At 36.5% G+C, this 115,343-nt stretch carries 95 protein-coding genes, 1 tRNA gene, 1 other RNA gene, 1 riboswitch and 1 other annotated feature (2 of these 99 cut by a window edge); of the genes, 96 read left to right on the forward strand and 1 reads right to left on the reverse strand.

Annotated elements, in window-relative coordinates:
• From EO120_RS00360 to EO120_RS00570, 43 genes are all read left to right on the forward strand, one after another.
• Nucleotides 1–532 carry the 3' portion of an ABC transporter permease gene (locus EO120_RS00360; RefSeq protein ID WP_127133522.1) on the forward strand. The gene continues 341 nt to the left of window position 1, outside the view, so the window shows 532 of its 873 coding nt (coding positions 342–873); the start codon falls outside the window, past its left edge; its stop codon occupies nucleotides 530–532.
• 10 nt (nucleotides 533–542) lie between these two features.
• Nucleotides 543–1,340 carry an ABC transporter ATP-binding protein gene (locus EO120_RS00365; protein ID WP_127133523.1) on the forward strand — a complete coding sequence of 266 codons (798 nt, stop codon included), beginning with the start codon at nucleotides 543–545 and terminating at the stop codon, nucleotides 1,338–1,340.
• Between the two features lie 454 nt (nucleotides 1,341–1,794).
• Nucleotides 1,795–2,061: a 30S ribosomal protein S15 gene (rpsO, locus tag EO120_RS00370; RefSeq protein ID WP_127133524.1), complete on the forward strand. Its 267-nt coding sequence runs from the start codon at nucleotides 1,795–1,797 to the stop codon at nucleotides 2,059–2,061.
• Nucleotides 2,062–2,305: 244 nt separating this feature from the next.
• A complete protein-coding gene (locus EO120_RS00375) occupies nucleotides 2,306–4,375 on the forward strand; it encodes a polyribonucleotide nucleotidyltransferase (protein ID WP_127133525.1) in 2,070 nt (689 codons plus the stop codon).
• A gap of 12 nt (nucleotides 4,376–4,387) precedes the next feature.
• Complete coding sequence (gene dut, locus EO120_RS00380; protein ID WP_127133526.1) at nucleotides 4,388–4,837, forward strand: dUTP diphosphatase; 450 nt, start codon at nucleotides 4,388–4,390, stop codon at nucleotides 4,835–4,837.
• A 297-nt stretch (nucleotides 4,838–5,134) separates the two neighbouring features.
• Nucleotides 5,135–5,848: a hypothetical protein gene (locus tag EO120_RS00385; protein WP_127133527.1), complete on the forward strand. Its 714-nt coding sequence runs from the start codon at nucleotides 5,135–5,137 to the stop codon at nucleotides 5,846–5,848.
• Nucleotides 5,849–6,117: 269 nt separating this feature from the next.
• Nucleotides 6,118–7,158, forward strand: a complete 1,041-nt coding sequence (locus tag EO120_RS00390; RefSeq protein ID WP_164725706.1) for a GTPase — start codon at nucleotides 6,118–6,120, stop codon at nucleotides 7,156–7,158.
• 65 nt (nucleotides 7,159–7,223) lie between these two features.
• A complete protein-coding gene (locus EO120_RS00395; RefSeq protein ID WP_127133529.1) occupies nucleotides 7,224–7,649 on the forward strand; it encodes a hypothetical protein in 426 nt (141 codons plus the stop codon).
• A 17-nt stretch (nucleotides 7,650–7,666) separates the two neighbouring features.
• On the forward strand, nucleotides 7,667–9,457 hold the full coding sequence (locus EO120_RS00400; protein ID WP_127133530.1) for a P-loop NTPase family protein: 1,791 nt from the start codon (nucleotides 7,667–7,669) through the stop codon (nucleotides 9,455–9,457).
• A gap of 3 nt (nucleotides 9,458–9,460) precedes the next feature.
• Nucleotides 9,461–10,627, forward strand: a complete 1,167-nt coding sequence (locus tag EO120_RS00405; RefSeq protein ID WP_127133531.1) for a radical SAM/SPASM domain-containing protein — start codon at nucleotides 9,461–9,463, stop codon at nucleotides 10,625–10,627.
• On the forward strand, nucleotides 10,614–12,371 hold the full coding sequence (locus EO120_RS00410) for a B12-binding domain-containing radical SAM protein (RefSeq protein WP_127133532.1): 1,758 nt from the start codon (nucleotides 10,614–10,616) through the stop codon (nucleotides 12,369–12,371). The genes EO120_RS00405 and EO120_RS00410 overlap by 14 nt, the downstream gene beginning before the upstream one ends.
• A 10-nt stretch (nucleotides 12,372–12,381) precedes the next feature.
• Nucleotides 12,382–14,187, forward strand: coding sequence for a GTPase (locus EO120_RS00415; RefSeq protein WP_127133533.1), 1,806 nt, complete (start codon nucleotides 12,382–12,384; stop codon nucleotides 14,185–14,187).
• Nucleotides 14,188–14,199: 12 nt separating this feature from the next.
• Complete coding sequence (locus EO120_RS00420) at nucleotides 14,200–14,379, forward strand: hypothetical protein (protein ID WP_127133534.1); 180 nt, start codon at nucleotides 14,200–14,202, stop codon at nucleotides 14,377–14,379.
• A gap of 7 nt (nucleotides 14,380–14,386) precedes the next feature.
• A complete protein-coding gene (locus EO120_RS00425) occupies nucleotides 14,387–16,102 on the forward strand; it encodes a nuclease-related domain-containing DEAD/DEAH box helicase (protein WP_127133535.1) in 1,716 nt (571 codons plus the stop codon).
• A gap of 148 nt (nucleotides 16,103–16,250) precedes the next feature.
• Nucleotides 16,251–16,640, forward strand: coding sequence for a hypothetical protein (locus EO120_RS00430; protein WP_127133536.1), 390 nt, complete (start codon nucleotides 16,251–16,253; stop codon nucleotides 16,638–16,640).
• 471 nt (nucleotides 16,641–17,111) lie between these two features.
• Entirely contained in the window at nucleotides 17,112–18,716 is a 1,605-nt protein-coding gene (locus EO120_RS00435) for a DUF2828 family protein (protein ID WP_127133537.1), read from the forward strand.
• 649 nt (nucleotides 18,717–19,365) lie between these two features.
• On the forward strand, nucleotides 19,366–27,357 hold the full coding sequence (locus tag EO120_RS00440; protein ID WP_127133538.1) for a YadA-like family protein: 7,992 nt from the start codon (nucleotides 19,366–19,368) through the stop codon (nucleotides 27,355–27,357).
• A gap of 18 nt (nucleotides 27,358–27,375) precedes the next feature.
• Nucleotides 27,376–28,122 (forward strand): hypothetical protein, encoded by a 747-nt coding sequence (locus EO120_RS00445; RefSeq protein ID WP_127133539.1) that lies wholly within the window; start codon nucleotides 27,376–27,378, stop codon nucleotides 28,120–28,122.
• Nucleotides 28,123–28,320: 198 nt separating this feature from the next.
• Nucleotides 28,321–28,866, forward strand: a complete 546-nt coding sequence (locus EO120_RS00450; RefSeq protein ID WP_127133540.1) for an NUDIX hydrolase — start codon at nucleotides 28,321–28,323, stop codon at nucleotides 28,864–28,866.
• Nucleotides 28,867–28,992: 126 nt separating this feature from the next.
• Nucleotides 28,993–29,076, forward strand: a tRNA-Leu gene (locus tag EO120_RS00455).
• Nucleotides 29,077–29,282: 206 nt separating this feature from the next.
• Nucleotides 29,283–29,654 (forward strand): holo-ACP synthase, encoded by a 372-nt coding sequence (gene acpS / locus EO120_RS00460; protein ID WP_127133541.1) that lies wholly within the window; start codon nucleotides 29,283–29,285, stop codon nucleotides 29,652–29,654.
• A 1-nt stretch (nucleotide 29,655) separates the two neighbouring features.
• Nucleotides 29,656–31,215 (forward strand): NAD(P)H-hydrate dehydratase, encoded by a 1,560-nt coding sequence (locus EO120_RS00465; protein WP_127133542.1) that lies wholly within the window; start codon nucleotides 29,656–29,658, stop codon nucleotides 31,213–31,215.
• Nucleotides 31,216–31,218: 3 nt separating this feature from the next.
• Nucleotides 31,219–32,145 carry a ComEC/Rec2 family competence protein gene (locus EO120_RS00470; RefSeq protein WP_127133543.1) on the forward strand — a complete coding sequence of 309 codons (927 nt, stop codon included), beginning with the start codon at nucleotides 31,219–31,221 and terminating at the stop codon, nucleotides 32,143–32,145.
• Between the two features lie 165 nt (nucleotides 32,146–32,310).
• Nucleotides 32,311–33,408, forward strand: coding sequence for an N-acetylmuramoyl-L-alanine amidase family protein (locus tag EO120_RS00475; protein WP_127133544.1), 1,098 nt, complete (start codon nucleotides 32,311–32,313; stop codon nucleotides 33,406–33,408).
• A 2-nt stretch (nucleotides 33,409–33,410) separates the two neighbouring features.
• On the forward strand, nucleotides 33,411–33,968 hold the full coding sequence (locus EO120_RS00480; protein WP_127133545.1) for a GerMN domain-containing protein: 558 nt from the start codon (nucleotides 33,411–33,413) through the stop codon (nucleotides 33,966–33,968).
• A 98-nt stretch (nucleotides 33,969–34,066) separates the two neighbouring features.
• The gene (gene thiL / locus EO120_RS00485) at nucleotides 34,067–35,044 is read left to right on the forward strand and encodes a thiamine-phosphate kinase (protein ID WP_127133546.1); all 978 of its coding nucleotides are present in this window, start codon (nucleotides 34,067–34,069) and stop codon (nucleotides 35,042–35,044) included.
• The gene (gene tsaE, locus EO120_RS00490) at nucleotides 35,037–35,528 is read left to right on the forward strand and encodes a tRNA (adenosine(37)-N6)-threonylcarbamoyltransferase complex ATPase subunit type 1 TsaE (protein ID WP_127133547.1); all 492 of its coding nucleotides are present in this window, start codon (nucleotides 35,037–35,039) and stop codon (nucleotides 35,526–35,528) included. The genes thiL and tsaE overlap by 8 nt, the downstream gene beginning before the upstream one ends.
• Nucleotides 35,512–36,276 carry a tRNA (adenosine(37)-N6)-threonylcarbamoyltransferase complex dimerization subunit type 1 TsaB gene (tsaB, locus tag EO120_RS00495; protein WP_127133548.1) on the forward strand — a complete coding sequence of 255 codons (765 nt, stop codon included), beginning with the start codon at nucleotides 35,512–35,514 and terminating at the stop codon, nucleotides 36,274–36,276. The genes tsaE and tsaB overlap by 17 nt, the downstream gene beginning before the upstream one ends.
• Entirely contained in the window at nucleotides 36,266–36,715 is a 450-nt protein-coding gene (rimI, locus tag EO120_RS00500; RefSeq protein ID WP_127133549.1) for a ribosomal protein S18-alanine N-acetyltransferase, read from the forward strand. Before tsaB ends, rimI begins: the two co-directional genes overlap by 11 nt.
• A complete protein-coding gene (gene tsaD, locus EO120_RS00505; RefSeq protein WP_127133550.1) occupies nucleotides 36,712–37,749 on the forward strand; it encodes a tRNA (adenosine(37)-N6)-threonylcarbamoyltransferase complex transferase subunit TsaD in 1,038 nt (345 codons plus the stop codon). The genes rimI and tsaD overlap by 4 nt, the downstream gene beginning before the upstream one ends.
• A complete protein-coding gene (locus tag EO120_RS00510; protein ID WP_127133551.1) occupies nucleotides 37,746–39,125 on the forward strand; it encodes a sensor histidine kinase in 1,380 nt (459 codons plus the stop codon). Before tsaD ends, EO120_RS00510 begins: the two co-directional genes overlap by 4 nt.
• Nucleotides 39,126–39,130: 5 nt before the next feature.
• Nucleotides 39,131–39,706 carry an ANTAR domain-containing response regulator gene (locus EO120_RS00515; protein ID WP_127133552.1) on the forward strand — a complete coding sequence of 192 codons (576 nt, stop codon included), beginning with the start codon at nucleotides 39,131–39,133 and terminating at the stop codon, nucleotides 39,704–39,706.
• 278 nt (nucleotides 39,707–39,984) lie between these two features.
• The gene (gene groES, locus EO120_RS00520) at nucleotides 39,985–40,266 is read left to right on the forward strand and encodes a co-chaperone GroES (RefSeq protein ID WP_127133553.1); all 282 of its coding nucleotides are present in this window, start codon (nucleotides 39,985–39,987) and stop codon (nucleotides 40,264–40,266) included.
• 30 nt (nucleotides 40,267–40,296) lie between these two features.
• On the forward strand, nucleotides 40,297–41,922 hold the full coding sequence (gene groL / locus EO120_RS00525; RefSeq protein ID WP_127133554.1) for a chaperonin GroEL: 1,626 nt from the start codon (nucleotides 40,297–40,299) through the stop codon (nucleotides 41,920–41,922).
• A gap of 429 nt (nucleotides 41,923–42,351) precedes the next feature.
• Nucleotides 42,352–43,692, forward strand: coding sequence for a CitMHS family transporter (locus tag EO120_RS00530; protein WP_127133555.1), 1,341 nt, complete (start codon nucleotides 42,352–42,354; stop codon nucleotides 43,690–43,692).
• Between the two features lie 237 nt (nucleotides 43,693–43,929).
• Entirely contained in the window at nucleotides 43,930–44,349 is a 420-nt protein-coding gene (locus EO120_RS00535; protein WP_127133556.1) for a DoxX family protein, read from the forward strand.
• A gap of 59 nt (nucleotides 44,350–44,408) precedes the next feature.
• Nucleotides 44,409–45,665: a diaminopimelate decarboxylase family protein gene (locus EO120_RS00540; RefSeq protein WP_127133557.1), complete on the forward strand. Its 1,257-nt coding sequence runs from the start codon at nucleotides 44,409–44,411 to the stop codon at nucleotides 45,663–45,665.
• A 380-nt stretch (nucleotides 45,666–46,045) separates the two neighbouring features.
• Nucleotides 46,046–46,789: a Fe-S cluster assembly ATPase SufC gene (gene sufC / locus EO120_RS00545; protein ID WP_127133558.1), complete on the forward strand. Its 744-nt coding sequence runs from the start codon at nucleotides 46,046–46,048 to the stop codon at nucleotides 46,787–46,789.
• A gap of 8 nt (nucleotides 46,790–46,797) precedes the next feature.
• Nucleotides 46,798–48,207: a Fe-S cluster assembly protein SufB gene (gene sufB, locus EO120_RS00550; protein WP_127133559.1), complete on the forward strand. Its 1,410-nt coding sequence runs from the start codon at nucleotides 46,798–46,800 to the stop codon at nucleotides 48,205–48,207.
• A gap of 9 nt (nucleotides 48,208–48,216) precedes the next feature.
• Nucleotides 48,217–49,263, forward strand: coding sequence for a SufB/SufD family protein (locus EO120_RS00555; RefSeq protein WP_127133560.1), 1,047 nt, complete (start codon nucleotides 48,217–48,219; stop codon nucleotides 49,261–49,263).
• 12 nt (nucleotides 49,264–49,275) lie between these two features.
• Nucleotides 49,276–50,505 carry a SufS family cysteine desulfurase gene (locus EO120_RS00560; RefSeq protein ID WP_127133561.1) on the forward strand — a complete coding sequence of 410 codons (1,230 nt, stop codon included), beginning with the start codon at nucleotides 49,276–49,278 and terminating at the stop codon, nucleotides 50,503–50,505.
• Nucleotides 50,506–50,520: 15 nt separating this feature from the next.
• Nucleotides 50,521–50,943, forward strand: coding sequence for a Fe-S cluster assembly sulfur transfer protein SufU (gene sufU / locus EO120_RS00565; protein WP_127133562.1), 423 nt, complete (start codon nucleotides 50,521–50,523; stop codon nucleotides 50,941–50,943).
• A 1-nt stretch (nucleotide 50,944) separates the two neighbouring features.
• Nucleotides 50,945–51,628: an HAD hydrolase-like protein gene (locus tag EO120_RS00570; RefSeq protein WP_127133563.1), complete on the forward strand. Its 684-nt coding sequence runs from the start codon at nucleotides 50,945–50,947 to the stop codon at nucleotides 51,626–51,628.
• 70 nt (nucleotides 51,629–51,698) lie between these two features.
• Here EO120_RS00570 and EO120_RS00575 read toward each other — a convergent pair whose 3' ends face one another.
• The gene (locus EO120_RS00575; RefSeq protein WP_127133564.1) at nucleotides 51,699–52,205 is read right to left on the reverse strand and encodes an S-adenosylmethionine decarboxylase family protein; all 507 of its coding nucleotides are present in this window, start codon (nucleotides 52,203–52,205) and stop codon (nucleotides 51,699–51,701) included.
• A 213-nt stretch (nucleotides 52,206–52,418) separates the two neighbouring features.
• Between EO120_RS00575 and EO120_RS00580 the strand changes: the two genes are divergently transcribed.
• The 53 genes from EO120_RS00580 to trmFO all read left to right on the forward strand — a co-directional run.
• Nucleotides 52,419–52,898, forward strand: a complete 480-nt coding sequence (locus EO120_RS00580) for a CtsR family transcriptional regulator (protein WP_127133565.1) — start codon at nucleotides 52,419–52,421, stop codon at nucleotides 52,896–52,898.
• A gap of 6 nt (nucleotides 52,899–52,904) precedes the next feature.
• Nucleotides 52,905–53,444 (forward strand): UvrB/UvrC motif-containing protein, encoded by a 540-nt coding sequence (locus EO120_RS00585; RefSeq protein ID WP_127133566.1) that lies wholly within the window; start codon nucleotides 52,905–52,907, stop codon nucleotides 53,442–53,444.
• A gap of 11 nt (nucleotides 53,445–53,455) precedes the next feature.
• Nucleotides 53,456–54,529 carry a protein arginine kinase gene (locus EO120_RS00590; RefSeq protein WP_127133567.1) on the forward strand — a complete coding sequence of 358 codons (1,074 nt, stop codon included), beginning with the start codon at nucleotides 53,456–53,458 and terminating at the stop codon, nucleotides 54,527–54,529.
• A gap of 47 nt (nucleotides 54,530–54,576) precedes the next feature.
• Entirely contained in the window at nucleotides 54,577–57,030 is a 2,454-nt protein-coding gene (locus tag EO120_RS00595) for an ATP-dependent Clp protease ATP-binding subunit (RefSeq protein WP_127133568.1), read from the forward strand.
• 158 nt (nucleotides 57,031–57,188) lie between these two features.
• Entirely contained in the window at nucleotides 57,189–58,565 is a 1,377-nt protein-coding gene (gene radA / locus EO120_RS00600) for a DNA repair protein RadA (RefSeq protein WP_127133569.1), read from the forward strand.
• A gap of 27 nt (nucleotides 58,566–58,592) precedes the next feature.
• Nucleotides 58,593–59,741: a PIN/TRAM domain-containing protein gene (locus tag EO120_RS00605; protein ID WP_127133570.1), complete on the forward strand. Its 1,149-nt coding sequence runs from the start codon at nucleotides 58,593–58,595 to the stop codon at nucleotides 59,739–59,741.
• The gene (ispD, locus tag EO120_RS00610; protein ID WP_127133571.1) at nucleotides 59,738–60,913 is read left to right on the forward strand and encodes a 2-C-methyl-D-erythritol 4-phosphate cytidylyltransferase; all 1,176 of its coding nucleotides are present in this window, start codon (nucleotides 59,738–59,740) and stop codon (nucleotides 60,911–60,913) included. The genes EO120_RS00605 and ispD overlap by 4 nt, the downstream gene beginning before the upstream one ends.
• The gene (gltX, locus tag EO120_RS00615) at nucleotides 60,914–62,383 is read left to right on the forward strand and encodes a glutamate--tRNA ligase (RefSeq protein WP_206512451.1); all 1,470 of its coding nucleotides are present in this window, start codon (nucleotides 60,914–60,916) and stop codon (nucleotides 62,381–62,383) included.
• 184 nt (nucleotides 62,384–62,567) lie between these two features.
• Complete coding sequence (locus EO120_RS00620) at nucleotides 62,568–63,521, forward strand: bile acid:sodium symporter family protein (RefSeq protein WP_127133572.1); 954 nt, start codon at nucleotides 62,568–62,570, stop codon at nucleotides 63,519–63,521.
• A gap of 240 nt (nucleotides 63,522–63,761) precedes the next feature.
• Nucleotides 63,762–63,966 (forward strand) — a binding site (T-box leader).
• 48 nt (nucleotides 63,967–64,014) lie between these two features.
• Nucleotides 64,015–65,463 carry a cysteine--tRNA ligase gene (gene cysS / locus EO120_RS00625; protein WP_127133573.1) on the forward strand — a complete coding sequence of 483 codons (1,449 nt, stop codon included), beginning with the start codon at nucleotides 64,015–64,017 and terminating at the stop codon, nucleotides 65,461–65,463.
• Entirely contained in the window at nucleotides 65,453–65,938 is a 486-nt protein-coding gene (locus EO120_RS00630) for a Mini-ribonuclease 3 (protein WP_127133574.1), read from the forward strand. The genes cysS and EO120_RS00630 overlap by 11 nt, the downstream gene beginning before the upstream one ends.
• Nucleotides 65,931–66,665, forward strand: a complete 735-nt coding sequence (rlmB, locus tag EO120_RS00635) for a 23S rRNA (guanosine(2251)-2'-O)-methyltransferase RlmB (RefSeq protein WP_127133575.1) — start codon at nucleotides 65,931–65,933, stop codon at nucleotides 66,663–66,665. Before EO120_RS00630 ends, rlmB begins: the two co-directional genes overlap by 8 nt.
• A 13-nt stretch (nucleotides 66,666–66,678) precedes the next feature.
• The gene (locus EO120_RS00640; protein ID WP_127133576.1) at nucleotides 66,679–67,212 is read left to right on the forward strand and encodes an NYN domain-containing protein; all 534 of its coding nucleotides are present in this window, start codon (nucleotides 66,679–66,681) and stop codon (nucleotides 67,210–67,212) included.
• A 175-nt stretch (nucleotides 67,213–67,387) separates the two neighbouring features.
• Nucleotides 67,388–68,056 (forward strand): RNA polymerase sporulation sigma factor SigH, encoded by a 669-nt coding sequence (gene sigH / locus EO120_RS00645; protein ID WP_127133577.1) that lies wholly within the window; start codon nucleotides 67,388–67,390, stop codon nucleotides 68,054–68,056.
• Nucleotides 68,053–68,298, forward strand: coding sequence for a preprotein translocase subunit SecG (gene secG, locus EO120_RS00650; RefSeq protein ID WP_206512452.1), 246 nt, complete (start codon nucleotides 68,053–68,055; stop codon nucleotides 68,296–68,298). Before sigH ends, secG begins: the two co-directional genes overlap by 4 nt.
• A gap of 161 nt (nucleotides 68,299–68,459) precedes the next feature.
• Nucleotides 68,460–70,784 (forward strand): ribonuclease R, encoded by a 2,325-nt coding sequence (gene rnr, locus EO120_RS00655; protein WP_127133579.1) that lies wholly within the window; start codon nucleotides 68,460–68,462, stop codon nucleotides 70,782–70,784.
• Nucleotides 70,785–70,793: 9 nt separating this feature from the next.
• Nucleotides 70,794–71,264 carry an SsrA-binding protein SmpB gene (smpB, locus tag EO120_RS00660; protein WP_127133580.1) on the forward strand — a complete coding sequence of 157 codons (471 nt, stop codon included), beginning with the start codon at nucleotides 70,794–70,796 and terminating at the stop codon, nucleotides 71,262–71,264.
• Nucleotides 71,265–71,446: 182 nt separating this feature from the next.
• Nucleotides 71,447–71,941: a hypothetical protein gene (locus tag EO120_RS00665; RefSeq protein WP_127133581.1), complete on the forward strand. Its 495-nt coding sequence runs from the start codon at nucleotides 71,447–71,449 to the stop codon at nucleotides 71,939–71,941.
• 114 nt (nucleotides 71,942–72,055) lie between these two features.
• A complete protein-coding gene (locus EO120_RS00670; protein ID WP_127133582.1) occupies nucleotides 72,056–72,823 on the forward strand; it encodes a 6-carboxyhexanoate--CoA ligase in 768 nt (255 codons plus the stop codon).
• Between the two features lie 81 nt (nucleotides 72,824–72,904).
• A complete protein-coding gene (bioF, locus tag EO120_RS00675; RefSeq protein WP_127133583.1) occupies nucleotides 72,905–74,044 on the forward strand; it encodes an 8-amino-7-oxononanoate synthase in 1,140 nt (379 codons plus the stop codon).
• Nucleotides 74,045–74,235: 191 nt separating this feature from the next.
• Nucleotides 74,236–74,577: a transfer-messenger RNA gene (ssrA, locus tag EO120_RS00680) on the forward strand.
• A gap of 410 nt (nucleotides 74,578–74,987) precedes the next feature.
• A complete protein-coding gene (locus EO120_RS00685; protein ID WP_127133584.1) occupies nucleotides 74,988–76,121 on the forward strand; it encodes an efflux RND transporter periplasmic adaptor subunit in 1,134 nt (377 codons plus the stop codon).
• A gap of 10 nt (nucleotides 76,122–76,131) precedes the next feature.
• The gene (locus EO120_RS00690) at nucleotides 76,132–79,335 is read left to right on the forward strand and encodes an efflux RND transporter permease subunit (protein WP_127133585.1); all 3,204 of its coding nucleotides are present in this window, start codon (nucleotides 76,132–76,134) and stop codon (nucleotides 79,333–79,335) included.
• A gap of 136 nt (nucleotides 79,336–79,471) precedes the next feature.
• Nucleotides 79,472–80,413, forward strand: coding sequence for a manganese-dependent inorganic pyrophosphatase (locus tag EO120_RS00695; protein WP_127133586.1), 942 nt, complete (start codon nucleotides 79,472–79,474; stop codon nucleotides 80,411–80,413).
• Nucleotides 80,414–80,654: 241 nt separating this feature from the next.
• Entirely contained in the window at nucleotides 80,655–82,844 is a 2,190-nt protein-coding gene (gene pcrA, locus EO120_RS00700) for a DNA helicase PcrA (protein WP_127133587.1), read from the forward strand.
• A gap of 92 nt (nucleotides 82,845–82,936) precedes the next feature.
• A complete protein-coding gene (gene ligA, locus EO120_RS00705) occupies nucleotides 82,937–84,931 on the forward strand; it encodes an NAD-dependent DNA ligase LigA (protein WP_127133588.1) in 1,995 nt (664 codons plus the stop codon).
• Between the two features lie 149 nt (nucleotides 84,932–85,080).
• Complete coding sequence (gatC, locus tag EO120_RS00710; RefSeq protein ID WP_127133589.1) at nucleotides 85,081–85,371, forward strand: Asp-tRNA(Asn)/Glu-tRNA(Gln) amidotransferase subunit GatC; 291 nt, start codon at nucleotides 85,081–85,083, stop codon at nucleotides 85,369–85,371.
• Between the two features lie 11 nt (nucleotides 85,372–85,382).
• Nucleotides 85,383–86,843, forward strand: a complete 1,461-nt coding sequence (gene gatA, locus EO120_RS00715; RefSeq protein ID WP_127133590.1) for an Asp-tRNA(Asn)/Glu-tRNA(Gln) amidotransferase subunit GatA — start codon at nucleotides 85,383–85,385, stop codon at nucleotides 86,841–86,843.
• On the forward strand, nucleotides 86,840–88,288 hold the full coding sequence (gatB, locus tag EO120_RS00720; RefSeq protein ID WP_127133591.1) for an Asp-tRNA(Asn)/Glu-tRNA(Gln) amidotransferase subunit GatB: 1,449 nt from the start codon (nucleotides 86,840–86,842) through the stop codon (nucleotides 88,286–88,288). The genes gatA and gatB overlap by 4 nt, the downstream gene beginning before the upstream one ends.
• A 158-nt stretch (nucleotides 88,289–88,446) precedes the next feature.
• On the forward strand, nucleotides 88,447–88,809 hold the full coding sequence (locus EO120_RS00725; protein WP_127133592.1) for a DUF4229 domain-containing protein: 363 nt from the start codon (nucleotides 88,447–88,449) through the stop codon (nucleotides 88,807–88,809).
• A 67-nt stretch (nucleotides 88,810–88,876) separates the two neighbouring features.
• Nucleotides 88,877–90,619 (forward strand): B12-binding domain-containing radical SAM protein, encoded by a 1,743-nt coding sequence (locus tag EO120_RS00730; RefSeq protein ID WP_127133593.1) that lies wholly within the window; start codon nucleotides 88,877–88,879, stop codon nucleotides 90,617–90,619.
• 109 nt (nucleotides 90,620–90,728) lie between these two features.
• Nucleotides 90,729–91,694 (forward strand): tRNA modification radical SAM protein MnmL/YtqA, encoded by a 966-nt coding sequence (mnmL, locus tag EO120_RS00735; RefSeq protein WP_127133594.1) that lies wholly within the window; start codon nucleotides 90,729–90,731, stop codon nucleotides 91,692–91,694.
• 9 nt (nucleotides 91,695–91,703) lie between these two features.
• On the forward strand, nucleotides 91,704–92,672 hold the full coding sequence (locus EO120_RS00740; protein WP_127133595.1) for a PhoH family protein: 969 nt from the start codon (nucleotides 91,704–91,706) through the stop codon (nucleotides 92,670–92,672).
• A gap of 1 nt (nucleotide 92,673) precedes the next feature.
• Complete coding sequence (gene ybeY / locus EO120_RS00745; protein ID WP_127133596.1) at nucleotides 92,674–93,150, forward strand: rRNA maturation RNase YbeY; 477 nt, start codon at nucleotides 92,674–92,676, stop codon at nucleotides 93,148–93,150.
• Nucleotides 93,143–94,036 carry a GTPase Era gene (era, locus tag EO120_RS00750; RefSeq protein ID WP_127133597.1) on the forward strand — a complete coding sequence of 298 codons (894 nt, stop codon included), beginning with the start codon at nucleotides 93,143–93,145 and terminating at the stop codon, nucleotides 94,034–94,036. Before ybeY ends, era begins: the two co-directional genes overlap by 8 nt.
• A gap of 121 nt (nucleotides 94,037–94,157) precedes the next feature.
• Nucleotides 94,158–95,492: a hemolysin family protein gene (locus EO120_RS00755; protein ID WP_127133598.1), complete on the forward strand. Its 1,335-nt coding sequence runs from the start codon at nucleotides 94,158–94,160 to the stop codon at nucleotides 95,490–95,492.
• Entirely contained in the window at nucleotides 95,473–96,180 is a 708-nt protein-coding gene (locus EO120_RS00760; protein ID WP_164725707.1) for a DNA recombination protein RecO, read from the forward strand. Before EO120_RS00755 ends, EO120_RS00760 begins: the two co-directional genes overlap by 20 nt.
• Nucleotides 96,181–96,251: 71 nt before the next feature.
• A riboswitch (purine riboswitch) is annotated at nucleotides 96,252–96,350 on the forward strand.
• Nucleotides 96,351–96,573: 223 nt separating this feature from the next.
• Entirely contained in the window at nucleotides 96,574–97,917 is a 1,344-nt protein-coding gene (locus EO120_RS00765) for an NCS2 family permease (RefSeq protein WP_127133599.1), read from the forward strand.
• A gap of 12 nt (nucleotides 97,918–97,929) precedes the next feature.
• Nucleotides 97,930–99,204, forward strand: a complete 1,275-nt coding sequence (locus EO120_RS00770; RefSeq protein WP_127133600.1) for an amidohydrolase family protein — start codon at nucleotides 97,930–97,932, stop codon at nucleotides 99,202–99,204.
• A 229-nt stretch (nucleotides 99,205–99,433) separates the two neighbouring features.
• Nucleotides 99,434–100,237 carry a DUF3100 domain-containing protein gene (locus EO120_RS00775; protein WP_127133601.1) on the forward strand — a complete coding sequence of 268 codons (804 nt, stop codon included), beginning with the start codon at nucleotides 99,434–99,436 and terminating at the stop codon, nucleotides 100,235–100,237.
• Nucleotides 100,230–100,691, forward strand: coding sequence for a hypothetical protein (locus tag EO120_RS00780; protein ID WP_127133602.1), 462 nt, complete (start codon nucleotides 100,230–100,232; stop codon nucleotides 100,689–100,691). The genes EO120_RS00775 and EO120_RS00780 overlap by 8 nt, the downstream gene beginning before the upstream one ends.
• Nucleotides 100,692–100,816: 125 nt before the next feature.
• A complete protein-coding gene (locus EO120_RS00785) occupies nucleotides 100,817–102,133 on the forward strand; it encodes an amidohydrolase (RefSeq protein ID WP_127133603.1) in 1,317 nt (438 codons plus the stop codon).
• Between the two features lie 443 nt (nucleotides 102,134–102,576).
• The gene (gene glyQ, locus EO120_RS00790) at nucleotides 102,577–103,452 is read left to right on the forward strand and encodes a glycine--tRNA ligase subunit alpha (protein ID WP_127133604.1); all 876 of its coding nucleotides are present in this window, start codon (nucleotides 102,577–102,579) and stop codon (nucleotides 103,450–103,452) included.
• A gap of 1 nt (nucleotide 103,453) precedes the next feature.
• Nucleotides 103,454–105,505 (forward strand): glycine--tRNA ligase subunit beta, encoded by a 2,052-nt coding sequence (gene glyS / locus EO120_RS00795; RefSeq protein ID WP_127133605.1) that lies wholly within the window; start codon nucleotides 103,454–103,456, stop codon nucleotides 105,503–105,505.
• Nucleotides 105,506–105,886: 381 nt separating this feature from the next.
• Nucleotides 105,887–106,264, forward strand: coding sequence for a MarR family winged helix-turn-helix transcriptional regulator (locus tag EO120_RS00800; RefSeq protein WP_127133606.1), 378 nt, complete (start codon nucleotides 105,887–105,889; stop codon nucleotides 106,262–106,264).
• Nucleotides 106,265–106,460: 196 nt separating this feature from the next.
• Complete coding sequence (gene rplS / locus EO120_RS00805) at nucleotides 106,461–106,802, forward strand: 50S ribosomal protein L19 (protein WP_127133607.1); 342 nt, start codon at nucleotides 106,461–106,463, stop codon at nucleotides 106,800–106,802.
• Between the two features lie 114 nt (nucleotides 106,803–106,916).
• On the forward strand, nucleotides 106,917–107,825 hold the full coding sequence (ylqF, locus tag EO120_RS00810) for a ribosome biogenesis GTPase YlqF (RefSeq protein ID WP_127133608.1): 909 nt from the start codon (nucleotides 106,917–106,919) through the stop codon (nucleotides 107,823–107,825).
• Nucleotides 107,826–107,827: 2 nt separating this feature from the next.
• The gene (locus tag EO120_RS00815) at nucleotides 107,828–108,625 is read left to right on the forward strand and encodes a ribonuclease HII (protein ID WP_127133609.1); all 798 of its coding nucleotides are present in this window, start codon (nucleotides 107,828–107,830) and stop codon (nucleotides 108,623–108,625) included.
• A gap of 247 nt (nucleotides 108,626–108,872) precedes the next feature.
• Complete coding sequence (locus tag EO120_RS00820) at nucleotides 108,873–109,271, forward strand: YraN family protein (RefSeq protein WP_127133610.1); 399 nt, start codon at nucleotides 108,873–108,875, stop codon at nucleotides 109,269–109,271.
• A gap of 62 nt (nucleotides 109,272–109,333) precedes the next feature.
• A complete protein-coding gene (locus EO120_RS00825) occupies nucleotides 109,334–110,860 on the forward strand; it encodes a YifB family Mg chelatase-like AAA ATPase (protein WP_127133611.1) in 1,527 nt (508 codons plus the stop codon).
• A gap of 14 nt (nucleotides 110,861–110,874) precedes the next feature.
• On the forward strand, nucleotides 110,875–112,011 hold the full coding sequence (gene dprA, locus EO120_RS00830) for a DNA-processing protein DprA (RefSeq protein ID WP_127133612.1): 1,137 nt from the start codon (nucleotides 110,875–110,877) through the stop codon (nucleotides 112,009–112,011).
• Nucleotides 112,001–114,319, forward strand: a complete 2,319-nt coding sequence (topA, locus tag EO120_RS00835) for a type I DNA topoisomerase (protein ID WP_127133613.1) — start codon at nucleotides 112,001–112,003, stop codon at nucleotides 114,317–114,319. Before dprA ends, topA begins: the two co-directional genes overlap by 11 nt.
• A protein-coding gene (gene trmFO, locus EO120_RS00840) for a methylenetetrahydrofolate--tRNA-(uracil(54)-C(5))-methyltransferase (FADH(2)-oxidizing) TrmFO (RefSeq protein WP_127133614.1) crosses the window boundary here: on the forward strand, nucleotides 114,306–115,343 show its 5' portion. It continues 279 nt past the right edge of the window; 1,038 of the gene's 1,317 nt are visible here — the first part of the coding sequence; it begins with the start codon at nucleotides 114,306–114,308; the stop codon falls past the right edge of the window. The genes topA and trmFO overlap by 14 nt, the downstream gene beginning before the upstream one ends.

Raw genomic sequence — 115,343 nt, forward strand, 5'->3', positions numbered from 1 at the left:
AATGGATACAGTTTATACTATGTTAGGCTCTTTACTAGGTACCGTTAATATGTGGTCTGCAGCTATCGTTGGGGTACTTGTTGCAGCTGTTGTTTGTCTTTTATTATTTTGGTTTTTCGGAACCGAAATTGGCACAGCCCTTCGCGCTACTGGTGTGAATCCACAAATGATTCGAGCTCAAGGTGTGAATACAGATACTATGATTGTTCTAGGTTTATTGATCTCCAATGCATTCGTAGCTGTCTCTGGTGCTCTCATTGGTCAAGCCCAAGGCTTTGCTGATGTAGGAATGGGTATTGGTACTATCGTTATCGGTTTAGCATCCGTTATTATTGGTGAAGTTGTGTTCGGTACAAAATCCTTTGTACGTAGTCTTATCGCTGTAGTGCTCGGTTCCATTGTGTACCGTATCGTTATCGCAGCGGTACTTTACATGGGCATGCCACCAAATGATTTGAAATTATTCACTGCCATTCTCGTTGCTATTGCATTGTCTTTGCCAACGTTGAAAGCAAAATGGCTTGCTAGATAGGAGGGGCACTATGTTAGAAGTTAAACATATGGTGAAAACCTTCTTCAAAGGCACCATTAATGAAAAAACAGCCTTACAAGGCATCGATTTGAAATTAGAAGAAGGCGATTTCTGTACCGTCATCGGTGGTAATGGTGCTGGTAAAAGTACTCTTTTGAACTCTATTGCAGGTGTGTTTCCTGTAGATGAAGGACAAATCTTTATCGGCGATACAGAAGTGACAAAAATGCCAGAATATAAACGGGCTAAATATATTGGCCGTGTATTCCAAGATCCGATGGTAGGTACTGCAGGTAATATGCAAATTGAGGAGAACCTTATCCTTGCTATGCGCCGTGGTAAAAGTCTTGGCTTGTCTTGGGCATTTAAAGATAATGAAAAAGCATTTTTCAAAGAACGTTTAGCTCTTTTGGGCCTTGGACTAGAAGACCGCTTATCTGCACGAATGGGTTTATTATCTGGTGGACAACGCCAATCTATTACACTCTTAATGGCAACTATGCTTCGTCCTGAATTATTGCTACTCGATGAACATACGGCAGCACTTGATCCTAAAACAGCGGAAAACGTGTTGCAATTAACAGATAAACTCGTTGCTGAACATAATCTCACAACCCTTATGATTACCCATAATATGCGTGACGCATTGCGATTTGGTAATCGCCTCATCATGATGAACGCTGGTCGTATCATTTATGATGTAAAAGGAGAAGAGAAGAAACAATTGACAGTACAAGATTTACTTCAAAAATTTGAAGTAGCTGGTGAAAATGCATTGAGTGACCGTATGGTGCTCGGTGCGAAATAAGAGATATTAAAATAAGAGGGCATGACCCTCTTATTTTTTTGACCTTTTATGATAAAAGTTTCAATTCTTCATGGGATAAAAAAACAACACCTTTTGTCCTATAAGCCTATAATATAGATAGATTACATACAATGAATGATTTTGAAAGTATACTATTGATGCTTTGTTATATATAGACTGGATGAATTAAACGAAGCTAGAGAAGGTAATATTACATTTAAGGCGGAAGAATTATAGTTAAGATATATTTTACAAGCATTAGATGATATTTATGAAATAAATATATTATTAGAATTTAAAGGTGTAATTAATACTGAACTATGGTAAATCCTTTACAAGTAGGATTAGATACTGTATACTAAATAAGGTCATTAGACACATCGTAGGCTAAGTATTCGAATCTCCAACGGTTACTTAAGCTTAACGGGATTATATTTTTTAGGAGGTAACATTAATGTTAACTACAGAAGCTAAATTAGCAATCATCAAAGAATTCGCTACTCATGAAGGCGACACTGGTTCTCCAGAAGTACAAATCGCGATTTTGACAAATCGCATCCAATACTTAACTGAACATTTGAAAGAACATAAAAAAGATCATCATTCCCGTCGTGGTTTGTTGAAACTTGTTGGTCAACGCCGTAACATGCTTGACTACCTTCGTCGTAAAGACATCGAACGTTACCGTTCCATTCTTGAAAGACTTGGTCTTCGCAAATAATACATTAGCCGCCCATTTGGGCGGCTTTTTGTTTGCAAAAATATTGGTTTACGTTACTATTAATAATAGTACCATAGTATTAGGTCAGAATTGCGTAGAGGATCTGTCTTTATGAGTACGTGTCATAAATGTTTGACAACACTAGATAGGATAGCGTAGAAGACCTATTTTTTTATGGCATAATTTATGTGGTTGATATATAATAGATAAGATAATACAAGGAAGATTTATAGGAGGAATAGGAATGGATAAATTCCAAATGGACTTAGCTGGTCGTACATTTACGATTGAGACTGGGGAATTAGCAAAACAAGCCGGTGGTGCTGTTATGGTTGGCTATGGCGATACTCGCGTATTGGTAACAGCCACAGGTTCTAAAGAGGCGAAGGATATCGATTTCTTCCCACTCACTGTGGATTACGAAGAAAAAATGTATGCTGTTGGTCGTTTGCCTGGCGGTTTCATTAAACGTGAGGCACGCCCACCAGAATCTGCTATTTTAAATAGCCGTTTGATTGACCGTCCTATTCGTCCGCTATTTGATAAAGGTGTGCGTAATGAAGTCCATGTAGTGGCTACAGTTATGTCCGTAGATCCTGATTGTGATCCGGCTGTATGTGGTATGATTGGTGCATCTGCAGCATTATCTATTTCTGATGTACCTTGGAATGGTCCTATTGCAGGCGTTCGCATGGGCCGTGTGAACGGTGCTTTCATCGTGAACCCAACAGTGGCACAATTGGAAGAATCTGACCTTAACATCGTGGTAGCAGGCACAAAGGATGCTATTCTCATGGTTGAAGGTGGTGCTAACGAAGTACCAGAAGAAACTATCTTAGAAGTCATCATGACTGCTCATGAAGAAATCAAAAAAATCGTAGCTTTCCAAGAGGATATTAAGGCTCAAGTAGGTAAGGAAAAACGCATTTTTGAAAGCAAGGATGTGCCTGTTGAAATCAAAGACGCTGTGTACGCATACGGTCATGATAAACTTGATCAAGCTGTACGTTGTGCAGATAAACAACAACGTGATGCTCAAGAAAATGAAGTACGTGCCGATGTACTAGCACATTTTGAGGAGATGTATCCAGATAATTTGGCTGATGTAAACAAAGCATTTGATAGCATGACAAAAGATATCGTGCGTCACATGATTTCTGTAGAAAAAATTCGTCCAGATGGTCGCCAACTCGATGAAGTACGCCCTATTTCTTGCCGTATTAGCGTATTGCCACGCACTCATGGTTCTGGCTTATTCACTCGCGGTCAAACACAAGTGTTAAACGTAGCGACTGTGGCACCGCTTTCAGAAAAACAAACTATCGATGGCCTCGGCATTGAAACGGAAAAACGATACATTCATCACTACAATTTTCCATCCTTCTCCGTTGGGGAAACACGTTCCTCTCGCGGTCCTGGTCGTCGTGAAATCGGTCACGGTGCCCTTGCTGAACGCGCATTAGTACCAGTGATTCCAAGCGAAGAAGAATTCCCATACGCATTGCGTCTCGTATCTGAAGTATTAGAATCTAATGGTTCTAGTTCCATGGCATCTGTATGTGGTTCTACATTGTCCCTCATGGATGCTGGTGTTCCTATTAAAGCACCCGTAGCAGGTATTGCAATGGGTCTTATTACAAAAGATGACCATTACACAATCCTTACTGATATTCAAGGTATGGAAGACGCTTTAGGCGATATGGACTTTAAAGTAGCTGGTACAGCTAAAGGCGTAACAGCTATCCAAATGGATATTAAAATTTCTGGTCTGTCTCGTGAAATCCTTGATGAAGCATTGCAACAAGCTCACAAAGGTCGCATGCATATCATGGGTATCATGTTAGACACTATAGCTGAACCACGTAAACAAATGTCTGAGTATGCACCACGTATTATTACTATGAAAATTGACCCTGACAAAATCCGTGACGTTATTGGTAGTGGCGGTAAAGTCATTCGTGGTATCATCGATGAAACAGGTGCTAAAATAGACATCGAAGATGATGGTACTGTATTTATCGCATCTGTAGACCAAGAAGGGGCTCGCAAAGCACAAGAAATCATCGAAAACCTTACAAAAGAAGTAGAAGTAGGGGAAGTGTACATGGGCAAAGTAACACGCCTCATGGCATTCGGTGCTTTCGTAGAAGTATTGCCAGGCAAGGAAGGTTTAGTGCATATTTCTAAATTGGCGAAAGAACGTGTAGAAAACGTAGAAGACGTAGTTAATGTTGGCGACGAAATCATGGTAAAAGTTATCGAAATCGATAAACAAGGCCGTGTGAACTTGTCCCGTAAAGATTGTTTGAAATAATAGAGGTAACTCATGGATATACGCGGATTTGAAGTAATAACCGCTTACGAAGATAAAGACATTCATTTACCGACTCGTAAAACAACTGAAAGCGCTGGTTATGATCTGGAGTGTGCTGAGGCTGTAACCTTAGCACCGGGAGAATTAAAACTCATCCCTACAGGTATTAAAGCATTTATGGCATACGATGAATATCTTGCTATTCATATTCGTTCTAGTATGGCTATCAAACGTCGCTTAGCCCTCGTGAATAGCACGGGCATCATCGATAGTGACTATTACAATAACGAAGACAACGAAGGCCACATTATGATTGCCGTCCTCAATTACGGCACTGAACCAGTACACCTTGAAAAAGGTGAACGCGTGGCACAAGGTATATTCTCTAAATACCTTATCACCAATGACGATGATGCTACTGGTGTCCGTACTGGGGGTATTGGTAGCACGGGAACTATGTAAATCTGTCTTGGTTCTATGTAGAATCATCGCAGCTGCTAGAGTAAGGATTTTTTTAATATAATACTTATTTTGGCAGATATATAATTTAATAATGAATAGTGAAAGCCGCTCTTCTATGGATATTCTGTTTTCCTGCTAGATTTGCTCTAGTGGTAAAGCAGAGGAAGATAGAGGGGCGGTTTTTATATTTTCTTCTATAGTTCTATATTTTATGGAATAAAATTTACTCATGTGGTTAGATATAATGTAAATATACAAACTACTTCTAGAACATTACATAAGTGAGGGTGAACGATTATGACAACAGTAGAAACAATGCAACATGATGTAGTAAACAATAATGAAACATTAGAAGCCCTTTTGAAAGCTTTTCGAGTACAAGACGGTTTTGATAAGGCATTAGAATCTTATTTTTCGTCAAAAGAGGATGCATTATCATTTTTTCGTAATCAGTTTATCAATGAGTATGAACAATTAATTGAAGATTTAAATGCTATAGGTTCTATATGGGCTATGATACCATTTTTAGAAATTGGAAATCAAAAGGCGTGTAAAGAAAAAATTGAATTAAAGTTATATAGTCGTTTAACAAAACATGACTCCGAGTTGCTTATGGAGTTTGAAACTCGTAGAGATGAACTTTTTTCAGCTTGTGAAAACTTACTAAAAATAATGGCGTATATTAAATCAGAAACTTATGAAGAAGGTACACTAGTTACAATGATTAGGCCTATTTTTAAAGGTATTTACACTATGTTAGATGAAAATCAAGACAGTGTATCTAACTATAACCTTTCAAACCCATTCATATTTTATTGTAATGATGAATTTTGGGATATTGATTACTTAGATGACTATGTGCCACTTCATAAACTGATATCCTTTATTCCTGGCAATACATTACAATGTACAGTTATGTATAAACCGGAGTATATTAATAAAACGTTATCTAAATTAAAGCATTATAAATTAAAACAGGTTTTGTCTGAATTGTACTTAGATTTAATTTAAAGGGATGTGTTCCTTTATAACCTTGATATTTTTGAAAAGTATTAATAGGATTTTGGGGGTATATAAAACTGGATGGTCAACATGTTTGAGGAGAAAAATTTTAAATTTGCTACTGTAATCCACCCTGCATACACATAGAGTGGATAAATGTTGACCTGGGGGGGCAGTCGATATAATGGTTTTATAAATTGTAGATAAAGTCATATCGAGTGGAGGTTGTATAGAGTCAAAATGCAAAGTTATAGAACGGGCTAGATTGGGGTATGGTGATGCAAAAGTATAAATTTAATTATCAAAATTTTTTGTGGAAATCTGCAAATAATTTTAGAGAAACTAATACTAGTTGTATTCAGTGGCAGAAACCTAGGAAATTATATCGAGGACAAGTAGGGATAGAAATGAAAAGTGATAAACTTAACAAAATACTACGTGAATATCAAAAGGATATTAATAATGTCGTAAATGAAAAAGAAGTTTTTTATTTAGTAAATGCTGGGCGTATGAATCATGGTAAAAGTAGCCTATTAAATTCTTTAATAGGACAATCTGAGGATTATTTTGAAGTACAGGATCGACGTACTACAGTTAAAAATAAAGAGTATCAGTATGATGATAATATTATTTTTGTTGATACACCAGGTTTAAATGCTGATGAACATGATGATAGAGAAGCTATAAAAGCGTATAAAAAGGCAAGTTTAATTCTTTTTGTACATAATCTATCTGTTGGAGATGTTAGAAAAGAAGAAATTAGAGATTTAAAAACAATTATATCTTGTTTTTCTGATATGAAATCGTTAGAGGAGCAGTTGGTTCTTGTATTAACAGGAAAAGATTCCATTACATCTTTAGAAGATTTGAGTAGCATTAAAGAGAAAATATTGCTAGACATAAAAAATGAAGTAGGGCTTTCTAACTTTAAAGTATTTGAAGTTTCTAATACAACTTTTAAAAAAGGACTTGAAAATAAAAAGAAAAAGTTACAAGAGCACAGTGGGGTTCTTGCATTAAAGCTATATATTGAAAAATATATAGCTGATAATAGAGCTACAACTAGAACCAGAGCTATGGAACGAATAGACTTATTAACTGCCAATGTGAGGGAGTTAATAGAAGTAGACTTAAAAAAATTGAAATCCATTTTGGATAAAAAGGAGAAGGAAATAAATACTAATATATCGAAATTATTTAGACTAATAGATAATAAGGTTTCTTTTATTAAAGGTATAAATGAAAGAGTTGATTTATGTAATCAACAAATTAAAGAATTAAGTGCCCCGGAATATAATAGTGAGCCCTGGCCTTTTTGAGAAACATTAAAAAATAACGAATAAGGATTTAATAAAATAGTTTGTAATAGTTAGGAGGAAATGAAATGTTTATTGCAGCAGGAGCATTAGCAGCAGTGGGAGTTATTGGAGGCGTTATATCTCATAGTGATCATAGTGATTATAGTGATTACTATAGTGATTATGCAGAACGGGAACGTAAAAGAAAAAAAGCTGAATTAAATGCAAAAGAAAAAGAGTTAGAAGCACTAAAACAGCAATTAGAAAATGAATGTAATGAATTATATAGGACTATTGAAGATGAGGTTAATGATAGTGTTCCATATGGTCTAAGAAACTTTGTTTTGGCTGATGGAAACCCTAAAAAGCATTTGCCATTAAAGCAATATATATCTGATAAATTGAATAAAAGTTTGATAGAAGATAAAAATGAGCTACAAGAGATCAATAATGCTTTAAAACGTATTAATGAAATCCAACTACAAGCTAAGAAGAGTGTTGATGGTAAATAATAGTTGGGAGAAAGAAGATGTCATATATCATTGAATGTGTAGATGGATTTTTTAAGAAAATTGATATTGCTGAAGAAAATTTGGCAGGATTTTCTCAAGAAATTGATAGACGTAGGGATGAAATTCGTAAGGTGTTAGAAAATATTCCTAATACGCTTCGAAAATATAATCAACCAATGACAGAGGAAAATAAATCTGCTGTTGATAAAGCTGTAGAGCTTGTAATAGCAGGTAGTAATGATTCTATAAAAAAATGGAATGATGCGTTGCAAATTAGCTTAAAAGGTACAGAATTCATGAAAAAGCATGAAAAGTACTTAGTTGTTATGGTATTTGGTGCAGTAAAAGCAGGTAAAAGCTCTTTAGGTAATTTTTTTGCTGGTAAATATTTTGGTACTGCAAATATCGATACAGAATATAAAAAACGACCTAAACCAGAATTTGATAGTGAAGAAAGTGGTCGTAAAAAGGGAGGGTTATCAAGGGAATTAAATGGTGATACGTGGTTTACAGAAGGTGTAACGGATACAACAGGGGCAATTCAATATTTTACATTATCTGGACTACGATGGATGGATTCGCCTGGCACTGGTGCCGTTAGTTTAGATGACGATACTTTAAACATGGAAGATTTAGTTAATGAATATATTCCTTATGCTGATTTATGTATTTTCTTAATGAACTCTTCAGAGCCTGGTTTGCAAGAAGATATGAAATATATGGAGAAATTATCTAGAGAAGGTCAAGAATCTTTAGTTGTTATTACACGATCAGATGTGGTAGAAGAGGAGCTTGATGAAAATGATGAAATTATACAGGTTTTACAGCCCAAATCTCCAGATCGTCGCAAGTTACAAGAAGATGATATTGTAAAACGATTATCGGACCAGTATCCAGATTTAGATACTGAAAAATTTAGAGCTATTAGTATATCTACATTGTTAGCAAGAGATGCAATTAAAGAAAATAATGATGAGAAGTTCAAATCTAGTAATCTAGATCAATTGATGGACATATTAGCTCAAAAAGCTTCACAAGAAACGCTTGTACTAAAAACGGGGAGACCAAAGAAGAATTTAAATGCTTTTATTGATGAACTTATTTTAGGTGATACAATAGATAAAAAATTTGATGGGCTTAACACTTTACTTAATAAATTTAATGCGTTGCAAGAACCTATTAATGAATATAAAGATAAAATTGAAAGTAGAAAACGACGAGTTACCAATGCGATTCTAAGTGAAGTACAGAATAACTTAAAATTAAAGCTTTTTGAATTTAACAAATACGTTGAAGAAAATAATAAAACTATTGATTCTGGAAAAATTAATAAGGAAATCAATAGTATTATTGAAAAAGGCATTCATGATGGATTACATCGAGAGGTTGCTTCTATTATTGAAGGCTATAGTAATACTAGTTTGAAAACACTCTCTAGTCTTGTTAGTTTAGGTGATTTAGGTAAGAGCTATGATCATGTTGAACATACGTATAAAGAGTATGAGTTGGTAGAAAGAGAGACTGATGGCGTTTGGGAATGGGTTTGTAATAAGCTCGGAAAAACTTATTATAGAAAGAAAGCTGTTACTAAAACTGAAGTTATAAAAATAGATATTGGGACGAATGTAAATGATTTGTTAGAAAATTTACAGGAACAAAGTAAAACTATCATCTCTAATGAGGTGCATCAAGCATTAATGGATATTCAGAATAATTACTTTGCTCCACAAGAATCATATATAAAAGATATGCTTCTTGTTATTAATCAAACAATAGATGAGTTGCAAGCTTTGAAGTATAAGGAGTAATGTATGCAGTTTATTATTAAGGTTACATCTGCCTGTAATTTAAGCTGTACTTATTGTAGTGAAGGAATACGAACATTAGAATATTTATCATTACATACATATAAACATTTCATTCAACAAATCCCCAGCCTTTTGCAAAAGCTTGGACAACAACGTGCAGATATTATTTGGCATGGTGGAGAGCCTCTGATTATTAGTAAAGATTGGATAAAGGAAGCTATTGAGTTCACGAATTCCACATTAGATGGCTTTGATGTTTCTTATGCTATGCAAACTAATGGAACATTAATAGATGATGAGTGGATTAAAATTTTTAAAATGTATTCTATTAGTTTAGGAATATCCTTAGATGGATATTTAGAATTACATGATCAGTATCGAGTTAATAAGGATGGTAGTGGCTCATTTGAAACGATTGTTCAGAATATTTATCGGCTTAAAAATGAAAATATACCTGTTTCATTATTGATGGTAGTCAATTCAGACAAATCCATTGATTATGAAAAAGTATGGCATACTATTTGTGAGTTAGGGATATCGCTCAAAATTCAGCCTGTTGTACCTATTGGCAAAGCAGATTATCAGTTAGCTAAATCAGTTGTCATATACAATAATTATGCAAATCTTATTAAGTATTTGTACACTCAATCTCTTGAACATGATTCTAATATTGTTATTCAACCAATAGCGCAAATTATGTCATCTATTTTATCGGGAGAAGAAATAAAAGAGTGTGCTTACAGTGGTTCTTGTACATATAATATTATAACCTTATATCCAAATGGTGACGTAGGCTTTTGTGGCCGTATGAGTAATGAGGATAAAACATTTATATACGGAAATATTCACAAATTTGATTTAGTGTCATTGTATAATTCTAATGTGGTAGATAAGATAAGAGCACGTCAGGTTATATTACGTGATGGAGTATGTAAAAATTGCGATATTTGGGAATATTGTCATGGTGGATGCACTATTGATGCTATAGCATCTAATGGAGATATCAATACAAAATATCATTATTGTGAAAGCTATAAAAATCTTATTGATTACTTTATGACAGATGGGTTACGTGCACTTAAGGATGCATTGATTAGTCGAAAACGCAGATATAGAATGTTAATGGAAGAAAAAAAGAAACTGTTAAAAGGATTAAATGATGAGAGATAATGATATATTGTTTTTTAATATTCATAGACGCTATTTAAATTCATCTCCACAATTCGGGGGCTTTTTGGGAATTTTTATATTAGCTGCATTTTTAAATCAAAATGGATATAGAGCACAAAGCTATGCTGGTCAATTAATGGAAAGTATGTCTCTCATAGACGAAGCCTGTAGTAATCATGGCGTAAAAATGATTGGTTTATACTGTGATTATGAGAATGTTACAGAGGTTATTTTTTTATCTAAATATATAAAAGATACATATGGCATACCTGTAATTGTGGGAGGTCCGCAAGCAACTAATTTAAAAGAGGAATTCTATATACAATCAAAATGTGATTTTGTTGTGCGTTATGAAGGTGAAATTACTGTTTTAGATTTAGCTAATTTTTGTATTGAAGGCACTGGAAGTATTGAGGATATTAAAGGTATTTCATATTTTAATAATAATGATATTGTAATTCATCAGGAACAGGAATTAATTGAGAACCTTGATGAATTACCTTTCATTGATGATGAGTGTTATTTGGTACCCCGTGATAATCATAGTGAACTAAGTGTTATGACTGGTCGAGGCTGTCCATTTCACTGTAGCTTTTGCCATGAAGGTCACCATACACGGAAGGTTCGACTTCGTTCAGTACAGAGTGTTTTACAGGAAATAGAGTCATATATTAAAATACATTCTAATGTGCGGGAATTTCATATTTTATTTACGGATGATACCTTTACATTAATATCAGAACGTGTACGTCTATTATGTGAAGGTCTGAAAGAGTTACAAAAAATTAAACCATTCAAGTGGTTCTGTGAAGGGCATATCCATACTCTATTTTTAAACCCAGAAATGATTAAATACATTGCAGATGCAGGGGGACAGCGTATTCAGTTAGGTATCGAAGCAGGGACACAAGAAGTTTTAGATGCGTATCGTAAAGGTTCTACATTAGATGAAATACGCTATGTTGTACGTGAATGTTATGAGAAGGGGATAGACGAAGTTTATAGTAATATTATTTTGGCTGGTGCTTATTTTAATTCGCAAGTTCATAAAAAAAATATTGAATTTGCAAAAGAGCTATTAACTATTGCTCCAGGGGTCATGGATATTGGTGTTGTATCTTATTGGCCTTTACCTGAAACAACAATTACGAATAATCCTGAATCATATGGTTTACATATTATAGATTATGATTTCTATACGGCTAGCGGTGACTTTCCACAAATTGAAACGGATGAGATAGATAAATGGGAATTGGTTCGTATGATACAGTATATGGAGAATGATATTGCTGAATATATGAAACAACTACTCCTTGAAGATAAAATAGATATAAAACTAATCGAAAAGTGGCTAAAAACGAAAAAACCAAAATATTTTAGTCGGTGGATGTATATTTTAAATCAGTTGCCCCATATATATAATTATTATTCTATGATTATAAGTAAAGAATGTTTAGCTTTAGAAGATATCTGTATTGATGATTTGACTATTAATCCGATGCGAACAGTTCAACTTTCAAAATATCTTAAAATTGAAGGTGAGAAGTACCTATTGTTTGATCAGGAAATTACTAAGTTTGAAATGGATATACTCATTTATTCTTTAGGAAAGCTTTCTATTAATGATATTATTGTTAAATTATCTCAAAATTATGCAATATCAGAAATAAAGTTAATTGAAAACGTAAAATTAGCGATTGTTTCTTTAGCAAAGCGACATTTATTAGTATTTTCAAGATATTAGGGGGATAAATATGAGCAGCCAAATGCTATTAGATTATAAAAGCATTTTAGAAAATAATAAAACTGAATTATTGGAGGGATTAAACACTTATTGTACATCAGATAGTACTATAAATAACTATATTGAAAAAATCAAATTTATATATAGTGAAAAACTAGATAATGTAAAACCATATATCATGGTTTATGGTATTTTTAATGCTGGTAAAAGTAGTATTATAAATGAATTACTAGGTAGAGATGCAGCTACTGTTAATGATAAACCAGAAACTGACTCTATTAATGAGTATGAGTGGAATGGCTATACCATAGCAGATACACCAGGAGTGGGTGCGCCAATCGAACATCAAAATGTTACGAATGAGCATTTAAGAAAAGCTGATATAGTTTTATTTGTAATGTCATCTACTGGATCTACTGAAAAGGATGAGAATTATAAATGTTTAAAACGAATCATTGATTTGGGCAAAAAAGCTATTATTATTTTGAATGATAAAAATGGCGATATGGGAACAAACGATGAAGCATTAGAACAAATTGTTTCTAAAGTTAAATATAATATGAAATCCAATGGTATTAATAGTGAAGATTTTATTATCATTACCGTTAATGCTCAGCGTGCTAAATCTGGTCGCATTAAGGGAAAAGAAGCATTTATTAAAAAAAGTAATATTATTGAGTTGAAGCATGTTATTTTATCTGAGCTAAGAAAAACGAATAATTATTTTGTTATTAATAATGCTGTTCTGGACATATTAAATCAACTGAGTTCTTTACAAAGCTATATTGAAAGATATAACAATGAATCTGAGCTTATCTCTTTAAATGATCTTTTAAATCAAATTAGAAGTACTAAAAATTCACTAAAAAATAATATGCGTGAATTTATTAAAGTACAAATCAATAAATTACTTCCTGTAGTTGAATCTGATATTTGGGAACATAGAGAAAATGAAAACCAAGTTAGTGAGATTATCAATAAGCATTTAGAAAATTTGTCTATAATGATTTCAAAAGAACTTCAAGAAGAAATTTATGATGCTAATGAGAATATTTTTGAAGACATTAGTAATGTCATTAGAGAATTGGAAGACAAAATTAAAACATTTGAAATAGATAGCAAACATTCAGATTTTGTTATGCCAAATAAAAATGAAGTAAATGTACTTGATAGCAGTACAGAATTGGCTAATTTGCGTGAAATGTTAAATACTAGTCAGCAGCTTTTAGAATCGTTCAATAAGGATAAATCTATAATTCCTATAGTTGCGACCGGTTTAGGTCTACAGGCTGTTGAGGTAACTGGTGTTGTAGAAGCTGGTACAGCTATAGCTGCTGCATTGGCGAAAACTTCTTTGGGTACTGCAATACTTTCTACTAGTGTAGGTGGCGCATTAGCTTCAGCTGGAACGGTAGTAGCTACTACTCTCTCTACAGTAGCCCCATATTTAGCTCCAATACTTGTTATAGGGGGCTTATTCGCAAAATTACTTGGCAGTGGAAAAAGTGAAAAAGAACTTCAAGCAGAAATTGATGCAAAAAATGAAGCAGAAAGACGATTTCAACAAGCTTTAAAAGAGGCAAGAGTGGAACTTCATTCTAAGTTAGAATATGCATTTGATAATATATCTACAGAAATTCAAAAAGAAATTACCCAAGTAATTGATGATGTGATTGGCAATTATGAAAAAATTTATGGCAATAAACTTGCTTTATCTAAAAATACAAAAGAACAATATGATGGGGTTACTTCTGTCATTCAAAATGTATATAATAGATATGAACAGTTGAGTGTTTCTTTGAGAGCCAATAATTAAGAGGTAATTAATGTGTCCAAACGATATCAAGTAAAATTCAGAGTTAAATCAGATCCAAACTCAACATCTCGTAATAGTGTAAATAGTACAATGGTAACTGCATCGACTATGTGTGATGCCAGAAATCAAGTTAAAGCTCGATATGCGAATAGTTTACATGGTGTTGAAATTATATCTGTAGTGGAAAAGTAAGTATATTATGGCAAAATTCTACCCAACAATTGTACATAGTTTTCATGGTAGCGAAGGAGAGCGTCTCGTTTATGAGGCGCTCTCTACATTGAGTAATGAATATGTTATCTTTCACTCTTATCGCTGGTTAGGTGAGCTAAACCAACGAAGAAGTGAAGGAGAAGCAGATTTTGTTATTTTACATCCCAAAAAAGGCATCCTATCTATAGAAGTGAAGGCCGGTGGGATTTCCTATCGCAATGGAAATTGGATACAAACAAATCGAAATACAAAAGAAGAAAAAATAATAGATCCCTTAGGACAGGCTGCAGAAAGTCAGTTTCGTATACAGAATTATTTAAGAAAACACTGTAAAGTACAATTGCCTGTTATAGGTCGTGCTGCATGGTTCCCTTCTGTAGCCATTCATGATAAAATACGTCTGCCGCTGGAAGCTAATCAAGATGTTATTTTAGATGTAGAGTGTTTAACTAATCCTGTAAAATCGTTAGATAGGGCTTTCACATATTGGAAAGATAATTTAGGCTATCGTTATGGTGAATTATCTAATCATGAATTTCAGCAAGTTGTGAATACATTGATGCCAACCTTTGATATTGTTGAATCGGTTGCTAGCACAGCGTTAGTAACTACTCGAAACTATATTCAGATGACCAAGCAACAAGCTTCGATTTTAGAGTTCCTTCGTGAGCAACCGACAGCTGTTATTCATGGCCCTGCTGGTACGGGAAAAACCATGCTTGCTATTGAAAAAGCAAAGATGTTGGCTGCTGAAGGCAAGTCCGTCTTATACTTATGCTTTAATGAATTTTTATTAGCTTATGTTAAGGAATACTATGCGACTGAACATATAACATTCCACAACATTCGATCATTGGCAGAAGAGTTGATGCCAGAATCTAACTATGATATTAGTGAAATTATTCCTCGATTTAGAGAGTATTTTCAACAGGACTATGATGATACTGCATGGTCTTATCAGCATGTGGTTATTGATGAAGGTCAAGATATACCAGCGGATATTTTAGAGCACATTTCTATATTGGTAGATATGTTAGATGGACATTATTATGTATTCTACGATAAAAATCAATATATTATGATGCATCAATCAACGCATTGGTTAGATACTTATGGTGACTGTCGCCTCGTTTTATATAAAAATTGCCGAAATACAGCGGATATTGCACGTACTGTTGGGACTACGGTGGATTCCATTAAGAAAGATGTTTATATTAATGAGCTAGCCGGAATTAAGCCTGTTGGGTGTTTTTATGAAAATATCAATGAACTACAGAGTATTGTGAGAAATTTTGTTTCTCGCATGATGCAAGATAAATTAAAGTACGAGGATATTGTTATTCTCACAACTACGAGTGTGAAAAACAGTATGCTTCATGTAGATATGGATATTAATAGTGTACCTATTAGTATAGAGCCTAAGAAGAACCATGTGTTATTTACATCAGTGCGTAAATTTAAAGACCTTGAGGCTAAGGCTGTACTCCTCATTGATGTGGTTGTGAATAAATTAGATGATGAATTACACAAACGCCTTGTCTATGTAGGGGCGTCTCGTGCTAATACGTATTTACAATTAGCTTTTTACGATTCTGTTCATGATGAAGCATATTCTCGTGTAATTCAAGCGCTTACAGGTGAGAATAATCCTAATAGCGGCAAGAACGAGTTGTTAGAGGTATTTGGATTAGATCCTCTTTAGGATTCTACTTATACTTCTAAAGCTATTTGTTCATAATATTTTATATGTAATAAATTATATAATAAATGCGTCAAATTTACCTCATTGCCTCCTGTATACTATAAGTATAGCTTGATTGTCATACTTTATTGTCATACAGGAGGTATTTATGTTTTTGATGAAAGATAGCAAAAATAATGTGTATTCAAAATATCAACTTGCTAAATTGAAATATTTAATTTCGCCTAAAGGTTTTTCTGTTGTTGATTTTTTCTATATAGCTCTTGGTACTTTGGTTTTAACCTTGGTTTATAATCTTTGGCATTTACATACAGCATTAAATATGGCTACAATTATTTTAGACCTTGTATATATTGTGTATACCTCATATATATTGTATATATTTAGATTTCTACAATTAGATTCACAAAAGAAACATAAGGTGATAGAACGCCAATTTGTAACATATGCGATTCCTATACTCGTGATTGGTATAGGATTAGTTTTATATAGTGTTCATCAAGGTTGGAATGTATTGATAGATATTTTTAATTCATAAACCTTTGTAAATAGTTAGTAGTTAGTTTCCTGTTATTCATAGTTTTACAGAAAAATTTTTAAAAAACATAATTTTGTTGTTGACACACACGGATGCGTGTAATATAATAACATCATCAGGTGGTAACAACCACACAGAACAGATAGACTTAGGTTCTAACAGCAATTTTTATATAGTAAATTTGATGAATATATAGAATCTAGCTAATTTCATAGGTTGAACGTTCATGAACGATTCATAAGGTAGACACAAGCAGCAATCTTTAATTCTTATGGTTATCTAATTTGGGATGAGCCATTCGCCTTAGCGTTTGGTGTACATGAAATGGTGTCTAGTTGGCCTTAGCCCTACAGGGTTAGTAATTGTCTTGAACTCATATTTATAACCGCTCATGGTTATCTTAGTCATTTTATTATTAAAATTTCTTGTTGATAAACCGTGGCGGTTTTGTTATTTATGGAGGAATATACTATGAATACATTTATGAACGTATTAACAAACAATGAAAAAACGTATACTGAAAATGATTCTACTGCGTACCGTACATCTGGATCTGCGTTGTTGGATCTCAATTTCTCTGTACCGTCATTGCGTGATGCTGCCGTTCATCATTATAGAAAAACGACTGGTTACACTCGTTACCACGGTGAATGCCTAGATGCTGTTGATGCTTTGCGCCTATTTGTGAAAGCTTTCACAGAGGATCCTATGTATACCTTGAAATGGATGATGTATGTTCGTCATATTCATCTCGGTTTAGGGGAAAGAGACTTATTCCGCATGATTCTTACCAAATTAGGGGATATGCATCCTGATGTGGCGTTGCAGTTTATCATCGGTACTGAGTTGTGGAACTATGGTCGTTGGGATGATGTGTTGCGCATTTATTTTGATACTACTAGCGATGTATTGCGCGATGGCCTTGGCGAGGTTATTCGAAATCAACTTCGTCGTGATGTCCTTGGCGCTAGGTTGAATGATTCCATTAGCCTATTGGCGAAATGGATGCCATCTAATAACACCTCTTCTACACAAGCATGTTCTGAGGCGGCTCATTTACAAACTTTGCTCGGCCTTAGTCCTCGCGAATATCGCAAAACATTATCTATGTTACGTAAACATTTAGACTTAGTAGAGCGTAAAGTTTCTCTTAATCAGTGGAAAGCTATTGACTATAGCCATGTTCCATCTAAGGCGAACATTAAGTATCGCAACGCTTTCATCAAACATGATAAAGAGAGGCGTAGTGCTTATTTAAAATCCTTGAGAAGAAAGGATAATAAGATTAATGCTAGGTCTATGTTTTTGTATGACATTGTGCATGCGTATCTGGCAAATCGCGAGTATGGTTGGTTAAGTACTTACACTGTAGATGAAACATTAGAAGCTTTGTGGAGTGCTCAACCGGCCCCTGATATATATAATGAAATGCTTGTTATTCGTGATGGTTCTGGATCTATGTCTTGTCATATATCTGCTAATAGTAGTTTAACAGCTCAAGATATAGCAGACTCTATTACTTTGTACTGTGCCCAGCATAATCAAAGTGAAGCTTTCAAAAATAAATTCATTACCTTTAGTTCACAACCGCAAGTAGTAGATATTTCTAAATGTGAGACTTTAAAATCCAAACTACATCATTTGCATCGTCATGGTGATTGTAGCAATACTGATATTGAACAAACTTTTGATTTAATATTGGATACAGCTGTGAAAGCAAATGCGTTGCAAGAGGATTTACCTAAATGTATTCTGGTAATTTCAGATATGCAGTTCGATCAAGCTATAGCACATAGAAATAATGAAACGGTTATTGAAACTTGTCAGAATAAATTTATTAATGCAGGTTACACTATGCCACGTCTTATTTTTTGGAATGTTTCTAGCGTTGCACACAATACCATTCCTTTACAAAAACATCCAACAGGCGTCATTCTTGTATCGGGATTTTCACGACTTATTGTGGATATGGTTCTTAGTCAAGAGCTAGATCCGGAAAAAGCTCTCAAAGCTGAATTAGATAAAAAATTCAGCATTATAGATACTCTATTTGACACTCAAGCCATAGGGGCTTGAGTGTTTTTTATGTTTGCTGAATAGGCATGACTAATCCCCCAGTTCAACTGGGTGGAGATAAACATTTCCTATAAAAAGGAATGAACCTCCTAATGGTAAAAGGAAGTTGCTTTGACAACCATATTTAAAATATGACAAAGTACCTTTTAAAGATTGGAATTAAAAGAAAAATATATTTTGTCCTATAAGCTTTAAGGTGTATATTACGTATGAACAAATGTTGACGGGGGGGGGACAAAATGTATAATAAAATTATAAAATGGACCCGTCCTATAGTTATTAATGTGATACTTATAACTATAATAGCAAAGTGGGATAGTAATGAATAGTTATATAGTAGTGATAACTTGTTTTGAAATAGGCTGTTGCGACTTGAGGAGTATCGACTATGGTTATGTTATCATTAAAAATAGAGAACCAATTTTCTTTCTGATTTAGCTTGGTAACTTAATCATAAAGAAGATTGGTTCTCTTTTTATTAATTGAAAATAGTTTGCATAAACTATATTACATTACTATAAATTAATTATCATTATTATATTAATAGAATGAAAAGATTATTTAACAGTTAGTAATCTTTTACTCCGGGTCAAAAGTATTATTTTTAGAAAGGAGATTGAGTGATATATATATCACTTAAAGATTAGTTATGAATAAGATATATAAAGTTATTTGGAATAAAAATAAAAATTCTTATGATGTTGCTCCTGAAACAGCAAAAAATCAGGGAAAACAAAAATCGATAATGGTGAATACAGGAAAATTTTTGGCTAAATCTTTTATAGTTGCATTAGCTGTTAGTATAATAGGAATTCCCATAGATGAATCAAAAGCAACAATAGCGATAAACTCTAATGGACGTATATCAGTATATAAAACGAATTCAGCTGGAGAGTATGTGGACAAATATGGATATGCAACAACAAATCCTGATGAGTATGTTTTAATTGGGCGACAAGAGAACAATGCTGTTACAGTTAGTGGCAATATTAGAGGAACTTCATTAGCAACTGCAACAGGATATCGGTCGATTGCTATAGGAGAAAGTTCAAAGTCTAGTACTAACGATTCTTTGGCTATTGGTACATGGGCAGAAGCTGGTACAGATGGCGATGGTGCTATTGTTCCTAGCGCAACTGGTGCTGTTGCGATTGGATATAATTCAACTGCAAGTGCAATAGACGCGATTTCTTTAGGATCTTCAAGTAAGGCTGGTGGACAAAATTCCATATCATTAGGTTCTCAATCAGCTGCTAATGGAGTTGGTTCAATATCTCTAGGCTCAAATGCAAACATTCAAGGTAGCACTTTTAACGGGGCTAAGGCAAATGATTCTTTTTCCATAGCTTTAGGAAGTAACAGTTCGGCAACTGGAGCCAGTTCAATCAGTATTGGATATGCAGCGACTTCTAATTCACAAAGTACTACACAATTGAGTGGTTATACACAAGGAGCTACGTCAATTGGTTCGGCTTCATCTGCAATAGGCCGTCAATCCGTTGCTTTAGGTGCGGCTGCACAAGCAAAAGCAGAACAATCGACAGCTATTGGGAATGATACAGTTGCTTCTGGTTTTGGCTCTATTTCTATTGGAGGCGATGATACTGGGTATAGTGCAGACAAAGATAAATCTAAGGTAAATGATCCATATATCTATACTCAAACTACAGCTGTTGGTTATTTTAAGAAAAATTCTAGCAATCAGTTCAACTATGCGTATCGTCCATCTGTAGCTACTGGCGTTGGAGCGGTTACCATCGGTGTTCATAGCCAATCATTAAGTGATGGATCTACTGCAATTGGGGTATCCGCTACAGCTGGGGATGATGCAAATGGTGTACTTGATACTCCTATTGTTACAGCTGCAAAAGAAGCTACCGCAGTAGGTGCATTTGCTCGTGCAAAAAGTTTAAACTCTACGGCGGTTGGACATAATGCCACAGCTCAAAATATAAAATCGACTAGTATAGGCAATGATGCAACAGCGACTGGGATACAAGCTGTTGCTATTGGTAATGCAACATTGGCTTCTGGCACATCTTCTGCAGCTATTGGAGATAATGCCATTGCTTCTAATGAGAATGCGATTTCTATAGGTACTAATGCACAAGCAACTGCAAAAAACTCAATCTCAATCGGTACAGGAAATAAAGTAACTGGAGCTGGTTCTGGAGCTATTGGTGATCCTACTACTATTACCGGAACAAATTCTTATAGTTTAGGTAATGATAATACCATTCCAGATGATAACTCTACGATTGTTGGTAATAATAATGTATTATCTCAAGGAAATAGTGGAAATAGTACATCTGATAATTCTCATATTATGGGGAATAATGTCAAAGTTCGTGGAGAAGGTGCTATTGCGATTGGTAATGGTGTAGTTACTGGTGATGCAAACTATGAAACGGGTAATGGAGCAACGGAAAATGTAATTGCAATCGGTAATTCTTCGGTAGGAAATGGAGTTAGTACTTTGGCTATAGGCACATCTGCGAAGGCCTATGGGGAAAAAAGTATTGCTATCGGTGATAGTGCATTAAGTGCAAAAGACTCTGGAATGAAAGAAAATATAGCAATTGGTAGTGGTGCAAAGGTTAATAAAGGCTCTAATAGCATTGTATTAGGCACAGGGAGTTACTCGGATGCGACTAATGGTTCATCTATTGCTATTGGTTTCGGCGCTAATGTAACATCAGCCACTGTGTCAGATGGTATTGCTATTGGTTCGAATGCATCCGTTGCTAACACTAATGGTGGTGTGGCAATTGGTAAAAAAGCAATAACTACTAATTCTAATGGTGGCGAAGGATCTCCTATAGCAATTGGTGATAGTTCAGAAGCTACAGGAACTCAATCAATTGCGATTGGTTATAATACGAAAGCATTGCATAATCAGATTGGTGAAACTGTGATTGGATCTAATGCAAATGCTACTGCTAATTATGGAACTATTATAGGGTATGGTGCAAAAGGTTTAGGCAATCAAACTGATCAAACCGTAATAGGGCATAATGCGACTGCTTCAAATACTAGCCAATATGCAACTGTGATTGGTTCTGGTGCTACAGCAACTAGAGAGTATTCAACTGTAATTGGTACAAATGCAAGCTCTACGACTGATGGAGGAGTAGCTATTGGATCAAATAGCGTGTCTGATCGTCAAAACGGCGGTAATGGAGTGACAGATGTAACTAGAAATCCGTATATTCCTTCTACTGCAACTGAAGCACAGAAATCAGCAATCCAGTCCACTATTGGCACTACTGGTGCAGTTAGTGTTGGGTCTGATACTGTAAAACGCCAAATTATTAATGTAGCTGCAGGTTCTGCTGATTCGGATGCTGTTAATGTGGCACAATTAAAAGCTGCAGTATCTACTGTAAGTTCAGATACTACGGCAGCAAAGACAACGGTAACATCAAAGAATAACACCGTATCTATTATACCGAGCATAGAGCAAGATGGGCATACAAATTATGATTTATCTGTTAAGACAGACGGAGCAACTATCACAACAACTGATGGTACAACTTCAACGGCAGGAGTAACTGCATTGGTAACTCCAGGTAGTACAGTAACCATTGCTGGTGGTAAAAATATTTCGGTTGCTCAAACAAATAATGTTATTACTGTTAATACAGCAGATAATGTTGTTACAACTGATACAGATAAATACGTAACAGCAGGTACAGCAACATACAACCGAGATGGTAGCGGCACAGCCACATTAACTGGTACTAATGGGCTAACAGCGACAGTCACAGGTTTAAAAAATACTATAGTTACTAGTGGTACCGTATCTTATGATACAACTGGAGCAGGTACAGGTACGATTACTAACAATGACGGTACAACTGCTAGTATCACTGGTTTAGCTAATAATTACGTAGTATCTGCAACACCGTCTACCGATGGCAAAACAGTTACCTTAACTCGTAATGATGGTAGCGAGGTAGCTATTGACTTAACCAATACGATTACTAAGGTTACAGACACAGCAGCAACTAATGCGGCCAATAAAGATTTTAAATTAGTGAAAAATCCAAATAATGCGGCAGATGGTTCTTATTCTGTAGCAGCAGATGGAAGTGTAACGTTAACGGTAGCAAATAATGCTGGTGAGACACAGACTGTTACCATCAAAGATATTGCGTCTAAAACAGATGGGTTAACCTTTACTGGTAATTCTGGTAGTACAGGCTTAAAAGCATTAGGTTCCTCCATTGCAGTAACAGGTACCAATGGTATTACTACAACAGCTACTGAAGAGGGCATTACGATTAATGGATCCGGTTTAGCCGATACGAATTTGTCTAACATTACCAATGCAGGGAACACAGTCATCAGTAATATTGCTAATAAATCAGTAGCGATTACAAAGGGTACGAATGTATCGAGCGTGGAAAGTCAAACTGTGAAGAATGCAGATGGCACATCTACAACGACGTATACCATTAATGCAGATGGCACAACTGTATCTGGTTCTGAGGCTGTAACAGTGACACCTGGTGTTAAAAATACGAATAATGTAACTGATTATAAAGTGGATTTGAGTCAATCCTCGAAAGATAGCTTGACAAAAGCTGACACAGCGATTCAAGAAATAAAAACTCAAATCGATGGTACTGATGTAAAAACAGTAACAAAAACAGATAATGCAGTTAACTTTATTACTGGAGATAATATTGAATTAACACCAGAGCATGGTGGCATTAAAGTAGCGTTAGCAAAAGATTTAACTGGTTTAAATAGTGTGATGTCCAAAACTATTACAGGTGGTACTGTTGTTATTGGATCTGGTAGTAATACAACGACATTGACAAGTAATGCAGATGGATTAGATGTAGGTGGTGACAAAATCACCAACGTGGCACCAGGTGTAGCCGGTACTGATGCTGTGAATGTAAAACAATTGAATACTACGGTGGCAACAGCTAAAACAGAGGTAAAAGCTGGTGATAATGTAAATGTTGTGAAAACAGCTGGTTCAGCTGGCAATGATATATATACAGTTAGTGCAGATTTAAGTGGTTTAGGTACCATGAGTAGTTTTACAGCTACAAGTAATGGCTCAACTGATGCTATTAAATCGGGCAGTATCCAAGATACTGATGTAGTAAACTTTGTGAATGGTACTAATACAACGGCTGATACGACTGTGAAAGCAGATGGCTCTGGCATTGATGTAACGTACAATTTAAATAAAGATTTAACAGGTATTACATCGATTTCCAATGGCGGCACGAAAATTACAGTAGGCGATACAACAAGTCCGACAAGTAATACGGTCAACTTTGGTGGCGCTACGATTACTAATGTGACACCAGGTATCAATCCTGGTGATGTAGCTACAGTAGGTCAGTTGTCTAAAGTAGCAGCAGGTACGAATGTAGTTAATGTGACGACAACAGAAGATTCAGAAACAAAAGCCACAATATATACGGTTAATGCAAAAGGTACAACCGCATCTGCTGGTAGTACAGCGGTTACAGTAAAAGCAGGTATTGCAGATACTAATAATGTAACTGATTATAAAGTGGATTTGAGTCAAGCCTCGAAAGACAGTTTGATGAAAGCTGATACAGCGATTCAAGAAATAAAAACTCAAATCGATGGTACTGATGTGAAAACATTAACAAAAGATAATAATAGTGCTAATTTTGTATCTGGTCATAACATCGAATTAACATCTGACAATGGTGCTATTAAAATTGCTACCACAGCTAATGCATCGTATACAACAGTCACAGCAGGTAATACAACAAATAATACCACTATTTCTGGTGACTCCATTATGTTTAAAAATGGTGATACTACCAATACCATCACGATTAAAGAAGGCGATAGAAATGTAAATGGAGACATTATTAATCGAGTGACATATACGACTACTAATCCTGATGGTTCTACGCACACTCAACAAGGTGCTACGTTGGAAGATGGTTTATTGTTCGGTGGCGATGATAATGCGACTAACACAGTAACGAGAAAATTAAATCAACAATTAAACATCTTAGGCGGTGCTACCGATGTGACAAAGAATAATATCGGTGTGAAGTACAACGATGAAAATTCTTTGATTGTTCAGTTAGCGAAAAATATTAACTTAGGCAATGATGGATCTGTTACAACCGGAAATACTGTTGTTAATAATGGCGGTGTCACAGTAAAAGATGGTAACAGCACAATTACATTATCCCAAACTGGTTTAACTACAACAGATGGCAATAAAACGGTAAGTGTTACATCAGGTGGCTTAAATAACGGTGGTAATACCATTACTAATGTAGCGTCTGGTAATGTTACTAACACAGATGCAGATAATACCAATGCAGCAAATATTGGTGATGTGAAAGCTGCGGTTCAAAAAGCTGGTGATACTATTGTCAAGACTGGTACAAAATACCAAGGTGATAATACAGCAGTAACAGTTACACGCGAGTTAGGTGAAACTTTAAGTGTTGTTGGTGGTGCTACAGGTACATTATCTGATAATAATATTGGTGTTACTGGCGATGCAAATGGTTCTTTAAAACTTCAATTAGCTAAAGATATTACTGGCTTAACTAGTGTAACGACAACTGATGCAGCGGGTAATACGAATGTAATGAATGGCGCAGGTAATACAATTGCGAATGCGGTAGGTGATAAAACAGAAGTAACAGCCGGTAACATTACGACAACTAATGCAGCAGGTGATACGAATGTAATGAATGGCGCAGGTAACACAATTACGAATGCGGCAGGTGATAAAACAGAAGTAACAGCTGGTAACATTACGACAACTGATACAGCGGGTAATAAAACGACAATTAATGGTGACACTATTACAACAAAAAATGCAGCTGGCAATACGACAATTGTCAATGGTGCAGGTGTGACGATTAAAAATGGTGTTAATGATGTTACATTAACTAAAGATGGCCTTAATAATGGTAATAACCAAATTACTAATGTAGCTAGTGGTGGAGATACTAATACAAATGCGGCTAATATAGGTGATGTAAAACGTATTGCTGGTGATACAGTAACTAATGAATTGGCTAAGAAAACATTTGGTTTAACGGCTGATGATGGTAATAGTGCTACTAATACCTTTGATAAAACAGTCGGTCTTAAAGGTGATGGACAAAACATTTCCACATCTGTTAATGGTACTGATGTAATTGTTACAATGGGAAAAGATTTAGCAGTTAACACAATTACAGCTGGTAAAGCAGGTGCTAATGGTACTGATGGTACTGTTGCTGTTAATGGTAAAGATGGATCTAGTGTTGTATTAAATGGCAAAAATGGTTCTATTGGTTTAGCTGGTTCTGACGGTAAAACAACAACGATTTCTACTGGATCTGATGATGTTGGAGTCAATGGTGATAATGGTACAAGCCGTATTATTTATACCGATAAAGATGGTAGTTCACAAAAAGTGGCGACTATGAATGATGGCATTAAATATGCTGGTGATATTGGTACAGTATCTACTAAATTGAACAAAACAACTAAAATTGTTGGTGAAAGTGCTGGTAAAGCGTTAACTGATAGTAATATCGGCGTTGTAGCAACACAAGATGGTGATAATGCTAAGCTTGTTGTGAAATTAGCCAAAGAATTAACAGGCCTTGATTCTGTGTCGGCGAATACTTTCACAGCAGGTGATACAACTGTATCTACAGATGGTATAACTATCAATAATGGTCCTTCTGTCACTAAAACAGGTATTGATGCCGGTGGACAAACAATTACTAATGTGGCGGCTGGTGTGAATGGTAATGATGCTGTTAACGTAAATCAATTAAATGAGGCCGTGAAGAATAGTAAGGGTTCTTGGAAAATTGATAATAATGGTTCCAATGTAAAAGAAATCAATAGTGACGCAAATTCTGTTGATTTTGTAAATGGTAATAATACGACAGTATCTGTCACTGGCACATCAACTGGAGCAAAAGTAAAAGTTGATTTAGCTAATAAAGTAACTATTGGTGATACTACTAATGGTGCACCCGTTACTATTAATGGTAATACTGGTACAGTTAGTGGCTTAACTAACAAAACGATTAACTATGAAGGATTCGCAGATGGTTCTGGTAGATCTGCTACGGAAGAACAAGTAGTGGAAGCAGCAAATGTAATCCAACAAAATGTGAATCGTCAAATTGATGGAGTGCGTGGTGCAGTTGCAGACGCTGGTGCTAATGCAGCGGCAATGGCAGCGTTAAAACCAATGCAATATGATCCAATGGAACCAACACAAGTGATGATTGGTGCTGGCGGATATAAAGGCTCTCATGCGGTAGCAATGGGTGTGGCACATTATAAAAATGAATCTACAATGTTCCATGCTGGTGTATCTGTAGGCGCTCATGACAATATGTATAATGTTGGTGTCACTTGGAAATTCGGTTCTCGTGATGAAGAAACTGCGATTCCTGATCGTTACAAAGCGGGCCCAATTAGTTCTGTCTATGTAATGCAAGACGAAATGTCTGCAGTGAAAGCTCAAAATGCCTTATTGTTATCTGAAAATAAAGTACAAAAGGATAAATTGGCAGAACAAGACTCTAAATTAGCTACACAAGAAGATCGTATTGAAAAATTGCAAATGCAAATTGATGCATTAATGGCTAAATTGGGTATGTAAGAGAGGAGTGACATAGATATGAAACAATATACAGTATTAGTAACAGCTATATTACTTTCATTATGTATGCCAACTGCCATGGCTGAACGTGATGTATTGTTAGAAGCCAACCCTGCTACGGCAGTGGTTGGTACTAACGATTACTTGATGCAAGCTGTGCGACCTGAAACGGCAGACATGATTCACCAATTTGCACAGCAATGGTCGAATGCAAGAGCGGCGGTAGCTTTAGCTGAAAGTCATCGTCAATCTGGCGAACTGACAAAAGAGGATTTAGCTTGGCTAGAAATTACAAAGGAAGATAAGATGAAGAATCATCGTCATTCCTATGCAGCCTTGTTAGAAAATCATTTGTTAGGTCGTGTTCATTTCTACGAACGATCCCATAATTGGAATGGTGAGAATGAAAATGACAATGAATACCGCTACTTCACATATCCAGGCGCACATAATCAAGGTACCGATAAGTATACCAATAGCTATGGCTTTAATGTATTACGTACTATGGCTGATACCATGAGTAATTCCATATATGAAGTGGAGCAAAGTGGTCTAGTAGGAGCAGACTTTGTTAATGAAGTAGAAACACGGATGATTTCGATTATGGAAAAAACACAATCCACTGTGCAAAACGATGAATTGCGTTACTATGTCAATCAGACCGTTTGGTTTGCGACGAAACAAACAATAAAAGAACGGATGAATCGAGAACCATCTACACCAGTTAATAAAGAAGTCAATTTAAAGAGAGACATACAAAAATAATATTTAATTTTTTCTTTTGAGTGGCTGTAACAAAATAGAAAATAGGACGGATTGATCCCGTCCTATTTTTTATTTCTCCTTGATGTAGTGTATAATAAGAGCGGTTATTATGTTAACCAATAAAGGGATTAGAAAAGCGCCTATTGAGGTAGGCACTTTCTTATATAGAAAATATGAATGATAAGAAGGAGTATCAACATGTCAATTAGCACAGAAATCACAAAATCTTCAGAGATGAAGTTTGATGGTAAATTAATTAAGGTAACCTATGATATTGCCGATGTAAACGGCAATGATGCATGGCGCGAAGTAGTGCATCATCCGGGTGCTACTGCTATTGTGGCTGTTACAGAAGATAATAAAATCGTTATGGAACGACAATTTCGTTATGCCTTGCATCAACCATTATTGGAAATTCCTGCAGGTAAACTCGATATTGGTGAAAATCCATTAGAGTGTGCTAAACGGGAACTTGCGGAAGAAACTGGTTATCGTGCTACTGAATGGACACCATTAGGGGTGATTGCTACTAGTCCTGGATTTTGTAATGAAACATTACATCTCTATTTAGCAACAGGTCTTACCATGGGAGAAACCAATTGGGATCCAGATGAATATGTAGAATTAGAGTATTATACATTGGATGAACTGATGGATGCTTTCAAAAATGAAAGTATTAAAGATAGTAAATCTTTAGCTGCCATCATGCTTGCATTGCCATATCTCAAATCCGTAAAAGCGTAGCTGCAAAGCATATCTTTGTGGGAATGTGTTATAATATTTGGCATTTTAAAAAATATTTTGATAGAAATATAAATTTTCTGTTGACACTTGTCTAGGATTCCGATATAATAACAAATGTTCCGAGATGCCGGAGTGGCGGAATGGCAGACGCACTTGACTCAAAATCAAGCGGGTAACACCGTGTGGGTTCAAGTCCCACCTCCGGCACCAAATATAAGCGTTATGCTTACAAGGGTGATAAGATTAATTCTTATCACCTTTTTTGTTTTTTAGGATTTTAGGATTTTTACAGTCACTATGGATTTATATGTAGCAGTAAATGAAAACGTAGCTATTATAGTGTGAATCATGTTATGACTGCGCAGTTCATTAAAATTTAGTATAATAGTAAGATAAATTATGTAGTGAGGCATAGTATGAAATTAGGTACCGATATTATTGAAATACATCGTATTCAGCGAGCCATAGAAAAATCCGATACATTTCTTAAACGTGTATTTACACCTGCTGAAATTGAGTATTGTGAAAGCAAGAAGAAAGGGCGGTTTCAGTCTTATGCAGGTATGTATGCTGCTAAAGAAGCAGTATTAAAAGCTTTAGGTACAGGACTTAGATATGGGTCTTGGCAAGACATAGAAATTACTCACACTGCATTAGGCGCACCTGTAGTCACACTGCGTTCCACATTTTTAGATATTATGAAACAACAACAGTTACAGGATATTATTATTTCTATTAGCCATTGTGAACGCTATGCGATGAGTACCGTGATTATAAAGGGAGAATGACATGCATGTATTAACAAGAGAAGCATCTCAGTATATAGATGAATATGTGCCATCACATTTTTATATACCGTTAGCTTTATTAATGGAAAATGCGGGCCGCGGTATAGCAGATGCAATTTTTCAAGCGGAACAACAATGCATTGGTGAAGGCAGGCTAGATAAACGCGTATTATGTATTTGTGGGGTTGGCAATAATGGCGGTGATGGATTAGTAGCAGCACGTCATTTAAAAGAATTAGGTATTCCTGTTAGCATTGCTATTGTAGGCGATACAAAACGAGGCAGTGCGTTGTTTAAACAACAATTAGATATTGTCAGATCTATTAATATAGATATTGTTGATTTTTACGATTTTGATGATTGGTCACAAGTAGCGGTTGTCGTAGAAGGTTTAATGGGGACTGGTTTTACGGGTTCTATACGAGAACCGATGGCAGATGTATTACATCGTATCGATGTGGAAAAGACACAATACGATTTTGATTTATGGGCTATTGATGTTCCAGCAGGTACCGATGCCACTACAGGACAAGTATCACCTCATACATTAGCCTATGATTATTGTGTCACCTTTGGTGCTATCAAAGAAGGATTATTACTATATCCTGGAAAGGAAATGGCAGGCACCGTTATAGTAGCTCCTTTAGGTATTGACTGGCGCATAGCTCTAAACAATGCTCCTTTTGATACACAGCATTTTACATTGGATAGAGAACTAGTAGAAACCATTTTGCATGACCGTTCTCCATTGGCTCATAAAGGTGTTAATGGTAGTACTTTGATTATTGGTGGTTCTAAACATATGATTGGAGCCCCTATTATTAGTGCTGAAGCATCTGTACATACTGGAGCAGGCAAGGTATCTTTGTCCGTACCTGTAGAGGTACAGACAAGTGTACAGGCAAAGGTGATTCCGGAAGTAATGGTTCAATCTCATAATGAGGAAATTAATTATGATATGTATGATGCATTGGCTATTGGACCTGGTTTAGGCCGCACCGAGGATGTGAATCGTTTAGTTAATCATATTATAGGGGAAAGAAAAGGCCCGATTATTATCGATGCAGATGGTTTATATGCACTAGGGACTATTGGTTCTGTAAGTAAGGATGTTGATTCTATTATCCATTATGAAGGTACTAGGAGATTTAACCATTGTATTATGACACCACATATAGGTGAATTTGGTCGTTTAATCGGAAAATCTAGTTCTTTTATTGAGAAACATTATATTGCTCTTGCATCTGCTTTTAGCAAAGCTCATGATGTAGTGCTTGTTTTAAAGGGCATTCCTACCGTAGTGGCTTTACCAAATGGACAGATTTATATAAATACTCTTGGCAATGCAGGTATGGGCACTGGCGGTATGGGTGATGCGTTAACAGGTATTATTACGGCCTTTGTCAGTCAAGGGTATTCATTATTAGATGCCTCATTATTAGGTGTTTATGTGCATAGCCGCAGTGCTGATATACTCAGTGAAGATAAAACATGGGGCTATACACCTAGTGATGTTAGCTTACATATTGGTGCTGTTATTAAAGAAATTTTGGAAGGGTAATATATGAAAAGAATGCAACGATTATGGCTAGTATTAATAGCTCTATTAATCCCTTTATTACTTGTTACAGGCTGTTCACAAGCAGATGTAACTAAGGCGGTTCAACAGGCTGCTTCTTACTCGATAGACACGAAGCAGACGAATGCAGAAGGACATGCAGATATTTATATGCTTGATATAGGTCAAGGTGATGCTATATTACTCAAAATAGGTGATGAGTATAGCATGATTGATACAGGTGATATTGAGCATCGGGAAAATATTGTAGCCCAACTCAAGACGATGGGGGTTACTAAGTTAAAAAATGTTATTATTACCCACCCTCATGCGGATCATATGGGGGGATTCTTGGCCATTACTAAAGCATTTCCTATAGAACATATATATGATGACGGCATTGATGTAGATAATAATATGTACAAGACATACGAACGATGGATTGAAAAAAATAAAATTCCTCGTAGCACTTTAAAACAAGGGGACGTTGTAGACTTCGGTCATGGTGCTGTATTTGTCGTATATGCTCCATGGGAAGATAGAATGATGGATAAGAATGGTAGCCTTGATTTAAATAATAATTCGATTGTAGGTAAATTTATATTTGGTAAATTTTCTATGTTGTTTACTGGTGATGCAGAGGGACAAGAAGAAAAACGACTCATAAAAGAGCAGAATAGTAAATTGTTTGCTCGCGTACTCAAGGTTGGACATCATGGATCTCGCACAAGTAGCTCAGAAGATTTTTTGAAGTCCGTTAAACCCGAGAGTGCATTAATTTCTAGTGGCTTGTATAATAAATATGGACATCCTCATGATGCGACATTGCGTCGTTTACAGGAGAATAATATTGCCATTTATCGTACGGATACGATGGGACGTATTCATATAAGTACGGATGGGAATGAATGGCAAATTTCTACAGAACGATGATAGATATGTATAATCGGTATACATATTTTCATGTTTGTATGAAATAATCTATCTATAATTTAATATTAGTTTATAGATAGATTTAACGATGAAACTTTGACGATGTCATCGATTCATCTCTGTGATTTGGACTAAATGTATGTCAGTTAGATTGGAGTGAATGTATTGCGTAAACTATTTTTTATTTGCTTTGCTTTTCTTATGGCGGTCCCCCTGCTGTTGAGCCAAGCAAAGGCTGCTGATTTACAGGATGCTCGTTGGGTGACGAGAACAGATGCACCTATACCATATGTACGTATGGTTATGGATTTGTCTGCGCCTGTGAAAGCAGCTGCTTCCATCAGTAAAGATGGAAAAACTACAACTATAACATTGAAAAAAACTAAGTTAGCAACATCTAAAAATAATATTAGCATGGATTCATCCATCGCCAGCTCTGCTCAATTAGTACAAGATGGTAAAGATGTAAAGGTTACTATTAAAACCCCGTCTGCATTAGATACAAAGGATTTAAAAGTATTTTCTTTAAAAAAAGATACGGTTAATAAAAAGCCGTATCGTATTGTTGTAGATGTGCAGAAAAAAGGTGTAGATCCAAAACCAAAAAATTATGGAAAGAAACCTTCTCCTGCAACATTGCCAGCGTCTAATAAAAGTTATGGTAGCGGTACATATGCCGTTTCTGGTGGGTTAAAAGGTAAGGTTATTACCATTGACCCAGGTCATGGCGGTAGTGATCCAGGTGCTATAGGACCTAGTGGATATCAAGAAAAACAAGCTACATTGCCGATTTCTTTGTATTTGAAATCCGCTTTGGAAGCGTATGGTGCTAAGGTTTATATGACCCGTACTACTGATGTAGATGTGTATGGCCCTAATGCAAGTGGTGTAGATGAATTGGGGGCTCGCGTAAACGTGGCTAATCGCAATAATTCAGATGCTTTCATTAGTGTTCATATCAATGCGTTTAATAATCCTAATGTAGGTGGTATTGCTACATATTATTACAGCAAAACCAGTCATGATGCACGATTAGCGCAAAAAATTCAAAGCCAAATTGCTAATACGCCTGGATTTAATGGTGATCGAGGTATTCAAGAAGGCAACTTGTATGTATTGAGACATTCGAATATGCCTGCTGTTCTCGTTGAATTAGGTTTTATTTCTAATCCACGAGAAGAAAGTGCATTAAAAAATCCTCAAACGGAGCAAGATTTTGCGAATCGTATTGCTAATGGCATAGTTAATTACTTTGGAGGTTAAGGATGAATATTCGTAATCAACTGGCAGCAATTGCTTGTGTAAGCATCCTCATCCTCGGAGCAGGCTGCAGTTCAAATCAATTACCTAATATGGATACTAATTCGTCTAGTCAATCTGTAAAAGTAAGTACTGGAGAGGAAACAACTAAAACTACTTCAAAGGCTATTAAAATGGTATATTTCATTCCTACAGAAGATGGTAAGGGCGTTAAACAAGTATCTGTAGAAACAACTGATGCTGTAACGCCAAAGGCGGCGTTACTTGCCATGTTAAAAGCCGACAGACAACAGCAATATCCGATTTTTTCTAAAGATATAGAGATAACATCGGTTACTGTAAAGGATGGCGTTGCTTCTGTAGAAGTAAATAAAGCCTTTATAGCTGGTAAGGGTGGGGACCTTACCGTTACATTACAGATGGCAGCTATTGTGAATACACTTACATCATTTAATGATATCAATAGTGTTTTATTTGTTAGCGATGGCAAGAAAGTTCCTGTTGTAGGTTCCTTTGATACAAAGAAACCTTTAAAACGAATGGAAAATTTAATTGTAAAATAATAAAATCGACTTCTTCCTATGAGGAAGAGGTCGATTTTTTATGTGCTTAATTATGTGTTACAATACATATGTATGATACATTAAGAAAAGGTGATACTATGCAACTAAAAGACGTAGGAGAATTTAATTTCATACATAGTATTCAAGATAATACAATCTATGATCCAGCTACTGTAGTAAATGGTATTGGCGATGATTGTGCTGTATATAAATCGAGTATAGGCTACGATCAACTGATTAGCACTGATACGATGGTAGAAGGTATACATTTTAGCTTTCATTATATGATGCCCTACGATGTAGGATATCGATTAATGACAGCTAATCTTAGCGATATTGCTGCTATGGGGGGGATTCCTAGACAAGTCGTTTTGTCGGTAGCGGCAGAGGAGTATGTTGATACGGATATATTACAAGATATTTATCGCGGTATAAAAGACCAATGTAGACGTTTTGGGGTGAATCTAATTGGCGGTGATACGGTTCGTATTAAAGGGCCTATGGTATGGACTATAACGATAATTGGTGAGGTCCCGTTTGGACAATCTGTTCTTCGTAGTGGTGCCAAGGTGGGTGATATTGTTGGTGTTACTAATTATATTGGCTATGCAGCTACAGGTTTAGCTGCGCTTACCCATTCTTTACAGGGGTATTCTATGACAACTATTGGACACCAACGGCCTAATCCTCAAATTGAGTTGGGTATACAATTACGTGAATTAGGCATTCATAGTATGAATGATATTAGCGATGGTCTTAGTAGTGAACTATGGGATATTGCTCAGGCCTCTCAAGTTGCTATTATTATTGATGAAGCAAGAGTGCCATTGCATGAAGAAACTTATAAGTTAGCTGCATCTTTACAGACAAATCCAGTTGATTATGCCTTATATGGGGGAGAAGATTTTCAACTTGTATTTACGGCGCCTAAGTCATTAGAATCATCGTTACAAGATTTGGATGGTATCACTATTATTGGTGAAGTTATAGAAGGAACCCCTAGTGTACAGGCAATAACGAAAGATAAAACCATTAGAACATTAGATGGGAAAGGATATAATCATTTTCATGAGTAAAAATAAGATTGTGTTAGAAACTCACAGTGTAGAAGCTACCCAAGCACTAGGTATCCGTTTAGGACAGTGGATACAAGAGCGACAAGAACCATTATGTATTGCTTTAGTAGGAGATTTGGGAACTGGTAAAACTCATATGTCCCAAGGCATTGCAAAGGGGTTAGGTGTGAATGAGGAAATCACGAGTCCTACATTTGCACTAATGAATACCTATAACAATGACAAAGGTAATGTATATCATTTCGATTTGTATCGCCTAGATGATGTTAGTGAATTAGAAAATATTGGTTTTTATGAATATACAGAAAATCAAATCAGCATTGTAGAGTGGGCTGACAAATTTAGTGATGAACTGCCTGTTGAAACTTTATGGATTACTATTACAACATTAGATACATCGAGTCGTCGATTGGAATTAGAGAGTTCCATTATTACTGAAGAAGAATTAGCTGCCATAGGAGGTACATATGTGGTTGGCCATTGAAACAAGTTCTCTTGTGTCTAGTGTAGCAGTTATGAATGATGAACGGTTACTAGGGGAAATTACGATTCAAGCTGGTCTTACTCATTCCGAGCAATTAGTGCCTCACATTGATACATTATTACGTATGACACAGGTTCAAAAAAGTGAATTACAAGGTATAGTAGTGAGTAGTGGTCCCGGTTCTTTCACAGGCCTTCGTATTGGCATGGGGACTGCTAAAGCTATGGCGTATGCGTTACACATTCCATTATATGGCGTTATGACAATGGATGCATTGGCTCGCAATATTCCGTATACGAGTCATATTATTTGTACTGTTATCGATGCACAAAAGCAACATGTGTATGCTGCATTATATACTTATGAAGGGGAAAGGTTGCGTCAATTAGAAGCTCCATTTGTAGTGTCCGCAGACCTGTTAGTAGAACGCTTACAAGCTAAAGGTGATGCAGTTATATTTGTCGGTGATGGTATTAAGCGTATTGCACCATTAGTAGAGAATGTAGAGCATTTACATATTGCTGATCCTATGTATAGAATTCCAAGGGCTAGCTCTTTATTGGTAGCCAGTCGTGAACGCATTGCTCTAGGTGAAATGGAAAACCCAATGGACATGGTTCCCTATTATATTCGCCGCAGCGAAGCAGAGGTTTTGTGGGAAGCTAAGCATAAAGATGACGTAGATATACATGAGGAGCCTACCGTAACTATTATCGAAGCCGCAGGACGTGAATACGATGAATATTAGAATTGCTACTGTAGAAGATGCTAAAGAGATTTATAGCATAGAAAATGCCTGTTTTTCTGTGCCCTGGAGCTTAGATTCTATCGAGGCTGAGTTGTGTGACCGAGATAAAAAAATCTATATAGTAATAGAAACGGAATTAGGTATAGAGGGTTATGCAGGGGCATGGCTCGTTTATGACGAAGGTCAAATTACCAATATTGCGGTTCATCCTACTGCACGTTGTAAAGGATATGGAAGAATATTAACAAAACAGTTAATTGATATATGTTTTGAAAAAGGCATGAATGAAATCTTTTTAGAAGTTCGCGTATCTAATTTACCCGCTTTGTCACTATATAGACAGTTAGGATTTACTGTAAAAGGTATTCGTAAAGATTACTATTCAGAACCAAAAGAAGATGCATATATTATGTCTTTTGTAAAAGAGGAATTACCATGAGTGTATATACATTAGCATTAGAGAGTAGCTGTGATGAAACATCTGCAGCAGTTCTAAAAGATGGACGTACTGTGCTTTCTAATGTCATCTCTAGCCAAGTACCAATACATAGAAAATTTGGTGGCGTCGTACCTGAAATTGCGTCCCGTCACCATATTGAACAAGTAATTCCTGTTATTGATCAGGCTCTATCTGATGCGGGAGTGACTTTACAAGATATAGACCACATTGGTGTTACCTATGGACCTGGACTTGTAGGCGCCTTATTAGTGGGGGTTGCAGCTGCCAAAGGACTTTCATTTGCCACTGGAATTCCATTGGTACCGGTACATCATATGGAAGGGCATATATTTGCTAATTTTCTTGCAAATCCTGAACTAGAACCTCCTTTTCTGAGCCTTGTCGTATCTGGTGGTCATACTATGATTGTACATGTGAAAGACTATGAAGAATTTGAGATTTTAGGGCAAACGAGAGATGATGCAGCTGGGGAAGCGTTTGATAAAATTGCGCGCGTCATGGGATTTCCTTATCCTGGAGGACCTCATATTGATAAACTAGCTGCTATGGGAAATCCAGAGGCCATTGATTTTCCACGAGCCCTTAACGAGGAAGGCAATTATGAATTTAGTTTTAGTGGTTTAAAATCAGCAGTGTTAAATTACTTAAATAGTAAGAGCCAAAAAGGTGAAATTATTAATGAAGCAGATGTGGCGGCATCCTTTCAAAAAGCTATTGTAGATGTATTAGTAGAGAAAACTCGAAATGCAGCTCGTGCATTAGGGGAAACTAAGATTACTATTGCTGGTGGCGTGTCTGCTAATAAAGGTTTACAACAAGCGTTACAGCATATGTGTGAAATAGAAGGATTTACCTATTATCAGCCGAGTAGCATTTTATCTACTGATAATGCGGCTATGATAGGTTGTCGCGCATATTATATGGCGCAAGCTGGTAAATTTAGCGATTTACATTTGAATGCTAAGCCCAGTGTACCTATTGGTGCTGTTGCATGGGGTGATACATCTAAATGAGTCGAGATATATATGAAGAGTTATTGTGTTATACACCACTCGATTCGCTACAATCATCTTTATTAGTTCATGTTAGTAAATTGTTAGTATTTGGTGAGTCTGTAACGCGTCATCGCATTACTATATATACACCGCTCATTAGGACTAATAAAAAGGAAGAAAAACAACAGGTTCTATGTATTTGTGCCCAAAAGTCTGAATTGACTGTTGTTCGTCGGAGCAGTTCCTTTTTGTGGAACCGTTTATTGCAGACTGGCAATGCCTTACAAGATACACAATATCATGGTTATGAATATGTATTTCCCATCGTCGATAATGGTGGCAAAATTATCGGTGGCATATCTTTTTTTGTAGAACGCAATGAATGTGACATACTACAAGAATATACTCTGGCCGATACCATGCATCGACTTATGTTGACAACTATTGAAGAGCATATCAAAGAGTATGAGCCTATTTCCTATTTAGATGGAGTTATTATTTTTGATCAATTGGGCACTATTTTATATGGTAATGAAGGGGCTCTACATTTAGCTGATATTATTGGTATGGATCGGAGATTAGTAGGTACATCTATTTTTGGCAGTTCTTTGAAAGTGTCTGCCATACAACAAGTATTGCATGAGCGTAGTCCTTTTATTTCAGAAGAAGTCTACCACCATATGGTGTTGCGCCAGCAGCTTATTCCTATCCCTATGGGCCGTAATGAGTCACGCTGTATTTTAGTTCTTCACGATTGCACCCGTGAAAGTAAACAACAACAAGAGTTATTAGTTAAAAATTCCATTATCAAAGAAATCCATCATCGCGTAAAGAATAATTTACAAACTGTAGCTGGATTACTTCGGATGGAAGCGAGACGCTCTAATTTGCCAGAAGTGAAGGTAGCTTTGCAAGAAGGAATTTCACGTATTGAAAGTATGGCGTTAGTTCATGATTTAGTATCACATTATGATGAGGACTATATTTCTATACGATCTATATATGATGAATTATGTAGACTGCTGCGTCAAAGCATGGTGCAACGAAATCAAGAAGTTGAATTTCGTTATACTGGTATTGAACATATAGTATCTTCTCATCAAGCTAGCTATATTTCCCTTATTATTAATGAGTTGATTACTAATAGTTTAGAACACGGTTTACAAGGTCAAGATGGAAATATAATGCTCACCGTAGAGGATGATGAGAAACGAGTGAGATTAATCTTACAAGATAGTGGTGTGGGATTTCCGAATGAATTTAACATGTCTAAAAGTAAACGATTGGGTATGCAAATTATCAATAATCTTGTTACCCATGAATTAGATGGTACTATAGAGATTGAAAAAGGCGTGCCTGGTGGAGTAGTAAAAATATATATTAAAAAGGACTGATACATATGCGTGTAGTCATTGTTGATGATGAATCTTTAATACGAATGGATTTGAGGGATATATTAGAGTCCCAAGGTCATGAAGTATTAGGGGAAGGTTGTAATGGTGTAGAAGCTATTACTTTGTGTAAAACATTACAACCAGATGTGGTTCTTATGGATGTGAAGATGCCGGAGTTAGATGGGATTGAAGCAGCGAGACAGATTGGATATGCTCATTTAGCACCAGTTGTATTATTAACTAGCTTTAGCCAACAAGATTTAATTGATAGAGCTCGCGAGTCTGGTGTGTACGGATATCTTATAAAACCTGTACGAGAAGACCAACTAGTACCAACTTTGCAAATGGCGATAGGTCGATTTAATGATGATACAATGTCAAGACAACAGATTCTCGATTTAGAGAAATCATTGGAAGAGAGAAAAATCATTCAAAAAGCTACAGGAATTTTGATGGATTTGTATCATATTTCAGAGGATGAAGCGTATCAGCGAATCCGTACATTAAGTATGAAACGACGTACATCGGTAGCAGAAATTGCGCAATTGATTATAAAACAGTCTGCTAGTGGAACTAAATAAATGTAAAAACCTCTAACATTCGACTTTATATATCGAATGTTAGAGGTTTTTACATAGTTGCATAAGAAATAAGAAATTTGATAGTTCTTATATAGCGGTATTAAAGTGCATTCAAAGTGAAAATAGTGAAGAAAGATTAATAAACATCAAAATAGTCAAAAAATCAAAAATAATACTTGCAATTATTTGGACATCGGTTATAATAATACATGTGATTAGCACTCGATGTATTTGAGTGCTAACAAAGAAATGAACTAATAAATAAGGAGTGACATCGTATGTTAAAACCATTAGCTGATCGCGTTGTAATTCGTTTAGTAGAAAAAGAAGAAAAAACTAAAAGTGGTATTTTCCTTCCAGACACAGCAAAAGAAAAACCTCAAGAAGGTGAAGTAGTAGCTGTAGGCGCTGGTAAAGTATATGATAATGGTCAACGTGTAGCTCTGGAAGTTAATGTTGGTGACCGCGTTATGTTTGCCAAATATGCTGGTACTGAAGTGGAAATCGATGGTGCTACACATTTGATTATTAGCGAACGCGATATTTTAGCTGTTTTATAATATAAAGTTCCTGTTTAGGAGGTAATAGATATGGCAAAAGAAATTTTGTTTAATGAAGAAGCTCGCCGCGCGCTTGGCCGTGGTGTTGATCAATTGGCAAATGCGGTAAAAGTAACATTGGGACCTAAAGGCCGCAATGTTGTATTGGATAAAAAATTTGGTGCCCCTACCATTACTAATGATGGTGTAACTATTGCTCGTGATATTGAATTACCAGATCCATTTGAAAACATGGGTGCTCAACTTGTAAAAGAAGTAGCAACAAAAACAAATGATGTAGCTGGTGATGGTACAACTACGGCTACTGTATTGGCGCAAGCTATGATTCAAGAAGGTATGCGTAATGTGGCGGCTGGTGCAAACCCAATGATTTTGAAAAAAGGCATTGAAACAGCTGTTAATACTTTGGTAGAAGAAGTGAAAAAACGCGCTATTAAAGTATCTGGCAAAGCAGAAATCGCTCAAGTTGCTAGTGTATCTGCTGCTGACGAAGAAATCGGTGGTTTGATTGCTGAAGCTATGGAGAAAGTTGGTAATGACGGTGTTATTACTGTTGAAGAATCCAAAGGCTTGCAAACTGCATTGAATGTAGTTGAAGGTATGCAATTTGACCGCGGTTACATTTCCCCTTACATGGTAACTGATCCTGACCGTATGGAAGCAGTTATGGATAATCCTTACATCTTGATTACTGACCGTAAAATTAGTGCTATTGCTGATATGCTTCCAACACTTGAAAAAGTAGTAAAAGTAGGTAAAGAACTTCTTATCATTGCTGAAGATGTAGAAGGCGAAGCTTTGGCAACATTGGTTGTAAACCGTTTGCGTGGCACTTTTAAAGCTGTTGCAGTTAAAGCACCTGGTTTCGGTGATCGCCGTAAAGCAATGCTTGAAGATATCGCTATTTTAACTGGTGGTACTGTTATTACTGAAGATATGGGTCGTAAACTTGATTCTGTTGAATTGGAAGACCTTGGTACAGCCCGTCAAGTTCGCATTTCTAAAGATGAAACTACTATCATCGATGGCGTAGGCAACAAAGAAGTAATTGCACAACGGGTTAACCAAATTCGTGCACAAGTAGAAGAAACAACTTCCGATTTCGACCGTGAAAAATTGCAAGAACGTCTTGCTAAATTGTCCGGTGGTGTAGCTGTTATCGAAGTAGGTGCTGCTACAGAAGTTGAAATGAAAGATAAAAAACTTCGCATCGAAGATGCATTGAATGCGACTCGTGCAGCAGTGGAAGAAGGTATCGTAGCAGGTGGTGGTACTACTTTCATCGATATTATCCCTGCCCTTGATACATTAGAAGCTACTGGAGATGTACAAACAGGTATTAACCTTGTTAAACGCGCTGTAGAAGAACCAGTTCGTCAAATCGCTTATAATGCAGGCCTTGAAGGTTCTGTTGTTGTTGAAAAAGTGAAAAATACTGATGCTGGTGTAGGCTTCAACGCATTAACTGAAGAATACGTAGACATGGTGAAAGCTGGTATCGTAGATCCTGCCAAAGTAACTCGTTCTGCGCTTCAAAATGCTGCATCCATCGCAGCTCTTGTATTGACTACTGAAACAATCGTAGCTGATAAAGTAGATGAAAATGCTGCAGCGCCTGCTATGCCTCCAATGGGTGGCATGGGCGGTATGATGTAATCTGCTGACTTAGTCATAAACAACATGTGATTTAGTAAACTAAATCATTGATATAAAGCTTACTAACTAGTAACCGAAATAAGAGCATCTCTTTCCGTATGGTGAGAGATGCTCTTTAATATTCTTGTAACCGATGAGATATAAAATCTATGAACCGTGTTACTTATGAACCAATTGCATATATTGGTGGATAAAATAGACATAATTTTAAAATTAGTATAGTTAATGGTTCATCAAAAGTTTTTATACCCTCTATAAGTGACTTTTATTATCATTGTACTAAAGAACCTTATATAATGAAAACATAGAATGACTAGTATTCATTCTATGCATGGTATTAGTGATTTAACTAATTACTATTCTGTATTGTTACGAATGAACGCACTTACAAAAATCTAACTTTCATGTTTTCTTATGGAGGATTTCCTTATGTACGGAGAAACACTTCTTGGTGCAATGGGGATATTGATGATTGTAACGATCATTTGGGCGTTAATTCAATCTAAAACAAACCCTGTACCTATTTTTGTTATTGTTCCAATTGCAGCAGCAATTATTGTTGGCTTTGGTCCACAAGAGATTTTTGAATTTATTAAAACCGGTGTATCAAAAACTTGGTCTACTGCGGTATTATTTATTTTCTCTATCGTATTTTTCTCTCTCATGGGCGATGTAGGCTTGTTTGACCCAATGGTTAACTGGCTTGCTAGAAAAGCTGGCGATAACATTATGGCTGTTACAGTAGCAACTTCTTTGATTGCTGTAATTGCTCATATGGACGGAGCTTTGGCATCTACATTGTTAATTACAATTCCTGCGATGCTCCCTGTGTATAAAAAATTACACATTCGTCCAGTTACCTTATTAGTAATTATCGGGGCCGCTATGAGTATTATGAACTTAGTACCATGGGGTGGTCCTGTAGCTCGTACTGGCGTTGTATTGAATGCAGATGTAAATGCATTGTGGCAAGAATTAATTCCTTTACAAGGTATTGGTCTTATCATTCTTGTCGTGTTCGCAGCCTATATGGGGTGGGTAGAAAAACGTCGTGGTGCTGGTCTTAATCCAACTGGTAAAGCAGCTTTGCTTGATTCTACTATTGAAGAAAATGATATGGGTCCTTCCCAAGCAGATTTCGATGCAATGAAACGCCCTAAATTGATTTGGGTTAATTTGCTCATTACTCTTGCTGTAATCGGCCTTCTTTGCTTCACAAAAATTCCATTATATGGCGCATTTATGCTTGGCTTAGCACTAGCGTTGATTATCAACTTCCCTGGTGCGAAAGCACAATCTAAAGCTATCAAAATGCATGCTGATACAGCATTAACTATGCCTATGATCTTGTTAGCTTCTGGCGTATTCTTAGGTGTATTAGATGGTACTGGCATGATGAAATCTATGGCCTCCTTGCTCATCGGCTTAGTGCCTGATGCAATTGGTGGTCATTTGCAAACAGTATTCGGTATCCTTGGTGTGCCAATCGGTATGTTGTTAGGTACTGATTCTTACTTCTTTGGACTCGTTCCATTGGCAATCAGTGTAGGTGAAAAGTTTGGTATTGATGGACACAATATGGCAATGGCAATGTTGATTTCCAAAAACTACGGTGTATTAGTTACACCTCATGCGGCAACAACATTCTTGGCATGTGGTTTGGCAGGCGTAGAAATCAAAGATATGTTGAAATTCTGTGCTCCTCGCTTATTCATTCTTTCCCTCATTTCTTTAGCTTTTGGTGCAATGTTAGGTTTATTCTCAATCTAATATAATTTCATATGTAACATACAGAATTTATGAAAGAAACCGTAATGAAATACAATGTAGTTCATTACGGTTTTTTTATTGAGGGTAACCTAGTTGGTTCGATATAAAAATTGATTTTACTAGGTATCTATGTTATAATTCTATAGAATTTTATATTCGAGTCTAATTTGACATAGCATTCATTATCACTGTATAATAACCATATAGATAAAAATCGATTTATTATGAGGTGATATTATGTTGAGTTTCTTATTTAAAGGTAAACCAAACTATATAAACTTTGGCTTATTGTTTTATCGCATTGCTTTAGGTGCGTCTATGTTTTATCATGGCTACTTAAAGTGGTTGAGTGGATCTGAGGGCTTATATAAAGTAGGTGCTATGCTTGCACCTCTTGGTGTGTCTGGTGGTTATGAATTATTAGGTACTGCAGCAGCTATTGCTGAAATGCTTGGTGGTATTTTGATAATTCTTGGTTTATTCACTCGTATTGGTGCTCTATTATTGGTAGGGACATTAGCGGTAGCAACTATATTGCACATTAATGGTAATTTCTTTGGTTGGGATTATCCGTCTCAAATGGCCTTTGGTGCTATTATGCTATTCTTTGCTGGGGCTGGCCGATATAGTTTTGATGCATTTATCTTTAAAAAATAATTATGTTTATAAAGACTCATCAGCGATGAGTCTTTTCCTTTTTATAATAAGAGGTCATTATGAATCAAAAAACACTTCCATTTACATCGGAGCAATTAGAATCTATTATTGCTCAATATCCAACGCCATTTCATATTTATGACGAAGAAGGTATCTTGGAAAATATGCGCCAATTTTTGGCAGCTTTCAGTTGGAACGAAGGTTTTAAACAGTATTTCGCTGTGAAAGCAACGCCAAATCCTTACATTATGCGTCTATTACAATCATTGGGGGTCGGCGCTGACTGCTCTTCCTTGGCTGAATTATTGCTTTGTGAAAAAGTAGGCATCATTGGTCACGACATTATGTTTACATCCAATGATACGCCTTATGTGGAATATAAAAAAGCGTTGGAACTTGGCGCTATTATTAACTTAGATGATATTACGCATATCGATTATTTGATGAAACATCATGGTTCTTTGCCTGAAACAATGTGCTTGCGTTATAATCCAGGTAATTTGAAAACTGGCGGTAACGACATCATTGGTTTGCCAACAGAAGCAAAATACGGAATGACTCGCGAACAAGCATTAGAGGCGTATAAACAAATGAAAGATCTTGGTGTAAAACACTTTGGTTTACATGTTATGTTGGCATCTAATGATCGCGATGTAAATGCACATAAACAAACTGCTGAAATCTGCTTTGAATTTGCATTGGAAATCCGTGAAAAACTTGGCATCAATATCGAATTCATCGATCTTGGTGGCGGCGTAGGTGTTGCGTACCGTCCAGAAGAAGAGCCAATTAATTTCAACGAGCTAGGCGCTGCTGTGAAAGAAGCATATGACAATATCTTGGGGGCTAATAATTATCCTCATGTTCAGTTAGCTTATGAATGTGGTCGTATGGTAACAGGACCGTTTGGCTACCTCATTTCTACAGCCATTCATAAAAAAGATATTTACCGTCAATACATCGGTTTAGATTCTTGTATGGCTAATTTGATGCGCCCTGCATTATATGGTTCCTACCATCACATTACGGTAATGGGGAAAGAAAATGCACCAAAAGATCATGTATATGATGTAACAGGTTCCTTGTGTGAAAATAATGATAAATTCGCCATTCAACGAGAATTGCCTAAAATCGATATCGGCGATCGTATCATTATCCACGATGCTGGTGCTCATGGTCATGCAATGGGCTTTAACTACAATGGTAAATTGCGTTCTGCAGAACTTTTATTACACAAAGATGGTTCTGTTACACAAATTCGCCGTGCTGAAACATATGATGATTTATTTAGCACATTAGATTTTTCTAATTTGTAATTGTGAAAGCTAATCTAAGTATAGATAAATGTTTCTTATTTCTAGGGATGATTAGTTTGGCGAATATAGGATTTGCACAATTTTAATTGCTATAAGAAAATAGATATTGAGAATTAAATAGAGTTGAGAATGACTATTAAAATATACTGTGGAATCTGAATACATAAGGAAATTTTTTAATTCCTGTATATTTTAGTAGGATTATCTTGCTATCATTTAGATAAGAATGTATAATGAGTGTAGATTGTTATGCACATGCTTGCTAAAGTAGCGAGAAATTACGGCGGTATTCACCTTTGTGCGTACCGCCTTTTTATATGTGTACTATAAATGTATAACTTATATAGATCGATAGAGTGATGACAAAGGAGTGAAATATTTTGGCTGAACTACTTCAGATAAAAGATTTAGAGGTATCCGTTGAGGATAAAAAGATTCTAAAAGGTATTGATTTGACAATTAATAAAGGTGAAATCCACGTAGTTATGGGTACTAATGGTGCTGGTAAATCTACATTAGCAAATGCTATTATGGGTAATCCTTTATATACTGTAGATAAAGGTTCTATCACATTTGATGGGGAAAATATTACAGAAGATGCTGTTAATGACCGTGCAAAAAAAGGTATTTTCATGTCTTTTCAAAACCCAATCTCTGTTCCTGGGATTACTGTAGAAAACTTTATTCGTACTGCAAAATCTACCATTACAGGTGAAACTGTACGCGCCTTAGCTTTTAAAAAAGAATTGAAACAAAAAATGGATGAATTGTCCTTTGATACGTCCTATGCACAGCGCTATGTAAATGAAGGTTTCTCTGGTGGTGAACGCAAGAAAAATGAAATTCTTCAAATGTCTATTTTGAACCCTAAATTGGCTATTCTCGATGAAACTGACTCTGGTCTCGACGTCGATGCTGTACGTATTGTATCCGAAGGGGTTGGTCGTTTCCATAATGAGGATAATGCGGTATTGATTATCACTCATCATAATCAAATCCTTCAAAAATTAAAACCTGATTTTGTTCATGTTTTGATTAACGGTAAAATTGTTAAGACTGGTGATGCTTCTTTAGTGCGTGAAATCGAAGAAACAGGTTACGACGCATATAAAACATTAGCTTAGGAGGCAGAATGGAACAACGAAAAAAGACCCAATTAGCGGAGATGGATCGCGGCGTCTATGATATTAAGAATGAATTTGAATATTCTTATATTGCCAATGCTGGTTTAACGGAAGAAATCGTTCGCGAAATCTGGGCTAATAAAAAAGAACCTGAATGGATGCTAGAGTTCCGTTTGAAATCTCTAGACATTTATAATCGCATGGGGATTCCTAATTGGATTCCTGATATTAGCGGTTTAAATATGGAAAATATTCATACCTATGTAAAGCCAAAGGTAGATATGAAGGAAGACTGGAATGAAGTTCCAGAGGATATTAAAAATACTTTTGACCGCCTTGGTATTCCAGAAGCAGAAAAAACATCGCTTGCTGGTGTAGGGGCCCAATACGATTCAGAAGTTGTGTATCATAGCATTCAAGAAGATCTTGTAAAGCAAGGTGTTATTTATACTGATATTGAAACGGCTCTTCATGAACATGAAGATATTGTTAAGCAATATTGGATGACGTTGATTCCACCTACAGATCATAAATGGGCAGCTCTTCATGGTGCGGTATGGTCTGGTGGTTCTTTTGTGTATGTACCGGCTGGCGTACAAGTAGATATTCCATTACAATCTTATTTTCGGTTAAATGCACCAGGTGCAGGTCAATTTGAACATACGATGATTATCGTAGAAGAAGGAGCAAAGGTGCATTTCATCGAAGGTTGCTCTGCTCCTAAATACGATATATCCAATCTTCATGCAGGAGCCGTAGAATTGTTTGTAAAAGATAATGCTACATTACGCTATTCTACCATTGAGAACTGGTCCAAGAATATGTACAATTTGAATACAAAACGAGCTATTGTTGGTAAAGGTGGCACTATTGAATGGGTTTCTGGCTCTTTTGGATCCCGTGTATCATGTTTGTATCCAATGAGTATCCTCAATGGTGAAGGGGCTCATGCTGAATTTACTGGCGTTACATTTGCTGGGGAAGGTCAGTTCCTAGATACTGGTTGTAAAGTGGTACATAATGCACCGTATACGACAAGTAATGTAAACTCTAAATCTATCTCCAAATCCGGCGGTGCTGCCATCTATCGTGGCCTTTTGAAAATCGGTCCTAATGCAGAACATGCAAAAGCTACTGTATCTTGTGAATCCTTGATGCTTGATGAGATTTCTCAATCCGATACAATTCCAGCCATTATTGTAGAAAATGATAATGTTGATTTAGGTCATGAAGCGAAAATTGGCCGTATTTCAGATGAAGCGATTTTCTATTTAATGACTCGTGGTATTAGTGAAGAAGAGGCTCGCGCTATGCTTGTACGCGGTTTTGTTGAGCCTATTTCTAAAGAATTGCCACTTGAATATGCTGTAGAAATGAACAATTTAATTAATCTTGAATTAGAAGGTTCTATCGGTTAGGAGGTCCATATGAGCGAATTACTATTTAATGAACTCCCAAGACCTACCTTTAGATGGTTACGTGTAAACCATACTCCAGCAAGTCTATGGGGCGAAGCAGAAGAAGCTAAAGGTGTTATTGTAAAAGGTAATGATGCTATTATTGCTACTTTACCTATAGGTACGGCTTTAGTTAATGAAAATTATAAAGGCGCTAATAGTGAAGCATTGTGTCAATTAATTGATACAGCAGAAGCATATCGCATTGAAGTGCCAGCACAAGCAAAAGAAGTTATTGGTATTCGCATCGATGGCAGTGCTCGCATTGCTAGTCGATTCCAATTCATCATCGGTGAAGGTGCAGACGTAGAAGTTCAATTTTATTTGGATGGTGAATCTAAAGAAGCTACTAATATACAATATTTAAACGAGTATGTTGTAAATGCTGACGCAAAAGTAGTTGTTAAAAAAGTAAACCTCTTAGGTTCTACATTACAACATATTGAACATCGCTATACCAAATTAGAAGAGCGTGCTGATGTGGAATTTATCAATGTAGAAGTGGGCGGTAAAGAAAACTTCTTACATTATGAACATGATTTACAAGGCGAAGCTTGTAAAATTGTTCACGATATTGCTTATTTAGGTAATAAAGATCAAAAGTTTGATATTTCTATGGTAATGACTCACAGAGGTAAGAAATCTTTTAGTGATATCCATACATTAGGTGCCTTAAGTGATAGGGCAAAAAAATCTTTCCGTGGCACATTAGATTTTCTTCGTGGTGCTACTGCATCTGAAGGGGCCGAAGAAGATACCTGTTTATTATTGGATCCTACTGTTAAATCTATCTCTTTGCCATTGTTGTTGTGTAAAGAAGATAATGTAGTAGGTAATCATGCCGCTAGTGCAGGACAAATTGATGCGAATAAATTGTTCTACCTTATGAGTCGTGGTTTTAGCGAAGTAGAAGCAAAGCATATGATTGTTGAGTCTATGATTCGTCCAATTATTGACCGCATTGGTGATGAAGTCATTGAAGATGCTGCTCTTACTGCAGTACGTAATAAAATTTAAAGAGGAATTGTTATGAGACCTATTACAGAAGCATACAAAGATTTTCCCATATTACATAAAGAGCATAATGGGCACCGTGTTATTTATTTAGATAGTGGTGCAACTGCACAAATTCCTCAGATGGTTATAGATCGCGTAGTAGACCATATGCTTCACCATAATGGTAACCCTCATCGAGGATCTCACATTTTAGCTATTGAAGCATCCGAAGCATATGAAAATGCTCGAGATCGTGTTGTGGAATTCATCAATGCTCGTGAGCGGGAAGAAATTGTATTTACCCGTAATAGTACTGAGTCTATGAACCTCATTGCTCATAGCTACGGCCTTAATAATCTCAATAAAGGAGATAAAATTATTATTACTGTAGCAGAACATCATGCTAATCTTGTAACATGGCAGTATGTATCACAAAAAACAGGTGCTACATTGGAATACATGTATTTAGATGAAACAGGGCACTTAAAAGACGGGGAAATTGATAAAATTGATGAAAGTACAAAAATTGTAGCTTTTGCTCATGTTAGCAATGTGCTTGGAATGGAATTTCCAGTAAAACAATTGACTGAAAAGGCTCACTCTGTTGGGGCTGTAGTCGTTCTTGATGGAGCTCAATCTACGCCACATATGAAAATCGATGTGCAAGAACTAGATTGTGATTTCTTTGTATTCTCAGGACATAAAATGTGTGCTTCCCAAGGGATTGGTGTACTTTATGGTAAACGCAATTTACTAGAGTCGATGCCACCGTTTTTATTAGGTGGAGATATGATTGAATATGTAAAAGAACAAACTACTACATTCAATGAATTGCCTTATAAATTTGAAGCTGGTACACCGAATGCTGATGGTGCAGTATCTTTACATGCTGCTATGGACTATTTAGATTCTTTCGGTATGGATGCTATTGAAGCGTATGAAGAAGAGTTAGTAGACTACGTATTGCCTAAAATGCTTGAGATTCCTCATGTTCATATTGTAGGGACTACAAATCCAAAGGAAAAACATGGTGTCATTGCTTTCACCGTAGATGATGTACATCCTCATGATGTGGCTACAATTCTTGATTCTAAAGGTATTTGTGTACGTTCTGGACATCATTGTGCACAGCCATTAGGTGCATTTTATAATATTTCTGCATCTACTCGTTTAAGTATGTATCTATATACTAGAAAAGAAGATTTAGATGTATTTTTAGAAGTATTAAAAACTGTACGCTCTGTTATGGGATTGCAAGATTAGGAGATTAGATAGTCTATGGAAATGGATCAATTATATACAGAACTTATCTTAGAACATAACCAAGATAAGCGTAATAAACGTGAATTGGCAAGATTTACTGCTTCTGAACATGGGCATAATCCAAGTTGTGGCGATGATTTGACACTACAAGTCAATGTAGAAGATGGTATTGTAAAAGATGCAGCTTATACTGGTTCTGGTTGTGCTATTAGTCAAGCGTCTGCTTCTATGATGATTGATATTATTAAAGGCAAATCTGTAGAAGAAGCTTTGCGTTTAGTAGAATTATTCTTAGGAATGATTAAAAAAGATGTTACTGATGAAGCAGAATTAGAAGAATTAGAAGATGCGATGGCATTGCAAAATATTTCTAATATGCCAGCTCGTGTAAAATGTGCTGTTCTTGCATGGCATACATTGAAAGAGGCATTAAATTAGTATGAAAAAGACGATTATATTCGACTTAGATGGAACATTAACAGATTCTCAAGAAGGTATTTTAAAAAGCATTGAATTTGCTTTAAACCATTTTGGTTATGAAGTACCATCTTATGATACATTGTTATTGTTTTTAGGACCACCTATTGTAGATTCTTTGCAAGAACACTGTAGTATGACATTAGAGCAGGCAGAAGAAGTTTACAAAAAATTTGGCGAACGATATGGTACAATCGGTAAATTCGAGAATAAACTGTATCCCAATATAGTCGATTTACTAGGTAAAGTTAAATCTGAACAATATACCGTGGCATTGGCAACGGCAAAACCAGAGGTGTACGCAAAAGAAATTTTGGAATATTTTTCTATTTCTGACTATTTTGATGTTGTTGTTGGTGCTAATTATCAAGAAGACCTCATGCATAAGAAGGATATTCTTCAAAAGGCTATTGAGCTTTGTGGTAATCCTTTAACTGATGGCAATGGCCGGCGCCTTATCTACATGGTGGGAGATAGAAAATACGATGTAGAATCTGCTAATGAGTTAGGTTGTATATCCATTGGTGTCACTTATGGATATGGTACAGAGCGCGAATTAAATGAAGCGAATGCAGAATATCTCTGCGATGATGCTGACGATATCGTGATGACCCTCGATTTAGAGGAAATGATGGTTCGTAGATAAGTAAAGTATACTGATGCTATAAAAAGCGCCAATCATGTTATGAATGAACATGATTGGCGCTTTTGTGTTATCATTTTTTTAGTCCGCTTTTCTTAGCTAAAGAGCTAATCACCTTAGCAGATTGGTTTTTTAATTTGCCACCAGTTTGTTTTAATTGAATACGCGTACGAGATACACGGCCTAAAGTGGTAATTTTTGTTTTACGACGAGGTTTCATATCTCGCTCATTGCCAAAGTCGCCACGTTGTACGCTAGTAGCTTTTACCTTTTCTGCACCAAAGGAGTGGCGAAGGCATTTCATTAATACTGTAAAAGGTATATCGCGTTCAAAGGAATAGCAATCGATAGCTACATAGCCTAGTGATGGATAGGCATGTAAGGTAAAGTGGAAATGATGGGCGATAGCAATGATGTTGATTTCATCATCTAATACTTGGCAACTGATTTCGTCTACCGCTAAATTAGCATCATCAAAAGCACTTGTTACGCTTTCTTGTATAGCTGTTGTAGAGGTAATTATTTCATCATCACAAGAATATAAGTCGATTAATAATTGTTGTCCTAATGCATTTGCCATTGTCGCACCTTCCTTCATATACGGTAAATATCTTTTATATTATACATTGATTTATTAGTTTCGTCCATTTATAACAAATTTGTATTTTTTTAACTCTGGTATGCTCAATAAAAGTCTAACTATAAAACATTTGACCTTTATGTTGACATTGGTCAAATAGTCAAATATAATAAAGTAAATGCTAAAAGGCAAAAAGACAAAGAGGTGTTAATTATGAGTATGATTGCAGATAAAATAGAAAAATTTATTTTAGATAAATTGATGGAAGAACAAGAGCGTTTGATTCTAAAACGCAATGAGTTAGCAGATGAATTAAATTGTGCACCATCTCAAATTAGCTATGTATTAAGTACTCGTTTTTCCAATGAACGTGGATTTGATGTTGAATCACGACGTGGATTAGGTGGTTATATTCGGATTCAAAAACTAGCTCCTGTATCTTCGAATACGGTGCCTGCTGTTACAACTTACCGAATCTATGAAGGTCCTAATACGGTAGAACGACTCATCGATTTGCAGGATGTAGACCAATCATTATTCCAATTGTTACAAGGCGATAAAATAACTCGTAGAGAGGCACAAATGATGCATAATTCTTTTGCTACTTTAATTGAGCATGTGGATTATGAATCAAGAAATGAAGCAATTCGAAATCTATATGCATCTATGATTGAAATCTTGCGGAAGGACTGATGCTGTATGAAATGCGATCATTGTAAAGAAAATGAAGCTACCGTACATATGACAAATATTGTTAATAATAAGAAAACAGAACAACATTTATGTTCTACTTGCGCTAGTGAATTACAACAAAATGGAGGACTATCTCCTTTTAGTTCCTTTGTAAATGATATGTGGGATAATTCGTTTTTCACTAATGAATTCTTCACAAATATGGTGTATCCAAATCACTTGCTCCAAGTACAGAATCAACAACGATGTCCTCATTGTGGGAATACCTTTGAAGATTTTAATCGTTTTGGTCGCTTTGGTTGTGCTCATTGTTACGATACCTTTGAAGATCAAATTGAATCCTTAGTACAACGAATTCAAGGTAGTTCAAACTATGAAGGTAAGGCGCCTAGTAAGAGCAGTAATATATTTAAGGCACAGTATGAAATTAAGCAATTGCGCCATCAATTAGAATTGGCCATTCAAGAGGAGCAATTTGAAGAAGCTGCTACATTGAGGGACAAGATTAAGGAATTAGAGCTTATTATCAATAATTCCAAAGATTGAGGAGGGTGATTATGTTAAATCATATATTAGATGCACCTCTCAGTGATTGGTTAGAAACAAATGACTCTGATGGTGAACACATAGTTATATCTAGTCGTATTCGGTTAGCCAGAAATTTCGATGGGCTTTTATTTACAAATAAACAAGATGAATCTTCTTTGCAACAGGTTGATAGTATTGCTAGAGGGCTTGTTAGTACTTTATCCAAGGTAGATAATCGAAATTATTTTAGTATTAGCCTTGATAAATTATCTGATACGGAACGTGCTATTCTGGTTGAAAAACATTTGATTAGCCCCGCTATGGCAGAAAAATTACCCTATCGCAGTTTACTCATTGCTGATGATGCATCGGTGGCTATTATGGTGAGTGAAGAGGATCATCTTCGCATTCAAGCTATGGAACCAGGACTTAGATTAATAGATGCTTTCAATCATGCTAATCGTATTGATGATGCCATTGAAAGTAAACACACCTACGCATTCCATTCTAAGTTTGGATATTTAACAGCGTGCCCTACTAATGTAGGTACTGGCATGCGTGCTTCGGTTATGCTTCATTTGCCTGCCTTGGCTATTACAGGGCGGATAAATCGACTTGTTAGAAGCATTGTCCAACTAGGATATTCTGTGCGCGGTTTATATGGAGAAGGTTCTGAAGCATTAGGGCATATATATCAAATCTCCAATCAGCGTACTTTAGGTGCTTCTGAACTAGATACGATTGAACAATTAGAAAAAATTGTAGAAGGTATTATTGCAGAAGAGCGAAAATGTAGACAAATATTGTTACATAATGATAAGGCTAGTTTAGAAAATCGAGTTTGGCGTTCCTATGGTGTATTGCAATATGCTCGACTTATAAATGGCCAAGAGGCATTGGAAAAAATAAGCGATGTTCAATTGGGAATAGATTTAGATATATTGCCTATATGGGAACATACTAGTTTTAATGAATTAGTGTCTATTACAAGACCTAATTTTTTACATAAATATATGGGCCGTGACAATGTTACTTCTAATGAACGAGATGCGTATCGCGCTACAGTTATTAGACAGAAATTGGGAGATCGACCTATAGAGTGAGATATATTTAATAGGAGCAACTTTTGTTTGCTTACGAGGTATACAGTATGATGCAACGATTTACAGACGATGCGCAGCGTGTATTATCTTTGGCTCAAGATGCAGCTTTGGAGCTTGGTCATGACTATGTAGGAACGGAACATATTCTCATTGGTTTGATAAAGGTAAAACAAGGCGTTGCGGCAAAAGCGTTACAAGAATTAGATATTAATACAGATGATATAATAGAAGATGTTATACAAGCTGTTGGAAAAGGAAATAAAAAATCTAGTTCCGTATATATGACACCACGGGTGAAACATGTATTAGAATTAGCTGTAGAAGTAGCGAACCGCATGAATCATAATTATGTAGGTACTGAACATATATTATTAGGTCTCTTGAGTGATGGTGGCGGTGTAGCTGTTGGATTATTGCGAAATCGAAATATTCGCAATAATGATATAGTAGATATTATTCGTAATTTACTAGGTTCATCTAATGAAGGCAACGCTGCTGGTGCTAATCAAAAGCAACAAAATAGTGATTTAGGTGAATTAGCTGATTTTTGCACTGATTTAAATGAATTGGCTAAACAAGGAAAAATTGATCCCGTTATTGGACGGGAAAATGAAATTACACGTGTTATTCAAATTTTGAGTCGCCGTACAAAAAACAATCCAGTTCTTATAGGTGAACCAGGGGTTGGTAAAACGGCTATTGCAGAAGGATTAGCTCAACGTATTGTGGATGGTAATGTACCTGAGGTTTTAAGAAATAAACGAATTATTTCGTTAAGTCTTGGTGCTATGTTAGCCGGTGCTAAATATCGTGGTGAATTTGAAGAAAGGTTAAAAAAAGCCATTGATGAGGTACAAGCACACGATGATATGATTATATTTATCGATGAAATTCATACATTAGTTGGTACGGGTGCTAGTGAAGGTGCTATGGATGCAGCGAATATTTTAAAACCTTCTTTAGCTAGAGGTGAATTTCAAGTGATAGGTGCCACTACTCTTGATGAATATAAGAAATATATCGAAAAAGATGCAGCCTTGGAAAGGCGGTTTCAACCTGTACAAGTAGGGGAACCAACAGAAGAGGATGCATTAGAAATTTTGAGAGGCTTACGCGATAGATATGAAGCATTCCATAAAGCTAAAATTACTGATGAAGCTTTAGAAGCTGCTATAACATTATCTAGTCGATATATTACGGATCGCTTTTTGCCGGATAAAGCTATTGATGTGGTGGATGAAGCGGCATCTAAAGTGCGTATGAAGGTATTTTCTGCTGCGCCTGATGTAAAAGTGTTAGAATCAGAACTCAGCAAAGTTCGTAAGGAAAAAGAATCGGCTGTAACAGCACAAGATTTTGAAAAGGCCGCAAAAATGCGTGACGAAGAGCAACGCATAGAAAAGGAAATTTCTCAGAAAAAGGAGTCGGCTACAGAAAAGAGTGATGCGCAATTAATTGTTACAGAAGATGATATTGCATCTGTAGTGGCTCAGTGGACAGGAATACCGGTATCGAAAATCGCTCAAGAAGAATCAGAATCTTTACTTCATTTAGAAGAAGAGCTTCATAAACGAGTAGTTGGTCAAGATGATGCCGTTGTAGCCGTATCTAAGGCTGTACGTCGTGCACGGGCAGGGCTGAAAGACCCTAAACGCCCAATAGGTTCTTTCCTATTTTTAGGGCCTACAGGGGTGGGGAAAACCGAACTTGCTCGTGCATTAGCTGGCACATTATTTGGTGATGAATCTGCTATGATTCGCCTCGATATGTCGGAATATATGGAGAAACATACCGTATCTCGACTTGTAGGGGCTCCTCCAGGATATGTGGGTTATGAAGAGGGCGGCCAATTAACAGATGCTGTTCGCCGCAAACCATATAGCGTTATCTTGTTAGATGAAGTAGAGAAGGCCCATGCAGATTTCTTTAATATTTTATTACAAGTCTTAGATGATGGTCGATTAACAGATAGCCAAGGTCGTACTGTAGATTTTAGAAATACAGTTATCATCATGACAAGTAATTTAGGGGCAAAAGCGTTACAAAAAAGCGCGCCTGCACTTGGTTTCTTAGCTGCGAAAAAAGCTGATGCATCGTTAGATTATAATGGGGAGGTGGGTTTTAAAGAAGCTAAGAAATCTGTGATGGATGCAGTGAAACGTCATTTCCGCCCTGAATTTTTAAACCGTATTGACGAGATGATTGTATTCCACAGTTTAACATCATCTGATTTGCAACAAATCGTTGCTATTTTGATGAAAGATGTTATTAATCGCCTTGGCGATATGGGATTAACCCTTGAAATCACAGATGATGCAATGGATATTCTCGTAAAGGAAGGTTCGGATTTTGCAATGGGAGCTCGTCCATTGAAACGTGCTATTCAACGTTATATTGAAGATGCTATATCAGATTTGATTCTTCAAGGTAATGCACCATCTGGTTCCACACTCATAGCAGATGGGAAGGAACACCAAATTATTGTTTTTGTAAGGAAATAAAGGTAATGGTGTTTTAATTGTTCTTACAAGCTTTCATATAAAATCTATAGCCAAAATGGTATACTATTAATGGTAATAGTTGACCAAAGTTATATTATGCAAAATAAGGTCATGAATGGTTATCATTCATGACCTTTTTATCACTATACGAGGAGCGAATGGCAAAAGTTAAATCAGTATTCTTCTGTCAAAATTGTGGAGCCGAATCTGCTAAATGGATGGGGAAATGTCCACAATGTGGAGAGTGGAATACCTTAGTAGAAGAAATCATAAAGGAAACAAAACATAGCCGAACTCCGACTAAGCGCGGTGTAGGACATTCGGATAACAAGCCCATAGCTTTACCCAATATAGAAATTTCCTCTATTGCACGTATCCCTACGGGATTTAAAGAAATTGATCGTGTACTAGGAGGGGGAATAGTGCCAGGCGCACTTATGTTATTAGGTGGTGATCCAGGAATTGGTAAATCTACATTGTTATTACAAGTATCTCACAAGGTAGCCATTGGGGTAGGCGATGTATTGTATGCATCTGGTGAAGAATCTCAACTACAACTGAAACTGAGGGCGGAGAGATTAGACATTAATAGTGAACGTCTTCATGTTATTGCTGATACTGATTTAGATCATATTTTAGAAGAAGCACTTGAACAAAAGCCTGCTCTTATGATTATTGATTCTATACAAACTATGTATACTGGCGATATTGAAGGTGCTCCTGGTAGTGTTAGCCAAGTGCGAGAATGTACGTCTCGCTTATTGAGATTCTGCAAAGAACAAAATATACCAACCATCATCATTGGACATGTTACGAAGGAAGGTAATATTGCAGGCCCTCGTATGCTTGAACATATGGTTGACGTAGTCCTCTATTTTGAAGGTGAACGTTCCTATCAATTTCGTATTTTGCGCTCTATTAAAAACCGATTTGGATCCACCTCTGAAACTGGTATATTTGCCATGGTAGAAGAAGGATTGACGGAACTAGCAAACCCATCGGCTTCACTATTAGCTGAGCGATCTGATGAGGAAAGCGGTAGTGCTGTTATGATTTATCTAGAAGGGGTGCGGCCTATTCTCGTAGAGGTACAAAGTCTTGTTACATCTACTGCCTTTGGTATGCCTAGGCGGACTGCAATAGGTTATGATTTAAATCGTTTAATTGTACTACTTGCGGTGCTTGAAAAACGATGTGGATTTACATTAGGTAATAAAGATGTGTACGTCAATGTTATTGGTGGGCTCAAGGTGAATGAACCAGCCTGTGATTTGTCTATGGCGGTAGCTATCGTATCAAGTTTAAAAAATCGCGTTGTTCCCAATGATATGATTATCTTAGGTGAAGTTGGTCTTACTGGCAATGTACGCAGTATTCCGCGCATTGAACAACGTATAAGTGAAGCTAAAAAACTAGGATTTACAAAATTTATTATTCCCGAAGGCAATGTAAAACAATTAAAGAAAACTGATGATACGATTCAAATTCGAGGTGTAACATCTATCGCACAAGCTATGCAACTAGTTTTTAATTAATACAGCATGTATATAGGAGGTGTTGCCATGCTATATCGTATTTTAAGGTATGTAATTGCCCTGTTAGTGGGGACTGCTGCTTATGTAGGGATGGATAGTCTAGCACCTATCATCGATCCTTACTTAGTATCGCAGTTTGCTGATTTAAGTGAAATGAGTCTTACTATTGCACGTATCAGCGTTGTTGTGGTGGGCACTGTTCTTGGTGCCATTGTTGGTTATTTAATATCTTCTTTTTTGTTGCAACAAGGTTTAGTTGTAGCAAAGCGTTTGGAACGCGTATTGACACATATTCCGAATCAAGAATTAATTGCTGGTACTATTGGTTTATTATTTGGTCTTATTATTGCAAATTTGATTGGGCTAGCATTTAATCAGATTCCTATTATTGGTCCATACATACCTATCATTTTGAGTGCTATATTTGGCTATAGCGGACTTCGTTTAATGGCCCGTAAAGGTCCTGAAATGTACGGTACCTACATGAAGCAATGGGGGGCTGGTGATGTATCAGGTAGCAAAAAATCTCGTAGTTTTAAGGTGTTTGGTAATTCCAAATCATCAGAGCCTGAAAGTAGCCACAAATTATTAGATACATCTGTTATCATCGATGGTCGAATTAAAGAATTGTGTGCCACTGGGTTTATTGACGGTACATTAGTTGTGCCAGTATTTGTGCTCAATGAATTACAAATTGTTTCTGATTCAGTGGATAGTACAAAACGCAATCGTGGTCGTAGAGGCCTTGATATCTTGAAAGAGATGCAAGATGCAAACCTTGTACCTATTGAAATCGTAGAAGATGATTACGATGATTTACAAGAGGTAGATTCTAAATTAATGCGATTAGCATTGGAGAAAAATTGGAAATTGATGACCAATGATTATAATCTCAACAAAGTCGCTAAGCTACAAGGCATACAAGTACTTAATCTCAATGAATTAGCCAATGTATTGAAACCGGCCCTTATTGCTGGTGAATGGATTCATGTTCAAGTAATGAAAGAAGGTAAAGAAATAGAGCAAGGTGTAGCTTATTTAGATGATGGTACTATGATTGTTGTAGAAGATGGTCGTCCTTATGTAGGTCAAGATGTTGAGGTTATGGTTACCTCTATTTTGCAAACTAGTGCAGGGCGTATGATTTTTGCTCGTGTAGACGGAGGGAAAGTATGAGCCATGTAAGTTGCATAGTCCTTGCTGCTGGAGCTGGACGTCGTATGGGGTTAGATGATAACAAAATTTTCTTGCCCTTAGGCCCTAAGTCTATTATTCAATGGACTTTGACACATATTGATTCTGTACCTGATATTGATGATATTATTCTTGTGGTAGCAGATGGTGAAGAAAAACGGATGATGGATCATATTGAACCATTGCATTTAACAACACCTATCCGCATTGTAGTAGGTGGTGCAGAACGTCAGAATTCTGTGTATAATGGATTACAATTTGTGAACAATAATAATGATATTGTTCTCGTTCACGATGGGGCACGTCCTATTGCTAATAGAAATGTATTTCAAACTGTCATTGATGGCGCTCGTCAATATGGTGCTGTTACTGTAGGGGTGCCATCTACAGATACTATTAAACGGGCTGATATAAATGGCAAGGTACTAGAAACATTAAATCGTAGTGAGTTGATGAATATTCAGACGCCCCAAGGCTTTCACAAAGATGTATTTATAAAAGCTCATGACAAAGCATTAGCTAGTGATTATAGAGGAACTGATGACGTATCTCTTGTGGAATTCATAGGTGAATCTGTACAGATTTTACCAGGGGATTATAAGAATATTAAGGTAACAACCCCTAATGATATATCTGTAGCAAAACGATATTTAGGAATTAAGGAGCAACGTATGCGTGTCGGTTATGGTTATGATATTCATAAGTTAAAAGAAGGGCGTCCTTGTGTTTTAGGCGGTGTTCTAATCGAATCTCCTATAGGACCAGATGGCCATTCAGATGCAGATGTACTCATTCATGCTCTTATGGATGCTATGTTAGGCGCTGCAGGTTTGCGAGATATTGGATACTATTTCCCACCAGAAGATGATGCATACAAAGGTATTTCTAGCATGATTTTATTAGAACATGTAAATTCCTTGTTGAAAGAACGAGGCTTAGAAGCCTATAATATAGATATTATGGTTATTTCGGAAACGCCAAAGTTAAAACCTTACATTGAAAAAATGAAGTCGAATATTCAATCGGTGTTGTCCATTCCATTAGACCGTATTAGTATTAAAGCAACCACTAATGAAATGCTTGGTGCTATTGGCCGTCGTGAAGGCATTGCAGCACAAGCAGTAGTTACCGTATATGAAGGAGAGGTTTTTTAGATGAGTAATATGAAAGTTCGTTTTGCCCCAAGTCCAACAGGTCCGTTTCACATTGGTGGCGCTCGTTCCGCATTGTTTAATTGGCTATTAGCACGCAAAGAGGAAGGCTCCTTTGTGCTTCGTATCGAAGATACTGACCTCGCTCGTTCTACTCGTGAAAGCGAAGAAAATATTAAAGCCTCCCTTAAATGGCTAGGTATGAATTGGGATGAAGGTGTCGATGTTGGCGGAGATAATGGTCCATACCGTCAAACAGAGCGCCTCGATTTATACAAAGAAGTAATAGAACGTTTATTAGCAGAAGATAAAGCTTATGAATGTTTCTGTACTGCTGAAGAATTAGATGCCGTTCGTCAAGAGCAAATGGATCGTGGAGAAACACCTAAATACAATGGTCACTGTAGCCATTTAACAGAAGAAGAAAAAGAAAAATACCGTGCTGAAGGCCGTAAATCTACTATTCGCTTGCGTGTGCCTTTAAATAAAACATACGCTTTTGACGATATGGTGCGCGGTCATGTGTCCTTTGAATCTAACGGGGTAGGCGATTTTGTTATCGTCAAATCTGATGGTATTCCTGTATATAACTTTGCGGTTGTTATGGACGATCATATGATGAAAATTACCCATGTTATTCGCGCGGAAGAACATTTATCTAACACACCTCGGCAAATGGCAATTTACGAAGCGTTAGGATGGAATATCCCTATATTTGGGCATATTTCCTTGATTCTTGGTAAAGATTACAAAAAGATGTCCAAACGACATGGCGCTACATCTGTAGAGCAATATAAACAATTAGGTTATTTACCAGAAGCATTAGTTAACTTTTTGGCACTTCTTGGTTGGGCGCCAGAAGGGGAAGAAGAATTCTTCACCCAAGAGGAATTGATTCAAGCCTTCTCAATGGACAGAGTTGCTAAAAACCCTGCTGTATTCGACATTGATAAATTAAATCATATCAATTTTCACTATATGAAACAGTTGAGTGATGAAGAAATTTTCCATCTTTGCTTGCCACATTTGAAAGAAGTGGGGCTTGTACCAGATAGTATGAATCAAGCTGATATTGATTGGTTAACATTGTTATGTACTACATTCCGTGATCATATTAGCTTTGGTGCTCAAATCAAGGATCATGTAGGTTTATTCTTAGGCGATACTGTATTCCTTGAAGAAGGGCATGAAGAAGAACTTAAATCTGTTCTTAGCGAAGTGACCGTACCAACTGTTCTTAAAGCATTTAAAAACCAATTGGTGGCAATGGAAGAAGTAACACCAGAAAACGTAAAAGCTGCTATCAAAGCTGTAATGAAAGAAACATCCTTAAAAGGTAAATTTGTATTCATGCCAATCCGTGTTGCCTTAACAGGACAAATGCATGGACCTGATTTGAATAACATCGTTACATTACTTGGTAAAGAGGCATGCGTACATCGTTTAGATACCTATGCTAATCTAATTAAATAAGTATTTTCACTATAAGCTATTTATTATGATTATTCGTAAATAGGATAATCATAGTAGATCTAGTGCATAAAAGAGACTCTTGCTACAAATGAGTAGCAAGAGTCTTTATTGTACTGGGGTTTTATAAGTGTTATAATGTATGCCGTATTTATATTTTATTATTCTATAGAAAGAGAGTGTTTTGATGAGTATCATATACGACATTAATCGCGTATTTAATGGTTATCTATCTTGGATTGTGTTATTAACAGCGGTTGTAGCGTATTTATTACCAAATTTCTTTGCTTGGCTTACGCCCTATATCGCGTATTTATTACAATTCGTTATGTTTACTATGGGATTAACATTGACGGCACAAGTATTTATAGATGTTTTTAAACAACCTATAAAGGTATTGTTGGTTTCAGTGATTCAATTCTTATGGATGCCACTAGCAGGCTTCTTTGTGGCTGTAGGGTTTAATTTTCCTCCAGAAATCGGTATTGGTTTTATTTTATTAGGTGCCTGCCCAGGTGGCACTGCGTCGAATGTAATGACATTCTTGGCTAATGGTAATGTACCACTTTCCGTTTCTGCTACCACTGTATCTACATTGTTGGCACCATTATTGACACCTTTATTTGTAGTGCTTTACGCTGGTGCAACATCATCTATACACATTGAATTTATGCCAATGTTCATTTCTATCATTAAAATTGTTTTAGTTCCAATTATTTTGGGGATTGTCATTAATTATTTTGTAGGTACTAAAATCGAGTCTGTGAAAGTTGTGTGCCCCACTATTGCAGCAATTGCAGTATTGGTAATTATCATGGCTGTTACAGCCGCTACAAAAGACAGCATTCAAGCAAGTGGCCCGATTATTTTCTTAGCCTGCTTATTGCAAAATATAAGTGGCTATATTGTAACCTATGGTATATGCAAATTATTCCGTATTGATATTGCGTCCCGCCGTGCTATGCAAATCGAAGTGGCTATGCAAAATTCGGCATTGGCGACTACCTTGGCAAAGGCACATTTTACACCACAAGCGGCTGTAGCGGGTGCTGTATTCTCTATTATTCATAATTTTACTGGCTCTATTTTTGCTGGTTTTTGTCGTAAAAATGACGAGAAATCAAAAGCTGAAAATGTCTAATAAAATTATTAACTGAGTTTATAAATTGAAAAACATAAATTATACTTAGTTATATCATATGGTTAGTATATTCTGTATGATAAGGCAATCCATTATTAAATTTAATATGATGATATAAAGAGAGTATGTAATCTGTAAGTCCTGTAAAATAAGGATTTATGAGGGGGGCAACTCTCTTTTTCTCATTGACATTAATGAGAGTAATTGATAGAATTAATGTATTATTAAATATGGAAGACACTAATAGCTGAGACTGAAATAAGTACTTTATAACTAGCTTTCTAGCGAGAACCGATGGTGGAAGGGTTCAGGTATAGATAAAGGAAATGCATTCACGAGCTGGCACTCCGATTATAGGTAGGTTTGTCCGGTTACGCGCCGTTATGCGTTGAGTGGGTATCAGTTGATACTTAACAGAGTGGAACCGCGGACCATCGTCTCTGTATGAGATGAGAGGTCTTTTTTATTTTTATATATGGAGGCATCGGTAACGATGAGAGAAATTACAGTTTTTAATACAATGACACGTCAAAAAGAGCCTTTTGTACCTGTTACACCAGGGGAGGCTAAAATGTACGTGTGTGGTGTTACACCATATAATCATCCGCATATTGGTAATGCTCGTCCTTTCGTAACGTGGGATGTTATTCGTCGTTATATGAAACACGTAGGTTACAAAGTGACGTATGTACAAAACTTTACAGATGTAGATGATAAAATTATCAATACATCTAATGGTGAAGGTATAGCTTGGGATGAAGTTGCTAATCGCTACATCGATAGCTATTTTGAAGTGATGGATGCTCTTGGCGTTGAACGTGCGGATATTTACCCTCGCGTATCGACTCATATTCCAGATATTATTGCTATGATTTCTACGCTTATTGAAAAAGGTTATGCTTATGAACTCGATGGCGATGTATATTACAGCGTTGAAAAATTTGATCGCTATGGTGAATTGTCTGGCCGCACATTAGACGATATGGAAGCAGGCGCTCGTATCGAAGTAGATGGTCGTAAGAAGAACCCAATGGACTTCGCGCTTTGGAAATCTGCAAAACCAGGTGAACCATATTGGGAAAGTCCTTGGGGGAATGGTCGCCCTGGTTGGCATATCGAATGCTCTGCTATGAGTCAAAAATATTTAGGTGCTGAATTTGATTTTCACGGTGGCGGTAGTGATTTGATTTTCCCTCATCACGAAAATGAAATCGCTCAATCTGAAGGCTGTTCGGGTCAACATCCATCAGTAAAATATTGGTTGCATAATGGCTTCATCACTATTAATTCTGAGAAAATGTCTAAATCATTGAATAATTTTTTCTTGGTAAAAGACATTTTAGAACAATATAGTCCAGATGCATTGCGCTACTTCTTATTGAGCACTCATTATCGTAGCCCATTAGATTTTTCTGATGAAAGATTGGAAGAGGCTAATAAATCTTTGGAGCGTTTGAATACAGCTATCGAAAATCTCTTGTATTTAGAAAAATGTGAATCTGGTTCTTGTGAGGAAGCAGAACATTTATTAGAAGAAGCTAAAAAATACGAAGAAGAATTTGAAACAGCTATGAGCGATGATTTTAATACTGCTTTGGCTACATCTAGTATGTTCGGTTTAGCAAAAGAAATCAATATTTATTACCAAGCTGTAACGAGCCGTGAAGGCGTTGTGTGTCAAGATGCTATTAGCGAAGTAAAACGGATTTTTAAATTTATGACTGAAATTATCGGTGTATTAGCTAAATCTTGGGAAGGTAATGTCGCTGCAGGTGCGGTAGAATATGAGCAACTGATGGAAGTTATTCTAGCAGTACGCCAAGAATGCCGCAATCAAAAACAATGGGGCTTAGCGGATTGCATTCGCGATCGTTTAGCTGATATTGGTATTACTATTGAAGACTCTCCAACAGGAGCACGGTGGAAAAAACGTGAAATTTAAACAATTTCAATTTTTGAAAAACGAGGCTATCAAAAAATTAATATCCTTAGATGAAGAATATCGCCCTTTTGAACCGAAAATAGTATCTGAAGTGTTATCTTCAGATGCTATTATGCTAGCCTATATTGGCGATGCCGTATATTCTATGTATATTCGTCAGCGCATTGTAGATATGAATATTTCAAAGGTTCAAGTGTTACATACATTAGTGACTGAATTTGTATGTGCTAAGGCTCAATCTAAAGTATTGCAACAATTGGAAATGTCTTTTACTGATGATGAACAACATATTGCAAGACGCGGTCGCAACAGTAATGTCAATGTACCAAAGAGCAGTTCCGTAAAAGAATACCGAAATAGTACAGCCTTTGAAGCTGTACTAGGTTTTTTATACGAAACAGGGCAACAAGATAGACTCTATGAATTGATGGGCCAAGCTTATTCTATAACATTACGAGGTCTTTCAAATGGATAATTATATCGTCGGCAGAAATGCTGTCAAAGAAGCTTTGCGAGCAGGCCGTTCCATACAACGTGTTCTTGTTAGTGAAGATAAAGTTAAAACTGGTTTGGCAGATATTGTAGGATTGGCTAAATCAAAAGGCGTGGAAGTACGCCTTACGCCAGTAAAACAGTTACAGCGTTATGAAACTGATGTGCCTCACCAAGGTGTTATTGCTCTTGTAAATGCAGTAGAATTTAAAGACTTAGGAGAAGTATTACAAGAAACTACGCAAAGTGTACCTCTATTGATACTTACAGATGGTGTAGAAGATCCTCATAATATGGGGGCAATCATTCGTACCGCCGAATGTGTAGGCGCTACAGCCGTACTGATTCCTAAACGTCATAATGCGCCGATTAATGCAACTGTGGCTAAAACATCGGCTGGTGCAGTAGAACAAATTCCTTTAGTGCAAGTGGGTAATGTAACACAAACTATAAAGCAATTACAAAAACAAGGTTTTTGGGTTCTTGGTGCGCATATGGAAGGAGATCGTACATTGTACGAAGCAGATATGACTATACCAACAGTGCTTGTTATTGGCAATGAAGGTAAAGGTATAAGTCGTGTAGTGAAAGAGGCTTGTGATTTTTTAGTAACTATCCCTATGTATGGTAATTTAAATTCCCTTAATGCCTCTGTAGCAGCAGCGGTACTTATGTACGAAGCTGTTCGTCAGCGTGCTACCAAAGGGTAAAAGAAGGTGGATTATGCTGAAGGACATCTTAATTGTAGATGGGTATAATGTTATCTTTGCATGGGCACATTTGAAGAAAATCGCCAATGAATCGTTAGAACATGCACGCATGGAATTGCGGAATCAACTGCTTAATTATGGGAAATTTAAAGGTTATGAAGTAATTCTCGTATTCGATGGAAAATATACAAAAGATGCGGCCAGTATTGAATCCATTGCAAGAGGTTTTATTGAAGTTTATACAGATGATGGAGAAACGGCAGATGCTTTCATAGAACGGGAAGTATTTTTGCGTAAAGGCAAATATACTAACGTGTATGTGGTCACATCGGATGGAGCAGAACAAAACCAAATCCTTGGTTCTGGCGGTCTCCGTATACCTGCTAGGGAATTACAAAACGATATGAACATTGCAAAGCAAGAAGAACGTTTACAATATACTCATAAACATCATCGAGACCAAGTGGTTCTTAGCCGCAACGAAGTGTATGATCATCTCAGTCCAGATATAGCGGAAAAATTAGATGCCTTACGCAAAGGTAAGTAATATAGAAGCGTGGATGAGTATATTAATAGGTAAAATATACAATCTAGTGAATTTTATTTTCCCTAGTCGAACCTTATGATAGAATACCCTTTTGTCTTATATGTTGCGGAACTTAGTTAATTCATATATAATGAAATATATTGGTATTTCTACAATATGATTGTAAGGAGGACCTATGAAGCAGATTCATACGTACCAGTCCGATTACAATTTCAAAGAAATGACCGATGAGCAAGTTGTGGTCATTGCTCAAGAAGAGCAGAATGAGTTTGCAATCGACTATATAGTCAACAAATATAAGAACTTTGTTCGTGCTAAAGCACGTACATATTTTTTAGTTGGTGCGGACCGAGACGATATTATTCAAGAAGGAATGATTGGTCTCTATAAGGCGACACGTGATTTTAAAAATGATAAACTCACGTCTTTTAGGGCCTTTGCTGAATTATGCATTACTAGGCAAATTATAACGGCCATTAAATCTGCAACGAGACAGAAACATGCACCACTTAATTCGTATATTTCGTTAAATAAACCAGTCTATACTGATGAATCGGAACGGACACTGATTGAAATGTTATCGTCAGCGTGCGTTACTAATCCAGAGGAATTAATTATTAGCCGAGAAGAATTGGATGATATAGAACGTAGTATTGGTTACATTCTCAGCGATTTAGAATGGGAAGTGTTGGAAGGCTATTTAGATGGCAAATCCTATCAGGAAATGGCTGCTGGCACCAATCGTAGTGTAAAATCTATTGATAATGCATTACAAAGGGTCAAACGTAAATTAGAGAAGTTTTTAGAGCACCGTGTACTCGGTGTTTCGATACAGGAAGGATGAACATCGTGACAAATTTTTTAATGGTTCTAGAAATCATTGTATCCGTTTTATTAATTGTGGTAGTAGTAGCTCAAAACAGTAAATCTTCTGGTATGGGTGGTTCTGTTTCTGGCGCTGCCGATTCTACATTTGGCGGTAAGGAACGCGGTTTAGACGGATTTTTGTCTAGATGTACAGTTATATTAGGGATTATCTTTGCTGTGTTGAGTTTAGTACTAGGGGCAATGATTAACCAATTTTAATGATGAAAGCCTGCCTAGCAGGCTTTTTATTTTTATATGTTCATAATAGTAATTATCATACATAGTATTGATAATTATAGTTATTTAGCTTTAAAAATTATATATCGTTTTTAGAAGTATTAGTACAAATACATAATCCTACGTATAAAGGGGGTGTTATAATGAAAGAAACAATTCTTAATTTTTATAAATCTATTTATCCCAATACATATCATATAGAAGATGCAGCAATGGATTGTCACATTCGAGGTGGTAAGGAATTAGATACTTTCATAGAAGCCGGTAGAGAATTATGTAAAGAAGGTAATTTACAATTTATTCGCCGTGATGTGTATGCTTATAATGATGATCACGAAGATGTTGTGGGAATTTATAAAGGGTACCGCAAATCCTTTGGTTTCGTTATTACTGGACCTGATGAAGAGGACGTGTATATAGCAGAGTACAATAAAGGCACCGCTATGCACAATGATAAAGTTCGGGTGCGCATCATAAAGTCTAAAGATAGTCGGCATAAACGAGAAGGTGTCATTACTTCTGTTTTAGAAAGAGCTAATGAAACAGTAGTAGGTACCTACGATCGACAACGCAATTTTGGATTTGTCATTCCTGATGATGAACGATTGGGCACGGATATATTCGTTGATTTGCAACATACTTTAGATGCTCGTAGTGGTGCAAAAGTTCTCGTGAAAATTATGAAATGGCCTGATGGGGATAAGAAACCAGAAGGTATGATTATAGAAGTCTTAGGTTATAAAGGTGATATTGGCCTAGATATTAATTGTATTATGGCAGAGCATCATATTCCATTTTCTTTTCCAGAAAACGTCATTAAAGCTAGCAAGCACATTGATATGACTATACATGATGATTCCAATCGTTGGGATTTGCGCCATATTCCGATGGTGACTATCGACGGTGAAGATGCAAAAGACCTAGATGATGCTGTTAGTGGTCGCAAATTAGATAATGGAAATTATGAATTAGGAGTTCACATTGCGGATGTAAGCCATTATGTGGAATCACAAAAAGCTATCGACAAAGAAGCTTATGACCGTGGTACTTCCGTATATTTGGTAGATAGAGTGATTCCTATGTTGCCAGAATCTTTGTCAAACGGCATTTGTAGTTTGAATGCAGGTGAAGACCGATATGCTATGACATGTATGATGGAAATCAATCAAGCTGGTAAGGTAGTGGATTATCATATTCAACCGTCCATTATTCATGTAAATAGACGGTGTAGTTATAAGGAAGTATACAAAGCATTAGCTGAGGATATTATACCTGAAGATTTATTGCCTCTAATGCCGATGCTCAAGGATTTAGCATGCATTGCAGAAAATCTTCGCGCTATGCGCTATCGCCGTGGTGCTCTTGATTTTGATTTTCCTGAATATAAGGTACTTCTTGACCATGATGGAACACCACTTCGCATTGTGAAACGAGAACGGACTCTGGCAGAGCGATTAATCGAAGAGTGTATGCTCATTGCCAATGAAACGGTAGCGACTCATTTAAAAAATACTCATCGTCCAAGTGTTTATCGTATTCATGAAGTGCCAAGTGATGAAAAAATGGAATTATTCCAAAAGGTGCTTAATTACTTAGGTCAAAATATACGGCTTAATGGGGAAACTTTAGAACCACGTCAATTTCAATATATTTTAGATACTGTTAAGGGTACAGATATTGAACAAGTGACACAAATTATGACTTTGCGGTCTATGCAACAGGCAAAATATAGTACTGACAATGTAGGACATTTTGGTTTGGCCTCTACATGTTATACACATTTTACATCGCCTATACGACGGTATCCTGATTTGATGGTGCATCGTTTGTTAAAGGCGGATATGAATTGGCGTAATGGATATAGTAAACGAGATACTACTGCGGAATTTTTAGTGAGGGCAGCGGAACATTCATCGTTAAAGGAACAAGATGCAGTATCTGCTGAACGGGATACGGTAGATCTTAAAAAGACTCAATATATGGTGCCTTTTATAGGTGAAGTTTTTGAAGGAACAATTTCTAGTATTACATCATTTGGTATGTTCGTTGAATTAGAAAACGGTATTGATGGACTTGTGCATATGAGCATGATGACGGATGACTATTATTTCTATGATGAAGAACATTTTGTTCTCGTAGGCAAACGGACAGGTAAAATTTATCGATTAGGAGAGACGGTAACTGTTACCTTGGTGAAAGCAGATGTAGAAAAACGTCAAATTGATTTTGTTCTTGGTGAAGTTGATAATTTAATGAAAATCCAAGAAGAAATGAATATCTCTAGTTCTTATGTATCTAAACGTGAAAAAAATCCATTAGGACGTACTAGTAGCAGCAAACAATTGAAACGGCGTGGTAGAAAGTCCAATAGTGGTAAATCGAGTGGACGAAAATCTAGAAAAATAAGTACGAAATGCAATGCTGTAGGAAAATCAAAACATAAAAAAGGAAAAAAACGTAAACGATAAGAGGAGATTATGGCAAAACAAAATTCACCATCGTTAATTGCAGATAATAGAAAAGCTCGTCATGATTATCATATTCATGAAACCTATGAAGCAGGTATTGCCTTAACAGGGACGGAAATAAAATCTATACGACAAGGAAAATTGAATTTAAAAGATAGTTTTATTCGTATCCATAATGGGGAAATGCTTCTCATGGGTGTTCATATTAGCCCTTATGAACAAGGCAATCGTTTTAATCACGAGCCGGAACGAACAAGAAAATTATTGATGCATCGCAAAGAAATCGATAAGCTCTTTGGTCAAGTTAAAGAAAAGGGATTTTCTCTCATTCCTTTGAATTTTCATTTTAGTCGTGGTTATGTAAAGGTTACGGTAGGTTTAGTAACCGGTAAGAAAAATTACGATAAACGTCAAGATATGGCGGAACGTGATGCAAAACGAGATATTGCAAAACGATTAAAAGAACAACAAAAATATTGATGCTTTATATCGCATAAAGCCTATATAATAGGGGATGGTTACATTGTAACTATCCTCTATTTTTTACACCTTATTGTTAACTGATTTTAATAAAAGTGGTTGATAAAAATTTCGCATGTTTATATAATGTAAACAAGTAATATTTTTTTAGTTAACAAAATTGGTGTTATGAGGTGGGTATTATGAATCAAATTCGACAAATTACGGAAATTGGTATTTTAACGGCTATGATTACTATATTAGGGGCAATTAAGATTCCTAATTTAGTACCAGGTATTGAATTTCAATTATCTGCGCCTTTGGCTGTTGCTATATGTGCTGTATTTGGTTTTAAGAAATATATTATTAGTGGCTGTTTGTCCAGTTTGATAGGATTAGCTTTGGGGACTCAAACATTGCTAAGTGTAGCTATAGCTATGCAATTTAGATTAATTGTTGGATTCATACTTTGGATTTGTCATAATCATATGGCTAGTATTGTTATCAGTGGACCTATTGCATCTGCATTAGCAAGAATAACTTTGTCTGTTTATGTAGGTAAAGGTGCATTAGCTATGGTAATGCTTGCCGTACCAGGTATGATTTTTACGGCTCTCGCAGCGCCTGTTATGGTGAAAGTATTTAAAAAGGTAGTGTCTATGGCAGAACATAGTGTACCTCGTAAACTCCTTCGTTAGCCTATATTCTTTAATGGTTTTTATAGATGTATATCTGTAGATAATCGAAGATATAAGAGTTCTAGAATAATACATGTGAAGAATTATAGTCATAGTGAGGGTAGGCGAACGATAGTGAATACATTATATAGTATTCGTATGCGCAGTGCGGAAGGTGGTGCCCATGAGCACGGTGGGCGTCATATTTCCGGTGCTGAGCGTATTGTAGATGAAAAAACGTTGAAAATAATAGCTCAACAATTGATTGATAGAGCATTACATCATAGTAAAGGAACTGCAGATTTTATTAATATATGTATAGAGAAAATTGAACCCCATCAAATTCAGTATATACGACCATTAGCTGTTGCTATTTACGAGTCGAATACTATTGATGAATCTCATGCGTTGGCGAAAGATTTGCTGTGCCAATCTGTTTCGGCAAAGGCGGTAGAGTGTGCATTTTCTTTTTTACAAAGCTTAAATACGAATATGCGTGGCGCGATATTGTTGGATAGTCAAACTGGAGAACGACTAGATAGAACAGGACAGAAAGGTATTCGCGTTACGAGGATGGATGTAATAGGTAAACATCCTAGTTATATCGTTACAACAGATAATACGGAAATTCCTGTTAATACCCATTTAGCAGAGGCGTTAGTATTAGCATCTAAAGTACAATCCTGTAAGGGGATCGTTGGAGAACTTTGTTGGTCAGATGATCCAGATTATACAGTTGGTTATGTAGCCTGCAATGGCAAATATCATCGATTGCAGCACATGAAGCCTTTGGGAAGTGAGATAGGTGGTCGTGTATTTTTTATAGATAGTCATGTTTCAGTAGAAAGTGTTGAGTCTTATTTGGAATCACAAGCTGTTTTAGTCACATGGCAAGATAGATGACAACAACGCAATCTAGATAGCCGTAAATAAATTATTGGGATGTTTCATCTATAATAGTTAACAACTTATAGGAATCGTTATATGAATTATGATATATATTTTAAAACCAAATTAGAAGAAAAACATAAAGAGAATAATTTGCGGAGTTTAAAATCGTACACCCCTATTAATGCAGTTACTGTACGTTGGGATGGAAAAGATTATTTGATGATGGCATCCAACAATTATTTAGGACTAACACATCATCCACAAGTACAGCAAGCTGCTGTGGATGCAAGTAGAAGATATGGTACTGGCTCTGGCGGTGCTAGATTGACATCGGGGACATTCCCATTGTTTACAGAGCTTGAGCAGGAATTAGCAAGATGTAAAGGTACGGAATCAGCTTTGGTTTTTAATACTGGATATATGGCTAATGTAGGTACTATTAGTGCAATAGCAAATAAAGAATGGGTTATTGTCAGTGATGAATTAAATCATGCCAGTATTATAGATGGATGCCGTTTAAGCGGTGCTACCATTGAACGATATAAACATAAAGATGTGGAAGAGGTAGAATTTTTATTACAAAAATATAGGGGCGCTCGTATTTTGCTTATTACGGATAGTGTATTTAGTATGGATGGTGATATTGCCCCTTTACATGATTTGCAACGATTATCTCGAGATTATCATGCTTTGCTCATGGTCGATGATGCTCATGCAACAGGTGTCATTGGACATGGTATAGCTGACTATTATGATATCCATGATGTAGATATTCAACTTGGTACATTGAGCAAAGCATTAGGTTCCGTAGGTGGATTTGTAGCGGCTTCTCGTAATATAATCGAATATTTAATCAATTATAGTCGTAGTTTTATATTTTCTACTGCATTATCACCAGCGGATATCGGCGCTGCATTAGCTGCACTTCGTATCATCGAAACGGATAGAACCTTGATCTCGAAACTGCAAGATAATTCGCGATATATGGCATCTAAGCTTATTGAATTAGGGATTCCCTGTGATGACGAAACACCTATTTTTCCCATTGTAATCGGTGATAATGAAAAAACATTGCGCGCTGCCATGGAGCTTCAAGATAAGGGGATTATTATAACGGCTATTCGCCCACCTACAGTGCCTGTTGGTGAAAGTAGACTGCGCCTTACCGTTACGGCAGCTCATAGTAGAGAACAATTGGACTATGTTGCATCAGCATTGGATGAAACATTGTAAGCGATTTTGTAATAGTAAGAATTAATTGTATAAATAACTATAAAAATAAAACATATTATTATTTGATCTTTTTTATACAGCATTATTTGTATATTACTATGATAATATTATATATGTTTTATCATATGTATGGTGTGCAGGTATTGACAGATATTTTTTAGAGGAGTATTATTATAAGACCAACAACCTATGGGGATGTAAAGGTTTCGACAGGGGTGCGTGTGGTATAGATAGCGAGTCGGCATTCCATGAGGCCGTTAAACGGTGGGAAAACATTTAAACGCAGAAGAAAATTTTGCATTAGCTGCATAAGCTACGTCCCTCATACTTGTGCCTACCAAGTGTGAATGGACGTCAAACCGTAGGCTGGCTTAATTTAGTTGTTCATATGAATTAGGCGAGAACTTATGAACTGGAGTTTCGTAGTTTGTCTGTGAGCGATAGGAACTTGAGATTTAAATCATAGACTGCACTCGGAGAAGTCTATATGGCAACACTTTTGGACAGGAGTTCGACTCTCCTCATCTCCACCAAATATTTCGCGCTAGCTCATTTTGATGAGTTAGCGCTTTTTATATATCTGAAATTATAAGAATTGTTAACTAATCTAGTATGTATGTTTAAATCGGGGTTATAGGACAAAATTGAGTCTATAGGAGAAGGTGTGTTATTTTATAAGCAATAATAATTATATAAGATTCTTCTCGTAGATTACTAAAGAGATGTTTTTGTGTACACAGATTTATAATTTTGTCAACAAGATATAGCGGTAATATTGCATACAATTAAACGTCTAAAAAGTTAGGTTTTATCTATGTTTGTAAAACATTTTGAAACGCTAGTTTTCTTGACTTTACACAATGAATCGAGTACAATGTATTGAGATATTTATGAATTTGGATATTATGAATATTTCTTTGTGTTATGAAAAGGAGTACATGTCATGAAGTTTCGTTATTCACGCATGTTAGCAGTGTTAGCTGTATCCGCCTTGCTCGTCACTGGTTGTGGAAGCCAACAGCAGACGGCGCAAGATGTAGCTGTTAATTCTTATAAGGTTATGTCGGAAAATACACAGCTTAACAATACATATACAGGTACAGTGGTAGCAGAAAACTCGGTAGCTGTTCATGCTCGTGTGACTGGTTATGTTGTGGAAAAATATGTTAAAGGTGGAGAGCAAGTCGTTGAAGGGCAACCATTGTATAGAATTGATTCTCGCCAATATGAATCTAATGTAGCATCTGCAGAAGCTAATGTGGCAAAAGCGGATGCAGACTTGAAAAACTCAGAAATTGATTTGAATCGTTATCAAATTTTGGCAAACCAAGATGCTATTGCTCGCCAACGCGTAGATACACAGCGTTCTGCTACTGAACAAGCAAGAGCAGTATATGAGGCGCAACAAGCCGCATTAAAAATCGCTCAAGATAATTTAGGTGACACCATCGTATATGCACCATACTCCGGTACGCTTCGTATGGATGATGTAGATTTGGGAACTTTTGTTACTGCTGGTTCTACCACATTGGTAACCATCGATTCTATCGATCCAATCTTTGTTGAGTTTAGTATGACTGAACCTGAGTATCTTGAATTCATGGCTAATAATGCTGGAGATGAAAACAGCGGTACTAATCTTAAATTGATTTTAGCTAATGGAGAAGAATATAAAGGTGGTGTAGGTGCTGTTGTACAAGCTGCTAAGAGCTTAGATAATTCTACAGGAAAATTGGTATTAAAAGCATCGTTCCCTAATCCAGATCATTTATTGTTACCTAATATGTATGCTACTGTAGTATCTCCAGGTGCACCACTAACAAATGCATTGTTGATACCTACTCGTAGTATCCAACAAATTATGGATAAAAACTTTGTCTTTGTTATCGGTGCTGATGGAACTGTAACTCAAAAAGCAGTTGAACTTGGTGGCACAAGCGGTGCTTTCACAATCATCAAATCTGGCCTTGCTGACGGTGATGAAATCGTTGTAGATGGTTTAACAAAAGTAAGAAATGGTGTAAAAGTACAAGCTCAACCATTGACTAAATCACAACTTGAATCTGCAAAACAATAGGAGGTAAGTCGTGTCGAAATTCTTTATTAATCGACCTATCTTTGCCATCGTAATCGCTATTATGATTACCTTGGCAGGTCTTATCTCTATGGTAAACCTTCCGATAGCTCGATATCCTCAAATTGCACCTCCTACAGTACGTGTAAGTGCGGCCTATACAGGTGCGACGGCACAGGTCGTAAATGATACTGTAGCCAGTGTTATTGAAACACAAATCGTCGGTGTTCAAGATTTGGACTATATGACATCAAATAGTTCTAATAGTGGTAGCTATTCCTTGACACTACAATTCTCTCAAGAAAGTGATGCCGACATGGATACGGTTAATACACAAAACCGTGTACAAGCTGCATTATCTCAATTGCCATCTGAAGTTCAACAAATTGGTGTAACTACTACTAAATCTTCTGGTGATATGGCATATATCTTTTCTTTGATTTCACCTAACGGTACATTTGATAAAACATTCCTTAAAAATTATGGTACAAACTACCTTATGGATGCTATCAAAGCTGTAAAAGGTGTTGGCTCTGTACAAGAGTTTGGATCAGATTTTGCTATGCGAATCTGGCTTGATCCAGCGAAAATGCAGAAATTTGGCGTCACTATATCGGATGTAACAGCAGCTATCAAAGGGCAGAATCTACAAGCTGCAGCTGGTACCGTAGGTCAAAATCCTACAAATGGTGAACAAGCATTTCAATATCCAATCAAAGTGGATGGACGTCTTGTAACACCAGAACAATTTGGGAATATTGCTATTTCTGTATCAAATGGCACAACATTACATTTAAAAGATATATCTCGTATTGATATAGGGGCGAAAGGTTATGATTTTGAACCTAAAGCATCCTTTGCCTCTAAAGATGAAGATGGCAGTGTAATATATTCTAAATCATTACCATCTGCAGGTTTTGCTATTTCCTTACAAAATGATGCTAATGCGTTGGAAACTATTGCCAATATCCAATCATTGTTGACGGAAGAATCCAAGTCATTTCCTAGTGATTTAGAATATCGAGAAGTAATTGATAATACGAAATTTGTTCGTGCCTCTATTAATGAAGTAGAACATACTTTCTTTGAAGCATTATTGCTCGTTCTCGTTGTAGTATATGTATTCTTACAATCTTGGCGATCTACAATTATTCCTATGATTGCCGTGCCAGTATCTCTACTAGGTACATTTGGTGCCTTTGTCTTGTTGAATTTCTCTATTAATACATTGACGTTATTCGCCATGGTATTGGCTATCGGCCTTGTAGTTGACGATGCAATCGTAGTAGTAGAAGCAGTAGAATACGAGTTAAAATACAATGGTTTGCCTCCAAAAGAGGCCGCTATTAAAGCTATGGAAAATGTACAAGGTCCAGTTATAGGTATCGCTTTCGTACTGATGGCTGTATTTATCCCAGTTGCTTTCATGGGCGGTATGACTGGTATTCTGTACAAACAGTTTGCCTTAACAATTGCTGTATCGGTTGCGATTTCTGCAGTAGTAGCATTGATATTAACACCAGCACTTTGTGCGATTATGTTAAAACCACATATGCAAAGTGAACATGAAAATTTTGTACATCGTCAATTAAACAAATTTAATGTAGCATTAGAAACATTCTCCGATTGGTATGGTAAAATGTTGGCTCGTTTAAGCCAACGGTTAAGCTTAACTATTATTGCTTTGATTATCTTTGCTGGGGGGACGGCTGCTGTATTTTCTGTGTTGCCAACTAGTTTTGTGCCAGAAGAAGATAGTGGATATTATATTATTGCCGTTAATGGACCTCCGGGAGCGACAACGGAGAGAACTGTACAATCTCTCGAAAAGATTCGACAATTTATAGAAACTACTCCAGGGGTAAGAGATAATTTTTCACAAATCTTTACCGTATCAGGTTTTGACTTGCTAGGAGGAGGACAAAAATCTAGTGCTGGCGCTATTTTTGCTGTATTAAATGATTGGGATACACGGCCAAATAAAAATCAATCAGTAAATGCTATGATTGGTGCTACCTTTGGTTTTGCCGGTAAGGGTGTACCTGAAGCATCTGTAGTAGCTTTGAATCCGCCATCCATTCCTGGTTTGGGTAATACAGGTGGTTTTAGTATGTATATCATCAACAAAGCTGGTGATAGTGCTCAAGTTATGGCAGAAAGAGCTAATGAATTTATTGCAGAAGCTCGTAAGAGTCCTGCTATTCAATCTATTTACACGACTTTTGATACTACAACTCCATCATTGCAATTTGATATTAATCGTGAGAAAGCAGCGCAAGACGGTGTAGCTTTGTCTGATATCTTTACAGCTTTACAAGGGTTCTATGGTAGTATCCAAGTTAACGATTACACTTCATATGGTAAAAACTATAAAGTAGTGGTTCAAGCGGAAGATAGTTATCGACAAAATGCAGATAACTTAAATATGATCGCTGTTCGTAATAGCAAGGGGCAAATGGTGTCCGTAGCTAACTATATCACAAAAGAACAAACTGGTACGCCATCTTCCATTACTCGTTTTGATAATGCTATGGCTGTTCAAATCGGTGGTTCCCAAGCAACTGGATACTCTTCTGGGGATGCTATTGTAGCTTTACAAGATGCAGCAGCTCGCACATTACCACAAGGTTATACCTATGATTGGGCTGGTCAATCTCGTGAAGAGTTAAAAGCCGGTTCACAAACTTTACTGATTCTTGGTCTTGGTTTAACCTTTGTATTCTTGATTCTTGCAGCACTGTATGAATCTTGGAAGGTTCCATTTGCCGTATTATTCTCTGTACCATCTGGTATGATTGGTGCTGCACTTGTACCATATTTGTTGAATTTTACTGGTAGTTACAATCTTGCAAATGATATTTATATGCAGATTGGTCTCTTAACTTTGGTCGGATTGGCTGCAAAAAATGCTATCTTGATTATCGAATACGCTAAGATTCGTGTTGATGAGCGAGGTATGGATATTGTAGATGCGGCGATTGAAGCATCTAAAATCCGTTTACGCCCAATTTTGATGACTTCTTTTGCATTCATTTTAGGTGTATTGCCATTGGCTGTTTCTAGTGGAGCTGGTTCTGGTGCTCGTACTTCTATGGGGATTACTGTAGTAGCTGGTATGACAACGGCAACCCTATTTGGTATATTTATCATTCCTATGCTATTCATTATTGTTGAGAAAATTGGTCCTGGTTTCTTTACTAAGAAAAATAAAAACTAGTCTAATTTCATAACACAAGAAAACACGCTAATACTCTTGTATTAGCGTGTTTTTTTGTACAGTTTATGGTATAATATGTACGTTAAAAATCGTCATTATCGTATAAACGATACTAGTAAATAAAAGAGGTAAACACATGAGTGATGTATTAACATTTGTAGCGGGCCATAAAAGCCCTGACACTGATTCTGTATGTTCTGCCATTGCATACGCAAATTTTTTAACTCAAATGGGGACAGCAGCTACACCAGTATGCGCTGGTTCAGTTAATAAAGAAACAGCATATGCTTTAGCACATTTTGGTTTTGAGCATCCGCAAATCGTAACTAATTGGGAAGAATTTGCTCCCAATGGTGGTAATTTATATTTAACCGATCACAATGAATCTAAACAAATCATAGATGGCTTCAAATCTATGAATATTTGTGGCGTTATCGATCATCATCGCATTGGTGATTTCGAAACAGAGGGTCCTGTATTTATTCGCATGGAACCAGTTGGTTGCACTAATACTATTTTGACTAAGCTTTATGTAGAAAATAATCAAGAAATTCCTCAAAATGTAGCAGGTTTAATGTTGTCTGCTATTATTTCTGATACTGTTTTATTCCGCTCTCCAACATGTACTGAAACTGATAAGGAAATGGCATATAAATTGGCGGATATTGCTGGTGTAGATATCGAAGCTTATGGTCTTGATATGTTGAAAGCTGGTGCTGATATTTCCGATTTATCTAATGACGATATTGTTCGTACCGACATGAAAGAATTCTCTGAAGCAGGACAAACGATTTCTATCGGTCAAATCTCTGTTATGGATACTACCGATATATTAACTAAACAAGGTGAACTTGTGGCTGCTCTTGAATCATTACGCGCTTCTAATAACTATGCTGCTTCCTATATTATGATTACTAATATTCTTGATGAAAGTACAACTTTGCTATACAGCGGTAATGTAGATGCAGTGGTAACCAAAGCATTCGGTAAAGAAATTAAAGATAATGGCGTATTTTTGCCTAATACAATGTCTCGTAAAAAACAAATCGTACCACCAATCCTAGGGGCGATGAAATAATAAAATATCAACAGATTGTAATTAGATTATGCATATTACAGCTCTATGATATTTCTAGGCAGGTAAAATAATAAAAACGTTGCTGGTAGCAACGTTTTTATTATATGTGACTATATTATCCTTCTAAAGGTTATTGTAAAGCTTGTAGAATAGTTTTTATAGTTCATATAATATTCAATTAGACTATATGAGTAGTTTATAAAATTATAGAGAACTAATATACGAGAAAAAAGGAGTGTTTATGCAATCACTATTAGATGGTTTAAACCGTGAACAAGCACAGGCAGTGCAGCATACAGAGGGGCCTTTACTGATTTTGGCTGGTGCTGGATCTGGTAAAACTAAAGTTCTTACTGTGCGTATTGCTTACTTATTATCACAAGGTGTAAATCCTTATGAAATACTAGCTATTACTTTCACCAATAAAGCTGCTAAAGAGATGAAAAGCCGTGTTGAAAGCTTAGTAGGGGATGTGGCAAATCGAATTTGGCTCAGCACATTTCATAGTTTTTGTGCAAAATTTCTTCGTTTTGAATTAGATAATTTCCTTGGCTATAACAGCAATTTTACGATTTATGATACATCTGATTCTCAAGCCGTTATTAAGGCTGCTTTAAAAGCTTTGAATTTGGATGATAAATACTATCCTGTTGGTGCTATGATCGGTGCTATCTCTGATGCCAAAAATAAGTTGCTCTTTGCTTCAGATTTTAGAAAGCAAGCCAAAGATTTTTATCAACAAAAAGTAGCAGATGTATATGAGTATTACGAACGGGAGCTACGTAAAAATAATGCTCTCGATTTTGATGATTTGTTGTTGGTAGCCGTTAAATTATTGCAAACTAATGCAGCAGTGCTCGATAAATACAGTAAACGATTCCGATATGTTATGATCGACGAGTATCAAGATACAAACCATGCACAATATTTATTGGCTTCCTTGTTGAGCAGTCATTGGAAGAATATCGCCGTCGTAGGTGACGCAGATCAAAGTATTTATGCTTGGCGTGGTGCAGATATTCAAAATATTTTAGATTTTGAAAAGGATTATCCTAATTGCACATCTATTAAATTAGAACAAAATTATCGCTCTACTAAAATTATATTAGATGCTGCTAATGCAGTCATTGATAATAACGAAGATCGCCCAGAAAAGAATTTGTGGACGGATAAAACAGAAGGGGCTAAAATTCAACATTTTACGGCACAATCGGAACATGAAGAGGCCGCTTTCATAGGCGATATGATTGTGAAAAAACATGATATTCACGGCATACCTTATGGTGATATGGCTATTTTATACCGTACCAATGCACAATCTCGTGTGCTTGAAGAGGGGCTTATTAAACGGGCATTACCATATACGATGGTAGGCGGTACTAAATTCTACGATCGTAAGGAGATTAAAGATGTGCTCGCTTATTTACGCGTTCTCTACAATCCTTTTGATGATTTAAGCCTGTTGCGTATTATCAATGTGCCTAAACGTAGTATTGGAGCCATTACGGTATCGAAATTACAAGACTATGCTCGGACCAATGGAACGTCCCTGTTTATGACGTTAACACAATTGCACTTAGTAGATTCTATTAAAGGAAAAACAAAGGAAAAACTAGAAGAATTTGGTATTTTAATCTTTACATTAGTTGCTGAAATGGATGATAAATCGGTTCTGGATATTTTAGAGGCTATACTTGATAGAACGGGGTACTTAGCACAATTAGAAGAGAGTACAGACCCACAGGATCAAGCTCGTGCTGAGAATATTGGTGAGCTTTTATCTGTAGCAAAAGACTTCCAAGATACAAATCCTACTGGTACTGTGGAGGATTTCTTGGAACAAGTAGCCCTCGTTAATGACGTAGATTCTTTTGAGCAGGAAGAATCCAAAGTAACACTTATGACATTACATGCTGCAAAAGGTCTCGAATTTCCTATCGTATTCCTCTGTGGTTTAGAAGAAGGATTATTCCCTCACAGTCGCACTTTGATGAATCCAGAGGAAATTGAAGAAGAACGACGTTTGGCATATGTAGGTATTACACGGGCAGAAAAAGAGTTATTTATATCAAATGCTACTACGCGTACTGTATTTGGTCGCACTAGTGCGTATTTACCATCTCGATTTATTGATGAAATTCCAGCGGAATTAATCGATGGATTGCGTGCAAAACGTAAAGTTCCAGATGATATTAAACGCCATGTACCTCAACATATGTCCGTTACTAGTCGTCCTGTAACAAAACCGATTATTCGAAACGAAGTGATTGCAGACTGGAAAATAGGTGATACAGCGCTTCATAGTAAATGGGGAAATGGTAAAGTGGTAGGTGTAGATGGACAAGGAGCAGGAATGAAATTAACCATAGAATTTCCGACTCAAGGTGTACGTGTAGTGATGGCTAAATTTGCGCCCGTAAAAAAAGTTTAGACACTTATAGATATGTATTTGTATTAGTTACATTAAGAATGTAACAACAATTATATCAGTCTCTAATGTTTATTATTACAATAGGGTGAAATATGAATATAAAACAGAAAATTGAAATATTACAACATGAATTAACACATGCACAATACTTATATTATGTAAAAGATGCGCCTCTCATGAGTGATTATGAATATGATCAAAAATATAGAGAATTAGTTAATCTAGAGACTGCTCACCCAGAATATATAGTTTCTTCTTCACCAACACAGCGTATAGGATTAAAGGTAGAAGGTCCTTTTGATAAAGTTGTTCATGGACGTCCTATGTTGAGCCTTTCCAATGTGTTTAACGCTGATGAAGTACGGGGATTCGATAATCGTATTACAAAGGAGTTAGGTCGTAGAACATCAGGGTATGTGGTGGAACTCAAAATCGATGGACTAGCAGTAAATTTACATTATGAACATGGTGTTCTTATACGTGCCGTTACACGTGGTGATGGCCGGGTAGGGGAAGATGTGACCGCTAATGTGCGTACTATAAAATCCATACCATTATATTTAGAAAATGCTCCTGATTTCATTGAAATTCGCGGTGAAGCGTATATGCCACACAGTGAATTTAAGCGCATTAATGAAGAGCGTGATGAAGAGGGTTTACCTACCTTTGTGAATCCACGTAATGCAGCAGCAGGTTCCTTGCGTCAACAAGATCCGGCCATCACGGCAAATCGTAATTTAGCTTTTTTTGCTTATGCTATAGGTTCTGAAGCTGGTGCTAACATTCACACGCAACAGGAATTATTACATCGGTTAGAAGACTTTCATTTTTCGGTAAACCCTCATTATCGCTTATGCCATACAGTAGACGAAATAATTGAAGCTATTGATTATTGGAATATAAAGCGCCATGAATTACCATATGATACGGATGGCATGGTTATTAAAGTCAATGATTTTGATGATCAAGAAATCCTAGGATCTACAGCAAAAGATCCTAAATGGGCAACAGCTTTCAAATATGCGCCAGAAGAAGTGGAAACTATTGTTAAAGACATTACGATTAATGTTGGACGCACAGGTGTTCTAACACCAACTGGTGAGTTGGAACCAGTATTCGTGTCTGGTACTAATGTGAAACGAGTTACATTACACAATCAAGATTTCATTACGGAAAAAGATATTCGTATTGGTGATCATGTTGTGATTCATAAGGCAGCAGAAATCATTCCAGAAGTCATTCGCGTATTAACGGATAAACGCACTGGCACAGAGGAACCATTTGTTATTCCTAACACTTGTCCTGTATGTGAATCCCCAACAGTGCGTCGTGACGGTGAGGCAGCCATTCGTTGTACGAATGCATATTGCCCAGCTATTGAAAAAGAACAAATCATCCATTTTGCTTCCCGTGATGCTATGAATATTGACGGCTTAGGTCCATCTATCGTAGAAAATCTCATCAGTTATAAACTTATTAAAAATGTGGTAGATCTCTATCATCTTACCGTAGATGATTTAGTAATCATGGAGCGAATGGGTAAAAAATCGGCAGAAAATCTTGTAAAAGCTATCGCCGATTCTAAAACAAGGGGATTAGACCGCGTATTATATGGTCTCGGGATTCGTTTAATCGGTTCTAAAGCGGCATCAACTATTGCTAGTGTTGTAGGCTCTATGGACAGATTTTTAACGATTACAAAAGAAGAGCTTATAGCTGTAGAGGAAATAGGTCCTACTATGGCGGATAGTATTGTCGATTACAGGAATAATCCACAACATATTGCAATTATCAATGGATTAATGCAAGCAGGCCTTACTATGACTGTAAACGTGGCAGATGAGATAGGTAATGAAATGGACGGCGAAATTGTTGTCCTTACAGGAAAACTAGAATCGATGGGGCGCAGTGAAGCTAGTAAGATTTTAGAATCTCATGGTGCAAAGGTGACTGGTTCTGTATCCAAAAAAACGACCCTCGTTGTAGCTGGTGAAGACAGTGGCAGTAAATTAGCTAAGGCTAATGAACTAGGCATTCGCGTAATAAATGAAGAAGAATTATTAGCGCTTATCAAATCGTGGTCTTAATATAATAAACAGATATAGATTTGTTAAACCATGAAATTAGAAATGCTAATTTTTATGGATTATGCTTGATAAGTTTAGTAAATTATACTGATTATTTAAATTAACTTTCATAAATGATATAATGGTAAATCATGAAAGGATGTGGACCGATGAAAATCAGCCAAGACGAAATAAAAAAAATCGCATTTCTATCTCGATTAGAAGTGAAAGAAAACAATATGGCTAATATAGAAAAAGAATTATCCGATATTCTTACATATGTAGCAGAATTGAATGAATTAGATTTAGATGGTGTAGAACCAATGGCACATGCTGTACCATTACATAATGTGTTTAGAGAAGATGAGGAGAAACCATCTCTTGCTCACGATTTAGCATTATCGAATGCACCGGAAGCTGAAGATGGGTATTTCAAAGTGCCTCGCGTTGTACAAGAATAGGAGGTTTCACAGTGGCAACGATTCATGAATTACATACTCAATTAGTGAATAAAAACATTAGCGCTGTGGAATTGACACAAGCGGTAATCGCTCATAAAGCAAAGGTAGAGCCAATAGTACATGCGTATTTATCTGACTCACATGAAAGTGCATTAGCTACTGCTAAAGCAGTAGATGAAGCTATTGCAAAAGGGGAAACTATTTCTCCATTAGCCGGCATACCTGGGGCTATCAAAGACAATATTTGTATTAAAGACGAGCCAGCCACTTGTGCTTCTAGAATGCTTGAGCATTTCATTCCACCATATAATGCATCTGTTATTGAGCAATTACAAAACCAACATTTTGTTAACCTTGGCAAACTCAATATGGATGAATTCGCTATGGGTGGATCTACAGAAAATTCTGCATTGGCAAAAACAGCGAACCCTTGGAATACGGACTGTGTACCAGGTGGTTCCTCTGGCGGTAGTGCAGCAGCTGTATCCAGCGGTTCTGCTATTTGGGCGCTCGGTTCTGATACCGGCGGTTCCATTCGTCAACCAGCGTCTTTTTGTGGCGTAGTAGGTTTAAAACCGACTTATGGCAATGTATCTCGTTACGGTTTGATTGCCTTTGCATCTTCTTTGGACCAAATTGGGCCATTGACGCGTGATGTAACAGATGCGGCTCTCGTATTGAATGCGATTTCCGGTCATGACCCTAAGGATTCTACATCTATTCCTGGTAATCGTGTAGATTACACTACAGCTCTCGTTAATGATGTAAAAAATCTTAAAATCGGCGTGCCAAAGGAATTTTTTGGTGATGGCTTAAGTGCAGATGTACGAAAAGCTATGGATGAAGCTATTGAAACGTATAAGAAATTAGGAGCTGAAATTGTTGAGGTTTCATTGCCTAATAGTAAATATGCTTTATCTGCGTATTATATTATCGCCTTAGCAGAAGCAAGCTCTAACTTAGCTCGTTATGATGGTGTTAGTTATGGTATGCGAGTAGCAGCGGATAATTTAGTAGAAATGTCTACTAAAACTCGTACAGAAGGTTTCGGTCCAGAAGTACAACGCCGTATCTTGCTTGGTACATATGTATTGAGCTCCGGTTATTATGATGCATACTATTTGAAAGCCCTCAAAGTACGTCGCCTTATTAAGAATGAATTTGATGAAGCATTCTCTAAAGTCGATTTACTTTTATCTCCTACAGCGCCAAATACAGCCTATAAGTTTGGTGAAAAAGTAAATGATCCATTGGCTATGTACTTGGAAGATATTTGCACAGTACCTGCTAACTTGGCGGGTATTCCTGGCATTAGCATTCCAGCTGGTATGTCTAGCAATAACTTGCCAATTGGTCTGCAATTACTCGGTCCTGCTATGGGGGAAGAAACATTGCTTCGTGCAGCGTTTACCTTTGAACAAGCTAGACCAGATTGTCAATTAGTAGCACCAACTGGGGAGGTTTCTTTATGAGCAGTAAATACGAAACAGTCATTGGTTTAGAGGTTCATACAGAACTTAAAACTAAGACTAAAATTTTCTGTGGTTGTACTACCGAGTTTGGTGGTGACCAAAATACACATGTATGTCCAGTATGTTTGGGTTTACCTGGTGCTATGCCTGTGCTTAATAAAAAGGTAGTTGAATATGCCATCAAAGTAGGCTTAGCACTTAATTGCGATATTTTGCAATTTAATAAATTTGATCGTAAAAACTACTATTATCCAGATTTGCCTAAAAACTATCAAACATCTCAATATGATTTGCCAATTTGTTTGAATGGATATTTAGATATTGAAGTTGATGGTCAAACAAAACGCATCGGCATTACTCGTATTCATATGGAAGAAGATGCAGGTAAACTTGTTCATAGTGGTAACACTATTTCAGACTCCAATTCGTCTAATGTTGATTACAATCGTACAGGTGTTCCATTGCTAGAAATCGTATCTGAACCAGATCTTCGTTCCGGTGCAGAAGCAAAAGCCTATGTGGAAAAATTACGTTCCATTCTACAATATTTAGAAGTATCTGATGGACGTATGGAGGAAGGTTCTTTGCGATGTGATGCGAATGTATCTGTTCGCCTTCGCGGTGCTACAGAGTTTGGTACTCGTACAGAAACAAAGAATGTTAACTCCTTAACAGGTATTCAAAAAGCTATCGAGTATGAAGCATTACGTCAAGCACAACTCATTGAAGATGGGGGGACGGTATGTCAAGAAACTCGTACATGGGATGATGCGCAAGGTATTACTTTGGCAATGCGGAAAAAAGATTCCGAAGACGATTATCGGTATTTCCCAGAGCCAGACTTAGTACCAATCGTGATTACTGAAGAGGAAATTAACGATGCTCGGGCTAATTTACCAGAATTACCAGACGCAAAAATTGCACGTTTTATATCTGAGTATGGTTTATCTACAGCTGATAGTACTATTTTAACAGCATCTCGTAAAACAGCTGATTATTTGGATGCTGCTGTGAAAGCTGGCGCCGATGCAAAAACGGTATCTAATTGGATGTTAGGTGACCTTTCTAAGATGATTAATGAAAATGGCTTAACCTTTGGTGAGTCTAAAGTAAGTCCAGAAAATTTGGCATCTATGATTGCTCTTATCGATAAAGGAACTATTTCTGGCAAAATTGCGAAAAAAGTTATCGTATCTATGTGGGAATCTGGTAAAGATGCTGACACTATTGTTAAAGAAGAAGGGTTAGTACAAATTACAGATACTGGTGCTATTGAAGAAATAGTGAAACAAGTGATTGCAAATAATCCACAACCAGTAGCAGACTTTAAAGGTGGCAATGGCAAAGCTATTGGATTCCTTGTAGGTCAAGTCATGAAAGAATCTAAAGGCCGTGCAAATCCAGGTATGGTTAACGAATTGTTACAAAAATTCTTAAACGACTAATGTAATGCTGTTGTTTTTGCTATAATGCATAGGCAAATAGATATTCTATCTATTTGCCTATGACTATATATTATATAAAGAATATTTTATTATAGATATTCAGAGTTATGTAACTAAATCAAGTCATAGGTTGCTATTTTGTTCTATAGGAATAGAATATGGATAATCAAAATTACACAAATCAAAATGATAATAGTAAAACGCGTGTTCTCAGTGATGATGAGCGTCGTCAATTTGATGGTATTACCATTGAAGAATCTGCTGGTGATGTAAAGGTAGACGAAACACCAACCTTTGAGCAAGAGCGGACTCAATATGAGCAAGGGTATGAACAATTTGGAAGCCCACGAGTAAAAGTCATTCACCTAGGCGGATCCAGTTGGTTGAGCCGTATTATACTAATCGCCATATTGGCAGCTATTGCAGCAGCAATTATTTTCTTCGGTGGTATTATTGTTACTATTATCGGTGTTGTTATGCTCGTTGGTGCTATCATCTCCTTCATCTTTGGTCTGTTCTAGCAATATATGCTATAATATTAATATTGTACTAGACGGTGGCATATCCATTCGATGATGATGAGGTAATATGAACGTAGTTTTATCAACATTAAACTCAAAATTTATACATTCCTCACTAGCTTTGAGATATCTTAAGGCTTATGGTGAGGCCCATGGACAGGCATACGATATAGTGGAATACACTATTAATATGCCTGTTTTGCATATTCTTAATGACATTACAGAGCGTACCATCGATGTGTTAGGATTTGCTTGCTATATTTGGAATATAGAAATGACCCTTCATGTAGTAGATCTTGTGAAAGCTGTACGTCCAGATATTAAAATTGTATTGGGAGGCCCCGAGGTTTCATTTACAGCTGATGAACTACTAACAGAATGCACTAATGTTGATTACATCGTGCAAGGTGAAGGAGAAGAAGCTTTTTATCATTTAATTAGTGCTCTACAAGCAGGTAAAGACGGTTTAGAATCTGAAATTTCAGGTATCCGTGGACGCCATAGTAGTGGTGAATTGAAAGGTTCTACTCAGGTGGTAGAAGTTAAAGATTTATCTACTATTCCCTTTCCATATACTGAAAAAGATATGGCTGATTTAGAGCATAAAATTATGTACTACGAATCTTCTCGTGGATGTCCATTTTCCTGTCAATATTGTTTATCTGGTAATAAAAATACAGTACGATTCTTTCCATTAGAAAGAACGCTAAAAGAGTTACAATGGTTTATGGATCATGGGGTAAAGCAAATTAAATTTGTGGATCGTACATTTAACTGTGCTCCTCATCATCATAGACCGTTGATGGAATTTATTCGTGATGCAAAAACGAATACGAATTTCCATTTAGAAATGGAACCGGAATTGATGACGGAGTGGGAAACTAATTTGTTAAGTACGACCCCAGCAGGACGTATTCAAATTGAAGTAGGCGTACAGAGTACACATAAGAAAACTTTAGATGCCATCAATCGCTACAATGATTGGCTATACATTCAACAATCTATTCGTCCTATTATTGAAGCTGGTAATACTCATGTACATATGGACTTAATTGTAGGATTACCTTATGAAGATTTTGACCGATTTGGACAATCTTTCAATGATTTGTTTAGTTTGCAACCTCATGCACTTCAAATTGGATTTTTAAAACTGTTAAAGGGATCTGGCGTACGCCGTATGAATGAATACAATTATGTGTATGATCCATTGGCACCTTATGAAGTGTTGAGTACCCATGTGTTGCCTTATGATAAAATTCGTTTTTTGAAACATTTTGAAGATGTATTTGAGAGATTCTATAATAGTGAACGGTTTAGAACTGTATTCGGTTATATTGGAAAACAATTGATTACTGGAACTGCAGATGCTTTTTCTTATTTCTGTGATATGACACAGGTCTGGATTAATGAAGGCAATCACAAGGTTAATTTAAAAGAAATCGATCAAATCGAATTTTTGTATCGCTATTTTCTATCTAAAGGTGATACAGTGGCAGCAGAATTATTGCAATACGATACATTGGTAAGTTATCGAGGTAAGGTGCGCAGTGAAGCTGTTGGTTTGCCAAAGCAAACGAAGGAACTCCTTCAAGCAGGGGAAGCCTTCTGGCGTAACGAAGCGGTAGCTAGTGAATATATTCCTAATTACAGGTTTAAAGAATGGCGTAGAATTCGTCAACAATATGTAGAAATGACCATGAGTCGTCATACAGCAGAATATTTAGAGATTCAGCAAATTCCAGATGGTAATTTTACTGTTATTATCGATGTAAATAGAGAGGTCCATCCATTTATACGACCTAATGTATAAGCATTAATCTATATATGAATAGTTTTATGTGCAAATGGAATATTTTTATTAATATTATTAGAATATCAATAGTTAATACATATATGTAATAGACCTGTAAAGGAGGACTATGACAGATACAACGAGACCTAAGCGTTATCGCATGGTATCAAAATATTATAAAGAACATTATGGGGAAAAAGTATATAAATTACCTGTAGCATTGCCGTTAACTTGTCCTAATCGAGATGGTTCTGTTGGCATAGGGGGCTGTACATTCTGTGGAGAAATCGGTGCTGGTTATGAAAATAGACCGTCTTGGATGACCGTAGCCATGCAGTTAGAAGAAAATATTGCTCATATTGGGCCAAAATATAAGGCAAAAAAATTTATTCCTTATTATCAAAATTTTAGTAATACTTATTTACCTCCAGTGGATTTCAAATCTTATATGGAGCAAGGTTGTATTGAATCAGCGGTAGGTATTGCTATCGCTACGCGTCCTGATTGTATTGCAGATGAATATCTCAATATATTACAAGATATTAAAGAACGCTTTCATAAAGATATTTATATTGAACTAGGCTTACAAACCGTTAACTACCATACATTGGAGAAGATTAATCGCGGTCATGATTTAGCTCAGTTTATCGACGCGGTATTGCGTATTAAGCGCTACGGATTCAATATAACAACCCATATGATTGTTAATTTACCTTGGGATACAATGGAAGATACTATCGAAGGAGCAAAGATACTTTCATCATTAGGCGTGGATCAAGTAAAACTACATGCTCTTTATATTGTAAAAGATACTTTGATGGCAAAATGGTATAAAGAAGGTCAATTTACATTGATTAGTGCCGAAGAATATGCAGATCGCGTTGTACAGTTTGTGCGCCATTTACATCCAGATATTGTGCTACAACGATTGGTGGGACGGGCACCAGAGGATAATACATTATTCACAAATTGGTCCATGGGCTGGTGGCGTGTACAAGATTTGATTGACAATAAATTAGATGAATTAGACGCCCATCAAGGCGATTTATGTGACTATTTAAATGGTAAAGCAGTACGTAGATTTATTGATTAGGAGATGCTTATGAGCGAATTAGTATTTACATTTCCTACTTATGACCTAGCACAATCTATATTAGGTCAACATAATCGATATTTACAAATGATGTTAGAAGTCATTCCTTGTAACGTGGTAGCCCGCGGTGACACGGTAGTGATTAAAGGTGATGAAGAGCCTGTTAATGCATTGTATCGTACATTAGAGGAGCTTGTATTTTTATATCGTGAAGGTAGTACTATTTCTGAATCACAAGTTCGTATTGCAGCCAAGCTAGTGTTGCAAGGTAAAGCCGATGCAGTTCATACTATGTTTGAAGATACATTATCTGTAACGATGCGGGGTAAGAATATTACGCCGAAAACGGAAGGTCAAAAACAATATGTAGATAGCATCCGAAAAAATACTATAACCTTTGGTATTGGTCCAGCCGGTACAGGGAAAACCTTTTTGGCGGTAGCTTTGGCATCTTTCTATTTAAAAAATCGAAATGTAGATAAAATCATTCTTACAAGACCTGCTGTAGAGGCGGGAGAACGATTGGGTTTTTTGCCAGGTGAATTACAAGAGAAAGTAGATCCATATTTGCGTCCTCTTTACGATGCTCTCCATGAAATGTTCGGTATTGAGCAGGTGCAACGATTTATGGAAAAAGGCACTATTGAAGTAGCGCCTTTGGCATATATGCGGGGCCGTACATTAGAAAATGCTTTTGTTATTCTCGACGAAGCACAAAATACGACAGCCGAGCAAATGAAGATGTTTTTAACTCGTTTAGGCAATAATTCTAAAATGGTTGTAAACGGAGATAAAACTCAAATCGATTTGCCACCTCGCATCACCTCTGGTTTGGGAGAAGCGGAAAAAGTATTGAAAAACATTCATGGCATTAATATGGTATATTTTACAGACCAAGACGTAGTGCGCCATGATTTAGTCGGTCGCATTGTGAAGGCTTATGATGCGTATCATGAACAAAGAGCGAAAGAAGTGTAATATGCATATACATATCAGTTACGATGAAGGCATAAAACAAGATACAGCTATTGAATCAATCATTCAAAAGGTATGTGACGAAGTGAGTCGTGTTTATGGCCTCGATGATGATGAATTGAGTATCTTGTTGTGTAACAATGAAAAAATCCATGAACTTAATAAAGAGTATCGTGGCATTGATAGACCTACTGATGTTTTATCCTTTGCTCTCAACGAAGGGGAAGACTATGATGGTAGTGAAGCGGAAAATCACCTCTTGGGAGATATGATTATTTCCCTTGAGAAAACGAAGGAACAAGCCATTGAATATGGACATAGTTTTGAACGGGAATTGGCGTATTTAACGACTCATAGCTGTTTACATATCTTAGGTTATGACCATATGACAGATGAAGATAAAAAAGAAATGCGCATGGAAGAAGAATTTGTGCTTTCCAATTTAGGTTATGTACGAGAGGATCAACCGTATAATGAATAATAATGAACATTTTAAATCTGGTTTTGTCGCTGTTGTAGGACGTCCTAATGTAGGAAAATCTACTATGATTAATGCTCTTATTGGCGATAAAATCGCTATTGTTTCCGATAAGGCACAAACCACACGTAACCGTATTATTTGTGTTTATACAGACGAAGAGAAACAAATTGTATTTATGGATACACCAGGTGTACATAAACCAAAACACAAACTTGGGGAGTTTATGGTAGATGCAGCTATTGCATCTTTAAAAGAAACAGAAGCTGTTTTATTTGTCGTAGCAGGCAATGAGAAACGTGGGCCTGGTGATGATTTTATTATCGAACAATTACGCAAAGTAAAGGTACCGGTATTTTTAGTTGTTAACAAAATCGATACCTTGAAGAAAGATGAGCTCATTGCAGCTATTGCTTCTTATGGAGATTTTGACTTTGCTGGTGTCATTCCTATTTCTGCAAAGGATAAAGAAAATCTTCCTGAATTGTTAAAAGTACTAGGCGAATACTTGCCAGAAGGCCCTCAGTATTTCCCAGAAGATATGATTACAGACCAACCGGAGCGCCTTATCATTTCCGATATTGTACGAGAAAAGATTCTTTTAGCTACACGTGATGAAATTCCTCATGCCATCGCTGTAGATGTGGACGAAATGAAAACACGTCCCGATGGTACCACTTATATACGTGCTACTATTTATTGTGAGCGAGATTCTCAAAAAGGAATTATTATAGGCAATAAAGGGGCTTTGTTACGTAAAATTGGCGCTGAAGCACGTGTGGATATTGAACGCTTATTAGCTACAAAGGTATATCTAGATTTATGGGTAAAAGTGAAAAAGGATTGGCGCAATAAATCAGGTATGTTATCCGAATTAGGGTATAAGTAATAATGTTTATTTTAAACGAAATATTTATATATTCTCATATGTGAGATTCTATTTTATGTATTTAAATGTAAGAATATCATAAGTATATGCTAATTAGTTTTGGCAGAAAGGTTTTAATTGAATGGATAATATAGATGGACTGTTACCCATAGGGTTTGGCATCGTATGTATACTTTTAATCAATTTTTTTGTGGTAGCTAAATTCTCTTTTGCTCGGTTGCGTAAGGAGCATGTAGAGGATATGGAAATTTTAGAGGAGAAAGATCGTAAATTCCTGTTACAACTCTATCAAAATCCTGAGTATTTCCTCAATACAACACAATTTTTAATCCTTTTTTTTATACTCGCTTTAGCAGGCACAGGTACCTATGTATTTGACACTATTATCGACGATATTATGATAGTTTTTAATATTCATGGTACCTGGGTTCATCATGTTTTAGATGTTGTATTATTGTTATTTATCAGCTTAATCGTTCTCATCTTTGGTGAAATTGTACCAAAAGCGTTAGGCCTATCATTTCCAACGAAATATGTGAATACTTATAGTCGAATTGTAGTTGGTGCAGGTCGCTTGGTGTATCCTTTTATCTGGATAGGTAGTAAAATTTCAAATCGTATTTTAAAATTTTACAAAACAAAATACTTAACTGAACTTGATTTAGTATATACGGAAGACGAAATTCGTATGATGATTTCTCGCAGTCACGAAGAAGGTCAATTAGATCAAGTAGAATCAGAGCTGATTGATAATGTATTCAATTTTGTAGAGCGAATGGCTAAGGAAGTTATGGTACCGCGCCAAGATGTAAATTGTATCTTTGTTGAAGATGGCTATGATGAAGCGATGAAGGTAATCCGTTCTACAGCACATACACGATATCCATTATGTGTAGAAGATAAGGACCATATTATCGGTTTAGTACATATTAAAGATTTAATGGAACGACCAAATCAAGCAAAGAAAGATTTGCGCAATGTGAAACGAGATATTCTTACTGTGCCAGAGGTGATGAAACTATCTACTTTGTTACAATATATGAGAACACGCCGCATCTATCAAGCAGTTGTAGTAGATGAGTACGGTGGTATGGTGGGTCTTGTTGGTTTAGAAGACATCATCGAAGAATTAGTAGGCGATATTCAAGACGAACATGAATCCCATTTGCCAGCTACTATGACTTATGCAGATGGTTCTTTTGAATTTGATGGTAAAGTCCTTGTTGATGAAGTGGCTGAAATTATGGATATTGATATTGAGGACTCTGATTCAGATACCATTGGTGGATATGTGTTTGGTTTGTTAGAACGAACGCCTATTGTAGGTGATACAGTAGAGGCTTATGGTTATTCATTTGAAGTTATTCAAATGCAAGGCTATCGGATTTCCCGTGTTCGAGTTGTACCAGTACCTGTAGAAGAGGCTGTAGACGAGGATGATCAACAAGAATCTTAATGGTGGTTTCAATACATCAGCCATCGTAATTAGTCGAAAAAAACATAAGCTTTACTCAGTATTTACCTTTATTACACCAAATTTAGGTATCATACGTGCTTCACTGCCCCACAAAAGATTACAAACATTGCGTAATAGTTCTTTTTTACGCCCTTTCAGTGGTATGTACATCACCGTTGTGCCTGATGGGGAGTATGTGAAAGTTACACAAATTGATGGGTCATATGTAGTAGAAACACTGGACAGCAATCTTGAAAATATTGCTTATACAGCGGTAGCTAGTGAGTTGATACAAGAGTTATTTGCTTTATATGATGTGGATCGAAGTGTATTTGATGTTGTAGCTAATTATTCTAAACAAATACGTAATCGAAATGTGAGATTAGCAACTATAATTTTAGGGTGGCAACTCCTAGCAAAATCTGGTGTGGTACCCCAGGGACATCTATTGTCATCCCTAGAAGAGAGTAGTCCATTTTGGCAAGAGTTATTCTTTGCAACTCATCGTTATCCAACGAAGGAGATGATGTCATCATTGGTACATGTTCTTAATTACGCTTGGAAATCAGAAGAGCACTTAGTAATTACAAAATCTACATGGTCTGAGCTAGAACAGTCTTTACTAGTTTTTGCTACAAGAGAAGTTGGAAAAGAGTTACAAAGTGTAAAATTCTTATTGACTTTATAGCAAAGAATAATTATACTTAAACTAAATAATAACTTGAACTCATTTTTGGTATTACAAAAAAGTAAGTCTAATTTCATAGTTTTACCTCATCTTGTATACCCTTGGCGAAATGGGTCAAGGCTTTCTAGCGCGAACCGTAATTCACGACTACAAGAGCAATTTAGCTTGCTCCTGTAGTCGTTTTTATTTTGTCTTTACCATTAATAAAGGAGGGATAGATTTTGTGTCAATAGGAAGACACGACAGCAGCTCTATATGTACCATCAAATTATGTATTCATATAGGAGATGTTTTAGTTACTTACAACGTGAATACAAGGGATGGTGCAGTAACAATTTAATAGGCAAGTGATTCTTATATCCAGTTTGGGTTTAACCATGAGGAGGGAGTACAATGCATACTATAAAAACTGGAAAAGGCTCTACTACGAAAGGTTTCTTGGATCGGTTCTTTAACTTATCTAACAATGGCACCAATGTACGGACGGAATTTTTTGCTGGTGTCACCATGTTTATTGCTTCTGTTTATATTTTAGCGGTTATCCCCAATTTATTAGTTGCTTCAGGCATGCCTCGTGAAAGTACGGTAGCCGCTGTTATATTAACCACCGCATTTGCTACAATGCTCATTGGGTTTGTGGCGAATATTCCTGTTGTTATTGCCCCAGGACTTGGTTTAAGTGCTTTTTTCTCCTATACTATTTGTGGTTCGATGGGACTTTCTTGGCAAACTGCTTTAGGGGCGGTATTTATTTCGGGTGCCGTTTTTGTAATTTTGACAGTAACACGTATATTGAATCGCATCATAGATAGTATTCCACAAGTATTGAAAACATCTATAGGTGTTGGCATAGGCTTATTTATTGCTTTCATTGGTTTTAAAAACGCTCATATTATTGTAGCTGATAAAGCAACCTTTGTAGGTCTAGGTAATATGCAAGATCCCGCTGTATTACTGACCTTATTTGGCCTAATTATTACAAGCGTTCTTTTGGCTAAACAAGTCAAGGGTGGATTATTAATTGGTATGGTTATTACTACGGTGCTTGCTATGGCATTAGGGATTACAAAAGTACCGCAGTCTTTGTCCGATATTTTTAACTTAGTACCTCCAATACCAGTAGATACATTTGGTCAATTTGATATTAAAAGCGCATTTGCGTACGGAATTGTGTCTATTATTTTTTCTATTACCATTGTTGATATGTTTGATAATATTGGTACCCTTATTGGGGTTACTAGAAAAGCTAACTTAGTAGGGCCTGATGGCAAATTTAAAGGTCTTAACAAGGCATTACTCTGTACGTCTATTGCGGCTGCTGGTGGTGCTATTATTGGTACATCTACAGTGACTTCCTATATTGAAAGTGCTGCTGGTGTAGCTGATGGTGGGCGCACTGGTTTAACGGCAGTAGTAACGGGTTTACTATATGTAGTATCTTTATTTTTTGCCCCTTTATTTTTGTTAGTTCCGGCACAAGCCACAGCACCAGTACTCATTATTGTAGGTGTATTTATGATAAGTGAAGTAATTCATATAGATTTTAGTGATTTTACTGAGGCTTTGCCTGCATTTTTAACAATTTTATTGATGCCATTAACATTTAGTATCGCTCAAGGTATATCCTTTGGTTTTGTATCCTATACTTTAATTAAAATGGCTACCGGTCGTTTTAAAGACATTCATCCTATTATGTATGCATTAACAATCGCTTTTATCATTCACTTTGCTATGTAAAGAGGTGATAGTATGAACGGGAATATACAAATTGTAAAAGGGCATATTTTGTTTACTAAAAGTCCTGAAGCTTTCACCATTATTGAAAATGGATATATCGTTGTTGAAGGACCGTGCATTCAATACGTTGGTGAATCGTTGCCCATAGAATATGAGGATTATCATATTACGGATTATGGGGATACATTAATTATTCCTGGATTTGTAGATACTCATGTACATGGACCGCAATATTGCAATCGTGGCCTTGGCATGGATATGGAATTATTGCCCTGGCTCAATACATATACTTTTCCAGAAGAAGAAAAATTTAAAGATACTGCTTATGCTAACATGGTATATACGTCATTTGTTAATGATTTGGTCAGAAATGGTACTACTCGGGCTGTAATATATGGTACTGTGCATTTACAAGGTACTGTTGAGCTTATGAAGGCTGTAGCAGATGCGAAGATATGCGCCTATGTGGGTAAAGTTAATATGGATCAAAATTCACCAGAGTATTTACTGGAAGATAGCAATCAATCCATTGTAGATACAATGCAAGCCATTTTAGTAGCTGAGCAATTTGAACCTTATGTGAGACCTATTATAACACCTCGATTTGCGCCTACTTGTTCTGGGCCATTGATGAGAGAATTAGGTAGATTAGCAAAGAAATATAATCTACCAGTACAATCACATTTATCAGAAAATCGAGGAGAAATTGATTGGGTGGCCGCACTCTTTCCAAAATCAAAAGATTATACATCTGTTTATGTAGATTATCATCTTATAGGTACTCAGCCTTGTATAATGGCTCATTGTATACATCTTAGTGATGATGAAATTGATATATTAGCACAGACCAATACATTAGTAGCTCATTGTCCGTATTCGAATAATAATTTATCTAGTGGCATCGCTCCTATACGCAAATTATTAGAGCGAGGGGTACCGATTTCTCTAGGATCTGATATTTCTGGTGGGCACTTAACATCAATGGCACGTGTTCTAACAGAGGCCATAGGCTTATCTAAAATGAAATGGGCTGAAGTAGACAAAGACTATAAACCTCTTACATTAAGTGAAGGATTTTACGGAGCTACTCGTGGAGGCGGTCAATTTTTTGGTAATGTAGGATCCTTTGAAATAGGGTATGAATTTGATGCTCTCGTTATCGATGATTCTAGTTTATTTGATATGAATGTACGCAGTCCTTTAGAAAGATTAGAACGATGGCTCTATATCGGAGATGACCGCCAAATTGCTAATCGTTATTGCAGAGGTCAGCAGTTATCTATATAGAATTTTGAAATTTTCTATGTCAGTGTAACTACATAGTATCAATGTATCAATGCATAAATGTATAGTGGATGTATAATTTATAGATATGAATATTTTGTATAGCTATGAATGAAATTACTTATACTATTACAATACAGAATGGACAAATGTATTCCTCTAATTGACACTGCATATAAACTTTATTTATAATATAACAATCTTATATTATATTTATTTCAAGGAGGAACGTATGAGTTTGTTGGGTAATATCAAAATTCATGCACTTACATTACTATTGACAGTAGTGGCTGAGTATATTGGTATCCAAAAATTTGGTGCCGTCGTTATGTTACCTTTATTGTATGCATTGATTCTTGGGCTTATCATTTCCATTCCCAAATTTAAGATTTTAACAGTGGAACAAATGGAAAAATCTGCTGATTATATTGGTATTGCCGTAATGTTATTAATGGTTAAAGTAGGCCTTGGCATTGGCCCTAACCTCGGCATTTTAACAAGTGCTGGGTGGGCGTTGATTCTTCAGGAATTGGGACATTTCTTTGGTACTATCATTTTCGGTTTACCTGTAGCATTGCTTTTAGGTATGCGACGTGAAGCAGTAGGAGCTTGCTATTCTGTAGATAGAGAACCTAATGTAGCTATTATCATTGATAAATTCGGTTTTAGTTCTCCAGAAGGACGTGGCGTTATGGGCATGTACATTTGTGGTGTGCTCATCGGTGCTATGTGGGTATCTGTATTAGCAGGTATATTGGCACAACTTGGTTGGTTCCATCCACTAGCTTTAGCTATGGGAGCTGGCGTTGGTTCTGCTAGTATGATGGCGGCTGCTACAGCACCTATCATTGCAGTATATCCTGAATTTGAACAACAAATTACAGCTTTAGCAGGCGCTGCTAATTTATTAACAACCGTTTTAGGCGTGTATTTTGGTTTATTTGTATCATTGCCTATCATGGAAAAAACATATAATTTCTTTACTGGTAGAACCCGTGAGCAAGATTTAGCAGAGGAGGCGGCTAATCATGAATAAAAGTGAAAAAATTATACAATTTATCATCGTTATTTGCATTGCTGCTATCATCACTGGCGTGGGTAATATTATGGATGGTAAACATCTATTAGGACCGAGTATGATGGGAGTATTTGTATTAGCTACTCTTGCTACTTTAGGAGCGTTAATTTCTTATTTACCAGTAGCAGATAAATTGCCTATGGTATTCTGGGTATCTTTAGTAGGTGTTATTGCATCTTTACCTGCTATGCCTGGTCAAGAATGGATCATTAAACAAACTAGCCAAGTTACATTCTTGGCTACTACTACACCCGTACTTGCTTATGCAGGTTTATCCTTAGGTAAAGATTTAGGTGCGTTTCGTCGTTTATCCTGGCGTATCGTCCCTGTAGCATTAGCTGTTACAGCAGGCACATTTATTTGTGCTGCTGCAGTAGCTCAATTCATGCTACATTTAGAAGGTGTTATTTAATCGTTTACTAATAATGTTTACAACACGCATATTAATATGTGTTAATCTTATTATAAAAGATGTAATATCGTTTATTTACATATAAAATCGACCGTTTTGAACGGTCGATTTTTATAGGAGATTATATGGGTAGATTAACAAAAGAAGAAGTGAAAGCTAAGGTCTGTGCTGCTATTGAAGCAGCGCAACCTAAATTACGGGAATTAGCAGAATCTATAATGGCAGAACCAGAACTTGGATATAAAGAGGTTAAAACATCTGCTAAAGTACAGGCTATATTTGATGAATTAAATATACCGTATACTAACAATCACGCTTTGACAGGTGTGAAGGGTAGGCTTAAAGGAAAACAATCTAATCGTACTGTAGCAATGATAGGTGAATTAGATGCTATCATATGTCCTCGACACCCACGGGCAGATGATTTGACTGGTGCTGCCCATTGTTGTGGTCATAATGTACAAATTGCCAATATGTTTGCTGTTGGTATGGGATTACAAGCTGTCATGGATGAACTAGGTGGGGATGTTGTATTATTTGCTGTTCCTGCAGAGGAAATGATTGAAGTCGATTTCCGTAATAAATTACGTGAACAAGGTAAAATTAAATATATGGGGGGTAAACAACAGCTCATATATGAAGATGCTTTTGATGATATTGATATGGCTATGCAAATGCATGTAGAAACGGCTAAAACGGAATCTGGTGAAATGGGTTTAGGCACTACATCTAATGGTTTTATTGCAAAACTCATCGAATACCATGGTAAGGTAGCTCACGCAGCGGCGGCTCCGCACGAAGGCATTAATGCATTAAATGCAGCCCTTATGGGGGTTATGGGGGTTAATTCTATACGTGAAACTTTCAAAGAAAGCGATTATTTTAGATTTCACCCCATTATTAATCAAGGAGGTACTCTTGTTAATTGTGTGCCAGACTATGTTCAAATGGAAAGCTATGTACGTGCTTCTAATATCGACGCTATTGTGGATGGTAATAAACGTGTTAATCGTGCTCTAACAGCTGGTGCTGATGCTATCGGTGCAACATGTATTATCAAAGATCTACCAGGATATTTACCGATGCGAGATAATCCTGATATGAATGAATTATTGCGGAATAATTCTGATACTGTTTTTGGAGAAGAAAATGTATATGAGCGTCCTCATATGACAGCTAGTACAGATATGGGTGATGTATCTCATATTATGCCTGTTATCCATCCTTGGGTAGGGTGTATTTCAGGGGTATTACACAGTGCAGAATATGAAATTACCGTACCTGATGTGGCATATATAAAAACAGCACAAGCTTTAGCAATGACCATTGTAGATTTACTTTATGATGAAGCAAAAGAGGCAGAACATGTATTGGCTAATTTTAAACCGGCCCTCACAAAAGAAAGTTATATTGCATTGATGGACTCTATTGAGGAAGCCTAGTCGTCATAAAAGATATAATTATCCTTTTTTATTCAAGGTATAGTACTTTTTTATAGTTCATGTTGTAATATATTTTTATGAGGAGTACATTTGATTGTTCTTGACAGTCATATTCTTAGGTTGTTACAATAATAATAAAATATGGTATATGCTATGATACAGAGGAGTAGACCCTTTTAGCGAGTGAGGATGGTGCAAGCTCACATGTGGTTGAAGGCGCTGTTGAGCATTGGCAGGAACATTATATACAAATACAATTTATATTTTTATATTTCTTGTAGTTTGTTATTAATTAGTAAAAGCCAACATAGAAAAAAAGAGGGCATGCGCCAAATAGGGTGGAACCGCGGGTAATACTCGTCCCTGTAACGATTTTCGTTACAGGGACTTTTTGTTTGTAACGAAAATATTTCATAGAAAGCATTGTAGTAGTGGAGGCATCAATGACATTTCAAGAGATTATTTTAAATCTACAAAAATTCTGGAGCGATCAAGGTTGTATCGTTCAAAATCCTTATGATATTGAAAAAGGCGCAGGTACAATGAATCCTGCTACATTCTTGCACGCCATTGGTCCTGAACCTTGGTCTGTATGTTATGTAGAACCATCCCGACGCCCAGCTGATGGTCGTTATGGTGACAATCCAAATCGTTTGTTCCAACATCATCAATTTCAAGTAATTGTAAAACCATCTCCAGATAACATTCAAGAATTATATCTTGAATCTTTGGCGGCTCTTGGCATTCATGCAGAAGATCACGATATTCGTTTCGTTGAAGATAACTGGGAATCCCCAACTTTAGGGGCTTGGGGACTTGGTTGGGAAGTATGGCTCGATGGAATGGAAGTAACGCAATTTACGTATTTTCAACAAGTTGGTTCTATCGACTGCAAACCAGTATCCGTAGAAATCACATATGGTTTAGAGCGTCTTGCTATGTACATTCAAGGTGTGGAAAACGTATATGATTTAAAATGGAATAACACTGTTACTTATGGTGATGTATGGCATGCTAATGAAGTAGAGCAATCTGTATACAATTTTGAATTAGCTGATACCGATATGTTGTTTAAGCTATTTGATATGTACGAAGCAGAAGCAAAACGCGTATGCGAAGCTGGCTATGTATTACCTGCTTATGACTATGTATTGAAATGTTCACATACATTTAACTTGCTTGATTCTCGCGGTGCTATTTCTATTAGTGAAAGAACAGCTTTTATCGGTCGTGTTCGTGCATTAGCGCGTATTTGTGCACAACAGTATTTAGCAAAACGAGAAGAACTAGGATTCCCACTTTTGAAAGGAGATAACTAAGATGGCAAAAGATTTATTATTTGAAATCGGTGCAGAAGAAATTCCTGCTGGCTTTATGCCTAATATCTTAGGGCAATTGAAACAATTGGCTATAACTAAATTAAACGATGCTCATCTTCCTTTTGAAAGTATCGCAACCTATGGTACACCTCGTCGGTTAGCTCTAATTGTAACAGGTTTGGCAGATACATCAGCAGACATTAGCGAACGCCATAAAGGTCCGTCCGCATCTATTGCTTACGATACAGAGGGCAATGCTACCAAAGCAGCTATCGGCTTTGCTCGCGGCAAAGGCATCGATGTAGCTGACCTCGTTGTAGAAGATGGATACATCTACGCAGAAACTAAAACGGCTGGCGTTCCTTCAAAAAATATCGTTGCAGACCTATTGCCAGAATTGATTCATAGCCTTAATTTCCCTAAATCCATGCATTGGGGGAGTCTAGATGCTAAATTTGTACGCCCTGTGCGTTGGCTTGTAGCGCTTCTCGATGAAGAAGTAATACCTGTAGAATTTGCAACTGTTACATCTAGCAATGTGACTCGTGGTCATCGTTTCTTAGGTGCTGATGAAATAATTATTGCTAATCCTGCATCTTATGTGCAAACATTAAAAGATAATTTTGTCATGGTTGACCAAGATGAAAGACGTCAAGTTATTACAGACCAATTACACGTTATTGCTAATGAAAAAAATGCGGATATCGTTTGGGATGATGATTTATTAGAGGAAATTAACTACCTCGTTGAATGGCCTACTGCATTATGTGGTGGATTTGAAGACTCTTACTTGTCATTGCCTGATGCAGCTATTATTACGCCAATGAAAGACCATCAACGGTACTTCCCATTGGTGAATAAAGAAGGCAAATTATTGCCAATGTTCTTGACTGTTCGCAATGGTTCTAATCACTCTATCGAAGTAGTACAAGCTGGTAATGAACGAGTATTGCGTGCTCGTTTAGATGATGCTAAATTCTTTTTTAACGAAGACCGCAAGAAATCATTAATCGATCGTCAAGAAGGGTTAACTAAAATCGTATTCCAAGAAGGTCTCGGTAATTTAGCAGACAAAACAGAACGTCTATTACAATTAGGTCGTGTGTTCGCTGAGACTTGTGGATTACACGAAGATGCTACAGTTGTACTTGAGCGAGCTACAGAGCTAGCAAAAACAGACCTTACCACAGGTATGGTTACAGAATTTACTGAATTACAAGGTGTAATGGGCAAAGAATATGCATTGCTAGATGGTGAATCAGAAGCTGTAGCAGAAGCTATTTTTGAACAATATTTACCTCGTTTTGCTGGTGATCTATTGCCAGTTACGGAAGCAGGCAAAGTATTGTCTATTATCGACAAAATTGATAATATAGTTGCTACTTTCAGCCGTGGACTTATTCCAACAGGTTCTCAAGATCCATATGCCTTGCGTCGCCAAACGATAGGTATTTTAAATATTTTACTTAATAGTGAATGGAACATCCCCCTTCAACCTATATTTGTAGAATCTATGAATTTACTCAATGTACCTTTGAATAAACAAGAGGAATTGTTACAGCAAGTAGAAGACTTCTTTATATTACGATTGAAAAATATATACCTAGATCGGGAAGTACCGCATCATATTCTCGACTTATTGTTGTCTAATCGTGAATTAACAGTAGCCGATGTAGACGGCTATGTAAAAGCATTGCAAGCAAATCGTATTGACGAAAATGTAGAACTCGTACAAGCTTATACTCGTATGTATAATCTTGTAAAAGATGTAACATTCATTGGTGTAAATGAATCTTTATTAACTGTAAAAGCAGAACAAGACTTATTTGCTGTTGCTACTATAGCAGCACAAGACAGCTTAGCTGCATGGTTAGACAGTGATTACGATACTATCGTGGCATTGCCAAATACTTTGGTACCGACTATTAACAAATTCTTTGAAGGTGTTATGGTTATGGATAAAGACGAAGCGATTAAAAATAATCGCTTACAATTACTAAGATTAGCTTATAATGTAATGGCTATTATCGGCGATATTAGTGCTTTAAAATAAAATACATATACAAAAAAACGAGGTTCCTAGGAGCCTCGTTTTGTATATAAATAGCCTTATATTTTTGTTATACCTTAAATATGAAGTTATATTTTAACTATTCATAACATAATTATTTTATGATTTACAGTTTAGTATTGAGTCATAGTATACTAATTAGAAATATTGCTTTAACTGTAATTAGAACACATCATCATGTATAGTCCTTTTATTTAATCAAATGCATCCCTTATATGCGAGGAACCTCACCTCAGATTTTATATCTATGTTGAGGTCTCTTCTTCATAGGGATGCATTTTTTTATTACACTAGAGATAAGCAGGAAATCGAAAGACTTACGACGAATAGTATAGGTATACAAAGTTGGTCAGGAGATATGGCATGATTACAAATATAGAACTATTTAATGCCTTACGAAATGTGACGGCAAAACGTGAAGGTTCACGACATAGAATTTTAATGGAATTATATACTATTGGTGAAGGAATTAGTCAACGTGTTTTAGTAGATACATTACACTTTAAACCTGCAACTGTATCGGAGCAATTAGAAATTCTCATTAACCAAGGTCTAGTAGAAAAACATATTGACATGATGGATAAACGAATTTCTGTGGTATCTTTAACTAATCGTGGCAGAGAAGAAGCTAAGGCCATGGTACACAAGCGAGAACAAGATTTAGAAGCGATGTTTATGGATTTAACACCTGCTGAGAAGGATATATTGTATAGTTTATTACAACGTATCATGATTAAATAATCTTGCTTCCTATGCGGAATATATGGATTTTAACTAATAATTTTATAGCACTATAAAATATACTGATAAAGAGTAGATTATATAAAGGAAATCCTTGCATTGTGAATGTTCTTTGTGATAATATATTACTGTTAATTTGAGACAGTCCGCTGCCTATAAGGTGTAGGTATTGAATGTCTGCAAACAGGAGGAAACAATGAACATTATTAACGTACTTGAACAAGAACAACTTCGTACAGACATCCCTACATTCCGCGCTGGTGACACAGTTCGTGTACACGTAAAAGTAGTGGAAGGTAGCCGTGAACGTATCCAAGTATTTGAAGGCTTGGTTATTAAACGTCAAAACGGTGGTGTTCGTGAAACTTTCACAGTTCGCCGTATTGCATCTGGTGTAGGTGTAGAACGTACATTCCCACTTCACAGTCCACGCTTAGCTAAAATCGAAGTTATGCGCCGTGGTATTGTTCGTCGTGCTAAATTGTACTACTTACGTAACCTTACTGGTAAAGCTGCTCGTATTCGCGAAAAACGCTAATGTTCATAAAAGGCTGCCGTTGGCAGCCTTTTATTTTTGTTATGATTAGACAATATGGATGTATCGTATATATAGCATTGACATACTGTATATAACATTGAGAAAGGAGATACTATGGTAGATTCACCTATCGTGCATTGGTTCCCAGGACATATGGCAAAAGCAACCCGAATGATTACGGAATATATTAAAAAAGTAGATGTAGTCATTGAGTTATTGGACGCTCGTATTCCTCGTAGTAGTGCTAATCCTGTTATTTTGGAATTAGTAGGTCAAAAACCACATATTGTACTGCTCAATAAAGTAGATTTGGCGGATTCATCGGCGACCAAAGAATGGGTTGAGTTTTTTACAAAACAAGGGATTACTGTTCTTACCATGGATTCTAAGTCTGGTAAAGGTAATAAAAAACTTATTAGTACAGTGGAGAAATTAAGCAAACCTACCATCGATAAATGGATTGCCAAAGGCATTCGTAGTCGATCTGTGCGCACCATTATCCTAGGAATTCCCAATGTAGGGAAATCCACTCTTATTAACTCATTAGCAGGCTCTGCTGCAACAAGAACAGCTAATAAAGCTGGGCATACTCGAGGTCAGCAGTGGGTTAAGATTGGTAAAAATTTGGAATTATTAGATACACCAGGTGTATTATGGCCTAAATTAGAAGACCAACGTGCAGCAGCTCGCCTAGCTATGACTGGGGCTATTTCCGATGATGTATATGATTTAGAACATGTGATCAAACAATTACTTGAGTTCTTACTTACTCATACACCTCATATATTGGTAGAACGATACAAATTAAAACCAGATGAAATGGAAAATGCTGATATTATCCTCGAAAGTATCGGACGTCGTCGCGGTTGTTTAGTAAGTGGCGGAATCGTAGATTTAGACAAAGCACGCCGTATTTTGTTGCAAGACTATAGAAATAGTAAATTAGGTAGTATTACCTTTGATACAGTAGATGAAGAGCCTTATTACATTGATGGCGAAATACCAGTACTTGAAGGTGAATAGTGATGACAGAAATCGAATTTTCCAAGCTAACAGTAAAAGATGTTAAAACTTTGCTTGAAGGCCCTAATGCACAAAACTATATATCATTAGCTAGTGCTGATAGTCGTAGTTCCGTTCAAAAGTTAGCTGCTGCATATATTAAACGGCAAGAAAAGATATTCTTAGAACAACAACGTATCATGAATATGTATGATTACGAAGGTATGTTTTATGATGAAGGTTTATATCATGTAGCTGGCGTCGATGAAGTCGGTCGGGGCCCTGTTGCAGGACCTGTAACGGTAGCTGCTGTTATATTACCACCTATGACAATTATTCCTGGATTAAATGACTCTAAAAAATTGACAGAAGAGAAACGAGAGGCTTTGTATGATATCATTATGCAAGAAGCTGTAGCCGTTAGTTGTGTATCTTATGATGCAAATACAATAGATCGTCTCAATATCTATGAAGCTACCCGTCAAGCTATGTATGAAGCAATACGTACATTGTCAGTTCCTGCAGAGGCGGTTGTGGCAGATGCGATGAAATTACCTGATTTAACTATTCCTGTAGAATCTATTATAAAAGGGGATAGTAAAAGCGCCAATATTGCTGCTGCATCCATCATCGCTAAAGTTACACGAGATCGATATATGGTTAGTATGGAACAAGAATATCCTGGTTATGGATTTGATGTACATAAAGGGTACTATACCGAATTGCACAAAGAAGCCTTACATAATCAAGGGATAACACCACTTCATCGGAAAAGTTTTGAACCCATAAAATCAATGGTCGGTTGGATGCGAAATAGTTAGTTTTTATATAAATCTAATAAGTCATTTACAATACTAAAGTGTATTATTTTTATTAAATATCTTATACAATCGATTTATTCATTATCACTGATGAATGAGTAAAAAGTGAAAAATAGGTTAAAAAGAGGTTCCTAATAGTCACCCCCGTGACTATTAGGAACCTCTTTTCTATTTACTTTTAGACTTAAATATTCTTATGCTGTATTTAAGATAATTTTTACATATCTATATACATAAGGAGGATAGTATGGAAACGATTATAACTGGTAAACAAGGTCGTGATCTAGACGCTAAAATGTTAGGAACTTTTGGTGAAGATACAGCAAAAGCATATATTGAAAAATTAGGCTTTACTATTGTAGAAACCAACTATAAAACACGGCTAGGTGAAATCGATATCATAGCGAAGCAAGGTTTAACTTATCATTTTATTGAAATTAAGACTCGTAGAGGCATTAATTACGGACTGCCAAGGGAAGCTGTATCGCGAAAAAAACAGAAACATATTAAACAGGCAGCCATGTTGTTTATCTATGATTTACGACAACGGAAAAGACGATGGAAAGAAATATCTTTTGATGTAGTAGAAGTATATTTACACGATGATTTTCAAACGACTGTACATTATATACCTCAGTGTTTTTGACAATTTTATGCTATTAATGAACAGTATTTAGATTATATCTGATATACATGAAAGGAGCCATTATGTACGCCAAGGTATATGGCGCCACCTTAGATGGCATGGATGGCGTTATCGTTACTGTAGAGGTGGATATATCACAAGGATTACCTGTATTTGATATCGTAGGTCTTCCTAATCAAGCTGTTAAAGAGTCTCGTGAACGTGTACGAGCAGCCATAAAAAATAGTCATTATGAGTTCCCTATGCGTCGTATTGTTGTTAATTTAGGTCCTGCAGAGGTTAGAAAAAGCAGTTCAGGATTAGACCTAGCTATAGCTATTGGTATATTAGCTGCATCAGGGCAAATCAAATTACGAAAAAAAGCATTGCAGACTTTATTACAAACAAGCTTATTTGTAGGTGAATTACTATTAGACGGACAGACTCATAAGACAAGAGGCATTCTCAGTATGGCATTGGCTAGTACTGAATATGGTTTGCACTCTATATTTACTAGTGAAGAAAATATAGGCCTATTAAAACCGATTAAACAGCTACAAACTTATGGAGCACGAGATTTAGAAAGATTTGTTCAAATCTTGGAACATAGAGATATATATGAGTCTATAGATGGTGAAACAGCACTAGTTGAGGATGTATATGATATAGATTATGCTGATGTGCAAGGTCAAGATGTAGGAAAACGAGCCATGATTATCAGTGCTTGTGGATTTCATCATCTTATGATGGTAGGGCCACCTGGTTCCGGAAAAACAATGTTAGCAGAACGTCTTCCTACTATATTGCCATCTATGACATGGGACGAGCAATTAGAGGTTACGAGAATCTACGATGTAGCAGGTCTATTAGGCGAATCTACATTTATCAGAAAACGACCATTTCGCAGTCCCCATCATACATCAACTATTATCAGTATTGTAGGTGGTGGTACAAAGGTAAAACCTGGTGAAATTACATTGGCTCATAATGGCATATTATTTCTTGATGAAGCACCTGAATTTAATAGTATCGTATTAGATGCATTACGACAGCCGTTAGAATCACATCGCATTAGCATTAGTCGTTATCAAGGCACCTATGAATATCCTGCGAAGTGTATCTGTATTATTGCAGCTAATCCATGTCCTTGTGGATATCATGGAGATGTTCATAAAGCTTGTGTATGTACGAGTACGGCTATTCATAAATATAAGCGTCGTTTATCGGGGCCCATTTTAGACCGCATGGATCTATTCATTTCTATGGAGAGACCCACATTAGATGATATGTTAGGGATAAGTGGCAATTGTATAAGTAGTGCAGATATGAAAGAAATAGTAAATCAAGGCAGAAAAGCACAGGAAATCCGTTTTAAAGGGTTATCATTTACACATAATGGATTAATGCCTCATCAAAGTATACGTGAATTATGTAATATTCAAGATGCGTCATGGCATTTAATAGGTGAATTATTTGAACAATTTCAATTAACAGGGCGCTCTTTTGATCGATTATTGAAAGTAGCACGAACCATTGCCGATATTGAAGACTGCCCCTATGTAGGTAATGAACATATAACAGAAGCTATGATGTATCGCTATAATTTTTAATACGGGAGGTTATTATGGAACAGCTATATGAAAGCAATTTTTATATTTGTGGCATGCAACATATTCCTTATTTAGGAGCTACGGCGATACGTAATTTAATTGAAACATATGGTGGTCCTTTTGAAGCTTGGTGTGCCTTACAAGACAGAAATAAATTAAAAGCTATTATTGGTATACAGCCTAAGAAAATACCAGCTATTATGAAAGCAGCAACGCAAGAAAGTCTAGCACACTTACATAATGTATTAGAAAAATATCACATAACGTGGATTACCTATTTAGATATGTTGTTTCCGGCAAGATTGCAAGAAATATATAATCCACCAGCAGTTATTTTTGTGAGAGGTAATATTGATTTACTAAAAGACGAAACTTTCAAAATCGCCATGGTAGGCGCTCGCCATTGTAGTGATTATGGGCGTAATGTGGCAAGATATTTGGGCAGAGAATTATCAAATTATGATGTAGCTATCGTCAGTGGTGGTGCACGAGGCATTGATAGTCACAGTCATGAAGGAGCGTTAGCCAATAATGGTCAAGTGATTATAGTCCTCGGATGTGGTCTCGATATTGTATATCCACCAGAAAATAAACAATTATTTGATGCTGTTATCGCTAATAATGGATTATTATTATCTGAATATACACCTGGTACACCACCAACAGGTAAACATTTTCCTATGAGAAATCGTATTATTGGAGGATTATCTACAGTTGTTATTGTAGTAGAAGCTCGTGCAAGTAGCGGGTCATTAATTACCGCAGATATGGCCAATAGCGATGGTCGAGAAATATACGTTGTACCAGGTAGTATTTTGAGTTCTGCTGCAGAAGGTAGTCATTGGTTAATCAGACAAGGCGCCCATGTACTCACCAAGGCACAAGACCTAGTGGAAGATTACAATCTAGCAATACGTTTAGTTGATACAAAAGGGAACAATGTGATAAGCTGTAAATTAGAATCCGAAACAGTATTAGATTTAATTCCATTTGATACGTGTATTAGTGTAGATAAATTAATACGAAAAACAGGGATTCCATTACAACGAATACAAAGCATATTATTAGACCTGGAGATGAAGCATCTCATAGAAAAGGTTCAGTCTAGGGGATATATTAAAATTATGGGGAGTGAAGTCATTGTCCATTAAACGGTCAATCGTAATTGGTGAATCTAAGGATTCATCAGAAGAAACGACGAAAAAAAAACGTAAACAGTCTGTTAAAGAGTCTTTAACGCCAGTTGGTGTTGTTCATGATAAATCTATTATATCCACATCCATACCACCAGAGCAGCGTGAGCCACGCGTATATAATCCGAATGGCAAAATATTAGTCATTGTAGAATCACCAGCAAAATCAAAAACAATAGAAAAATTTTTAGGCCCTAATTATATTGTAAAAGCTAGTATGGGGCATTTACGAGATTTGCCAAAATCTCAAATGGGAATCGATATTGAAAACAATTTTGCCCCTCGCTATAGTAATCTAGTAACTAGAAAAAAAGTAATTGATGATCTTGTCGCTCATGCTGATGAAAGTAGCGCTGTATTGCTCGCTACTGACCCGGATCGCGAGGGGGAAGCTATTTCGTGGCATTTAGCATATATTTTAAATGTAGATACTACATCTAATTGCCGTATTACATTTAATGAGATTACGAAGACTGCTATTGCTGATGCATTAGAGCATCCTAGAACCATAGATATGAATATGGTAGATGCACAGCAAGCTCGTCGTGTATTAGATCGTATTGTAGGTTATAAATTGAGTCCATTATTGTGGAAAAAAGTATGTAAAGGGCTTAGTGCGGGACGTGTACAATCTGTAGCCGTACGTCTCATCTGTGAGAGAGAAAGAGAGATTCAGGCTTTTATACCAAAAGAATATTGGTCTATTGAAGGTACTTTCAAAACAAAGAAGAATGAAGAATTTAAAGCTGAATTAACACAGATAAAAGGCGAAAAGATTGATATTTGTAATGAAGATGATGCTATTGCTATTAAATCGGCTATTGAAAATCATGAAGCTACGGTTACAGAAGTGAAAAAAAGTAAACGTAGCCGCAAAGCAGCACCACCGTTTACAACATCTACATTACAACAAGATGGTGTACGCAAACTCAATTTTGGTGCGAAACGAACTATGATGATTGCACAACATTTGTACGAAGGTCTTGAAATAGGTTCTTATGGACATGTGGGTTTGATTACTTATATGCGTACCGATTCGACACGTATTTCTAAGGAAATGCAGGAACAATCGCGGGATTTTATTAAACGTACTTATGGTGATGAGTATTATCCAGCAAAACCTAATGTGTATGGGTCTAAAGAATCTGCTCAAGATGCACACGAGGCTATTCGTCCAACGTCATTAGAATTGACACCTAAGATGGTGGAGCCTTACTTAAATCGAGATGAGTTAAAACTATATACACTGATTTGGAATCGATTTTTGGCTAGCCAAATGGCGCCACAACAAAATGAGCTACTTACGATAGAGCTCGATATCGATAAAACATATACATTTAGAGCTACTGGTTCTAAAGTATTATTCCCTGGTTTTAGTGTCGTTTATGAAGACGCTAAAAAAGAAGAAACACCACGATTACCATCTCTAAAAAAATTAGATGTAGTCAACACCGTAAATATCAACCCAGAGCAACATTTTACACAACCACCGGCACGCTATTCTGAGGCAAGCCTCATCAAAACATTAGAAGAGCTTGGAATAGGTCGCCCTAGTACATATGCGCCAATCCTAGATACGATTGTCAGCAGAAATTATGTAGAAACAAATAATAAACAATTTATTCCTACCGAACTCGGTTTTGTGGTAGTCGATTTCTTGATGGCTTATTTTGAAAAAATTATTAACACTGGTTTTACTGCAGAGCTGGAAGAAGAATTAGATGCTATCGCTAATGGCAAGGATACATATGTAAAAGTATTACAAGATTTCTATGATGTATTTAAATCTGAATTAGATGATGCTAGCGATGTAGATAAAATTCAAATCGCTTCTATGGAAAGCGACGAAACTTGTGAACTTTGCGGTAGCCCTATGGTGTATAAATTTGGTCGCTATGGAAAATTCTTAGCATGTTCGAATTTTCCAGACTGTAAGAATACGAAACCGATTACGATAGGTACTAGTGTAACATGTCCTAAATGTGGTGAAGGGGAAATTGTAGAAAGGAAATCGAAACGAGGTCGTCTATTCTACGGCTGTAACCGCTACCCACAATGTGATTTTACATTATGGGACAAGCCAACTCACGAATTCTGCGACACTTGTGGCAGTATTATGGTTGAAAAAACGTATAAAAATGGAACCACAAAGAAATTCTGTTCCAATGATACATGTCCAACAAGACCTAAAAAGAAAACGAGAAAGAAAAATGAAGAAGCAGTAGAAACTGCTCAAACAGAGGATACAACGAGTGAATCAAAATAAAGTAATTGTAATTGGAGCCGGACTTGCTGGCTCTGAAGCGGCTTGGCAATTAGCAAATGCTGGCGTCCAAGTCGATTTATATGAAATGAGACCTATCAAATCATCTCCTGCACATGAAACAGATCAATTTGCAGAGCTGGTATGTAGTAATTCACTACGTGCCGGTAATATTGAAAATGCAGTAGGCCTATTAAAAGAAGAAATGCGTCGCTTAGGTTCTCTTATAATGGAATGTGCCGATGCTACTGCTGTGCCAGCAGGTGGTGCTCTAGCGGTAGATCGTCATCTCTTTAGTGGTATGGTGACAGATAAAATAAAATCCCATGCGAATATTACCGTCCATCGTGAAGAGGTAACATCGATTCCAGAGGAAGGTATTGTTATCTTTGCATCAGGACCATTAACATCAGAACCATTAGGCAATGCTATTAAAGAATTAACAGGGGCTAGCGATTTCTATTTTTACGATGCAGCAGCACCTATTGTGACGGCTGAATCCTTAAATTATAATAAAGTATTTGCTGCTTCTCGTTACGATAAAGGTGATGCGGATTACTTGAACTGTCCTATGACAGAAGAAGAATACAAACATTTCTGGCATGAACTCACTCATGCTGAAGCAGTACAACCAAAGGATTTTGAAAAAGAAATCTATTTTGAAGGTTGCATGCCCGTTGAAATTATGGCATCTCGAGGGGAAGATACATTGCGCTACGGTCCATTAAAACCAGTCGGTTTAGTAGATAAACGTACCAATGAAGAATCCTATGCAGTGGTACAGCTTCGCAAGGAAAACAAAGAGGCCACTATGTTCAATCTCGTAGGTTTCCAAACACATTTAAAATGGGGAGAACAAAAGCGTGTATTTGGTCTCATTCCAGGATTAGAAAATGCTGAGTTTATTCGCTATGGTGTGATGCACCGCAACACATATATCAATTCTCCTGAACTGTTAAATCATGCCTTCCAATTAAAATCTAACCATCGTTTATTCTTTGCTGGCCAAATGACTGGTGTAGAAGGT

The sequence above is a fragment of the Veillonella caviae genome, from assembly GCF_003992125.1.
GTDB classification, from domain to species: domain Bacteria; phylum Bacillota; class Negativicutes; order Veillonellales; family Veillonellaceae; genus Veillonella; species Veillonella caviae.

Excerpts from the sequence above, each read along its gene's own strand:
- EO120_RS00365 (WP_127133523.1), top strand. The coding sequence starts at position 543 with ATGTTAGAAGTTAAACATATGGTGAAAACCTTCTTCAAAGGCACCATT.
- rpsO (WP_127133524.1), top strand. The coding sequence starts at position 1,795 with ATGTTAACTACAGAAGCTAAATTAGCAATCATCAAAGAATTCGCTACT.
- EO120_RS00375 (WP_127133525.1), top strand. The coding sequence starts at position 2,306 with ATGGATAAATTCCAAATGGACTTAGCTGGTCGTACATTTACGATTGAG.
- dut (WP_127133526.1), top strand. The coding sequence starts at position 4,388 with ATGGATATACGCGGATTTGAAGTAATAACCGCTTACGAAGATAAAGAC.
- EO120_RS00385 (WP_127133527.1), top strand. The coding sequence starts at position 5,135 with ATGACAACAGTAGAAACAATGCAACATGATGTAGTAAACAATAATGAA.
- EO120_RS00390 (WP_164725706.1), top strand. The coding sequence starts at position 6,118 with ATGCAAAAGTATAAATTTAATTATCAAAATTTTTTGTGGAAATCTGCA.
- EO120_RS00395 (WP_127133529.1), top strand. The coding sequence starts at position 7,224 with ATGTTTATTGCAGCAGGAGCATTAGCAGCAGTGGGAGTTATTGGAGGC.
- EO120_RS00400 (WP_127133530.1), top strand. The coding sequence starts at position 7,667 with ATGTCATATATCATTGAATGTGTAGATGGATTTTTTAAGAAAATTGAT.
- EO120_RS00405 (WP_127133531.1), top strand. The coding sequence starts at position 9,461 with ATGCAGTTTATTATTAAGGTTACATCTGCCTGTAATTTAAGCTGTACT.
- EO120_RS00410 (WP_127133532.1), top strand. The coding sequence starts at position 10,614 with ATGATGAGAGATAATGATATATTGTTTTTTAATATTCATAGACGCTAT.
- EO120_RS00415 (WP_127133533.1), top strand. The coding sequence starts at position 12,382 with ATGAGCAGCCAAATGCTATTAGATTATAAAAGCATTTTAGAAAATAAT.
- EO120_RS00425 (WP_127133535.1), top strand. The coding sequence starts at position 14,387 with ATGGCAAAATTCTACCCAACAATTGTACATAGTTTTCATGGTAGCGAA.
- EO120_RS00430 (WP_127133536.1), top strand. The coding sequence starts at position 16,251 with ATGTTTTTGATGAAAGATAGCAAAAATAATGTGTATTCAAAATATCAA.
- EO120_RS00435 (WP_127133537.1), top strand. The coding sequence starts at position 17,112 with ATGAATACATTTATGAACGTATTAACAAACAATGAAAAAACGTATACT.
- EO120_RS00440 (WP_127133538.1), top strand. The coding sequence starts at position 19,366 with ATGAATAAGATATATAAAGTTATTTGGAATAAAAATAAAAATTCTTAT.
- EO120_RS00445 (WP_127133539.1), top strand. The coding sequence starts at position 27,376 with ATGAAACAATATACAGTATTAGTAACAGCTATATTACTTTCATTATGT.
- EO120_RS00450 (WP_127133540.1), top strand. The coding sequence starts at position 28,321 with ATGTCAATTAGCACAGAAATCACAAAATCTTCAGAGATGAAGTTTGAT.
- acpS (WP_127133541.1), top strand. The coding sequence starts at position 29,283 with ATGAAATTAGGTACCGATATTATTGAAATACATCGTATTCAGCGAGCC.
- EO120_RS00465 (WP_127133542.1), top strand. The coding sequence starts at position 29,656 with ATGCATGTATTAACAAGAGAAGCATCTCAGTATATAGATGAATATGTG.
- EO120_RS00470 (WP_127133543.1), top strand. The coding sequence starts at position 31,219 with ATGAAAAGAATGCAACGATTATGGCTAGTATTAATAGCTCTATTAATC.
- EO120_RS00480 (WP_127133545.1), top strand. The coding sequence starts at position 33,411 with ATGAATATTCGTAATCAACTGGCAGCAATTGCTTGTGTAAGCATCCTC.
- thiL (WP_127133546.1), top strand. The coding sequence starts at position 34,067 with ATGCAACTAAAAGACGTAGGAGAATTTAATTTCATACATAGTATTCAA.
- tsaE (WP_127133547.1), top strand. The coding sequence starts at position 35,037 with ATGAGTAAAAATAAGATTGTGTTAGAAACTCACAGTGTAGAAGCTACC.
- tsaB (WP_127133548.1), top strand. The coding sequence starts at position 35,512 with ATGTGGTTGGCCATTGAAACAAGTTCTCTTGTGTCTAGTGTAGCAGTT.
- rimI (WP_127133549.1), top strand. The coding sequence starts at position 36,266 with ATGAATATTAGAATTGCTACTGTAGAAGATGCTAAAGAGATTTATAGC.
- tsaD (WP_127133550.1), top strand. The coding sequence starts at position 36,712 with ATGAGTGTATATACATTAGCATTAGAGAGTAGCTGTGATGAAACATCT.
- EO120_RS00510 (WP_127133551.1), top strand. The coding sequence starts at position 37,746 with ATGAGTCGAGATATATATGAAGAGTTATTGTGTTATACACCACTCGAT.
- EO120_RS00515 (WP_127133552.1), top strand. The coding sequence starts at position 39,131 with ATGCGTGTAGTCATTGTTGATGATGAATCTTTAATACGAATGGATTTG.
- groES (WP_127133553.1), top strand. The coding sequence starts at position 39,985 with ATGTTAAAACCATTAGCTGATCGCGTTGTAATTCGTTTAGTAGAAAAA.
- groL (WP_127133554.1), top strand. The coding sequence starts at position 40,297 with ATGGCAAAAGAAATTTTGTTTAATGAAGAAGCTCGCCGCGCGCTTGGC.
- EO120_RS00530 (WP_127133555.1), top strand. The coding sequence starts at position 42,352 with ATGTACGGAGAAACACTTCTTGGTGCAATGGGGATATTGATGATTGTA.
- EO120_RS00535 (WP_127133556.1), top strand. The coding sequence starts at position 43,930 with ATGTTGAGTTTCTTATTTAAAGGTAAACCAAACTATATAAACTTTGGC.
- EO120_RS00540 (WP_127133557.1), top strand. The coding sequence starts at position 44,409 with ATGAATCAAAAAACACTTCCATTTACATCGGAGCAATTAGAATCTATT.
- sufB (WP_127133559.1), top strand. The coding sequence starts at position 46,798 with ATGGAACAACGAAAAAAGACCCAATTAGCGGAGATGGATCGCGGCGTC.
- EO120_RS00555 (WP_127133560.1), top strand. The coding sequence starts at position 48,217 with ATGAGCGAATTACTATTTAATGAACTCCCAAGACCTACCTTTAGATGG.
- EO120_RS00560 (WP_127133561.1), top strand. The coding sequence starts at position 49,276 with ATGAGACCTATTACAGAAGCATACAAAGATTTTCCCATATTACATAAA.
- sufU (WP_127133562.1), top strand. The coding sequence starts at position 50,521 with ATGGAAATGGATCAATTATATACAGAACTTATCTTAGAACATAACCAA.
- EO120_RS00570 (WP_127133563.1), top strand. The coding sequence starts at position 50,945 with ATGAAAAAGACGATTATATTCGACTTAGATGGAACATTAACAGATTCT.
- EO120_RS00575 (WP_127133564.1), bottom strand. The coding sequence starts at position 52,205 with ATGGCAAATGCATTAGGACAACAATTATTAATCGACTTATATTCTTGT.
- EO120_RS00580 (WP_127133565.1), top strand. The coding sequence starts at position 52,419 with ATGAGTATGATTGCAGATAAAATAGAAAAATTTATTTTAGATAAATTG.
- EO120_RS00585 (WP_127133566.1), top strand. The coding sequence starts at position 52,905 with ATGAAATGCGATCATTGTAAAGAAAATGAAGCTACCGTACATATGACA.
- EO120_RS00590 (WP_127133567.1), top strand. The coding sequence starts at position 53,456 with ATGTTAAATCATATATTAGATGCACCTCTCAGTGATTGGTTAGAAACA.
- EO120_RS00595 (WP_127133568.1), top strand. The coding sequence starts at position 54,577 with ATGATGCAACGATTTACAGACGATGCGCAGCGTGTATTATCTTTGGCT.
- radA (WP_127133569.1), top strand. The coding sequence starts at position 57,189 with ATGGCAAAAGTTAAATCAGTATTCTTCTGTCAAAATTGTGGAGCCGAA.
- EO120_RS00605 (WP_127133570.1), top strand. The coding sequence starts at position 58,593 with ATGCTATATCGTATTTTAAGGTATGTAATTGCCCTGTTAGTGGGGACT.
- ispD (WP_127133571.1), top strand. The coding sequence starts at position 59,738 with ATGAGCCATGTAAGTTGCATAGTCCTTGCTGCTGGAGCTGGACGTCGT.
- gltX (WP_206512451.1), top strand. The coding sequence starts at position 60,914 with ATGAGTAATATGAAAGTTCGTTTTGCCCCAAGTCCAACAGGTCCGTTT.
- EO120_RS00620 (WP_127133572.1), top strand. The coding sequence starts at position 62,568 with ATGAGTATCATATACGACATTAATCGCGTATTTAATGGTTATCTATCT.
- cysS (WP_127133573.1), top strand. The coding sequence starts at position 64,015 with ATGAGAGAAATTACAGTTTTTAATACAATGACACGTCAAAAAGAGCCT.
- rlmB (WP_127133575.1), top strand. The coding sequence starts at position 65,931 with ATGGATAATTATATCGTCGGCAGAAATGCTGTCAAAGAAGCTTTGCGA.
- EO120_RS00640 (WP_127133576.1), top strand. The coding sequence starts at position 66,679 with ATGCTGAAGGACATCTTAATTGTAGATGGGTATAATGTTATCTTTGCA.
- sigH (WP_127133577.1), top strand. The coding sequence starts at position 67,388 with ATGAAGCAGATTCATACGTACCAGTCCGATTACAATTTCAAAGAAATG.
- secG (WP_206512452.1), top strand. The coding sequence starts at position 68,053 with ATGAACATCGTGACAAATTTTTTAATGGTTCTAGAAATCATTGTATCC.
- rnr (WP_127133579.1), top strand. The coding sequence starts at position 68,460 with ATGAAAGAAACAATTCTTAATTTTTATAAATCTATTTATCCCAATACA.
- smpB (WP_127133580.1), top strand. The coding sequence starts at position 70,794 with ATGGCAAAACAAAATTCACCATCGTTAATTGCAGATAATAGAAAAGCT.
- EO120_RS00665 (WP_127133581.1), top strand. The coding sequence starts at position 71,447 with ATGAATCAAATTCGACAAATTACGGAAATTGGTATTTTAACGGCTATG.
- bioF (WP_127133583.1), top strand. The coding sequence starts at position 72,905 with ATGAATTATGATATATATTTTAAAACCAAATTAGAAGAAAAACATAAA.
- EO120_RS00685 (WP_127133584.1), top strand. The coding sequence starts at position 74,988 with ATGAAGTTTCGTTATTCACGCATGTTAGCAGTGTTAGCTGTATCCGCC.
- EO120_RS00695 (WP_127133586.1), top strand. The coding sequence starts at position 79,472 with ATGAGTGATGTATTAACATTTGTAGCGGGCCATAAAAGCCCTGACACT.
- pcrA (WP_127133587.1), top strand. The coding sequence starts at position 80,655 with ATGCAATCACTATTAGATGGTTTAAACCGTGAACAAGCACAGGCAGTG.
- ligA (WP_127133588.1), top strand. The coding sequence starts at position 82,937 with ATGAATATAAAACAGAAAATTGAAATATTACAACATGAATTAACACAT.
- gatC (WP_127133589.1), top strand. The coding sequence starts at position 85,081 with ATGAAAATCAGCCAAGACGAAATAAAAAAAATCGCATTTCTATCTCGA.
- gatB (WP_127133591.1), top strand. The coding sequence starts at position 86,840 with ATGAGCAGTAAATACGAAACAGTCATTGGTTTAGAGGTTCATACAGAA.
- EO120_RS00725 (WP_127133592.1), top strand. The coding sequence starts at position 88,447 with ATGGATAATCAAAATTACACAAATCAAAATGATAATAGTAAAACGCGT.
- EO120_RS00730 (WP_127133593.1), top strand. The coding sequence starts at position 88,877 with ATGAACGTAGTTTTATCAACATTAAACTCAAAATTTATACATTCCTCA.
- mnmL (WP_127133594.1), top strand. The coding sequence starts at position 90,729 with ATGACAGATACAACGAGACCTAAGCGTTATCGCATGGTATCAAAATAT.
- EO120_RS00740 (WP_127133595.1), top strand. The coding sequence starts at position 91,704 with ATGAGCGAATTAGTATTTACATTTCCTACTTATGACCTAGCACAATCT.
- ybeY (WP_127133596.1), top strand. The coding sequence starts at position 92,674 with ATGCATATACATATCAGTTACGATGAAGGCATAAAACAAGATACAGCT.
- era (WP_127133597.1), top strand. The coding sequence starts at position 93,143 with ATGAATAATAATGAACATTTTAAATCTGGTTTTGTCGCTGTTGTAGGA.
- EO120_RS00755 (WP_127133598.1), top strand. The coding sequence starts at position 94,158 with ATGGATAATATAGATGGACTGTTACCCATAGGGTTTGGCATCGTATGT.
- EO120_RS00760 (WP_164725707.1), top strand. The coding sequence starts at position 95,473 with ATGATCAACAAGAATCTTAATGGTGGTTTCAATACATCAGCCATCGTA.
- EO120_RS00765 (WP_127133599.1), top strand. The coding sequence starts at position 96,574 with ATGCATACTATAAAAACTGGAAAAGGCTCTACTACGAAAGGTTTCTTG.
- EO120_RS00770 (WP_127133600.1), top strand. The coding sequence starts at position 97,930 with ATGAACGGGAATATACAAATTGTAAAAGGGCATATTTTGTTTACTAAA.
- EO120_RS00775 (WP_127133601.1), top strand. The coding sequence starts at position 99,434 with ATGAGTTTGTTGGGTAATATCAAAATTCATGCACTTACATTACTATTG.
- EO120_RS00780 (WP_127133602.1), top strand. The coding sequence starts at position 100,230 with ATGAATAAAAGTGAAAAAATTATACAATTTATCATCGTTATTTGCATT.
- EO120_RS00785 (WP_127133603.1), top strand. The coding sequence starts at position 100,817 with ATGGGTAGATTAACAAAAGAAGAAGTGAAAGCTAAGGTCTGTGCTGCT.
- glyQ (WP_127133604.1), top strand. The coding sequence starts at position 102,577 with ATGACATTTCAAGAGATTATTTTAAATCTACAAAAATTCTGGAGCGAT.
- glyS (WP_127133605.1), top strand. The coding sequence starts at position 103,454 with ATGGCAAAAGATTTATTATTTGAAATCGGTGCAGAAGAAATTCCTGCT.
- EO120_RS00800 (WP_127133606.1), top strand. The coding sequence starts at position 105,887 with ATGATTACAAATATAGAACTATTTAATGCCTTACGAAATGTGACGGCA.
- rplS (WP_127133607.1), top strand. The coding sequence starts at position 106,461 with ATGAACATTATTAACGTACTTGAACAAGAACAACTTCGTACAGACATC.
- ylqF (WP_127133608.1), top strand. The coding sequence starts at position 106,917 with ATGGTAGATTCACCTATCGTGCATTGGTTCCCAGGACATATGGCAAAA.
- EO120_RS00815 (WP_127133609.1), top strand. The coding sequence starts at position 107,828 with ATGACAGAAATCGAATTTTCCAAGCTAACAGTAAAAGATGTTAAAACT.
- EO120_RS00820 (WP_127133610.1), top strand. The coding sequence starts at position 108,873 with ATGGAAACGATTATAACTGGTAAACAAGGTCGTGATCTAGACGCTAAA.
- EO120_RS00825 (WP_127133611.1), top strand. The coding sequence starts at position 109,334 with ATGTACGCCAAGGTATATGGCGCCACCTTAGATGGCATGGATGGCGTT.
- dprA (WP_127133612.1), top strand. The coding sequence starts at position 110,875 with ATGGAACAGCTATATGAAAGCAATTTTTATATTTGTGGCATGCAACAT.